Origin of the sequence: Micromonospora sp. C31 (assembly GCF_018070575.1) — a bacterium.
In the GTDB taxonomy this organism is placed as follows: Bacteria; Actinomycetota; Actinomycetes; order Mycobacteriales; family Micromonosporaceae; genus Micromonospora.
This window is the reverse complement of the sequence record NZ_JAGPXN010000012.1, coordinates 57,672-173,014: the sequence shown is the minus strand read 5'-3', so window position 1 is coordinate 173,014 and position 115,343 is coordinate 57,672. Positions and strand designations below refer to the sequence as shown.

71 protein-coding genes (2 of these 71 cut by a window edge) are annotated in these 115,343 nt (G+C 74.7%); 35 read left to right on the top strand and 36 right to left on the bottom strand.

Annotated features, from left to right (window positions below; translation table 11 throughout):
* From KBX06_RS17765 to KBX06_RS17680, 18 genes are all read right to left on the bottom strand, one after another.
* Window positions 1-526, bottom strand: the 5' end (the start) of a protein-coding gene (locus KBX06_RS17765) for a non-ribosomal peptide synthetase (protein WP_210836237.1). The gene continues 4,445 nt to the left of window position 1, outside the view; the window shows 526 of its 4,971 coding nt (coding positions 1-526); it begins with the start codon at window positions 524-526; its stop codon lies off the left edge, out of view.
* A 12-nt stretch (window positions 527-538) separates the two neighbouring features.
* Window positions 539-2,314: a condensation domain-containing protein gene (locus KBX06_RS17760; RefSeq protein WP_210836235.1), complete on the bottom strand. Its 1,776-nt coding sequence runs from the start codon at window positions 2,312-2,314 to the stop codon at window positions 539-541.
* Window positions 2,314-5,163, bottom strand: coding sequence for an amino acid adenylation domain-containing protein (locus KBX06_RS17755; protein ID WP_247686127.1), 2,850 nt, complete (start codon window positions 5,161-5,163; stop codon window positions 2,314-2,316). Before KBX06_RS17755 ends, KBX06_RS17760 begins: the two co-directional genes overlap by 1 nt.
* Window positions 5,160-6,002, bottom strand: a complete 843-nt coding sequence (locus tag KBX06_RS17750; protein WP_210836233.1) for an SDR family oxidoreductase — start codon at window positions 6,000-6,002, stop codon at window positions 5,160-5,162. Before KBX06_RS17750 ends, KBX06_RS17755 begins: the two co-directional genes overlap by 4 nt.
* Complete coding sequence (locus KBX06_RS17745) at window positions 5,995-6,699, bottom strand: thioesterase II family protein (protein ID WP_210836232.1); 705 nt, start codon at window positions 6,697-6,699, stop codon at window positions 5,995-5,997. The genes KBX06_RS17750 and KBX06_RS17745 overlap by 8 nt, the downstream gene beginning before the upstream one ends.
* Window positions 6,696-7,448 (bottom strand): thioesterase II family protein, encoded by a 753-nt coding sequence (locus KBX06_RS17740; protein WP_210836230.1) that lies wholly within the window; start codon window positions 7,446-7,448, stop codon window positions 6,696-6,698. The genes KBX06_RS17745 and KBX06_RS17740 overlap by 4 nt, the downstream gene beginning before the upstream one ends.
* A complete protein-coding gene (locus KBX06_RS17735; protein ID WP_210836228.1) occupies window positions 7,441-12,768 on the bottom strand; it encodes a non-ribosomal peptide synthetase in 5,328 nt (1,775 codons plus the stop codon). Before KBX06_RS17735 ends, KBX06_RS17740 begins: the two co-directional genes overlap by 8 nt.
* Window positions 12,765-13,787 (bottom strand): TauD/TfdA family dioxygenase, encoded by a 1,023-nt coding sequence (locus KBX06_RS17730; RefSeq protein WP_307854667.1) that lies wholly within the window; start codon window positions 13,785-13,787, stop codon window positions 12,765-12,767. The genes KBX06_RS17735 and KBX06_RS17730 overlap by 4 nt, the downstream gene beginning before the upstream one ends.
* Complete coding sequence (locus tag KBX06_RS17725; RefSeq protein WP_210836227.1) at window positions 13,784-14,842, bottom strand: TauD/TfdA family dioxygenase; 1,059 nt, start codon at window positions 14,840-14,842, stop codon at window positions 13,784-13,786. The genes KBX06_RS17730 and KBX06_RS17725 overlap by 4 nt, the downstream gene beginning before the upstream one ends.
* Window positions 14,835-18,134 carry a non-ribosomal peptide synthetase gene (locus tag KBX06_RS17720; protein WP_210836224.1) on the bottom strand — a complete coding sequence of 1,100 codons (3,300 nt, stop codon included), beginning with the start codon at window positions 18,132-18,134 and terminating at the stop codon, window positions 14,835-14,837. Before KBX06_RS17720 ends, KBX06_RS17725 begins: the two co-directional genes overlap by 8 nt.
* 400 nt (window positions 18,135-18,534) lie before the next feature.
* Window positions 18,535-18,864, bottom strand: coding sequence for a hypothetical protein (locus KBX06_RS17715; protein WP_210836219.1), 330 nt, complete (start codon window positions 18,862-18,864; stop codon window positions 18,535-18,537).
* A 181-nt stretch (window positions 18,865-19,045) separates the two neighbouring features.
* Window positions 19,046-19,849: an SGNH/GDSL hydrolase family protein gene (locus KBX06_RS17710; RefSeq protein ID WP_210836218.1), complete on the bottom strand. Its 804-nt coding sequence runs from the start codon at window positions 19,847-19,849 to the stop codon at window positions 19,046-19,048.
* A gap of 191 nt (window positions 19,850-20,040) precedes the next feature.
* Window positions 20,041-21,306, bottom strand: coding sequence for a VWA-like domain-containing protein (locus KBX06_RS17705; RefSeq protein ID WP_374225652.1), 1,266 nt, complete (start codon window positions 21,304-21,306; stop codon window positions 20,041-20,043).
* On the bottom strand, window positions 21,303-22,544 hold the full coding sequence (locus KBX06_RS17700) for a MoxR family ATPase (protein ID WP_210836216.1): 1,242 nt from the start codon (window positions 22,542-22,544) through the stop codon (window positions 21,303-21,305). Before KBX06_RS17700 ends, KBX06_RS17705 begins: the two co-directional genes overlap by 4 nt.
* A gap of 65 nt (window positions 22,545-22,609) precedes the next feature.
* A complete protein-coding gene (locus KBX06_RS17695; RefSeq protein WP_210836214.1) occupies window positions 22,610-24,013 on the bottom strand; it encodes a hypothetical protein in 1,404 nt (467 codons plus the stop codon).
* 192 nt (window positions 24,014-24,205) lie between these two features.
* Window positions 24,206-24,628, bottom strand: coding sequence for a DUF6234 family protein (locus KBX06_RS17690; RefSeq protein ID WP_210836212.1), 423 nt, complete (start codon window positions 24,626-24,628; stop codon window positions 24,206-24,208).
* A 152-nt stretch (window positions 24,629-24,780) separates the two neighbouring features.
* Window positions 24,781-29,124 (bottom strand): S8 family serine peptidase, encoded by a 4,344-nt coding sequence (locus KBX06_RS17685; protein WP_210836210.1) that lies wholly within the window; start codon window positions 29,122-29,124, stop codon window positions 24,781-24,783.
* Window positions 29,125-29,328: 204 nt separating this feature from the next.
* Window positions 29,329-29,859, bottom strand: coding sequence for an adenylate kinase (locus KBX06_RS17680; RefSeq protein ID WP_210836209.1), 531 nt, complete (start codon window positions 29,857-29,859; stop codon window positions 29,329-29,331).
* Window positions 29,860-30,266: 407 nt separating this feature from the next.
* On the opposite strand from KBX06_RS17680, the gene KBX06_RS17675 reads away from it, so the two are divergent.
* From KBX06_RS17675 to KBX06_RS17660, 4 genes are all read left to right on the top strand, one after another.
* Window positions 30,267-32,972, top strand: coding sequence for a fibronectin type III domain-containing protein (locus tag KBX06_RS17675; protein WP_210836208.1), 2,706 nt, complete (start codon window positions 30,267-30,269; stop codon window positions 32,970-32,972).
* A gap of 104 nt (window positions 32,973-33,076) precedes the next feature.
* Window positions 33,077-33,916, top strand: coding sequence for a hypothetical protein (locus tag KBX06_RS17670; protein WP_210836207.1), 840 nt, complete (start codon window positions 33,077-33,079; stop codon window positions 33,914-33,916).
* On the top strand, window positions 33,913-34,848 hold the full coding sequence (locus KBX06_RS17665) for a nucleotidyltransferase family protein (RefSeq protein WP_210836206.1): 936 nt from the start codon (window positions 33,913-33,915) through the stop codon (window positions 34,846-34,848). Before KBX06_RS17670 ends, KBX06_RS17665 begins: the two co-directional genes overlap by 4 nt.
* Entirely contained in the window at window positions 34,841-35,275 is a 435-nt protein-coding gene (locus tag KBX06_RS17660) for a lasso peptide biosynthesis B2 protein (protein ID WP_210836200.1), read from the top strand. The genes KBX06_RS17665 and KBX06_RS17660 overlap by 8 nt, the downstream gene beginning before the upstream one ends.
* On the opposite strand, the gene KBX06_RS28500 is transcribed toward KBX06_RS17660, so the two are convergent.
* The 5 genes from KBX06_RS28500 to KBX06_RS17635 form a co-directional block, all read right to left on the bottom strand.
* Entirely contained in the window at window positions 35,251-35,532 is a 282-nt protein-coding gene (locus tag KBX06_RS28500) for a PqqD family protein (RefSeq protein ID WP_210836196.1), read from the bottom strand. The two genes, KBX06_RS17660 and KBX06_RS28500, sit on opposite strands and share 25 nt — an antisense overlap.
* Window positions 35,529-36,683, bottom strand: coding sequence for an asparagine synthase-related protein (locus KBX06_RS17650; RefSeq protein ID WP_210836195.1), 1,155 nt, complete (start codon window positions 36,681-36,683; stop codon window positions 35,529-35,531). Before KBX06_RS17650 ends, KBX06_RS28500 begins: the two co-directional genes overlap by 4 nt.
* Before the next feature lies 1 nt (window position 36,684).
* The gene (locus tag KBX06_RS17645; RefSeq protein ID WP_210836193.1) at window positions 36,685-37,482 is read right to left on the bottom strand and encodes an ABC transporter permease; all 798 of its coding nucleotides are present in this window, start codon (window positions 37,480-37,482) and stop codon (window positions 36,685-36,687) included.
* Between the two features lie 74 nt (window positions 37,483-37,556).
* Window positions 37,557-38,171 (bottom strand): ATP-binding cassette domain-containing protein, encoded by a 615-nt coding sequence (locus tag KBX06_RS17640; RefSeq protein ID WP_210836191.1) that lies wholly within the window; start codon window positions 38,169-38,171, stop codon window positions 37,557-37,559.
* A 10-nt stretch (window positions 38,172-38,181) separates the two neighbouring features.
* Complete coding sequence (locus tag KBX06_RS17635) at window positions 38,182-38,355, bottom strand: hypothetical protein (protein ID WP_210836189.1); 174 nt, start codon at window positions 38,353-38,355, stop codon at window positions 38,182-38,184.
* Between the two features lie 237 nt (window positions 38,356-38,592).
* Here KBX06_RS17635 and KBX06_RS17630 point away from each other — a divergent pair, with 237 nt between their 5' ends.
* Window positions 38,593-39,666, top strand: coding sequence for a hypothetical protein (locus tag KBX06_RS17630; RefSeq protein ID WP_307854666.1), 1,074 nt, complete (start codon window positions 38,593-38,595; stop codon window positions 39,664-39,666).
* Window positions 39,667-39,823: 157 nt separating this feature from the next.
* On the opposite strand, the gene KBX06_RS17625 is transcribed toward KBX06_RS17630, so the two are convergent.
* A complete protein-coding gene (locus KBX06_RS17625) occupies window positions 39,824-40,972 on the bottom strand; it encodes a M20/M25/M40 family metallo-hydrolase (protein ID WP_210836187.1) in 1,149 nt (382 codons plus the stop codon).
* Between the two features lie 96 nt (window positions 40,973-41,068).
* Here KBX06_RS17625 and KBX06_RS17620 point away from each other — a divergent pair, with 96 nt between their 5' ends.
* From KBX06_RS17620 to KBX06_RS17555, 14 genes are all read left to right on the top strand, one after another.
* A complete protein-coding gene (locus KBX06_RS17620; RefSeq protein ID WP_210836185.1) occupies window positions 41,069-41,773 on the top strand; it encodes a GNAT family N-acetyltransferase in 705 nt (234 codons plus the stop codon).
* Entirely contained in the window at window positions 41,770-42,405 is a 636-nt protein-coding gene (locus KBX06_RS17615; RefSeq protein WP_210836183.1) for a MurR/RpiR family transcriptional regulator, read from the top strand. The genes KBX06_RS17620 and KBX06_RS17615 overlap by 4 nt, the downstream gene beginning before the upstream one ends.
* 73 nt (window positions 42,406-42,478) lie before the next feature.
* Window positions 42,479-43,609, top strand: coding sequence for an o-succinylbenzoate synthase (gene menC / locus KBX06_RS17610; RefSeq protein WP_210836175.1), 1,131 nt, complete (start codon window positions 42,479-42,481; stop codon window positions 43,607-43,609).
* 55 nt (window positions 43,610-43,664) lie between these two features.
* Window positions 43,665-44,963 carry an MFS transporter gene (locus KBX06_RS17605; RefSeq protein ID WP_210836173.1) on the top strand — a complete coding sequence of 433 codons (1,299 nt, stop codon included), beginning with the start codon at window positions 43,665-43,667 and terminating at the stop codon, window positions 44,961-44,963.
* Between the two features lie 71 nt (window positions 44,964-45,034).
* On the top strand, window positions 45,035-45,253 hold the full coding sequence (locus KBX06_RS17600) for an MbtH family NRPS accessory protein (protein ID WP_210836172.1): 219 nt from the start codon (window positions 45,035-45,037) through the stop codon (window positions 45,251-45,253).
* Between the two features lie 21 nt (window positions 45,254-45,274).
* Window positions 45,275-50,752: a non-ribosomal peptide synthetase gene (locus KBX06_RS17595; RefSeq protein ID WP_210836164.1), complete on the top strand. Its 5,478-nt coding sequence runs from the start codon at window positions 45,275-45,277 to the stop codon at window positions 50,750-50,752.
* Between the two features lies 1 nt (window position 50,753).
* On the top strand, window positions 50,754-54,035 hold the full coding sequence (locus tag KBX06_RS17590) for a non-ribosomal peptide synthetase (RefSeq protein WP_210836161.1): 3,282 nt from the start codon (window positions 50,754-50,756) through the stop codon (window positions 54,033-54,035).
* Window positions 54,032-54,703 (top strand): hypothetical protein, encoded by a 672-nt coding sequence (locus KBX06_RS17585; RefSeq protein WP_210836160.1) that lies wholly within the window; start codon window positions 54,032-54,034, stop codon window positions 54,701-54,703. The genes KBX06_RS17590 and KBX06_RS17585 overlap by 4 nt, the downstream gene beginning before the upstream one ends.
* Window positions 54,704-54,819: 116 nt before the next feature.
* Window positions 54,820-68,412, top strand: a complete 13,593-nt coding sequence (locus tag KBX06_RS17580; protein WP_210836158.1) for a non-ribosomal peptide synthetase — start codon at window positions 54,820-54,822, stop codon at window positions 68,410-68,412.
* Window positions 68,409-72,467, top strand: coding sequence for a non-ribosomal peptide synthetase (locus KBX06_RS17575; protein WP_210836156.1), 4,059 nt, complete (start codon window positions 68,409-68,411; stop codon window positions 72,465-72,467). The genes KBX06_RS17580 and KBX06_RS17575 overlap by 4 nt, the downstream gene beginning before the upstream one ends.
* Window positions 72,467-82,030, top strand: coding sequence for a non-ribosomal peptide synthetase (locus KBX06_RS17570; RefSeq protein WP_210836153.1), 9,564 nt, complete (start codon window positions 72,467-72,469; stop codon window positions 82,028-82,030). The genes KBX06_RS17575 and KBX06_RS17570 overlap by 1 nt, the downstream gene beginning before the upstream one ends.
* Window positions 82,027-83,100 (top strand): GSCFA domain-containing protein, encoded by a 1,074-nt coding sequence (locus KBX06_RS17565; protein WP_210836151.1) that lies wholly within the window; start codon window positions 82,027-82,029, stop codon window positions 83,098-83,100. Before KBX06_RS17570 ends, KBX06_RS17565 begins: the two co-directional genes overlap by 4 nt.
* Window positions 83,045-83,740 (top strand): hypothetical protein, encoded by a 696-nt coding sequence (locus KBX06_RS17560; protein WP_210836149.1) that lies wholly within the window; start codon window positions 83,045-83,047, stop codon window positions 83,738-83,740. Before KBX06_RS17565 ends, KBX06_RS17560 begins: the two co-directional genes overlap by 56 nt.
* Before the next feature lie 22 nt (window positions 83,741-83,762).
* The gene (locus KBX06_RS17555; protein WP_210836147.1) at window positions 83,763-84,638 is read left to right on the top strand and encodes a TauD/TfdA family dioxygenase; all 876 of its coding nucleotides are present in this window, start codon (window positions 83,763-83,765) and stop codon (window positions 84,636-84,638) included.
* Between the two features lie 66 nt (window positions 84,639-84,704).
* Here the strand turns inward: KBX06_RS17555 and KBX06_RS17550 are convergent, their stop codons facing one another.
* Window positions 84,705-85,760, bottom strand: a complete 1,056-nt coding sequence (locus KBX06_RS17550) for an NAD(P)/FAD-dependent oxidoreductase (protein WP_210836144.1) — start codon at window positions 85,758-85,760, stop codon at window positions 84,705-84,707.
* A 272-nt stretch (window positions 85,761-86,032) separates the two neighbouring features.
* Here KBX06_RS17550 and KBX06_RS17545 point away from each other — a divergent pair, with 272 nt between their 5' ends.
* The 8 genes from KBX06_RS17545 (at window position 86,033) to KBX06_RS17510 (ending at window position 94,453) form a co-directional block, all read left to right on the top strand.
* Window positions 86,033-86,674, top strand: a complete 642-nt coding sequence (locus KBX06_RS17545) for a hypothetical protein (protein ID WP_210836141.1) — start codon at window positions 86,033-86,035, stop codon at window positions 86,672-86,674.
* A complete protein-coding gene (locus KBX06_RS17540; protein WP_210836139.1) occupies window positions 86,671-87,681 on the top strand; it encodes a transglutaminase domain-containing protein in 1,011 nt (336 codons plus the stop codon). Before KBX06_RS17545 ends, KBX06_RS17540 begins: the two co-directional genes overlap by 4 nt.
* Window positions 87,678-87,950, top strand: coding sequence for an acyl carrier protein (locus KBX06_RS17535; RefSeq protein ID WP_210836137.1), 273 nt, complete (start codon window positions 87,678-87,680; stop codon window positions 87,948-87,950). The genes KBX06_RS17540 and KBX06_RS17535 overlap by 4 nt, the downstream gene beginning before the upstream one ends.
* 2 nt (window positions 87,951-87,952) lie before the next feature.
* Entirely contained in the window at window positions 87,953-88,204 is a 252-nt protein-coding gene (locus KBX06_RS17530; RefSeq protein ID WP_210836135.1) for an acyl carrier protein, read from the top strand.
* Window positions 88,201-89,754, top strand: coding sequence for a long-chain-fatty-acid--CoA ligase (locus KBX06_RS17525; RefSeq protein WP_210836133.1), 1,554 nt, complete (start codon window positions 88,201-88,203; stop codon window positions 89,752-89,754). Before KBX06_RS17530 ends, KBX06_RS17525 begins: the two co-directional genes overlap by 4 nt.
* A 57-nt stretch (window positions 89,755-89,811) precedes the next feature.
* Window positions 89,812-91,110, top strand: coding sequence for an SDR family oxidoreductase (locus tag KBX06_RS17520; RefSeq protein ID WP_210836131.1), 1,299 nt, complete (start codon window positions 89,812-89,814; stop codon window positions 91,108-91,110).
* Window positions 91,111-91,977: 867 nt separating this feature from the next.
* Complete coding sequence (locus KBX06_RS17515) at window positions 91,978-93,129, top strand: SagB/ThcOx family dehydrogenase (protein WP_210836129.1); 1,152 nt, start codon at window positions 91,978-91,980, stop codon at window positions 93,127-93,129.
* Between the two features lie 49 nt (window positions 93,130-93,178).
* Entirely contained in the window at window positions 93,179-94,453 is a 1,275-nt protein-coding gene (locus KBX06_RS17510) for an MFS transporter (RefSeq protein WP_210836127.1), read from the top strand.
* A gap of 77 nt (window positions 94,454-94,530) precedes the next feature.
* Here KBX06_RS17510 and KBX06_RS17505 read toward each other — a convergent pair whose 3' ends face one another.
* The 4 genes from KBX06_RS17505 to KBX06_RS17490 all read right to left on the bottom strand — a co-directional run bounded on the left by KBX06_RS17505 (window position 94,531) and on the right by KBX06_RS17490 (window position 98,983).
* A complete protein-coding gene (locus KBX06_RS17505) occupies window positions 94,531-96,645 on the bottom strand; it encodes a cellulase family glycosylhydrolase (protein WP_210836125.1) in 2,115 nt (704 codons plus the stop codon).
* Window positions 96,646-96,752: 107 nt separating this feature from the next.
* The gene (locus KBX06_RS27895; protein ID WP_247686126.1) at window positions 96,753-96,983 is read right to left on the bottom strand and encodes a hypothetical protein; all 231 of its coding nucleotides are present in this window, start codon (window positions 96,981-96,983) and stop codon (window positions 96,753-96,755) included.
* Window positions 96,964-98,433 (bottom strand): FAD-dependent oxidoreductase, encoded by a 1,470-nt coding sequence (locus KBX06_RS17495; RefSeq protein ID WP_210836123.1) that lies wholly within the window; start codon window positions 98,431-98,433, stop codon window positions 96,964-96,966. The genes KBX06_RS27895 and KBX06_RS17495 overlap by 20 nt, the downstream gene beginning before the upstream one ends.
* Window positions 98,434-98,509: 76 nt before the next feature.
* Complete coding sequence (locus KBX06_RS17490; RefSeq protein WP_210836320.1) at window positions 98,510-98,983, bottom strand: GNAT family N-acetyltransferase; 474 nt, start codon at window positions 98,981-98,983, stop codon at window positions 98,510-98,512.
* A 140-nt stretch (window positions 98,984-99,123) separates the two neighbouring features.
* Here KBX06_RS17490 and KBX06_RS17485 point away from each other — a divergent pair, with 140 nt between their 5' ends.
* Entirely contained in the window at window positions 99,124-99,501 is a 378-nt protein-coding gene (locus tag KBX06_RS17485) for a metalloregulator ArsR/SmtB family transcription factor (RefSeq protein ID WP_210836121.1), read from the top strand.
* Window positions 99,502-99,786: 285 nt separating this feature from the next.
* Here KBX06_RS17485 and KBX06_RS17480 read toward each other — a convergent pair whose 3' ends face one another.
* Window positions 99,787-100,449 carry a response regulator transcription factor gene (locus KBX06_RS17480; protein WP_210836119.1) on the bottom strand — a complete coding sequence of 221 codons (663 nt, stop codon included), beginning with the start codon at window positions 100,447-100,449 and terminating at the stop codon, window positions 99,787-99,789.
* Window positions 100,446-101,570, bottom strand: coding sequence for a sensor histidine kinase (locus KBX06_RS17475; protein WP_210836117.1), 1,125 nt, complete (start codon window positions 101,568-101,570; stop codon window positions 100,446-100,448). The genes KBX06_RS17480 and KBX06_RS17475 overlap by 4 nt, the downstream gene beginning before the upstream one ends.
* Before the next feature lie 231 nt (window positions 101,571-101,801).
* Between KBX06_RS17475 and KBX06_RS17470 the strand changes: the two genes are divergently transcribed.
* Both KBX06_RS17470 and KBX06_RS17465 read left to right on the top strand, forming a co-directional pair.
* Window positions 101,802-102,257, top strand: a complete 456-nt coding sequence (locus KBX06_RS17470) for a DUF6223 family protein (protein ID WP_210836115.1) — start codon at window positions 101,802-101,804, stop codon at window positions 102,255-102,257.
* A 575-nt stretch (window positions 102,258-102,832) separates the two neighbouring features.
* Window positions 102,833-103,105, top strand: a complete 273-nt coding sequence (locus KBX06_RS17465) for a GlsB/YeaQ/YmgE family stress response membrane protein (protein WP_210836113.1) — start codon at window positions 102,833-102,835, stop codon at window positions 103,103-103,105.
* A gap of 75 nt (window positions 103,106-103,180) precedes the next feature.
* On the opposite strand, the gene KBX06_RS17460 is transcribed toward KBX06_RS17465, so the two are convergent.
* From KBX06_RS17460 to KBX06_RS27890, 3 genes are all read right to left on the bottom strand, one after another.
* Complete coding sequence (locus KBX06_RS17460; protein WP_210836112.1) at window positions 103,181-104,326, bottom strand: RNA polymerase sigma factor; 1,146 nt, start codon at window positions 104,324-104,326, stop codon at window positions 103,181-103,183.
* Window positions 104,327-104,330: 4 nt separating this feature from the next.
* A complete protein-coding gene (locus tag KBX06_RS17455) occupies window positions 104,331-104,738 on the bottom strand; it encodes a YciI family protein (RefSeq protein ID WP_210836111.1) in 408 nt (135 codons plus the stop codon).
* Window positions 104,739-104,932: 194 nt separating this feature from the next.
* Window positions 104,933-105,208 carry a BON domain-containing protein gene (locus KBX06_RS27890; protein ID WP_210836110.1) on the bottom strand — a complete coding sequence of 92 codons (276 nt, stop codon included), beginning with the start codon at window positions 105,206-105,208 and terminating at the stop codon, window positions 104,933-104,935.
* A gap of 306 nt (window positions 105,209-105,514) precedes the next feature.
* Here KBX06_RS27890 and KBX06_RS17445 point away from each other — a divergent pair, with 306 nt between their 5' ends.
* Both KBX06_RS17445 and KBX06_RS17440 read left to right on the top strand, forming a co-directional pair.
* The gene (locus KBX06_RS17445; protein ID WP_210836109.1) at window positions 105,515-107,506 is read left to right on the top strand and encodes an acyl-CoA dehydrogenase; all 1,992 of its coding nucleotides are present in this window, start codon (window positions 105,515-105,517) and stop codon (window positions 107,504-107,506) included.
* A 187-nt stretch (window positions 107,507-107,693) separates the two neighbouring features.
* Window positions 107,694-108,521: an SDR family oxidoreductase gene (locus KBX06_RS17440; protein ID WP_210836108.1), complete on the top strand. Its 828-nt coding sequence runs from the start codon at window positions 107,694-107,696 to the stop codon at window positions 108,519-108,521.
* 221 nt (window positions 108,522-108,742) lie between these two features.
* Here KBX06_RS17440 and KBX06_RS17435 read toward each other — a convergent pair whose 3' ends face one another.
* Window positions 108,743-109,636 carry an SGNH/GDSL hydrolase family protein gene (locus KBX06_RS17435; RefSeq protein ID WP_210836106.1) on the bottom strand — a complete coding sequence of 298 codons (894 nt, stop codon included), beginning with the start codon at window positions 109,634-109,636 and terminating at the stop codon, window positions 108,743-108,745.
* Window positions 109,637-109,812: 176 nt separating this feature from the next.
* On the opposite strand from KBX06_RS17435, the gene KBX06_RS17430 reads away from it, so the two are divergent.
* From KBX06_RS17430 to KBX06_RS17420, 3 genes are all read left to right on the top strand, one after another.
* Window positions 109,813-110,526, top strand: a complete 714-nt coding sequence (locus KBX06_RS17430; RefSeq protein ID WP_210836104.1) for a hypothetical protein — start codon at window positions 109,813-109,815, stop codon at window positions 110,524-110,526.
* 172 nt (window positions 110,527-110,698) lie between these two features.
* Window positions 110,699-111,670: a helix-turn-helix domain-containing protein gene (locus KBX06_RS17425; protein WP_210836102.1), complete on the top strand. Its 972-nt coding sequence runs from the start codon at window positions 110,699-110,701 to the stop codon at window positions 111,668-111,670.
* Between the two features lie 424 nt (window positions 111,671-112,094).
* Window positions 112,095-114,836: a beta-L-arabinofuranosidase domain-containing protein gene (locus KBX06_RS17420; protein WP_210836100.1), complete on the top strand. Its 2,742-nt coding sequence runs from the start codon at window positions 112,095-112,097 to the stop codon at window positions 114,834-114,836.
* 94 nt (window positions 114,837-114,930) lie between these two features.
* Here the strand turns inward: KBX06_RS17420 and KBX06_RS17415 are convergent, their stop codons facing one another.
* Window positions 114,931-115,343 carry the final stretch of a LacI family DNA-binding transcriptional regulator gene (locus KBX06_RS17415; RefSeq protein WP_210836098.1) on the bottom strand. It continues 577 nt past the right edge of the window, so only the last 413 of its 990 coding nucleotides appear in the window; the start codon falls outside the window, past its right edge; it ends in the stop codon at window positions 114,931-114,933.

The following is a 115,343-nucleotide window of genomic DNA, read 5'->3' as shown; positions in this document are numbered from 1 at the left end:
CCGGGGCGCCGCCTCCCACCGCCACGTCGACGAGCGGGTGCGGACCGGAACCGTCGGCCGCCGCCAGTTCCTCGGCGAGCAGCTCGACCGGGTAGTCGGCGTGCCGGGACGCCTCGGGCACCGCCGCGCGCAACTGCCCGACCAGGTCGCGGTAGCTGGTCTCCGCCGCGCAGCGCACCCGCAGCGGCAGCATCCCGGCCAGCTGCCCCGGCTCGCCCGGACGGCCCACGAGCATGTCCTCGGCGCCGGTGTAGCGGCGCAGCAGGGCGGCGACCGCGGCCGTCACCAGGACCTGGCGGGCGTCCTCGCCGCCCCGGCCGGCCCGCGCGAGCCGGTCGACCAGCGCCTCGTCGAGCGGCACGGTGACGGCCGCCGGCTCGGGCGGGGCGCCGGGCGTCGGCGTGCGGTCGGCGGGGAAGCCGACCGGGTCGGCGCCGGAGTCGAGCACGGCCCGCCAGTGGCGGGCGTGCTCCGGGCGGCGCGCCGCGGCGATCTTGAGCTGGCCCCGCGTCATCAGCGACTGCATGATCTCTCCGGCTCACAACTCGATGTCGATGGTGGAGGATGCCCCGGCGGCGACCGGGCGGGCCCCGGTCAGCTCGCCGACCGGCACCCCGGGATCGGCCAGGACGGTGTCGACGATCTCCAGCCAGAGGTCGGCGAAGGCCCGCACCGTCGCGGGCAGGAACAGCCCGGCGTCGTACGCCCAGTGCACGCGCAGTGAGTCGGCGCGCTCATAGACCTGCATGTCCAGGTCGAACATGGCCTGGCCGGTGGGCGCGACGGCCAACTCGACCCGCCGCCCCAGGAAGTCGGCGGCGGCCACCTCGGCGTGCTGCATCGCGAACAGCGTGTCGAAGAGCGGATGCCGGTCCTTCTCGCGCACCGGCAGCACCTCGCCGACCAGCGTGTCGAACGGGTAGTCCTGGTGCGCGAAGGCGTCGACCACGTCGTGCGCCACCTCGGTGAGCAGCTCCCGGAAGGCGGCCTCCGGGCGCACCCGGTGCCGCAGGCAGACCGTGTTGACCAGCATCCCCATGGTCGCGTCCAGGCCCGGGGCGCCGCGACCGGCGACCGGGGTGCCCACCGTGACGTCGGTCCCGCCGGTCGCCGAGGCGAGGAAGGTCGCGTAGGCGGCGAGCAGCACCTGGAACAGGGTCACCCCCTCGCGCCGGGCCAGCGCCCGCAGCGCGGCGGTCCGCTCCGCCCCGACGTCGAACTCGACCGTGCCGGCCCGCGCGGTCGCCGGCCGGCCGGACAGCCGCGCCGTGTCCGTGGGCAGCCGCAGGGGCGCCGGCGGCTCGGCGAAGCGCCGTCGCCAGTAGTCGCCCCCGGGCGGCTCCCCGGTCGTGGCCCACACGGCGTAGTCGGCGTACTGGGCGGGGACCGGCGGTGGTTCGCCGCCGGCGTAGACGGTGTCGACCTCGCGCAGCAGCAACGCCAGGGAGAGCCCGTCGGTCACGATGTGGTGCAGGTCCAGCGCCAGTACCGGGCCGTCGCCGGTATGCCGCAGGCCCGCCCGCAGCAGCGGCGGGGCGGCCAGGTCGAACGGCTCGACCGGCAGGGTCCCGGTGCCTCCGGTCTCCGGCAGGTCGAACGGGACGGCCGGCAGCACCCGCTGCACCGCCCGGCCCGCCTCGGTGCCGAAGGCGGTCCGGAGGATGTCGTGCCGGGCGATGACGGCGCGGAACGCGTCCGCCAGCCGGGCGCGGTCGACGTCCGCCGGCAGCGGCACCAGCAGCGGCAGGTTGTAGGTGACGGAGGCGGGGTCGCGGGACTGGGCGAGGAAGACGCGGCGCTGCTGCGGGGAGAGCGGGTAGGCGTCCGCCGGCTCGGCGCGGGGCAGCGGCACGGCCGCCCGGGCCCGGCCGACCTCCTCGGCGAGACCGGCCACCGTCGGGTGGCGCAGCACCGCGGCGAGGGAGACGCCCACCCCGAGGGCCCGCTGCGCCTCGACGGCCAGTCCGGTCGCGGCCAGCGAGTCGCCGCCGGCGGCGTAGAAGTCGTCGAGCACGCCCAGCCTCGGCACGCCGAGCAGGCGTTCCGCGATCCGCACCAGCACGCGTTCGGTGTCGTCGCGCGGCGGCAGGTACGCCCCGAACCGGTCGTCCGGCTCGACCAGGTCGGCGGGGTCGAGGGAGTCGACCTGCACGATGTGCCGGGGCAGGTCGGCGTCGGGCAGTTCCCGGGCGAGCAGGCCGCGCAGGTGCAGGGGGTCGAGGTAGTCGTCGGCCACCACGTACGCGCAGCCGCCCTTGACGGCCACCTCGCGCGCCTGGGGCCAGAGTCGGGTCAGCGTGTCGACGTCTGCCATCACCGCTCCGTCCCGGTCGCGCCGACCAGGGCGCGCACCGTCGGGTGCACGTACAGGTGGCGGGGGGTGAACTCGCCGAGGCCCTGCGCGCGCAGTTCACGCAGCAGCCGCAACGCGAGCAGGGAGTTGCCGCCGAGGTCGAAGAAGTTGTCCTCCGGTCCCACCTCGGCGCCGAGCACCCGCTCCCAGACGACCCGGATCCGCTCGGCGCGGCCGGTCCCCGCCCCGGTGTCGGCGGGCTCCCCGGCAGCGGGCAGGGGCCGGGCGTCCGGCGCGGGCAGCCGGGCCGCGTCGAGCTTGCCGTTGGCGGTGAGCGGCAGCGCGGGCAGCGGCGTCACCGTGGCCGGCACCATGTACCCGGGCAGGATCCGGGCCACCCGTCGGCGCAGGTCGGCGGGCGGGTCGGCCCCGTCGGCGAGCACCACGTACGCGTGCAGCCGGGCGTCGGCGGCCTCCGCGCCGGTGTCCACGGTGACCGCCACGGCCAGCACGTCCGGGTCGTCGAGCAGCACCTGGCGGATCTCGTCCAGCTCGATCCGGTAACCACGGATCTTGACCTGGTCGTCGAGCCGGCCCAGGTGCTCCAGCCGCCCGTCCGGGAGCAGCCGGCCCCGGTCGCCGCTGCGGTACATCCGCCCGCCCCGCCAGGGGTCGGGCAGGAAGCGCTGGGCGGTCAGCTCGTCGCGGTGCAGGTAGCCGTCGGCCACCCCGGCGCCGCCCACGTGGATCTCCCCGGCGGCGCCGGGCGGCAGCAGCCGCCCCGCCGGGTCGAGCACGTGGACGTACCAGCCGGGCAGCGGACGACCCACGGAGCGGGTGCCGGCCAGGGCCAGGCCCCGGTCCATGGTCTGCGCGGTGACGTGCACGGTGGTCTCGGTGATGCCGAACATGTTGACCAGCCGGCAGTCGCGCTCCGGGTACCGGTCGAACCAGCCGGTCAGCATGCCGGCGTCCAACGGCTCGCCGCCGAACACCACCAGGCGCAGCCCCAGCCGGTGCGCGGACCGCCGGTCGGCGTCGACGAGCTGCGCGAACGCCGACGGGGTCTGGTTGAGCACGGTCACCCGCTCCGCGCGCAGCAGGGTGTGGAACTCGGCCGGGTCGCGGACCACCAGGTGCGGAACGACGACCAGGTGCCCGCCGGTGAGCAGGCAGCCCCAGATCTCCCAGACCGAGAAGTCGAACGCGCTGGAGTGGAACATCGTCCAGGTGTCCGCCGGGCCGAGCCCGAGGTCGTCTTGGGTCGCGGCGACCAGGGCCAGCACGTTGCGGTGCGGGACCTGGACCCCCTTCGGCCGGCCGGTGGAGCCGGAGGTGTAGATGACGTACGCGGGGTCGTCCGGGCCGACCGCCGCCGCCCCGGTGCCCGCCGCGTCGTCGGTGCCGTCGGCGAGCAGCTCGTCGACCTCCACGCCGTCGGCGCCGACGAGCAGGGTGACGCGGGAGTCCTCGACGGTGTAGCGGATGCGCTCGGCCGGGTAGGTGGGGTCGATCGGTACGTAGGCGGCGCCGGCCCTGAGCACGCCGAGCAGCGCCGCCACCAGGTCCACCGAGCGTTCCAGGCAGACGCCGACGCGGGTGCCCGGACCGCAGCCGCGCGCCCGCAGGGCCGCCGCGATCCGTCCGGCGCGGGCGTCGAGCTGGGCGTACGTGAGCCGGTCGTCCCCGTAGGACACCGCCGGGGCGTCCGGGGTGGTCCGCGCCCACCCGGCCACCCGGTCGTGGATGCCGCCGGTCGGCTCGGGCAGGTCGACGGTCGCCCCGCCGAGCGCCGCCACCCGGTCCCGCTCGGCGTCGTCGAACAGGTCGCAGTCGCCCAGCGCCCGGTCGCCGTCGGCGAGGAGCTGTTCGAGCACGCGGGTGACGTACCGGGCCACGGCCGCCACCACCTCGGCGGCCCACGCGCCGGTGCGGAAGTCGCAGGTGACGGCCGTCCCGCGCAGGGTCAGGGTGAGCGGCCACGGCGGGGTCAGGCTGGGTAGGTAGGTGTCGGCGGGGCTGTCGCCGGTCAGCACGCCGACCACGGCCTCCGGTGGCCCGGCGTCGGGCGCCCGCCCGGCGGCGGGCCACGGGGCCGGGTCGGCGGGCCGGGCCGCGAGGGCACGCAGCGTGCCGTCCACCGCCACCGGCACGACCGCCGGCCCCTCGTCGAGCAGCGTGCCCACCCGCACCCGGCGCACGCCGCCGAAGCGGGCCAGCACCGCGCCGACCGCGCCGGTCAGCGCCAGCCGGTCGGTCCCGGCGGGCACGACGAAGGCGTACGACCCGGTCCGGTCGGCGCGGGGGTTCCCGCCCCGCCAGGCGGTGTCCCCCTCGTGTTCCCCGTCGTCCGCGGCCCCGGCCCCGGCCGTCTCCCCGGCGGCGGTCCCCGGCGACTCCGCCTGCCCGGCCGGCTGAGACTGCCCGGCCGGCTGAGACTGCCCGGCCGGGTCGGGCGCGGCACCCTCGGGGCGGTCCCCGGGCCCCGGGCCGGCGGTCGGCTCCGCCCCGGCCGGCGACGCGATCCCGGCCGCCTCGGCGGCCAGCTCGCCCAGGGCGCGGCCGGTGAGCGGGCCGCGCCGGACGACGAGCACCAGGTCGGCGCCGTCGTCGTGGCGCAGCAGCACCGCCCGCACCGGCGGACCGCCGGCGGGCAGCGGTCGCGCCAGTTCGGCGGCACGGCGCGCGGCGGCCATCGACGCGGGCACCCGGTCCACCCAGAGCCGGACGGCGTCGAGGCCCCGACGCGCCAGCGCGGCGGCGAGCCGGGCGGCGACCTCGCCGGGGTCGCCGGCGACGGCCACCGCCGCCGAGTGGCAGGACCGGCCCGGGTCGGAGTGCTGTCTGGTGGTCTGTGGACGGCTGCTCATCGGGTGGTGAATCCTCCGTCGACGGTGATGACCGAGCCGGTGACCTGCGACGACTCGTCGGAGGCCAGCCAGAGGGCGGCCTGGGCCACCGAGTCGGGCTCGATCAGCGCGTTCATCGGCTGGGCCTGGACGAACGTCTCCTCGTGCTCGGCGACCGGCACCTCCAGCGACCGGGCGATCTCGGCCAGCATCCGACCCTCGACGTACGGGTCGTCGCGCACCGAGCCGGGGCACAGGGCGTTGACCCGCACCTTCAGCGGCGCGTAGTCCAGCGCCGCGGCCCGGGTCAGGCCGACCAGGCCGTGCTTGGCGGCGACGTACCCGGCGAAGTGCCGGTAGCCGACCAGGCCGGCGGTCGACGCCACGTTGACGATGCTCCCGGCGCGCTGCCGGCACATCACCGCGCCGACCGCGCCGACCATCCGCCACGGGCCGGAGAGGTCCACGTCGAGCATGAGCTGCCACTCGGCCTCGCTGATCTCGTGCACCGGCTTGCCGGAGGGCGCCGCGATCCCGGCGTTGTTCACCAGGACGTCGATCCGGCCGAAGCGGTCGAGGCAGAGCGCGACGGCGGCCCGGACCGCCTCGGGGTCCCGGACGTCGGCCTCGACCGGGTACGCGGCCACACCGTGCTCCGCGCAGAGCTTGGCGGTGTGCGCGAGCTGGCTGGCCGAGCCGAGCGGGTACGGCACGTCGGGCAGGTCGTGGGCCACGTCCACCAGGACCAGGTCGGCGCCCTGCGCCGCGAAGGCGGTCGCGCAGGCCCGGCCGAGCCCCCGCGCGGCACCCGTGATGATGGCGGTCCGGCCGGCCAGCCGGCCCGGCGTCGGCTCAGGCACCGGCCAGCCTCCGCCGCACCAGCGCCAGCAGCTCGGCCGGGTCGTCGGTGAGGTACATGTGTCCACCGCCGACGGTCAGCGAGGCGAACCCGGCGGAGGTCACCCGGTCCCAGCCGGCCAGCGCGGAGGCGGCCACCAGGGTGTCGTCGGCGCCGCGCAGCGCGGTCACCGGCACGTCGAGCCGCTTGTCGCCGCCCGGCCGGTAGCCCTCGTGCAGCTCCACGTCGGCGCGCAGGGTCGGCAGCAGCAGCTCCCGCATGTCGGGGTCGGCCAGCGCCGGGTGCGTGTAGCCGGCGAACTCCTCGACCCGCGCCACGAACTCGTCGTCGGGCAGGTCGGCGGCCGTGTGGTCGCGGCCCGACCACGGGTCGGGCGAGCCGCTGACGAACAGGTGCGCCAGCCGCACCCCCGCGGCCTGGGCCAGCCGGCCGGCCATCTCGTACGCGAGCACCGCGCCCATGCTGTGGCCGAACAGCGCCACCCGGTCGCGACCGGCCACCAGTTCGAGCACCTCGTCGAGCAGCCCGTCGACGGCCTGGTCCATCCGGCGGTACGGCTCCTCGACGAAGCGCTTCTCCCGGCCCGGCAACTGCACCGGGAGGATCTCCAGGTCGGGCGGTGCGACCCGCTGCCACGGTTGGTACACCGAGGCGCCCGCGCCGGCGTACGGGAAGCAGAGCAGTGACGTGACGGTCAAGACGGCTCCTTGCCGAGGAGGGCGGACCGGACGGCGCCGAGCAGTCCGGGGTCGGCCCGGGCGAGCAGGTCGTGCCCGCCCGGGACGGTGACGGTGGTGCAGCCGGCGGTGGTGAGTTCCGCCCACGCCGCCACGCCGACGTCGCCGACGTGCGGGTCGGCGTCGCCGCGGACGGCGGTGACGCCGACGCCGATCGGGCCGGCGTCGCGGTAGCGGTAGCTGCGGCCGAGTTCGAAGTCGGCGCGGGCCGCCGGCAGCGCGGCGGCGGCCAGCTCCGGATGCGCGGCGACGGCCGCCGGCATCGTGCCCAGCGCGACCAGTTCGGCGAGGAACGTGGCGTCGTCGGTGCCGGAGTGGTCCGGTTCGACCTCGGCCCGGTGCGGGGCGACGGCCGAGGAGACCACCAGCAGGTCGGCCGGCCGGTGCCCGCGCCGCTCCAGCCGGCGGACCAGCTCGAAGGCGACGTACGCGCCGAGGCAGTCCCCGTAGACCGCGTAGGGCCGGTCGAGGTGCGGCGCCAGGGCCGCCTCGAGGGCCTGCACCAGCGGCGTCATCCGCCGGGGCGCGGGATCGGCGGCCCGCTCGCGCCGGCCCGGGTACTGCACCGCGTTGACCTCGACCGCGCGCGGCAGCCCCGCCCGCCAGGTCTCGAACGCCCCCGCGTTGCCGCCCGCGTAGGGCAGGCAGAACAGGCGCAGGGCGGGCCGGGCGACGGGCGCCCGGACGACCAGCCACGGGTTCTCAGCCATCACGGGTCACCCGCTGCACCACGGCGCCGTAGCTGCCCAGCGCGACGAACTCCGGCAGGGTGATGGTGCTGCCGTGGCGCTGACGCAGCGCGGTGACCAGGCGCAACGCGCGCAGCGAGTCGCCGCCTGCGGCCAGGAACTCCGTCTGCTCGCCGCGCGGCGCCACGCCGACGACCTCCTGCCAGACCGACGCCACGCAGGCCGCCCAGCGGTCCCGGGCGTCCCCGTCGCGCGGGACGGGAACGACGGGACCCGACGCTCCGACGGCGGGCAGCGGCGCGGTCGGGTCGGTCGCCAGCAGCCGGCGGTACGCCTCGGCCAGCGCTTCGGCCCGCGCCTCGTCGACGTGCCGGGCGTCGTACTGGAGGGTCAGGGCGAGCTGGCCGGTCGCCGGGTCCACCTCCACGTCGACGGCGAGGCTGAACGCCACGTCGACCGTGATGCCCCGGCTGTCGACGATCCGGCTGCCCTCCCTCTCGTCGGCGCCGCCGTGGAAGTGGGTCCAGTTGAAGAAGTGGTCGAACCGGGGCCCCGCCCCGCCCGCCCGGACGATCTCGGCGAGCGGGAACCGGTGGTGGCCCATCAGCGACCGCTCCGCCTGCCAGGCGTCGACGGCCAGCTCGGCCAGCGACCGGGTGCCCAGCGCCGCGCTCACCGGCAGGGTGTTGAGGAACAGCCCGAGCGTGGCGTCGCTCCCCTCGGCCTCGGGGCGGGCGCCGACGACCAGCCCGGTGACCACCTCGTCCCGGCCGGTGGCCTCCCCGACCACCCGCAGGTGGACGGCGAGCAGCCAGGACTTGGCCGGTACGCCGGCGGCCCGGGCGGCCTCGGTGACGGCGTCGGTGGTGGACGCCTGAAGCGGCACCCGCCGCGTGGTGGTGATCCGTGGCGCGGCCCCGCCGAGCAGCAGCGGCGGCACGCCTCCCGCGCCCTGAAGCCAGAACCGGCGAGACCCCGGGTCCGCCACGGCGTCGCGTTCCGCCGCCACGTAGGCGCGGAAGGGCAACGTCGGCCGGTGCGGCACGGGCAGCCCGGCGCGGCGCCGGTCGTACGCCGCCAGCAGTTCGCCGAGGAGGAGGTGCAGGCTCCAGCCGTCGAGGATCGCGTGGCACTCCGCCACGATCAGGGTGAAGGTGTCGTCGTCGCGGACGGCGTGCAGCCGCAGCAGCGGCGGCCGGTCCCAGTCGAAGGGCCGCACCCGCTCGGCGGCGACCAGGTCGTCGACGCGGGCCCGGCGGGTGGCCTCCTCGGCGTCGGTCAGCTCCGTCACCGGCACCTCGACCGGCACCTCGGCGTGCACCAGTTGCAGCGGCTCGCTGAAGGCGCCGAGGGAGAAGCCCGTCCTCAGCACCGGATGGCGTGCGACCAGGTCGGCCAGCGCGGCGCGCAGCGCCTCCGCCTCCAGCGGCGCGTCGACGCGGTGCGCGGTGACGTTGTGGTACATCGCGGGGTCACCGGTCAGCTCACAGTGGTAGACCATGCCCTGTTGCAGCGCGGTCATCGGGTAGGCGTCGGCCAGTCCGGCGGGCAGGCGGTCCCGGTCGGCGGCGGCGATCAGGGCGAACGGCTCCGCGACCCCGGCCGGGCCGGCCGTGTCCGTGGCGTCGGCGTCGGGCCCGGTGAGGGTGATCTCGCCGTGCGCGACCAGCTCCCGGATCGACTGGTGCACGAAGATGTCGCCGAGCCGGAACGACAGGCCGCGCTTGTTCGCCGCCACCTGCATCTGGATGCTGCGGATCGAGTCGCCGCCGAGGGCGAAGAAGCTGTCGGTGACCCCGACCGACTGCGTGCCCAGGACCTCCCGCCACGCCTCGACGAGGATCTCCTCGGCCCGGTTGGCCGGCGCCACGGCCGGCTCCCGCCGGGGCCGGTCGAGCTCCGGCGCGGGCAGCGCGGCCCGGTCGAGCTTGCCGTTGCGGGTCAGCGGCAGGTCGTCGACGAGCACCACGGCCGCTGGAACCAGGTGGGCGGGCAGCCGCTGGGCGAGCCAGTCGGTCAACCGGACCTCCAGCGGGCCGGCGGCCGGGCCTTCCGGGACCGCCACCGCGGGTCGCGGGTCGGCGGCGTACCCGGGGCGCACGGCGTGCAGGGTGTGCCGGTCGGTGCCGGTGAGCAGGTCGTCCTGGCGGGTCACGACGTCGAAGCCGCGGTCCTCGAAGAGGGCGATCAGCTCGTCCAGGCGCCCCTCGGTGTCGGTGCCGACGGCGTCGTGCACCTCCATGGCGACCTGCGCGACCAGCGGCCAGTGCCGCTCCTCGAGGCCGGCGAGCACGTCGGCCTCGGCCCGCTGGACGTCGATCTTGAGCAGGTCGATGCGCTCCGGTGCGACCTCGTCGATGACCTCCGACAGCGGGCGCACGTCGACGGTGACCTCGGCACCGTCGAAGCGCTCCGCCAGCAGCTCGTCGACCCGCTCCAGCAGGGTGTCCCGGTCGGACTCGCCCGCGTCCCGCTCGTTGGCGAGGAACCGCTTGATGACGGCGACCTCCGCCGCCGGGTCGGCGTACGCGGCCTGGCCGGACATCATCGAGTAGCCCGGGTAGTAGGTGAAGGAGACCTGCCCCGGCGCGGTGGACAGACCCACCGGGTGCACGGTGGCCGGTACGCCGAACTCCTCGACGTTGCGCCGCAGGGCGGCCACCACCGACGGCACCGGTTCGAAGGCGTGGATGGTCGCGTCCGGGCAGACCGCGTGGACGAACAGCGAGAACATGCCGATGTTGGCGCCGACGTCGAAGACCGTCGCACCCCGGCGCAGCACGATGCCGTCGCGCAGGTAGACCCGCTGCGTGAAGATCTCGTCGTACAGGTAGCGGGTCTCGTGCGGGTTGATCCCGGCGACCCGTTCCAGGTCGACGTCGACGGTCGGCGCGGCCGGGCGGACGTAGCCGACGAGGCGGTCGCCGTGCCCGTCGTCGTCGCGGGCCACGACCGCCGCGTCGGCGACCTCCGGGTGCGCCCGCAGCGTCGCGGCCACCTCGCCCGGCTCCACCCGGAAGCCGTGGATCTTCACCTGGTCGTCCAGCCGGCCCAGGTAGTGCAGGCGCCCGTCAGCGTCGAAGCGCACCCGGTCGCCGGTGCGGTAGACCCGCTCCGTCCGACCGGCGGGCAGGGCGGCCCGGACGAACCGGCGGCCGGTCGTCTCCGGGTCGCCCAGGTAGCCGTCGGCCAGCTGGGGCCCGCTGACGCAGAGCTCGCCGGCCACGCCGGGCGGCACCGGCCGCAGCAGCTCGTCGAGGACCCACACCCCGACGCCCGGCAGCGGACGGCCGATGGTCGGGGCCGTCGCGGGGCGGATCTCGGCGGCGGTGCTGTCCACGGTGCACTCGGTGGGCCCGTACAGGTTGACCGCCCGGACGCCGGGCAGCGCGCCGAGGGTGTCCCAGAGGTCCGGCGGGATCGCCTCGCCACCCACCAGCAGCAACTCCGGCAGCCGGGCGTCGCCGGCCCCGGCGAGCAGGATGCGCAGCTGGGAGGGGGTCAGGTCGAGCACGTCGACCCGGTTGTCGGCGAGGACGGCGGCCAGCTCGGCGCCGTCGCGCCGGACGTCCTCCGGCACCAGGTACAGGCTGCGGCCGTGGGCGAGCTGCACGAGCTGCTTGACCGAGGCGTCGAAGGTGAGCGGGGCGTTGACCGCCACCCGCAGTCCGGCCCGGCTGTCCGCGTACACGGTCTCCCCGAGCCCGTACGCCAGGTGGGCGGCGGCACCGTGCGAGACCTGGACCGGCCGCGGGGTGCCCGTGGAGCCGGAGGTGAAGATGACGTACGCGGGATCGGTCGGCGCCACCGGGGGCACGGCCGCCGTCGCGGGGCCGGCGGCCAGCTCGGCGACGGTGGCGCCGGCGAGCCCCGCCGGGCCGTCCGCGCCGACGACGAGCCCGGCGTCGACCGCGCGCACCTGCGCGGCGAGCCGCTCCGCGGGCGCCGCCGGATCCAGCGGTACGTACACCGCGCCGGCCCGCAGCACGCCGAGGAACGCGGCGACGGTGTCCCGGGACCGGGTGGCGAGCACGCCCACCCGCGCGCGGTGCAGCCCCCGCTCGACGAGGCCGGCGGCGACCCGGGCCGCGACGTCCCGCAGCTCGCCGACGGTGTACGCGCCGTCGGCGGCGACCACCGCCGGGCTGTGCTGGTCGACGCCGGCCAGCCCGTCGTCGATCAGCTCGACGAGGGTGCGCGTCGCGGCACGGGACGGCTCGCCGGCCGCGTCGGTCAACCAGCGGGCCTCCCCCTCGCCGGTCAGCACCAGCGGCGTGCCGTCGGCCAGCGCCCGGGGCAGCGTCCCCAGGATCGCCAGCAGGCCCTCCAGCAGCCAGCGGCCCCCGACGACGCGCAGGGTCACCTCGTCGTCGCCGGTCACGGCGGTCAGCTGCGGGCCGGCCGTCGCGGGCGGCGCGGAGACCTCGACGGCGGTGGCGCCCAGGCCACCCAGGGCCGCCGGATCCCCGGCCGGCACGACGGCGAAACCGGCGACCGCGTCGGAGTGTTCGCCGACCGGGTCGAGAAGGTGGAACGCCTCCTCGACGGTGGACTCGGCCGCGCGTACCTCGTCGAGCAGCGCCTTCGGCGCGGCCGGCAGGGGCAGGCCCAGCCGGAGCGGCGCGTAGCCGCCCAGCGGGCCGACGACGCCGGCCGTCCCGCTCGCCCGGCGCCCGTCGCTCCAGCGGGCCAGCACCAGGTCCGCGTCGTCGACGCCGGCGGGCGGCTCGGTCCGGCGGGACAGCGCGAGCGCCCAGGCGGCGAGGAGCAGGGTCGCGACGCCGACGCCGGCCTCCCGGGCGGCGGCGGTCAGCGCCGCGGCGGGCACGGTCGCGGTGCCGACCTCGGCCGGGTCGTCGCCGTGCGGGGTGACCAGTCGCGCGGCCGGCGCGGCGGGCACGCCGGACGGCTCGGCCTCCTGCCGCTCCGACAGCTGCCACTCGGTGACGTCGAGGAACTGCAGGGCGTCGGGGTCGTCGGCCAGCCGGCCGTCGGCGTAGGCGCGGGCCAGGTCGGCGAGGACGAGCCGCAGGCTCGCCGGGTCGGCGATCAGCGGTGTGGCGGCCAGCTCCAGCGCGTCGTCGGTGACGGTCACCGACAGCTCCCCCTGGGCGCCGACGACGACGCTGCGGCCGTCGTCGACGTCCTGCAACGGCACCCGCAACCCGGGGTGGTGCACCAGGGTCAGGCGCAGCGCCTCGTGCCGGGCGACCACCGCGTCCAGGGCGGTCTGCAACCGGGCCCGGTCCAGCGGGCGGTCGAGCAGCACCCGGGCGCGGACCAGGTCCTGCGCCCCGGACCAGGCCAGCCGCTGGATCGGGGACAGACGGTAGCCGTTCACACCACGCTCCGGTTGAGGTAGAGGTCGGACATGGCGACCAGGATCTGCCGGTCGCCGCTGAAGGGTTCACGACCGTGGGTCGCCAGGAAGTTGTCCACCACCAGCACGTCACCGCGCTGCCAGGGAACCGACACCGCGTGTTCCCGATACAGGTCCCGGATGCCGGCCACCACCTCGTCGGGAATCGGCTCGCCGTCACCGTAGTAGGCGTTGCGGGGCAGCCCCTCGGGCCCGTACTCGCGCAGCAGGGCGGCCGAGACCTCGGCGGGCATGTTGGAGACGTGGAACAGGTGCGCGTGGTTGAACCAGACCGTCTCGCCGGTGCGCGGGTGCGTCGCCACCGCCTGCCGGCGGGCCCGGGTCCGCAGCCCGTCGCCGTCGAGCCAGGTGTACTCGGTGGCCGAGTCGGCGCAGTACTTCTCCACCTCGGCGCGGTCGGTCGTCTGGAACGCCTCCTGCCAGGGCAGGTCCAGGTGCGGGCCGTAGTTGCGCACGTAGCTGACCCCGTGCCGCAGGAACCGCTGGCGCACTTCGGCGGGAATGCGCGGGCTCACCACCCGCTCGCTGGCCAGCGGGGTCGCGCCACCGCTGCCGGTGGCCGGCTGGGCGCACCAGAAGTAGAGGTGGGTGGGCCAGTTGTGCGAGTACGACATCTCGTGGTGCAGCGGGATCCACTGCTCGGCGTTGAACTCGGTGGAGGTGAAGACCTTCTCCGCGACCTCGTGCCGGGGCGCGGCGCGTTCCAGGTAGCCGAGCAGGTCCGGGCTGACCGCGCGGGCGGCCCGGCTGAAGTCGTCGGCCGTGGCCACCTCGAAGCCCCGGAAGAAGACCGCCCCGTGGGCGTCGAGGTCGCGCAGCAGCTCGTCGCGGCGCCCCGCCAGCCAGCCGGCCAGGTCGAGGTCCGGCACGACGGCCTGCACCATCAGCACGAACGAACCGTCGACCAGGACCCGGCGGGACACCGGCGAGGTGACCGCGCCGACGCCGCTGCCGCGCCGACGCGGTGCCGGCCCCGTCACGACCGCACCCCCGTCGCGCCGGCGGTGGCGGCGGCCAGCTCGGGTGCGGCGACCGGGTCGGACATCGCGGTCAGGATGCGTCGGGGCGGGGTGAACGGCTCCCGGGCGTGCGCGGCCAGCATGTTCTCCACCAGCAGCACGTCGCCGCGCCGCCAGGCGAAGGACCGGGTCTCGGCCGCGTACGCGGCGCGCAACTCGGCCAGCACGTCGTCGCCGATGGGCGTGCCGTCGCCGTACGCGGTCTGGTAGGGCAGGTCCTCCTCGGCCAGCGACGCGCGCAGGCCGGCGCTGACCTCCTCCGGCAGGGAGGTGACGTGGAAGAACAGGGCGTGGTTGAACCAGCTCCGCTCTCCGGTCACCGGGTGCTCGCGCACGGCGGGGCGGACCTGCCGGGTGCGCAGCTGCTGCTCGCCGACCCACTCGACGTCGATCAGCGCACGGGCGCAGTACGCCTCGACGTCGGCCCGGCTGTCGGTCTGGAAGGCCGTCTGCCACGGCAGGCTGATCCCCGGCAGGTAGTTGCGCCGGTAGAGCACGCCCCGACGCTCGAACCCGGCGACCGTCCCCGGCCGCAGCCGGTCGAGCACCCGGCGGCTGTCGGCCAGCGGGGTGCGCCCACCTGCGGCGGGCTCGGTCTCGCAGTGGAAGACGATCCGCAGCGGCCAGTTCACCGTGTACGACTGCTCGTTGTGCAGCACGATCGGCTGGTCGGCCGGGTGCTCGGTGGAGGTGTACACCCCCTCGGTCACCTCGCTACGCGGCGACGAGCGCTCGCCGTAGCTGAGCACGTCGTCGGAGAGGGCGGCCATGACGGTGCGGAAGTCGGCCGCGCCGTCCACCGCGAAGCCACGGAACAGCACGGCGCCGGCGCGGCGGGCCAGCCCGTCCACCGTGGACCGGTTGCCCGCCAGCCAGGCGGCCAGGTCCACGTCGGGCACGTTGGCCTTCACGAGGGCCGGCAGGGGCCCGCCGGGCCAGTCGGGGCGTACGTCGACCAGGGACCGTTCGCGGCTGCGGCGCGGGATCACCGGCGCGACCGGGGTCTGCTCACTCATCTCTCGTTCCCCCCAGGGTTTGGGCACATGCGGCGAGGCTGCGCCGGGGATCGGCGGCCGCGCCGCGCAGGAATGCGGTGAAGCGGCGGTGCCACGTGGCGGCCAGGCCGCCGTCGAAGCGGTCGGTGCGGTACGTCCAGAGCGCCTCAAGCCCGTCCCGGCGCTCGTCGAGCCAGAGGGTCAGGTCGAGCCGGGCGGTGTCGGGCGTCAGCTCCACCCCGACGAACTCGCCGCCGGAGGCGTCGACGTGCCGGGCCGCCGGGGCGTTCTGCACGCCGAACGCGACCTGGACCAGTGGGTTGCGGCCCGGCTGCCGGGCCGGCCGGAGCCGCTCGACGACGACGTCGAACGGCACGTCCTGGTGGGCGGCGGCGAAGAGGGTCGCCTCGCGCGCCTCGTCCAGCAGGTCGGCGAAGGGCCGGTCCGGGTCGGGCCGCAGGCGCAGGGGCATGGTGTTGACGAAGCAGCCGACGCTCTGCTCGGCGGCGACGCTGGTCCGGCCGGCGAAGGCGACACCGATCAGCACGTCGGTGCGGCCGGTCTCCGCGGCGACCAGCGCGGCGAAGGCGGCCAGCCCGACCATGTGCAGGCTGGCCCGGCCGGCGCGGGCGAGGTCCCGGACCACGGCGGCGGTGCCGTCGTCGATGCGGGTCCGCAGGGCGGCCCCGGCCGGGGGCCGGTCGGCGCGGGGCAGCGCGGCGGGGGGCAGCGCGGCGGGGGGCAGCGCGGCGGGGGGCAGCTCCAGAGCCGTCGGCGCGCCGCGCAGCGCGTCGACCACGGCGGCCACGGCCTCCCGGCCGGCCGGCGCGGCCAGCCAGTCCCGCTGTGCCACGGCCAGTTCCGCCGGGCCGGCCGCCGGGCCGGCCGGCCACGGCGGGACCGCCCCGGCGCCCGCCGACTCGGTCTCGCAGGCGCGGCCCAGGTCCCGCACGATGACGCTGAACGACCAGTCGTCGCAGACGATGTGGTGGGCGACCAGGAGCAGCGCCGCCCGGCCGTCGTCGGCGGCGACCAGTCGGGCGCGCAGCAGCGGGCCGGCGGCGAGATCCATGGGGGTACGCGCGTCGGTGGCGGCGAGCTGGTCGAGCCGCTCGTCCAGCGGCACCCCGGGACGGGGCGGGGCGACGACCAGCGGGACGTCGAGGTCGTCCCGGACCCGCTGCACCGGGCCGTGCGGGGTGGACGGGAAGACGGTACGCAGCGCCGGATGCCGGGCCACCACGCGGCGCAGCGCCCGGCCGAGCGCCTCCGGGTCGGTCCCGGCCGGCAGCCGGATCGCGAACGACACCAGGTAGGAGGTGTCGGCCGGGTCGAGCTGGTGCAGGAACCACAGCCGGGTCTGCGCGGCCGAGAGCGGGGCCGTGTCCACGGGCGTGGCGGGCCGCGTACCACCCGCCGGTGGGCGTCCCGGCCCGCCGCCGGGTGCGGCCCCTGCGGTCGCGGTCCCGGCGGTCGCGCCGGCGGTGTCCGTGGCGGCGGTGCCGGCGGTGTCCGTGGCGGCGGTGCCGGCGGTCCGGCGCAGGTCGTCGAGGTGGTCGGCGAGCGCCTGCACCGTCGCGTGCGTGAACAGCGCCGCCGGGGCGACCGGCAGGCCCGTCGCGGCGGCGAGCCGGGTCGCGCAGCGCACGGCCAGGAGGGAGTCGCCGCCGAGGGCGAGGAAGTCGGCGTCCGTCCGGTCCACCGGCAGGCCGAGCACGTCCCGCCAGACGGCGGCGACCGTGGCGGCGGAGCCGGCCATCGGCGCACCGTCGGCGTCGATCGTGGCGACGGCGATTTCCGGGGCGGGCAGCGCCGCCCGGTCGACCTTGCCGTTGGGGGTGCTCGGCAGGCGGTCCAGCCAGACGACGGCGGACGGCACGAGCGGGGCCGGGACCGTCTGCCGCAGCAGTTCCCGCACGTCGTCGCGGCGCTCGCCGACGAGGTAGCCGACGAGCAGCGGGTCGCCGCTCGGCCCGGTCCGCACCGCGGCGGTCGCCTCGCGTACGCCGGGCAGGGCGGCCAGCCGCGCGGCCACCTCCCCCAGCTCGATGCGGTAGCCGCGCAGCTTCACCTGGTCGTCCATCCGGCCGAGGAAGTGCAGTTGCCCGTCCGGGCGCAGCCGGACCCGGTCGCCGGTGCGGTACATCCGCTCCCCGGGGCGGAACGGATCGGGCAGGAAGCGCGCGCGGGTCTCCTCCGGCCGGTTGAGGTAGCCGCGGGCCAGCCCGGCGCCGGCCAGGTACAGCTCTCCCGGCTCACCGGGCGGCACCGGCCGGCCGTCCGCGTCGAGCAGGTAGACGCGGGTGCCGGGCAACGGGCGGCCGATCGGCGGGTCTCCCCCGTCGGCCGGCACCTCCGCCCACGTCGAGTAGGTGGTGTCCTCGGACGGCCCGTAGAGGTTGCAGAGCCGGCGTACGTGCGGCCGGGCGAGCACCCGGGCGGCGAGCGTCGCGGTCAACGGCTCGCCGGCGAGGCAGACGGTGCGGACGTCTCCCGGCAGCGCGCCGGCCGCGAGCAGCTCGCTCATCGCCGACGGCACGGTGTTGACCAGGGCGACGGGCAGCCGGTCGGCGTCCGGCGCGGCCAGTGCCAGCGCGTCGCGGACCAGCACCACCCGCCCGCCCCAGCAGAGCGGGCCGAAGAGCTCGAAGACGGACAGGTCGAAGCAGACGGACGTGGCGGCCAGTACGCCGCCCAGCTCGACGTCCGTGAACGTCTCCCGGATCCAGTGCATGAGCACCGAGGCGGAGCGGTGCTCGATGGCCACGCCCTTGGGCCGGCCGGTCGACCCGGAGGTGTAGATGACGTACGCCAGGTCGGACGGGTCGCGGGGCACGTCGGGCCGGACCGCCGGCCGGGCGTCGACGTCGAGGTCGTCGAGACGGAGCGCGGCGTCGGCGAACCGGTCGGCGAACTCGGCCACCGTGAGCACGAGCCGGGCCCCGGAGTCCTCGGTCATGAAGGCGACCCGGGCGGCCGGGTAGGCCGGGTCCAGCGGCACGTAGCAGGCACCGGCCTTGAGCACGGCCAGCAGCGCGACCACGAGCCGGGGATCGCGGGGCAGGCAGACGCCGACGCGGTCCCCCCGAAGTACCCCCCGGTCGACGAGGAGCGCGGCCAGCCGGTTGGCCGCCGCGTCCAGCTCGCCGTAGGTGAGCACCTGCCCGTCGCACCACACGGCGTCGGCGTCGGGAGTCCGGTCGACCTGGGCCTCGACCATCCGGTGCAGGGAGTCGACGGCGGCCGGTCGGACGTGGGAGCGGGACGGGGTGGACCGACGGACCGGCCCGGCGGAGCGCGCGGGTGCGCTCACCTCGAACCGCGAACTGGCATGACGCGTTCCACCGAGCGCTCCCCCGTTACTAACGGTGATCGGTCGCGCGCCCCGTGCCAGGTCGACGACCGGAGAGATGACGCATCGTGACCATGAGCCACTGATTCATCGCTCTCCGCAGAGAGAGTCCACGACGGTCGATTCCGCTGCCAAGACGTCTCCCAGAGTTCGGGACGCGGGTGGCGCCTTCGTGGAATCCCAGGTTCGGCCGTTCCTGCGGCCCGCCAGGCCGCCCCGACGGGCGCCACCACGGCAGACTTCCCGCCGCGCGATCCACGGGTCCGATTCGCCGGCCGGGCGACTGTCAGGTATCAGGCAGCTTCCCCGGCCGCCGACGCCGGCCGCGCCGACGACCTTCGCGCCGCCGCATGGAAAGCGCTTACCATGGCCTTGACATCGATGAATATGGATCGCTAGCGGCCACGGCCACCACCGTCGACGCCGAGAACGGCGGCACCGCCATCGACCGGGTGGACATCGCCGACACCGGCAACAACGCGATCCTGATCGAGAACTGCCAGGGGGTGGACATCGCGGCCGGCGGCGGCACGATCAGCGGCGGCGGCGAGGTGCGGCTGGCCGAGCGCACCGAGTTCCCCGGCAACCGGGACATCACGCTGCGCAACTTCACCCTGGTGAACAGCCGGATCGTGGAGAACCCCCGCGCGGACAGCCTGACCATCAGCAACGTGCGGCTGAGCAACTCCACCGTCAACCGCTGCCGACCGGGCCGGTTCCGGCCCGGTCGTCCGGGTCACCGGGCGTTCCGGTACGGAGGGTCGGACGGGGGCGCGGCCGCCACGCGGGCGACGCGCCCCCGTCCGCCCGCCCGGGCGGTCCCGGCCCCGAGGGGGGCGGGGCCAGGTCCGTCCGGAGGGAGAGCGAGCCGGTCAGCCCGCGACGGAGCGGAAGACCGGGTAGTAGCCGCCGGACTGGCCGGCCGCGGTGGGGTGGTAGGACACGCCGAGGTTGGCGATGTTGAGGGCGTGCAGCCACTTGGTGCCGTAGCTGCACAGCTGGTGCCCGACGAACTGCGACCGCACGTCGGCGAACTTGAAGCCGGCGGCGACGGCGGCGGTGCGGGTGATGTCGTCCACCAGGTTGATGCCCTCGTTGATCTTCGCCCGCGAGGTGGCGCTCAGTCCGATGCAGGCCGTGCCGAGCTGGTAGAAGACCGGGTACCCGACGACGACCACGCGGGCCGAGGGCGCCCGGGTCTTGATGCCGTTGTAGACGTTGCGCAGCAGGCCCGGCAGCTGGGCGCGGGCCTTGTCCTCGGCGGCCTGGACGGCGGCGACGCACTGGGTGGTGCCCTGGAGCACGCAGGTGGACATGATGCTGGCGAAGCCGACGTCGTTGCCGCCGACGGTGACGCTGACCAGGGTGGTGGTGGAGCTCAGCGCCGACAGCTGCGTGTTGATCAGGCTGGTGGTGGTGGCACCGGAGCAGGCGACCGAGCGGTACGACGCGGGCTTGATGTTGGTGGCGTAGAGCGCCGGGTAGGCGTTGGTGCTGCGCTTGCAGGAGCCGCTCTCGCTGGTGTAGCTGCCGGCGCCCACGCCCGAGGCGTACGAGTCGCCGAGCGCCACGTAGCGGTCGGCGGGCGCGGCCTGGGCGGGCACGGCCAGGGTGAGGCTGACGCCGAGAGCCGTGGCCAGGCTCAGGGCGAGGGAAACGAGACGGGTTCTCCGCACGTCGCACTCCGGGGGGGGTAGGGGATCGAGTGCGAGATTGATATCACCGAATATCCACGAACGAAAGATCTTGCCGGGACATTTAGGGGTGCCGGCAAGGACCTACCGGGTCTGCGTGCCGAAACGTCCGCCGGGCAGGGGTCGAGGGCACCCGGACCGGGGCCCCGACCGCAGGGTAAAGAGCCGGTGGGTCAGGCCGCACGGTCGCCGCCGGACGACCCGATGGCCACCACCCGCGCCCATGCGGGCGGTGGATCCGGCACGTACCCGGGTGCGTCCTCGTCCCACGATGCCGAGGACGTGTGCGGGCGGGGGAACAGCCCGACCACCGTGCGGCAGGGCGGCTGCGCGGCCGGCCAGGGCGTCTGCCCGTCGGTCAGGACCACGACGACGTCCGGGCGGGGCCGGGTCCGCAGCGCCCGGGCGAGGCCCGTCCGCAGGTCCGTCCCTCCCCCGCCGACCAGCGGGATCTCCTCGGCGCGGCACAGCGGGTGCAGGACCCGCGCCGCCGCGTCGCACGACAGGACGCTGACCAGGTCGCGCCGGCCGCCCACGGCGCGGGAGATCGCCGCGACCTCCAGCAGGGCGCTGCCCAGTTCGGCGTCGCTGACCGACCCGGAGGTGTCGACGACCACGCAGACCCGAGGGGGCTTGCGCCGCAGGCTCGGCAGGACGACGCCGGGCACCCCGACGGAGCGCCGCGACGGCCGGCCGTACGTGTAGTCCTCGCCCCCGCCCGCACCGGAGGCCGCCGAGCGGACCGCCGCCCCCAGCAGCTCACGCCACGGCTGGGGCGGGTGGAAGGCCTCCTCCGCCCACCTGCGCCAGCCCTGCGGGACGTCCCCGGGGCGCCCGGCGATGCCCTGCGCCACCCGGAACCGCACCGCGTCACGTTCCTGTGCGCTGAGGCCGTGCGCGCCGTCCGGTCCCAGGTCCCACTCCCGCTGCGCCCCGTCGGCGCCGCTGCCGCAGTCCAGCCAGACCAGCCCCTGCGTACGCGGCCCGAGCCCGAACTGTCGCAGGTAGTCCTCCATCAACTCCCCCTCGGGCAGCCCCAGTGCCGACGGGTCGACGACACCGTCGGGCCGGGCCAGCCCGTCGCCGAACACGTCGTCGTTGATCTCGCAGTCCGCGGCGATGTTCATCCGTAGCCGCTCCCCCGGCCCGGTCAGCCCCCGTTCCCGCGCGACCCGGTCGCTGCGCCCGTGGTGGTCCCGGAGCAGGTGCGAGACCTCGTGGACCCACACCCCGGCGAGTTCGTCGACCGGGGTCCGGTCCACGAACAGCGGGGAGGCGTAGCACCGCCAGTGCCGGTCCACCGCCATCGTCGGCACCAGGCGCGACTGCACCACGTGCAGAGCGAACAGCGCCGACGCCAGGTAGGGCCGGACCCGAACGGCGTGCAGCCGGGCGGCGAAGAGCTTCTCGCGGTCCAGCGCCCCCGTGCCCGCGATCACCGGTCCCTCCCCGTCGCGGCGGCGAGCCCGGCCTGGTCGGCCCGCCGGGACACCGCCACCGCCCCGGCGAGCCGCTCGATCGCCGCCGGCACGTCCCAGTCCTCGCGCCGCAGGGCGGCGAGCGTGCTCGCGGGGACGACCACCAGGTCGGGGGGCCCGGTCTCCAGCGCCCGGACCAGCAGCGCCCACGCGGCGTCCCAGCGGGAGCGCTCCGGGCGGCCACGGACGGCCTCCACCACGCCGTCCAGCACGGCCTGCCGCAGGTCGCCCCGCTCGGGCAGGACGGCGGCCGCCGGGTCGGCCAACAACGCCTCGGGGTCGGGGAGGTCCATCCGGTCCAGGCTGGCGAGCAGCTCCAGCCCCGGACCGTCGCCCACCGTGCCCCGCACCAGCATCGAGAGCACCTCCCGGGAGGTTCCCGCCGCGGTCGCGAAGGCAGTCAGGCGCAGGGCCATGTCCCAGCTGCGGGGCGAGGGCCACGGGCCGCCCCGGCGGGCCTCGTTGCCGGGCAGCCGGTGCACGAGCGCGGGGCGGGCGGACAGCAGCCCGCACACCGCGCGGCGGGCGAAGGTGACGGCCTGCGGCAACCGCTCCGGGTGCAGCCGGGGCAGTACGGTCCGGGGCCAGGTCCCACCCAGGCCGCGTACCACGACGTCGTGGTCGTGGGTCCACTGGAGATGGACGAAGCGGTTGGCCAGGGGCGGGCTCAGCTCCCAGCCGTCGGCCGCCGAGGATCGCGGATTCGCGGCGGCCACGATCCGGATGCCGGGCGGCAGCCGCAGCGCGCCCACCCGCCGCTCGAGCACGAGGCGCAGCAGGGCGGCCTGGACGGCGGGCGGGGCGGTGGACAGTTCGTCCAGGAACAGCAGCCCACGGCCGGCCCGGGCCAGGCGTACGGCCCAGTCCGGCGGCGCCATCGGGACGCCCTGCGCGGCGGGGTCGGCGCCGACGACCGGCAGCCCCGCGAAGTCGGACGGCTCGTGGACGCTGGCGACGACGGTCGTCAGCGGCAGGTCCAGTTCCTCGGCGAGCTGCGTCAGGGCGGCGGTCTTGCCGATGCCCGGCTCACCGCACAACAGCACGGGCAGGTCGGCGGCCACGGCCAGCGTCAGTGCCTCCAACTGTGCGTCGGATCGGGGTTCGGTGGTGGTGTCGCGCAGCAGGGCGAGCAGCTCGGCGGCGACGGCGAGTCGCTCGCCGGGGGCTTCGTCGGCGGGGCTGACGGTGGCAGGGGGCATGGTGATCACCTGTCGTTTCTCGTGGCGGGTGAGAGGAGGGTGGTGCGGGGGCCGGGGGCCCTCGGTCAGCGGGCGATGCCGTGGCGCGGGCGGGAGCGGCGGTCGCGGGTACGGCGGCGTTCGGCGGTGGCGGGGCCCGGGCCGGACCCGGCCAGTCCCGTTCGGAACAGCCCGTACGTGACCCGCCGCAGCGCCGCCGTCTCGAGTTCGTCCCGCAGCGCGCCGTCGCGCACCCGCGCGTCGGGTCCGAGCAGGGCCTCGACGACAGCCAGCGCGCCGGCGGTGTCGCCGTGGTCCAGGCGGGCCCGGACCTCGGGAAGGCACTCCGGGTGGCGGTGCGCCTCGTCGATCGCCCGCAGACAGGGCAGCGGGGTGCCGGTGAGCGCGGCCAGGAGCTCCTCCCGGCGGACCTCGGCCGGATCGTGGTCCAGCGCGACGAGCGTCCCGTCGACCAGGCCGATCCGGTGCCAGGCGCCCCGGCAGCGCACGCGGTGCGGCTGCGCCGCCCGGGCCACCCGGGGCGCCGTCACCGCCGGATGGCCGGGTGCCAGGGCCGACGCGACCAGCGGATGCAGCCGACCGGCCTCGATCAGGCCGTCGCGGAGCAGTTCCAGGTCGGGTGACACCCAGGTCGCGGCGTCGGGCAGCACCGGCGTGGGCCGGTGCGGGCCGCCGCCGCTTCGCGGGGACGACGAGGTGACCCGCACCTCGGGCGGTCCGGGACCGTTCCCGGCCGACGCCACCTCCAGGATCAGGTGACGCCCCGCACCGACCCGTACGGCGACCGGGCCGCTGGTCCGCCCCTCGGCGCGGAGCAGGATGGCTGCCTCGGCGGGCCACCTCCGCACCGCCCAGCCCTGCCGCCGCTCCGCCGTCGCCGGTGGATCCGATGCCGCGCCGGGGCCTTCCTCGGGTGTCCGCTGCGCCCCGGAGCGGACCCGCAGTTCACCGGCCCGCCGCGCATCCCACAGGTGGCGGTGCAGGTCGAGGCGGAACCGGCGGTCGGGGTGCGGGTGCGGGTGGCGACGGGGCCCGGAACCGCGCCGGGGTCCGTCCCACAGCGCCAGACTGAACCGTTGCCCGGCGTCCGCCCAGGCCGGCGGTGTCCGGACCACGAGGTGCACCGCGTCGCCGTGGCGTCCGCCCCGGTCGTAGCGGGCCAGCGGGACGGTCAGCCCGGGCCGCAGCAGCCCGTCGGGGGCGATCCTCGGCAGGTGCCAGCGCAGCAGGTCGGGAGCGAGGTGGCGGAGGTCGGCGCGGAGCCGGCCGGCGAGTTCCCGGCCGTGGGTACGGGCCACGGAGCGCAGGTCGACGTCGACGTCGACGCGGGCGGCGGCGCACGCCCCGGCCCAGTCCCCGCCGGCCCGACGGGCGGTGGCAACCTCGATCATGGACGGCGGCACGGCGAACTCGCGCACGCGCAGCCAGAAGGACGAGCGAAAGTCCGGGTTCGCAGGTTGGGAGCGCATCAGCACTCACCTTGCGAGAACCGGGCCCCCAATCTGGTGAGAGAAGAAGTCGTCATCGCCGGGGAGCATACCGCCGGCGGGCCCCGGCCCGCCAGGTCGCCCGGCCCCGCCCCGGCGCCGGTGTCCGCCGCCGTCGTCGCGTCCCGGTTTCCCCCGCCGACCGGGGGTACGGGCCCGCCCACCGCGGAGCACTCAGCCGCCCGGGCAGCGGCTGTCGCCGCCGCTGTGCTCCTGGCAGGTCGTCGGCGCCGGGACGGGCGCGGGCGGCTGCCTCAGCGTGCGCGCCGCGTCCGCCACCGCCGGCGTCAGCGCCGCCGTGATGACAACGGCCAGGAACGCGTAGACCAGGGCGGTACGGCGGTACCGGAAGCCGACCGCCACCAGCGCGATGCCGGCCGCTCCGCCCGCCGCCACCACCGCCAGGAGCAGCAGCGCCCGGGCGGAGCGACGCCCGATCTCCGCCGCCCGCGCGTCACCGTTCGAGTGGTGGTCGGCCCACCCCTCCATGCCGATGGTGAACAGCCACCACAGCAACGCCAGGCAGGCCACCACCCAGAGCGCCGTCAGGAGCACCAGGGCGTACCGGGGGCGGGCGGCGGATGTCGACGGGGTCATGGCGTACAGCCTGGCGCAGTCGGGGCTCCGGGACGTGAGCCCGCGTACTCACCGCGCCCACCGACCCGGCCGTGCCCGGCCCGGCGGCCCGCCGGTGCGGTCGCGGGGGCGAGCGCACCGGCGGGGGCAGCCACGTCAGACGGGGGGCCCGCTCACCACCCCCGGCACTGGCCGGAGGCGGGGCCGCCGACCGTGTTGGGCACACCGCCGTCCACCGGCGGCGGCTGGTTGCCGACGCACCGCAGCGGCCCGTCGATCCGGTTGCCGGAGAGCACGACCGGTGTGTCGCCGGTGCGGCTGTCGAGCACGCCGACGGGGCCGGTCACCCGCGTCCCGGTGATCAGGACCCGGCCGGTGACGCCGGTGAGCGAGAGCGGGCCGTCGATCCGGCTGCGCGTCAGCTCCACCACCGCGGCTCCGGTGGCGCTCACCGGCCCGACGACGCCGGCGTCGAGCGCGACCAGCCCCGCGCCCTTCGCGACGGTCACCGGCCCGGACACCTCGGCACCCGGCGCGAGGCAGGTCACTCCGCCGCCGACCTGTAGCGGGCCGCGACGATCACCGCTGACCACCTGGGTGCAGGTCTGGTCGGTGACCTCGAGCGTCACCGGCAGGGTCACCAGGGGCGTGGTGGGGTCGTCGCCGGTCACGCAGAGCTGGGCCCGGTACGTGCCGGCGGCCAGCCCGGTGCTGTCCATCGAGATGGTCACCTCCGTGGACCGGCCGGCACCGGTGCCGGCCGCCGTACGCGACGCCGTCAGCCACGGCACCTCGTCGGGCGTCACGCACGGCTGCACGTCGGGCAGCTTGACGTGGGTGACGAACCGGGCCGCCCCCTTGTCGTTCTCCACCTCGACGAGGCGGCCGGAGCGGTCGATCTCGTGGACCCCCTTGGAACTGGTGACCAGGATGTTGCCGTTACCCAGCGGGTGGACACCCTGGTATCCGGAGCCGCCGGGCGGCGTGTAGATGCCGATCAGCTTGCCGTCGCGGTCCATCTCCCAGACTCCCGGGGCGGATCCGCTGCCCCAGCTCGCCGCGAGCACGTTGCCGTTGGGCAGCTCCGCGAGCTGGCCGGGCCAGCTCAGCCCCTCGACGAAGCGGGCGTTGGCGCGGGAGCCGTCCTTGGTGAAGCTGTGGATGGCGTCACTGTCGCTGGCGGAGACGAGCATGTCGTCGCCGCGGAACAGGATGCCCCACGGTCCCTTGAGCCCGTCGGCCCCCGGCGCGACGAACGTGCCCAGGAAGTTTCCGTCGGCGTCGAACTCGACCACCGAGTGAGCGTTCGCCTGGGAGGCGACCGTCACCAGCACGGTGCCGCGCGGCGAGAGGGCGATGCCCCGGGTGTTGCCCATGACCGTCGGATCCTCCAGACCGCCGGCGGGGGCGAGGACCCGCCGGAAGCTGCCGTCCAGGCCGTGCTCGGTGACCACCGAGTTGACCTGGTCGGACATGAGGAAGCCGCTGCCGTCGGGCTTGGCGATGACCTGGAACGGCGTGTAGAGGTTGCTGCTCGGGTCGAACTTGACGTGCGGGATGAACTGCGGGTCGATCAGCTTCCCGCTCTGCGGGTCGAACGCCATCACCCCACGGGTGGCGCTGCCAGAGTTGGGGATCAGCAGGACACCGTCACGCAGGAGCCGGACCCGCTCGTCGCTCGGGCCGGCGTCCGGGTCGTCCAGCCGCCAGTCCAGCACGCCGTGCCCGGCGTTGCGTACCGCGAACTTCTGGTTGGTGACCAGCCCGGCCGGCTGCCGCGCGGAGAGCGACCTGGGTGCCACGTCGATCTTCGGCACCGGCACCACCGTCAGTTCCAGCGCGATCGTCGTCACCGGCTGGTCCTGGTCGTTGCTGGCCAGGCAGAGGTCCGCCCGGAACACGCCACCGTCGTCGAGGCCGGTCGAGTCGAGGGTGATCTGGATGTCCTGGCTCTTGAACGGGGCGAGGGTGCCCTGCGCCGGAGTGACCTCGGCCCAGTTCGGCCAGGCGCAGTCGTCGCCGTCGCCGGTGGCCCGCCAGGTGAGCTCGGCGCCACCGGCGTTGCCCACCTTGACGGTGTGGCTCTCGCTCCGCGTGACGTCCATGCTGGAGCTGAGCGCGGTCTTGTCGACGGTCAGGTCCGGGGCCGCGGGAAGCACCGCGACCGGGAAGTGCGCCTGGGCGATCGGCTGCCCGTCCGGCGCGTGCCGGGCGTCGGTGGTCAGGTCGATCGCACCGAAGAGCCAGTTCCTGCGGGCGGTCCCGGTGACGTCCAGGGTGATGGTCAGCTCCTGGCTGGCGCCGGGCGCGAGGGTGAACCGCGTCGGGGCGACCATGATCCGTGCTCCGGTCGGGGACTGTGCCGTCACCTGCCAGGTCGCGGACGCCTTGGCCACGCTGGACACCGTCCGGGTGAAGGTGCAGACCTTGAGGCAGTGGTGCTCGACCACGGCCGGCAGGTTCAGCGTCTGCGGGTCCCCACCGGCGTCGGGGTTGGCCGCGGCGAAGTTCGCGGCGGTCTCGTCGAGCACGATGCCGGTCCGGGCGGCCTGGGCCAGGTTGATCCGGCCGGATCCCATGTCGAACGCGTCGGCCGGCGTGCGGCCGTCCTCCTTGACGACCCCGTCGCGGTCCGCGGTGACCGCCAGCGCGGACCGGATCCGCGTCGGCGACCAGTCGGGGTGCAGCGCCGCCAGCAGCGCGCCGGCGCCCGCGACGTGCGGCGACGACATGGACGTGCCCTGCATGAAGGCGTACGTGGCCGGGTTGTCCTTCGCCGCCATGGTGGCGGCGAGGATGTTGCGGCCCGGGGCGGCCACGGTGGGCGCCAGCATGTCGAACTTGCTGGGGCCGCGCGAGCTGAAGTCGGTCACGACATCGGTCCAGTTGCCGTCGCGCAGCACCTCGCTGCCGGGGTCGACGCGCACGGTCACGGGGCCGTCGGTGGCGGCCACGTGGTCACGCAGCCGCTGCCCGTCGGCGAGGGAGACCATCACGGCCGGGATGGTGGTCCCGGCGAGCGCGCCCATCGTGATCGGCGGGCCGCTGTGCTGGTTGTGCACGACCACGCCGGTCGCGCCGGCGGCGGTGGCGTTCCTCACCTTCACGGAGAAGTCGCAGCCACCCCGGGGCAGCAGGGCGACCTTGCCGCTGAACGCCGCCGCCGGGAACGCGACGCAGGCCTGCACGTTGTTCGCGTCGACGGCCCCCGAGTACCGGAGCTCCCCCTCGACGGGCGGGTTCGGCGAGTTCTCCCCGATCACCGCGGCGATGCCGGTGAGCGCCGCCGGGACGGGCGTCGGGCCCGTCACGTCGAGCCGGTGGGCGATGACCCGCTCGTGGCTGACCGCGGCGACGGACATGTTCCACGGCGCGGTCTTCGCGACGGTGCTGGCGCCCGGGCCGCTGTTGCCGGCGGAGGCGGCCACGAAGATGCCCGCCGAGTACGCCTCCAGGAACGCCTGGTCTACGAGGTCCTTCCAGGGGTCGTCGCGACCGGAGATCGAGTAGTTGAGGACGTCGACGCCGTCGGCGATCGCCTGGTCCACCGCGGCGATCGTCGCCGAGGAGAGGCAGCCGAGGACCATGCAGACCTTGTACGAGATGACGTTGGCCCGTGGCGCGACCCCGGAGACCGTGACCTTGTGCGTGCTCGTGCCGACGGTGACGGTCGCCTCGTGCCGGTTGCCGGCCGCGGTCGAGGCCGTGTGGCTGCCGTGACCGTTGTCGTCCCGGGCGTCGGTGCCGACCATCGCCCAGGCGCCGATCAGCTTGTCGTTGCAGATCGGCCTGTGCTGGGGGTGCGACGGGGCGCAGACGCCGACGTACGTGCCCGCGCCGTACGGGTTGGTGTGCCGGTAGCCGTCGCCGTCCACCGCCGCGAACGACGGGTGGTCGGGGTTGATGCCGGAGTCCAGGATGCCGACGATGGTGCCCTCGCCACGGGTGCCGACGTTCTCCGCCGTCCTGCCCTCCCACACGGCGGGCGACCGGATCAGCGCGTTGCTGGTGTCGGTGGTCAGCTCCAGAACCTCGTCGGGTACGACGGCGCTGACCCCCGGCAGGCCGGACAGGTGTGCCGCCTCGTCCGCGCTGACCTCGACCGCCAGGCCGTTGACCACGTTGCGGTAGGTGTGGGCGACCCGCACGGAGCGGCCCAGCATAGCCTCCATCTCGTCCACCAGCGTGTCCTGCTGCCGCGCCAACTCCTGCGAGTAGGAGGTGCTCGCCGCCGACCTGGTGTCGATCCTGCCGGCGGGTGCCGGCCTCGCCCGCGGGGCGGCCGCCACCGACGGCTTGTCCATCTGCACCAGCCAGAGCCCGCTCTTGGGCTGCGCCTTGCCCGATGCCGGGCGGGCTGCCGCCCCGGCTGTCGTGTCGCCCGCCGGCAGCGGTGCCGCCCCGGCCGGGGTGGGGGCCACGGCGAGCAGCATGGCGCTCGCCGCCACCGCCGCGACCAGACGGGGCGGCGTCCGGCGACGGGAGAGGAACGTTCTTCGACAGGAGGGATGTGCCACGGTGAGCTCCTAGTCACTGAGCGGCGCGATGGATGCTGTCTCGCTGCCTGGCCAGAGCCCGGGGAGGTGCTCGCTGCGGCTGGGTGCGATCGGGTGAGAACCTAGGTGATCACGAGGGCCACGGCAATGGCGTACTTCCATGCGTAGATCCCGCCGGCGTCGCCGGCCCGGTCCGTTGGGGGGGGGCGGGGCGGTCGAGGGTCCTCACCGGCGGGTCAGGCCGGCCAACCAACGGTCCAGCTCCGCCGGGGAGCGGAACAGCAGCACCGGCGGCCCGGCGGGATCGGCCTGCCAGGCGTGCATGCGCCGCCGGGCCCGGCGGAAGGCGGTCGCGTGCCACAGCAGGATCGAGTCCCGGGAGAGCACGCTGCCCAGCGACTCGCGGTTGCCGTTGCAGATCTCCTCGCCGCTGACCAGTCTGCGGGCGGTGCGCCGCAGTAGCCGCCAGAAGGAGAGCCAGCGCGGATAGTCCAGGCCGACGACGAGGTCGGCGCGCGCCAGCACCACGTCCCGCCACCCGTGGTACGCGCCGTCGAGGATCCAGCGGTCGCGTCGGCAGACCGCCCCGATCCGGCTGCGCTGCTCGGCGACCGGCACCTCGACCCAGCCGGGCTGCCACAGCAGGTCGTCGACCGGGTGCCACGGCAGCCCGAGCCGCTCGGCCAACCGCGCCGCCAGCGTGGACTTGCCGGCGCCGTACACCCCGTAGACGAGGATGCGGGCCGGGGCGGTCATCGCGGCAGCGTACGCCGCCGCCGGCCGACCGGTGCCGGCGGTGGGCACGCCCGTCGCGGCCCGCGCGGTCGCGGTGGCGGCCCGGGCCGCCGGCCAGGCCTCGGATGCCGCGCCGAGCCGCCCCAGCGACGGGCCAATAGTCGCTCTACCTGCGAAAACAGGCCGTCATCCGAACAACAACCTGCGGCAAGGAGCGCCGAGAAGTGCTATAGAGATATGGGCGGTTTTGGATTCCTTGTGAGCGAATGTCGCGTTCGGCGGATGTCCGGCCGCCGCCCAGAGGTGCATGACGTGACCGGCAGGACAACGGGGTGACCACCGGTCGGCTGACGCTCCTCGCCACCGTCCACATCCGCGTCGACGGAGCACCGGCTGCCTCCCCGGCCGGCGCCCAGCTAGGAGTTCCCATGTCCATCCCGCACCGTGGCCGCGTGTTGGCGGCCCTGGCGGTCGCCTCCACCCTGGCCCTGTCCGCCGCGGCCGTGGCACCGGCCGCAGCCCGGGACCCGGTCGCCACCAGACCACTCGCCGCCCGGGCGGCTCCCCCGTCGCTGGCCAACATGCACCTGGTGACACAGTCCACCAAGGCCTCCAGGCCGGCACCGCAGCCCCGGAAACCGGCCGCGCCGGCCGCGCCCAGGGCCGCCCGTAAGGGCGAGCAGGCGGTCGTCACCTGGAAGGCACCCGACGACCGGGGCAGCAGCATCACCGGGTACGTGGTGACGCCGTACCGTAACGGCAAGGCCCAGAAGCGATTGGCCTTCGACGCGTCGAAGACCAGCCGGAAGGTCGGCGGCCTGCGTGCCGGCGGGACGTACACCTTCACGGTGGCCGCGAAGAACGCGGCCGGCGTGGGGCCCGCCAGCAAGCGGTCCGCGCGGGCCGGCATCCTTGCCCTGCCGTCGGCGCCGACCGTCATTTCGGTCTACGCCAACAGCGTGGCCGCCACACTGAGCTGGACCCCCGGTTTCGACGGCGGCTCGCCGGTCACCAACTGGGTGGTCACCCCCTACATCGGCGCCGCCCGCCAGGCGAGCCAGACGCTGGGCCCGGCGACCAGTGGGGTTGTCACCGGACTGACCTCCGGGGTCACCTACCGGTTCACCGTGGCCGCGCGGACCAGCCAGGGCACCGGCCCCGAGTCGGCGCTGTCGCCGGCGGTGAGAACCAACGTCTCCCCCACCCTGGCGTTCCCCACGCCGCCGCCGGGCGCGGTGGGCGTCGCCTACGTCGCACCGCTGGACGTGACCCGCGGCGTGCCGCCGTTCGTCTGGTCGGTGGAGTCCGGCAGCCTGCCAGCGGGGATGACGATCCGGCCCAACGACGGCACCCTCTCCGGCGTGCCGACCACCGCCGGCACCTACCCGCTGGTGGTCCGGGTCATCGACGCGAACGGGAACTACGGCTCCCGGCGCATCGTGCTCCAGATCAACCAGGCGCCCGACCTGCGCAACCTGGCGCCGCCGCTGGCCGAGGTCAACGCGTACTACTCCAACCAGTTTCTCGTGGTCGGCGGGACCGCGCCGTTCAGCTGGTCACTGGCCGCCGGACCACTGCCGCCGGGACTGACCCTCGACCCGGTCACCGGGAATCTCACCGGTCTGCCGAGCGTCGCCGGGTCCTACGCGTTCACCGTCCGGGTCACCGACGCCTTCGGGCTCAGCGACACCCAGGATTTCCGGATGGTGGTCCAGCCGGCCAGCGTCGTCACCCTGACCGCCGACGCCAACCAGACCACCTTCGGGGCGGCGGTCACCTTCAACGTCACCATCGGACCGGGCGTGGCCGACGGCACCGTCACGCTGATCGACGTGCTGCCCAACGGCACCGACGAACCGCTGGGCACCTTCCCGGTGGCGTTCAACGCGGCGGAGTTCCAGGCGCAGATGCCGGCCTTCGGTCTGAACACCTTCCGGGTCCAGTACGACTCTGACAACACCAACGCGGTGGCCAACTCCAACACCGTCACCATCGACGTGCGCGCCGTCCAGGGGCAGGTGCTCATCGGCCAGTTCGCCCAGTCCGGGATCGCCGGCCCCGCCGACCAGTTCGTCGGCATACGCAACACCACCGCGCTCAACCTGCCGATCGCCGGCTTCACGATCCAGACCGCGGGCGGTCCGACGGTCACCATCCCGCAGGGCGCGCGCCCCCTCCCGCCGGGTCGTGGTTATCTGGTCGCCGCGGCCGACTACTCGCTGGACAACATCCTGCCCGACCTGGTGGTGCCGAGCCTCGGGCCGATCGGTGGTCTTCGGCTGGTCGCTCCCGACGTGCCCGGCACCGTCACCGACGCGGCTGGGTCGGCGCCCGGCTTCTTCGAGGGCAGCCCGCCTCCGGCCTTCGCCGGCCCGCCGTTCGTCACCTACGCCTGGGTGCGGCTGCGCGGCAACGGCCAGCTGCAGGACACCGACGACACCGTGCGCGACTTCCGGCTGGTCTCGACCGTCCTCGGCCCGCTCAACGGGGTGCCCGCGGCACTCGGCAGCCCGTCGCCGCAGAACTCCCTCGGCGTCTACCAGCAGAACGGAAATCTGCAGACCACCCTGCTGGACACCGGCGTCGCCTCGTCGGCGGTGCCCAACCGGGAGGTGATTGGCAACCGGCTGATCCTGCGTCGGAAGCTCACCAACCGCTCCACCCAACCCATCATCCAGGCCCGGCTGCGGATCACCGCGCTGAGCCAGGCCAACGGCGCACCGAAGCCGGGTGACCCGGAGCCGCCGCCGCCGCACGGCAACCTGCGGCTGATCAACCCGGCCACGCCGACCAGCGCCGTCACGCTGAGCGACGGAGACACCGTCACCGTGCAGAACCTGCGGATGGACGCCCCGGCGACCAGCCCACCGGGCGGCGGAATGTCCACCACGCTGACCATTCCACTCCGCCTGGGCGGCCTCGGCACCGGGGAGTCGATCAACGTCGCCCTGACCTTCGCGGTGGACACCCCGGGTCGCTACTGGGTCGGCTGGGACATCGACGCCCTCGGCGGCACTCCGCCTGCGGCGGCCAGCACCACGTCCGCCAGCACCTCGCGCACCAAGCTCAAGACGGCCGGCCCGAACTCGGCCGGCTTCCGCAAGGGGCACCTGGTCAGCGGCACCGTGCGCTGACCGGCAACGACCGGTACGGGTGGCGCTCTCTCCAGCGCGCCACCCGCACCCCCGCCCGTCGTTGATCCACCGAGACACCACCGCACGCTCCGGGAGAACCCAGAATGCGGCCATCCGCACGCTTCGCCTACGGGCTGCGGGTCCACGGCCTGGCCGGCGTCACCGAACTGATGCCGGCCGGGGACGACCCGTGGCCCGAGGTGGAGGTCCAGCAGGACCCCGACTCGCCGCGACCGGTCCCGCACCCGCTCGACCACCGGCGGGGCGTGCGGCTGCTCGCCGACGGGCGGCACCTGGTCGTCGACCGGGAACGCCGCGCCGCCGTCTTCCACGGCCCGCCGCTCACCCCCGACCTGCTCGCCCACCCCTACCTGGCCCCGGTGGCGAGCACCTTCAACCGCTGGGCCGGGCGGGAGACCTTCCACGCCGGCGGATTCGTCCGGTACGGTCGCGCGTGGGCGGTCACCGGGCCCCGTACCGCCGGCAAGAGCAGCCTGCTCGCGGCGCTCGCGGCCCGGGGCGTACCGGTGGTCGCCGACGACGTGCTGGTCCTGGCCGGCACCGACGTGTTTGCCGGGCCCCGCTGCGTCGACCTGCGAGAGCCGGTGCCCGGCGTGGCACTGCCCAGCGGCCCGGCGCGGGCCCGCACCCGCACCCGGGTGCACCTGCCGCCCATCGCCCACCGGACACCGCTGGGCGGCTGGTACTTCCTGCACTGGGGTGACGCGGTCGGGTTGACACCGGTGCCGGCCACCACCCTGCTGACCCGGCTGGCCGGCTGGCGGTCCTGGCCCGACCTACCCACCGACCCGAGCGTCCTGCTCGCGCTGGCCGCCCTGCCCGCCTGGGACCTCACCCGCCCGCGCGACTGGGGCACCCTCGACCAGGTCTGCGCGCTGCTCGACGCGACACCCGCCACGGCCGGCGAGATGGCGCTGCGATGAGCGCCGACGGCCGACCCGACGCGCTGTACTGCCTGGCCCTGGACGAGGCCGCGGCGGTCACCCACTCCGCCCTGAACAGCCGGGGCATCGACAGCATCCTGCTCAAGGGCGCCGGGCTGGCCCGCCGGCTGGGCACCGAGCGGTCCCGCACGTACGGCGACGTCGACCTGCTCGTCGCCCCGGACACCTTCGACGCCACCCAGGAGGTCTTCCTCGACCTGGGCTACCGGCCCGCGATGCCGGGCGCCCGCGAGGAAGACTGGTCGCACTGGTACGAACGCCTGTGGCGGACACCCGGCCCGGCGAGCCTCGCGGTCGACCTGCACCGTGGGTTCCACGGGGTAGGTGACCCGGAAGGGTTCTGGGCCGCGCTGCGGGCCGACGCGGAACCGATGGACCTCGCCGGTCGCACCGTGCTGGTCCCGGACCCCATCGCCGCCACCATGCTGGTCGCGTTGCACGCCGCCGGCCCCGGCCGTTCCCTGCGCCCCCGGGCCGACCTGGAACGGGCGCTCGCGGTGACCGACGAGGACACCTGGCGGGCCGCGGCCGGCCTCGCCGAGCGGACCCGGGCGGCCACCGCCTTCGCCTTCGGACTCCGGCGGGTGGCGGCAGGGGCGGCGCTCGCCGACCGGCTCCGGCTGGCGTCGCGGTCCTCGCCGTTGCACCACGTCGTGCACTGCGGCGGCAACACCGCGGCGTACCTGCTGGCCCGCGCCGGTGAGCTGCCGACCACCCGGGAGCGGGTCGACTACCTCGCCCACCGGTTGGTCCCCTCGCCGGCCGCGATGCGCTACGCCCGGCCGTTGGCCCGGCGCGGCGGCGCCGGGCTGGCCCTGGCGTACCTGCTCCGCTTCGGTCGGGCCTGCTGGCAGGTGCCCCGGGCCATCCCCCAGCTCCGCCGCGCGGTCCGGCGGTCCATCGATGGGTGACCGGCTACGCCCACTGGCGGTGCTGTGGCGCCGGCACGGCCTGCGCGGGGTCCGGATCGCGGTGTGGACGGTCCGCGCCCGCCGCCGGGTGCGGCGCCAGCTCGTCCGGGGTGGCATGGACGCCGTCCGGCCACCCGTGCCACCGGCCGGCGGTACGACCGACCGCACCGTGGTGCTCCGGGCGCTGCACCGGGTGGGCGCGAACTGCCTGGAGCGGTCACTGGTGCTGCAACGGTGGGACGCCCGGCAACGGACCTCCCGCACCCTGGTCATCGGGGTGACCGCGCCCAGTGGCGGGTTCCACGCGCACGCCTGGCTGGACGGCGACGCCGACCCGCACCGCGCGGAGATGACCGAGCTGCTGCGCCGGGACCCGCCCGCCGGCTGGCTGCCGGCCGGTGTTCAGGAACGCTCGACCAGGCCGTAGCGGTCCAGGTCGGCCAGGAAGCGCGCCACGTCGTCGGTGACCCTGTCCCGCGCGACGTCGGTCGTAGACGCCAGCGCCTCGGCCAGTTCCGCGGCGGTCGCGCCGTCGACCAACCGACGCCACAGCAACGCGCCGGCCGAATCCAGTCCGAAGTAGACGGATTTCCGGGTGTCCAGCACGACGATGTCCTCGCCGGCCTGCCGCCAGGCGGCGCGCTGCTCGGCGATGCGGTAGACGGTGGAATCTGCGGCGTTCACGGTGACACCTCCATGCGGGGCGCCGGCCTCGGGGACGACGCGGGTGGGTGCTGCCTCAACCAGAGATGCTGGACCAGGCCGGCCGTACACTCCGGGATCGGCCAGCGCGACCAGACCTCCCGCAGCGCGGCTGGGTCGACCACGTCCTCGTTGACGCCGTCGCCGTCCCAGCGGCGGACGAACTCGCGGGTGGGCGAACGGAGGAAGACGGCGAGGAAGTGCGCCTTGCGGCGGACGGCGGTCACCGGCGCGGGCAGCTCCCCGGCGGCGATCCCGGCGAGCAGCTGCGCCCGGGTCGGCCGGCGCAGGTGACCCGCCCAGCGGACCAGCGCGCCGGTGAACACCGGGTCGAGCAGGGGCTGCACCAGCCGTACGTCGTGGGCGTCGGCGACCAGCGTGGCGCAGGCGACCGACGTCCGCAGGTCGCGTCGGCGCAGGTGCCAGGCGACCCGGTCGGCCAGCCGTACCGGCTCGGCGCGTTCCTCCGCCCGGAACGCCCGGCGGACCTCCCGCGCCGCCGCCGGCCGCAACCACGGGAACACCTGCGTGGCCGGCGGACGGCGGCGCAGCCCGGCGCGCAGCCGACCGGCGGCCTCCCGCAACGAGGCCGGGGCGGGCCGGCGCCAACCGGCCAGGATCTGGTCCCCACCGCCGCCGGTGAGCAGCGAGCCACCCGCCGCCAGCTCCACGATCGGCAGGTGCAGATGCAGGTTCAGCGGGTGCAGCACGCCGAAGCGGTGCAGGAACCGCCGGGCGACCGGACCGATCAGGTCGAGATCGTCGTCCGCCCGCAGGATCTGCCAGTCCCGTCCGACGTCCAGCACCCGGACGATCTCGTCCTGCCAGGGCGACTCGTAGGCCCGGGGCGCTCCGGTGAACCGCCAGGTGACCGGGACCGGGTCGGGCAGCCCTTCCCGACGGGCGACCCGGACGGCGACGGCGAGGACCAGGGAGGAGTCGAGCCCGCCGGAGAAGCTGAGCAGGCAGGGCGGGCGCCGCAGCGCCGGCAGTACCGCGGCCTCCAGCGCGGCCAGCGGGGGCAGTGTGGTCGGCACGACGCGGAGCGGTCCAGGGTCGGCCTCGTCGTGCGGTGCCACGCCGGTGACGAGGCCGGTCGCCAGATCGTACGGGGTGGGCCAGCGCACGGTCACCTCAATCGCGGTTCAGGGTGCCCCGACGGCAGGCATGACGCAACGCGCCGCCGAACAGCCGGACGGAGATCGGCAGCAGGAGGGCGGCGCAGCCGAGCAGGACGACCAGGTCGGTGCCCCACGGCTGCCCGGCGAGCGCGTGCCGGAACCCGTCGAGCGCGATCCTGGTGGGCAGAGCGGCGGTGAGCCACGACGGCACCGCCGGAATGGCGGCCACCGGGAAGTAGGTACCGGAGGCGAACGCGATCGTCACCATGGTCAGGCGGGCGACGAGATCGCCCCGGCCGAACGCGACGGTGAACGCCATCAGGGCGACACCCACCGCCAGCATCACCCCGACCGCCGCCGCCAGGACGAGCACGCTGCCGACCCAGCTCGCCCTGCCGAGATCCAGCCCGAACAGCAGGCCGAGGACGGTGAGGTAGACCGCGGCGCGCAGCAGCGCGAAGGCGAACGGGTGGGCGGCCACTCCCACGGCGAGGACCCACCGGGGCACCGGCTGGGCGACCAGCATCTCCAAGGTGCCGTCCCGCTGTTCCTGGGCCACTCGGGAGGTGACCTGAGCGGTCGCCGCCTGGACGACGAGCATGAAGGTGAGGCCCACCGCGACGAAGTCGAAGTAGCTCGCCGAGTGCCCCAGGGCGCCCGCTTCCGGGGCACTGAGCACCCGGGAGATGAGGAGGAAGACCGCCAGATTCACCACGCCGAAGGCCAGGTCGAGCAGCAGCGGCGGCATCAGCCGCCCCCGTTCGGCGAGGTCGCGGCCGATCAGCGCGAGAAGCACCGATCCGGAGCTCACCCGATTCGACGGGCTCGCCCCGGCCGGCGGCACTTCGACGACCGGCGGGGTGGTCCGCCCCGTCGTCGGGCGACTCACCGGCGCACCGGGAGGGTCAGCGTGCGCCCGCACCGGTTCCGGTCCTCCGACTGGTGGGACACCACGACGCAGGCCAGGTGCGGACGACGGTCCAACGCGGCCCAGAGCAGGCTTCGCGCCCTCTCGTCGAGGGATCGACCGGGCTCGTCGAGCACCAGTGCGGTCGGTTCGGCGAGCAGGCTGCGGGCGACCGTCACCCGGGCCCTCATGCCCGCCGAACACCGCTGGACCGGCACCCGGGCGAAGGGACCGATCTCAAACTCGTCCTCGATCGAGACGACCGCCCGACGGGCGGTGGCTCGGGGGAGCCGGAGGCGCGCCGCCAGCAGCAGGTTGTCGCGACCCGAGAGCCTGCCGTAGAGGCCCTGTTCCGGGTTGAGGCAGAGCCCCAGGGCGCGACGCGCGGCAGGCGAGCCGGCCGGGTGACCGTCGACCAGGGCGGTGCCGGAGGTGAGCGCCAGGGTGCCGGCGAGACAGCGCAGCAGCGTCGTCTTGCCCGAGCCGTTGCCGCCCGTGACGAGCAGTCGCGTTCCCGCCGGCACGTCGAGGTCGAGACCGGAAAAGACCTCGCGCCGCCCGAAGCTACGGGATGCGCGACGCAGGTGGAGCATCGCGCGGCTCTCAGAGGGAGTCGCCGGTGCCGCCTTGGCCGTCACCGATTGGCCCGGTGCCACCTCGGGTCAGCTCGGCGAGCGTGCCGAGTCGTTCGACGCCGGGGGGCCGGTAGTCGTGAGCCTGGTCCACGGCCTGGTCCACGTTCCTGCCAGGATCCACCTCAATACGGATTTCACTCATGAAATGCTCCAATGTCGATTTATCTCTGGCGGATGCTAGCGCAAAGGGGCGCCGATGGCGACAACCACCCAGGACGGCATCGTGGCGCGGTCGACGGCCTCGGTCAGGTGGGCGCTGCGACCGACGCGCGCAGACCCGGGGCGCGTAGGCTGCGGGTCGTCCGCCTGCGGGCATGGAGGAAGCACCGTTCAACCGGCGACGCCGGGCGGGTCGGGCCCGCACCGAAGGGGACTACTGGTGAGGCGACGAGACAACGGGACCCGGAGGCTGCGGGCCGCGGGGGCGGTCGTCGTCCTGGCCGCCACGACGGCCCCCGGTCCGGCCGTGGCCGATCCGACGCCGACGCCGGTGCCCGCGACGCCGGTGTGCGAGGTGCGCGGCGGCCGGCTGAGCGAGATCTCCGGGATGGTCGCCACGGACGGCGGGTTCGTCATGGTCAACGACGGCGCGGACGACGAGGCCCGCCGCCGGATCTTCTTCCTGGACCAGCGGTGCTCCGTCGTACGGACCGTGGCCTATCCGTCGCGTCCGCGCGACACGGAGGACCTGACCGTCGGCGCGGACGGCACGGTCTGGGTGGCGGACACCGGCGACAACGACCGCTCCCGGCAGACCATCGCGGTGTGGAAGCTACCGCCGGGTGCCGACCGACCGGTGCTGTACCGCATGGCGTACCCGGACGGCCCGCACGACGCCGAGGCCCTGCTGGTGACCGGCGACGACCGGCCGCTGGTCGTGACCAAGTACTCGGCCACCCTGTACGCCCCGAGCGCCCTCCTGCGCCCGGGCACGACGGCGAGGCTGGAGAAGGTGGGGCAGGCCCGGCTGCCGGCCTCCAGGACGAGCAACCCGTTCGGGGCGCTCGGCCGTACGGCGGTCACCGGTGCCGCCACCGCGCCGGACGGACGCCGGGTGGTCCTGCGCACGTACGCCGACGCGTACGAGTTCGACGTCAGCGACGGCGACGTGGTCTCGGCGTTGACCGGCGGAGCGTCACGGGTCGTCGCGCTGCCGGACGAGCCGCAGGGCGAGTCGGTCACCTACAGCCGCGACGGGCAGTCCCTGCTGACCGTGTCCGAGACGGCCGACCAGCCACCCGGGACGCTGCCCACGGTCCTGCGCTACCCGCTGCCGGCGGTCGTCGCGTCCCCCACGTCGCCCGCCGCGCCCGGACCGACGAGCCGCGCCGCCGGCGACGGCACCGGCCGCTCCGTGGGGACCTACCTCGTGGCGGCCGGCGCGCTCGGGCTGACGCTGATCGCCGTGGGGCTGGTCGCGCTGGTCCGCGCGCGGCGTCCCCGGTCGCGCTGACCGAGGACGCGGCGCCGTCCGCGCGAGTCCCCGGGTCGTGCGCCCGCCGGTTTTCCGGCCCGCGGTCGTGCCTGCCGTCCCGGTGCCCGGGAGCGCGCCGGGTCAGGCGTTCCCGGTCCGGGGTCGGGCCGCTCCCGGCTGCCGAGAGCCCGCCGGGTCAGCCACCCTCCGCCTGCGACGCGTCCACGGAGGGCAGGCCGGCGAACAGGGCGGCCAGCAGGTCGGCGCGCGCACCGAGGCCGGCGGCCGAGACCCACTCGTGCCGGGCGTGCGCGCCCCCACCGGGCGGGGCGAGCCCGTCGACGGTGGGACGGCCGAGCGCACCCGTCGTGTTGGTGTCGGCGGCGCCGTCGGCCGGGCGACCGGCGAGGCGCTGACCGAGGTCGGCGGCGACGGCCACGATCCGGTCCAGCAGGTGCGTCCCCGCCTCGTCCGGCTGCCAGGTGGGCCGGTGCGACAGCAGCCGGGTGGCGATCCGGGCGCGCTCGCGCACCGGGCGCAGCGATCCCAGGCCGGCGAGGACGACCTCCTCGTTGCCGGGATCGGTGAAGCGCAGGCCGAGGTCGGCGTGGGCCGCGCCGGCGACCACGTTGGTGCGCCCACCCCCGGTGATGGTGCCGGTGTTGAGCAGGACCGGCCGGCCGGCGACGAGTGCGCGGACCCGCACGAGCTGGTCGACCAGTTCGTCGATGGCGTTGACCCCGGCGTCGGGGTCGAGCGCGGCGTGCGCCTCGACGCCGGTGACCTCGACGCGGACCCGGGTGCTGCCGCGCCGGCCGGTCTTGAGGTCGCCGCCGGGGTGCGGCGGCTCCAGGCCGAGCACCGCGCGGGCCCGGGCCGCCTCGGCCCGGACCAGCCCGGTGGCGGTGGGTGAGCCGATCTCCTCGTCGGCGACGACGAGGACCCTGATCTCGGGGTGCGGGGCGCCCTCCCGTACGACGCGCGCCACCGCCGTGAGCAGCGCGACGATCCCGGCCTTGGTGTCGTAGACGCCCGGGCCCCGGACGGTGTCGCCCTCGACGGACCACGGCATGGCCGACAGCGTGCCGACCGGCCAGACGGTGTCGTAGTGGGTCAGCAGCAGCACCGGGCCGCCCGGGACCCCCCGCGCCGGAAGGGTCCAGACCAGATGGTCGCCGCCGGGGTGCGGCTCCCGGGCGGTGTGCAGGCCGGCTCGGGCGGCGTCCGCGTCCAGCACGTCGGCCAGCGCGGCCAGCGCCCGCCGGTCACCGGTCGGCGACTCGTGCAGCGTGTAGCGGCGCAGCGCGCCGAGCGCGGCATTGAGACCCGACGATGAAGATGACACATACGGACACTATGATCGACATGAGCCCTTGTCAACGGGCGGACAGTGCGGCAGCCTGAGAGAGATACGATCGCTATCTTTGCGGGGGTGAGTTCGATGGCCGGTGCCACCCGCGGAATCGTGGCGCGTGACCTCGCCGGGCTCGGCGAGCGCACGGCGGCGTCGGCGCTCTACCGGAGCGTCTTCGGCTACGAGGGCCCCGAGCACGCCGTCAGCCCGCGTCTCCTCGCCGCGCTGGGCGAGAACGCCGGGACCGCGATCGGCGCGTTCGACTCCGACGGCACACTCGTCGGCTTCTGCTACGGCTTCACCGGCGTCGAACACGGCGAGCTCTACCACTACTCGCAGGCCGCCGTCGTCGACGCGCGGGCGCAGGGGCGCGGCGTCGGCCGCCTGCTCAAGCACGCCCAGGCCGACGCCGCGCGGCGCGCGGGCGTACACACGATGCGGTGGACCTTCGACCCGTACGCGCTGCGCAACGCGCACTTCAACCTGACGGTGCTGGGCGCCGTCGGGATCCGGTTCCTGCCCGACTTCTACGACGACGGCGGCAGCGACCGCGTCCTGGTCCGGTGGGACCTCGACCGTCCCGGGGGCGGCGGTCCGGCACCCGCCCCCGGGCCCGCGGCCGTCGGCTCGCCCGCCGACGACCGTACCGCCGCGCCGGAGCCCGACGACCGGGCACGACTGCGCCAGGCGCTGGCCGACCGGTTCGGCGCGGGCTCGCGGCTCGTCGGCGTCGCCCGGCGGCCGGACACCCCCGGCCGCGTCAGCTACCTGTTCGAACGGGGCGAGGGATGACCACGACGGGATCGACGCCCGCCGAGCGCTTCGACCGCCACGTGCAGCGCAGGTCGGCACAGGTGCTCAAGCAGCGGGTCCTGGAGCAGCAACGCACCGGCTTCGCCAGGGCCCTGGCGTGGGCCGCCGAGCAGGACGCGATCGAGCGGGCCGCGGCGCTCATCGTGTCGGCCCGGCGCCGGTACCTGCTCGGGCACGGCAAGTCGTTCGGCTTCGCGTCCCTGCTCGCCGCCGACCTCAGCGCCGGGCTCTCCGGCGTCCACCTCGTCGACGGCGCGGCGCTGCGGTCCCTCGACGTGCTCGGCGACATCCGCCAGGGCGACCTGCTCGTGGCCGTCTCCCTGGCGCGCTACCGGCGCGAGACCGTCGACACCGCCTCCGCGTACGTCCGCCACGGCGGTCGGCTGGTGCTCGTCACCGACGCCGAGGACGCGCCGTTGGCCGAGAGCGCCGCCGCCCGCATCGTCATCGGCACCGACAGCGCCTCGTACGCCAACTCCCCCACCTCGGTGGGGCTCGCGCTGCACCTGCTCGCGACCCTGACCATCGCCAGCTCGAAGGGGGCCGGCCGCCGCCTGCGCGAGCGCGACGCCCTCGCCGCCGAGCTCGGTCTCTACGCGGATCGGTCGTGACCGGCCGGTGGCAGGGCGCGGGGGCCGCGCGCAGGCCGGCCCGGGGCCACGCCGAGCACGGGAAGGGGGCGTCGTGAGCCGGGTCGAGGTGGTGCGACTGCGCCGGGTCCGGCTGCCGCTCGTGCACCGGTTCCAGACCAGTTCCCACGCCAAGCGCGAGCTGGAGCACATCCTGGTCACCCTCACCGACACCGACGGCGCCGTGGGGTGGGGCGAGATCGCGTCGCCGAGCGGCCCGTTCTACTCCGCCGAGACCGTCGAGAGCTGCTGGGCGGTCGCCCGGGACCACCTCGCGCCGATGACGCTGGGCACCGACTGGGCGCACCCGGCGGACCTGGCCACGGCGCTCGGCAAGGTACGCGGCAACCACTTCGCCCGCGCCGGTTTCGACATGGCCGCCTGGGCACTGTGGTCGACCGCGAACGGCGTCTCCCTCGCGCACGCGCTGGGCGGCTCGCGCGGCACCGTCGAGGCGGGCGTCTCCCTGGGGATCGAACCCACCGTCGACGACCTCCTCGCACAGGTGGGGCTGCGGGTCCACGAGGGCTACCGCAGGATCAAGCTCAAGATCGCGCCCGGCTGGGACGTCGAGCCGGTACGGGCCGTCCGCACGGCGTATCCGGGCGTGCCACTGCACGTCGACGCCAACGGCGCCTACCGGGACGGGCCCGAGCACCGGGCCGTCCTGTCGGCGCTCGACGGCCTGGGCCTGATGATGATCGAGCAGCCGTACGCGCCGCGGGACCTCGTCGCGCACGCCGCCCTCCAGGAACGGATCGACACCCCCGTCTGCCTCGACGAGTCCGTCGAGGAGGTGGACGACCTCGTCACCGCGCTCCGCCTGAACGCCGTACGCGTGCTCAACATCAAGGTCTCGCGGATGGGCGGGCTGACCCACGCCGTCCGGGCGCACGACCTGGCGCGCGAGCACGGTGTCCCGGTCTGGTGCGGCGGCATGCACGAGTTCGGCATCGGGCGGGCCGCCAACGTCGCGCTGAGCGCACTCGCCGGCTTCACGCTGCCCTCCGACGTCTCCGGCTCCGACAAGTACTACGCCCGCGACGTCACCACCCACCCGATCGTGAGCACCGACGGGCTCGTCGAGGTGCCCGCCGGGCCCGGGCTCGGGTGGGACGCCGACCTGACGTACGTCGAGGAGAGGACCACCGACCGGCTCGTGCTGCGCGCGGACGGCGCGGCGTGACCACCCGGTCGTGCGACGCCGGGGAGGCGGCCTCCCGGGTAGCCTGACGGCCACCATGGACGGTCACCGATTCGCCGCGTCCCGGCTCCTGCCGCCGCCCGGGCTGCCCCGGGCGATCGCCTACCAGTCCGCCATGGTCGCCGTCGGCAGCGGCACCTTCCTCACCGGCAGCATCGTGTTCTTCACCGAGGTCCTCGGGCTCAGCGCGATGCAGATCGGCATCGGCTTCTCGATCGCGGGGCTCACCGGGGTGGCCACCTCCCTGCCCCTGGGCGCGCTGGCCGACCGGATCGGCGGGCAGCGGTCCTGGGCCCTCGGCGCGCTCGGTTCGGCGCTGACGTTCGCCGCCTATCCGCTCGTGACGTCCTTCGTGGGCTTCGTGGTGCTGATGGTGGTGGCCGCCGCCACCGACTCCCTCGCCAACGCCGGGCGCACCATCTACACCGCCGACGCCATGCCGGCCGAGGACCGGGTGCGCACGATGGCGTACGCGCGCTCGTACCTGAATGCCGGGTTCACCCTCGGCACCGGGCTCGGCGCCGTGGCGCTGGCGTTCGACTCCGCCGCCGCGCTCGTCGCCATGGTGCTGCTCAACTCGGCGTTGTCGCTGCTCAACGCCGCCCTCGTGACCCGGCTCCCGGCCGCGCCGGTGCTGCGGCACGACCGGGCGGCCAGCACGTCGCGGTGGGCGGTGCTGAAGGACCTGCCCTACGTCACGACCGCCGTGCTCCTCGCCGTCATGATGTTCCACTCGGTGGTCCTCGTCGAGATCCTGCCGCTCTGGGCGATCACCCACACCGACGCCCCCAAGCCGCTGCTCGGCGCGATGCTGGCCCTCAACACGGTGCTGGTGATCACGTTGCAGGTGCCGGCGGCGCGCGGCGCGGACTCGCTTCCCGGAGCGGCCCGCCTGATCCGCCGGGGCGCCCTGGTCACCGCGCTCGCCTGCCCGGTGGCCGCGCTCGCGGGCCGGACCGGCGGCGCGTGGACGGTCGTCGTGCTCCTCGCCGTGGTGGTGCTGGTGACCACCACCGAGTTGTGGTTCTCGGCGGCGCTCTGGTTCTTCCAGACCAACGTGCCGCCCGCCGCGTCGCGCGGGGTGTACCTCGGCACGGCGCAGACCGTCAGCTCGACGGCGGACGTCTTCGCGCCGGTGGGCCTGACCCTCCTCGCGATCCAGACCGGCGGCTGGGGCTGGTGGATCGTCGCGGCGATCTTCGTGGGCTGCGCGCTCGCCGCCGGCCCGGCCGTCGGCTGGGTCGCCCGTACGCCCCGGATCGGCGCGGACGACGTCGAACCGCCGGCACCGTCCACAGCGGAACCCGTGGCGGCCGAACGGCCCACCTCCGCCTGACGTCGGAAGATCGACCGATTCCTTGACACGCGATCGACGCGGCTGGAATCCTTCCCGCCGAAGGGGGTCCGATGAGCACTGACGACGACACCCGGACGTACGCCGTGGTCGTGAACGACGAGGAACAGTTCTCGATCTGGTGGGACGACCGGGAGCTGCCCGCCGGCTGGCGGCGCGAGGGCACCACCGGCACACGCGGCGAGTGCCTCGCCCGGATCGACGAGGTGTGGACGGACATGCGGCCGCTGTCGTTGCGGCGCTGGATGGACGAGCACGCCGCCACCGGCTGACGCCGCACCGGACGAGGGCGCATGAACGACAGTCTCCAGCGGTACCCGGCCCTCGCCGTGCAACGCGGGATGGTGCTGCAGACCCTCCGGCAGCCCGCCGGCGGGGTCGACGTCCAGCAGGTCACGATCAGGTGGGACGGCCCGCCGGAGCGCGACGCGTTCAGCGCCGCCTGGCAGGCCGCGACCCGGCGGCACGCGGTGCTGCGTACGGCCTTCGAGGTCGACGGCGACCACGGCGTGGCGCAGGTCGTCCGGCCCACCGTGCCGCCGGACCTGCGGTGGCGGGAGACGACGCTCGCCGAGTTCCTCCACACCGACCGCTACGAACCCGTCGACGTCGGCCGGGCCCCCCTGCTCCGGGTCACCACGCTGGCCGACGACCACGTCGTCGTCACCTTCCACCACGCGATCCTCGACGGCCGCTCCACCCGGATGCTGCTCGACGAGGTCCTCACCGACTACGCCGCGCGCCGGGCGGGCCGGGAGCCGGAGCCGCCGAGCCGGCCGCCGTTCGCCGACTTCGTGCGCTGGTGGGGCACCCGCGACCCGAGCGCCGGTGACGCCTTCTGGAAGGGTCACCTCGCCGACGCGCCGATGCCCCGGGCGCTCCCGGGTCGCCTCGACGCGGACCCCGGCGCGCGCGCCGTGCCGGCCTGCCACGAGATCGCCCTGACCCGGCCGGACTCCGACCGGTTGCGCGCCGCCGCCGCCGAGGTCGGCGCAGGCGTCGGCGCGGTGGTCCACGCGGCCTGGGCGCTGCTGCGCGGCGGCTACGGCGGCGTCGACGACGTCACCTTCGCGGTGACCAGGTCCTGCCGGTACGACAGCGTCGCGGGCGCCGAGGAGATCCTCGGACTGCTGCTCAGCACGGTGCCGCTGCGGATCCGCCTCGATCCGACGTGGACGGTGCGGCGGTTCCTCGCCGACGTGGTGGACCGGATCCGGCGGCTGCGCGAGCACCAGCACACGCCGCTGCACACCATCCTCGACCAGGCGGGACTGGCACCCGACACGCCGCTGCTGGACAGCCTCGTGGTGTTCGAGCGGCGGCAGTTGGCCACCGCCCTGGCCGAGTGCGGGCCGGAGGCGGCCCGGCGCTCGGCGCGGGTGCACCGCATGCCCGGCTATCCGCTGACGGTGCACGTCTTCGACGAGCCGGAGCTGTGCCTCGGCCTCACCTGGGACGACACCAGGCTGCTGGCCGCCTCGGCACGGCGGATCCTCGCGCAGCTGCACCGCACCGTGCTCGAGTTGGCCGAGCGGCCGGACGCCCGCCTGGCCGACCTGGATCTCGGCGCCGCCGGGGAGGCGCCGCTGCGCGCCGCCTGGAACGCCACCCGGCGGCCGTGGCCCCGCGACGCGTCCGTCCCCGAGGTCTTCGCGGCCCGCGTGGCCGACGACCCGGCCGCCGCCGCGCTGGCGGTCGGCGACCGCACGGTCTCGTACGCGGAGCTGGACGGCGCGGCCGACCGGCTGGCCCGGACGCTGCGCGGGTACGGGGTCACCGGGGACAGCCCCGTCGCCGTGCTGCTCCCCCGGGGCGAACCGCTGATCCGGGCCCTGCTGGGCGTACTCAAGGCCGGCGGGGCCTACCTCCCCGTGGACCCGGCCGCCCCACCCGCCCGGATCGCGGGCCTCGTCGCCGCCAGCGGCACCCGCCTGCTGCTGACCACCCCCGGGGCCGCCGCCGGCCTGCCCGACCTGGGCCCGGTCCGGGTGCTGGACGTCGACGCGCCGGCCGGGGAACCCGCGCCCGCCGGCCCGCTGCCGGGGCGGATCCACCCGTTGCAGCTCGCCTGTGTCCTGCACACCTCCGGCTCGACCGGCGCGCCCAAGCGGGTCGGGATCACCCACCGGGGCGTGGTGCGGCTGGTGACCGGCCCGGACTTCGCCACCCTCGGCCCCGGCGAGCGGGTGCTCCAGTTCGCCCCGACCGCGTTCGACGCATCCACCTGGGAGATCTGGGGCGCGCTGCTGACCGGCGCCACCGCGGTGCTCGCGCCCCCGGACCCGGTGGACCTCACCCGGCTGACCGCGCTGATCCGCGACGGCGGCGTCACCGTCGCCTTCCTCACCGCCGGGCTGTTCCGGCAGCTCGCCGAGGAGGACGTCACGGCGCTGGCGGGCGTGCGGCAGCTGCTCACCGGCGGCGACGTGGCCGACCCGGGCGCGGTCCGCGCCGTGCTCGCCGCACGCGGCGGGCTCCCGCTGGTCAACGCGTACGGGCCGACCGAGAACACCACGCTGACCAGCTGCCATCTGATGAGCGGCGTCGGGCCGGTGGGTGACCGGGTGCCGATCGGCCGTCCCGTGCCGCAGACCACCGTCCACGTGCTCGACGCGAGCGGCCGGCCGGTGCCGGTCGGGGTGGCGGGCGAGCTGTGCACCGGCGGCGACGGGCTGGCCCGCGGCTACCTCGGCGACCCGGCGGCGACCGCCCGGGCGTTCGTGCCGGACCCGCAGGTGCCCGGCGAGCGCCTCTACCGCACCGGTGACGTCGTGCGCTGGCGCGCGGACGGGGTGCTGGAGTTCCTCGGCCGCCGCGACGACCAGGTGAAGATCCGGGGCTTCCGGGTCGAGCCGGGCGAGGTGGAGGCGGCGCTCAGGGCGCACCCGCGGGTCGCGGCGGCGGCGGTGGGCGTCCGGGGCGACGGGCCGGAGCGCCACCTGGTCGGCTACGTCACGCCGGCCGGCCCGGTGGTCCCGACCCCGGCCGACCTGCGTGAGCACGTCGCCGCACGGCTGCCGGCCCACCTGGTGCCGGCCGCGTTCGCCGTCCTGGACCGGCTGCCGCTGACCGCGTACGGGAAGGTCGACCGGGCGGCGCTGCCGGCGCCGGAGCCCGCCGAGCAGACTCCGGACGTCGCCGGGCCCGCCTCGCCGACCGAGCACCGGCTGGCCGAGCTGTGGTCCCGGCTGCTGCCCGGCGGGCGCCCGGCCGCGAGCATCGGCCGGGAGAGCAGCTTCTTCGCCCTCGGCGGCAACTCGCTGTCGGTCACCCGGCTGATGTTCCGCATCCGCGAGGCGTTCGGCGTGGAGCTGGGCGTGGGCCCGTTCTACCGGGCGCCGACCCTGGCCGCGACGGCGGCGGCGGTCGACGCGGCGACCGGATCGACGCCGGGCACCCGGGCGGCGGCCGGGCCGGCGCTGCGCCGCCGCGACCGGGCAGCGCACCGCGGCGGGCGGGACCGGCCCGAACACCTGGCCCGGCTGACCGACGGATGGGCGCTCTGGCGGACCGTCTGCCTGCGGGGCGCCGGCCTCCCGATCGACCTGCTCGCCCCGCTCGGCGACGCGGAACTCGCCGCCGCCGCCGACCGCGTGGTGGCGGCCCGGGCCGACGGGGACCCGGCCGGCGTCGACCGCGCCGAAGCGGCGTACGCGGCCGCGTACCCGGCGGCGGTCGGCCGGCTCGCGGTCGCGCTGCACACGGTGGCGGCCCACCCCCGCTTCCGTGAGGCGGTGGCCTGGCAGAACCCGCACGCGCTGCGTACCGGCGTCGACGCGCTGCTGCGCCGGGGCCCGGGCAGCCCGACCCGCAACACCAAGCACCGTCAGCACGAGGCGCTGGTCACCAGCTACCTCCAGCGCTACTGCGCCAAGAACGACACCATCGGCTTCTTCGGGCCGGTCGGCTGGGCGCGGATCGGGCCGGGCGCCGGCCTGCGGGTCGACCCCGCGGACCCACCGGCGCTGCTCGCCGGGCGGACGGTCTACCTGGAGGGCTGGGCCGTCGCGGCGGTGCTGGCCCCGTACGCGACCCGGCTGCGCCCGTGGCTCGTACCCCGGCTCATGCCCTTCCTGGAGCTGGCCGGCACGACCCTGCGCGTGCCGCTCGCCGCGCCGGTGACGCTCGGCGACGCCGAGGCGGCGGTGCTGCGCGCCTGCGACGGGGTCCGCGACGCGACCGAGGTCGCGGCGGCCGTGCTGGCCGCTCCGGGGCCGGCACCGCGCTCGGCGCGGGAGGTGCACGAGGTGCTGGAGTCGTTGGCCGCGTCCCACCGGATCGCCTGGCAGCCGGAGGTCGCGCCGCACGACACCCGCCCGGAGCGGAGCATGCGGGACCGGCTGGCCCGGGTCACCGACGAGGCCGTACGCGCACCCGCGCTCGCCGCCCTGGACGAGCTCTGCGCCGCCCGGGACGCGCTCGCCGCGTGCGCCGGTGACCCGGAGGCACTGACCGCCGCGATGGCCGGCCTGGAGGCCACCTTCACCCGGCTGGCCGGCGTCCCCGCCACCCGACGCGCCGGCACGATGTACGCCGGGCGCACCCCCGTCTACGAGGAGTGCCTGCGGGCCGGCACGGTCGGCGTCGGCGAGTCGAGCCTCGACGGGATCCGCGACGCGCTCGGCCTGGTGCTGGAGAGCGCGCGCTGGTTCACCGCCGCCGGCGCGACGCTCTACCGGCGCCTCTGCACGGAGATCTACCGGCGTCGGGCCGCCGAGCTGGGCACCGACGTGGTCCCGCTGGCCGACTTCTGGCTGCTGGCCGGCGAGGCGCTGTTCCACCCGCCGCGACGGCTGACCGACCTGCTCACCGCCGCGCTGCACCGGCGCTGGGCCGACGTGCTGCCGCTGCCGGCGGGCGGGCGGCGGGTCCGGCTCACGGCGGCGCAGCTCGCTCCGGCGGTGGCCGCCGCCTTCCCGCCAGGGCGGCCCGGCTGGCCGACCGCGCGGCAGCACAGCCCGGACCTGATGCGGGCCGGCGACGAGTGGGTCCTGGGCGAGCTGCACCCGGGCGTCAACACCCTGCGGTACGCCACCTGGGTGGCCTACCACCCCGAGGTGGCGGCGCTGCGCGCCGCGCTGGCCCGGGACGTGGGCGCCGGGGCGGTCTATCCCGCCGAGACCGGCCAGGAGGGCGGCGTGCCGACCAGGCAGAGCAACGCGCTGACCGGGCCCGACGACATCCGGCTGGTGTTCGCACACGACTCGTTCGGGCACGACCCGCGCCGCAGCCTGCGCGTCGGCGAGTGCGACCTGGTCGAGGTGGCCGGCGGGCTGCGGGTACGGTCGCGCGACGGGCGGTTCGACGTGGACCTGATGCACGTCCTCGGCGACGTGGTCGGCGCGGGGCTGTCCCAGCTCTTCCGCATCCTGCCCCCGGCGGCCCACCAGCCCCGGATCACCGTCGACTCCCTCGTCGTCAGCCGCGAGGCGTGGACGTTCGCCGCCGCCGACCTCGCCTTCGCCGACACCCGCGACGAGGCGCTGCGGTTCCGGCAGGCGCGGGCCTGGGCCGGCGCCCACGGCCTGCCGCGGCACGTGTTCCTGCGCTGCGCGGGCGAGCGGAAGCCCGTGCACGCCGACCTGACCAGCCTCGCCTCGGTCGACCTGGTGTCCCGCTCGGTCCGCCGGGCCCGTCGGCACGCCGGCGACGACGCCACCGTCTCCGTGGTGGAGATGCTGCCGGCGCCGGACCAGCTCTGGCTCACCGGGCCCGACGGCCGGTACACCGCCGAGCTGCGGGTCGTCGCGGTCGACGGGAAGGTGCGCTGAGATGGACGTCTTCGAGTTTCCGGCGTCGGCCGCGCAGCGGCGGATGTGGCTGCTCGACCAGCTGGACCCGGGCCAGCCGACCTACCACGTCGGCTGGGCGGTGTGGCTGGACGGCCCGCTGGAGGCCGCCGTGCTGGACGGGGCCTGGGCGGCGGCGGTCGCCCGGCACGAGATCCTGCGTACCACCTTCCGGGCCAACGGCGGGCGGCCGATCCAGGTGATCGACGACGACGCCCGGGCGGGCGCCATCGAGGTCGTGGCCCTGGACCGGCTGCCCGAGGCCGACCGGGAGGCGGCGGCCCGGGCCGCGCTGCGCGAGCACGCCCGCACCCCGCTGCCGCTGGAGCGGGGCCCGCTGGTCCGGGTCCGGCTGCTGCGCCTCGCTCCGCAGCGGCACGTCCTGGCGCTGGTGGCGCACCACGCGATCGTCGACGGCTGGTCGATGCGGCTGCTCACCGACGAACTCTGCGCCGACTACGAGGCGCTGCGCGCCGGCCGGCCGCCCGTCTCGGTCGAGCCACCCCTGCAGTACGCGGACTTCGCCCTATGGGAGCGGGAGCACGCCGACGCTGACGGCCACGCCGACGCGGAGCGCTTCTGGCCTGCCGAACTGGCCGGCGCCCCGCCCGAGGTGCCGCTCCCGGTCGACCGCCCGTACCCCGACCGGCTGTCGCCGGCCGCCGCGGAGGTCGCGGTGCCGGTCGACGGGGAGCTGGCCGGGGCGCTGCGCCGCCTGGCCGGGGCGCGGGGCAGCACCCTCTTCACCGTGCTGCTGACCGCGTACGCGGCCCTGCTGTCGCGGCTCAGCGGCGCGGACGAGGTGCTCGTCGGGGTGCCCGTGGCGGGGCGTACCCGGATCGAGACCGAGCCGATGCTGGGCCTGTTCGCCAACACCGTCGCGATCCGGGCGGTGCTGCACGGCGACCCGACGCTGGCCGAGCTGCTCGACCGGCTGCACGCCGCCACGGCGCGCGCCCAGGCCCACCAGGACCTGCCGTTCGCGCGGGTGGTCGAGCTGTGCCGGCCGCGGCGGCAGCCGTCGCGGGCGCCCCTGGTGCAGGTGATGTGCACGGTCGAGGAGGCCCTGGCGCCGCTGGAGCGGGGGGCGCTGTGCTGGCGGCCGGAGCTGGTGCCCACCGGCACCGGCAAGTTCGAGCTGGAGCTGGCCGCCGTCGCGGGGCCCGACGAGCTGACGGTGCGCCTGCGGTACCTCACCGACCTCTTCGACCCGGACAGCGCGGCCCGCTTCGCCGACGCCCTGGCCGCGATCCTGACCGCGCTGGGGACCGCCCCGCAGACCCGCGTCTGCGACGTCGACCTGCTCTCCCCCGCCACGGCGGACCTCGTCACCCGGGTCTGGCCGGCCGCCCGGTCCGGGTCGGTCCCGCCGCCGGACAGCACCGCGGCGGCGCTGGTGGCCGGGATCGACGCCGGCGACCGGGTGGTGATCGCCGGCGACGACGCGACCCTGACCGGCACCGCGCTGCGCGAGCTCGCCGCCCGGATCGCCGGCGGGCTGCGCGGGCTCGGCGTACGGGCCGAGGAGACCGTGGGCATCGTCCTGCCCCGGGGCGCGCGACCGCTGCCGGCGCTGCTCGGCGTGTGGTGGCTCGGGGCGGCGTACCTGCCGCTCGACCCGACCCATCCGCCGGGGCGGCTGCGCGGGATGCTCGCCGACGCCGGGGTGCGGGTGGTCGTCACCGACAGCGGCGGCGTACCCGCGCCCCTGCTCGCCGAGCTGGCCGCGTCGGTGACCCTGCTCGACCTGGCCGCACCGGAGCCGGCCGACGAGCGGGCGGAGCCGGCGGTGCCCGGTGCGGTGCCGGCGACGGCGGCGGCGTACGTGCTGTTCACCTCGGGGTCCACCGGCCGGCCGAAGGCGGTCACCGTCACCCAGGGCGCGGTGGCGCACCTGCTGCACGCGTTCCGCGGGATGATCCCGCTGGGGCCGGCCGACCGGGTCCTCTCGGTGAGCCCGTTCGCGTTCGACATCGCGCTGCTGGACCTGCTTCTGCCGCTGCTGTGCGGTGCGCCGGTGGTGGTCGCCGGCGAGGACGACGTGATCGACGGCAACCGGCTGCGCCGGCTGCTCACCGCGACCGGGGCGACGATGCTCCAGGCGACGCCGACGACCTGGCGGATGCTGGTCGCGGCGGGCGGGGTGCCGGCGGGGGTGCGGCTGCGCCTCAGCGGTGGGGAGGCGCTGCCCCGGGCCCTCGCCGACGCCCTGGCGGAGCCGGGCACGCGCCTGTGGAACCTGTACGGCCCGACCGAGACGACCGTCTACTCGACCGGGGCCGAGGTCGAGCCGGGGTCGGCGCCGCCGGACCTCGGTCCGGCCGTCGCCGGCAGCCGGGTCTACGTGCTGGACCGGTGGCTGCGGCCGGTGCCGCCGGGCGTGGTGGGCGAGATCTGCATCGGCGGCGCGGGGGTCGGCCGGGGCTACGCCGGCGCTCCGGGCTGGACCGCCGAGCGGTTCGTGCCCGACCCGTTCACCCCCGGCGGCCGGCTCTACCGCAGCGGGGACCTGGGCCGCTGGCTGCCGAGCGGGCGGATCGAGCCGCTGGGGCGGGCCGACCGGCAGGTGAAGGTGCGGGGGTTCCGGGTCGAGACGGCGGAGGTCGAGGCGGTGCTGCGCGGCCACCCGCAGGTCCGCGACGCGGTCGTGACGACCGTGTCCGACGTGGACCACGACGGCGTGCGGCTGGTCGGTTACGTGGTCGCCGACCCGCCCGCGACCGATCCGCCGGCCGGGCTGGCCGGGTACGTTCGCCGGTTCCTGCCCGCGCACATGGTGCCGGCGGTCTTCGTGGCGCTGCCCGAGGTGCCCCGGACCTCGCGCGGCAAGCTGGACCTGCGCGCCCTGCCGCCGCCCGGGAGGGGGTCCGGCTCCGATCAGGCGCCGGTGGCCCCGCGTACCCCGTTGGAGCGGGAACTGGCGGCGCTGGTGGCCGACCTGCTGGGCCTGCCCGGTCCGGTCGGGGTCGTCGACAACTTCTTCGTCCTGGGCGGGCACTCCGTGAAGGCCACCCAGCTGATGGCCCGGGTGTGGACGGCGTACGGGGTGGACCTTCCGGTCCGGACGCTCTTCGACGACCCGACCGTGGCCGGCCTGGCCTCGGCGGTCACCGCCGCCGGGGTGGGTGCGGCCCCCGCCGGGGCCGCGGCGGGAACCGGCGCCACCGCCCGCTCCGGCGGTGCGGGCTGTCTCGACACGTTGACCGACGACGACGTCGACGACCTCCTCGCTGGCATGGACCGGCCGTCGAGGTGGGACCGGTGAGCGGTCCGCCGGGGCCGCCGGACTGGCTGGCGGCGGTGCTCGCCGCGCTCACCGAGGGCCACGAGCCGGCCACCCCGCCGGGCTGGCGGCGGCGGGTGGACGTCGAACTCGACCGGCTCGCCAGCCGGGTGCCGTTCCGCGTGGTGTACGACTGGCACGCGCGCGTGCTCGCCTCGACGCCGGGCGGTGACGCCGGCCGGCTGGTCGGTGAGCTGCACCGACGGGCGCTGGCCGGGGACCGGCCCGGGGCGCACGAGTGGCACGCCGCGCTCCGGCCCGCCCTGCGCGAGCTGTACCGGGCCGCCTACCCGTACGCCGAGGCCCGGGCGGTCGCGTACGCCAACGCCGACGCGTACGCGCGGGCCAACGGCTACGGCCCCGACGAGGCGACCGGGTTCGCCGCGCACTACGCCGACCTGAGCACCGGGGCCAACGCGGAGGCGTTCGCCGACGCCAACGCCATCGCGAACGCCGACGCGCTGGCACCCGCCCTGGCGCGGGCCGACGGGCCGGCGTACGCCGAGGCGTACCCGGCCGCCCTGGTGCGCGCGTACGCCCTGGCGGCGGCGAACCGGGCCGGCACGGCGGGCGCGGCGCGCGTGCTGCGGGCGGCGTACGAACGGCTGGCCGAGGCGCTGGCCGAAAGTCTGCGCGACGTGTCGGATTGAGGTCCGCGGACCCGTCCGTCGGCCCCTGTCACCGGCGGGCCGAGTCATCTAATGTGGATCCACTTCGGCCGATGCCAGGCGGCGCGACGGGCCAGCGGGGACTCAGGGGGGCACACTTGCCGGACGACAACGCGATCCGTGTTCCGGCCCCCCGTCGCGTCCCACCGGCACGGACATCCGCCGAGGTCGAGCGCCTGCCGGACCGGTCCGGTCTCCTGCCGCTCTCCTTCGCGCAGCGGCGGCTGTGGTTCCTGGAGCGGCTCGGCCGGGTCGGTCACGCCTACCACATGCCCCTGGCTCTCCAACTCGACGGCCGGCTCGACCGGGACGCGCTGCGGGCGGCCCTGGACGCCCTGGTGGACCGGCACGAGATCCTGCGCACCCGCATCGTCGCCGACGGCGCCGAGGCGGGCCAACGCATCGAGGCGCCCGGGGCCGGGTTCGCGCTGCGGCTCGAGGACCTGACCGGGCACGCCGATCCCGCCGCCGCCCTGGACGAGCTCCAGCAGGAGGAGAGCACCGCCCCGTTCGACCTGGCGGCCGGCCCGCTGTTCCGGGGTCGTCTGGTGGCCCTCGCCCCGGACCGGCACGTGCTGCTGCTGACGATGCACCACATCGTCTCCGACGGCTGGTCACTGGGCGTCCTCACCCGCGAACTCGGAACGCTGTACGCCGCACACCACCACGGCCGGCCCGACCCCCTGCCACCCCTGCCCGTCCAGTACGCCGACTACGCCGCCTGGCAACGCCACTGGCTCACCGACGGCACCCTGCAACGCCAGGAAACCCACTGGCGCCACACCCTCACCGACGCCCCCACCCTGCTCGACCTACCCACCGACCGCCCCCGACCCACCGAACAGGACCACCACGGCGCCCACCTACCCATCACCCTCGACACCAACCTCACCACCGCCCTCAAAACCCTCACCACCGCCCACGGCGGCACCCTCTACATGACCCTGCTCACCGCCTGGGCCATCGTCCTGTCCCGCCTCTCCGGCCACCACGACCTCATCATCGGCACCCCCACCGCCAACCGCCGCCGCGCCGAACTCGAAAACCTCATCGGCTTCTTCGTCAACACCCTCGCCCTACGCATCAACCTCACCGACCAACCCACCACCACCCAACTCCTACACCGCGTCCGCGACCTCACCCTCACCACCCTCGACCACCAGGACCTCCCCTTCGAACACGTCGTCGAAGCCGTCAACCCCACCCGCAACCTCGCCCACACCCCCCTGTTCCAGGTCATGTTCGCCTGGCAGAACAACGAGGACGTGGACCTGGAGCTGCCCGGCGTCGAGGTGACCGCCCTGCGCAGCCCGTGGACCAGCGCCAAGTTCGACCTCACCCTGAACCTGGCCGAGCACGACGGGCGGATCACCGGCAGCCTCGAGTACGCCACCGCGCTGTTCGACACCGCCACCGCGCAGCGACACATCCGCTACCTGCGCAACGTCCTCACCCAACTCGTCGCCCACCCCGACCAGCCGATCGACCGGATCACCCTGCTCGACCCGGCGGAGCGCCGCGACCTCCTCGCGGCCTGGGGCGACGCGACCGCGTACCCGGTGGAGCGGACGATCCCGGCGCTGTTCACGCAGCGCGCCGCGGCGACCCCGGACGCGGTGGCGGTGACCTTCGAGGGAACGTCGCTCACCTACGGCGACCTCGACGCGCGCGCCAACCGACTGGCCCACCACCTGCGCGAACACGGCGTCGGCCCCGACACCCTCGTCGCGGTCTGCCTGGAACGCTCGCCCGAGCTGGTCGTCGCCCTGCTGGCCGTCCTCAAGGCCGGCGGCGCGTACGTGCCGCTCGACCCGGCCCATCCCGCCGAGCGCCTCGGCGGGCTGCTGCGCGACAGCGCCCCGGTCGCCGCCCTCGCCCACGCCGCCACCCGCGCCACCCTCGCCGGCCTGACCACCGCGCCCCTGGTCGACCTCGACGCCGACGCCGCCCACTGGGCGGAGCGCCCCACCACCAGCCCCGACCCCGGCACCCGACCCGACCACCTCGCCTACGTCATCTACACCTCCGGCTCCACCGGCCGGCCCAAGGGCGTCATGGTCGAGCACGCCAACGTGGTCCGGCTCTTCTCCGCGACGGCGGAGTGGTTCGGCTTCGGTCCCGACGACGTGTGGAGCCTCTTCCACTCCTATGCGTTCGACTTCTCCGTCTGGGAGATCTGGGGGGCGCTGCTGCACGGCGGCCGGCTGGTGATCGTCCCCCAGCTGGTCAGCCGCTCCCCCGCCGACTTCCACCGGCTCCTCTGCGACGAGGGTGTCACCGTCCTCAACCAGACCCCCAGCGCGTTCCGCAGCCTGATCGCCGCGCAGGCCGACAGCGCGCGGGCGCACCGGCTGCGCACGGTGGTCTTCGGGGGCGAGGCGCTGGACCCGACGATGCTGCGGCCGTGGTACTCGGACGCGCGCAACGGGCACACCGAGCTGGTCAACATGTACGGCATCACCGAGACCACGGTGCACGTGACCCACCGGCCGTTGACCCCGGCCGACGTCGAGCGGCCGGGCGTGAGCCCGATCGGGCGGCCCATCCCCGACCTGCGCCTCTACGTGCTCGACGGGCGGGGGGAACCGGTTCCGCCCGGGGTCGTCGGTGAGCTGCACGTCGGTGGCGCCGGGGTCGCCCGCGGCTACCTCAACCGTCCCGCGCTGACCGCGGAACGCTTCCGGCCCAGCCAGTTCGTGCCGGGCGACCGGCTCTACGCCACCGGTGACCTCGTGCGCCACCGCACCGACGGCGGCCTCGAGTACCTGGGCCGCAACGACTCCCAGGTGCAGATCCGTGGCTACCGCGTGGAGCTGGGCGAGGTCGAGGCCCGGCTGGCCGACTGTCCCGGCGTACGCGACGCGGTCGTGACGGTCACGACCGACGCCACCGGCGAGCCGCGCCTGGTCGGCTACTACACCGCCTCGGTGCGCCGGCTGACGGCCGAGGCGCTGCGGACCCGGCTGGCCGGTGTCCTGCCGGAGCACATGGTCCCGGCGGCGTACGTGCGGGTCGCCGAGTGGCCGCTCACGCCCAACGGCAAGCTCGACCACCGGGCACTGCCCGCACCCGACGGGTCGGCCTTCGCCACCCGGCACTACACCGAGCCGGCCGGTCCGACGGAGACCACCCTCGCCGCCATCTGGGCCGAGGTGCTCGGCGTCGAGCGGGTCGGCCGGCACGACAACTTCTTCGCCCTGGGCGGGCACTCGCTGCTGGCCCTGCGGGTGCTGGAGCGGATGCGCCGCCACGGCCTGTCCGCCGACGTACGCGCGCTCTTCGGCTCGCCGGTCCTGGCCGACCTGGCCGCCGCGGTGGCCGCCGGCGCGGACCGGGCCGACGTGACCCCGGAGCCGATCCCGGCCGACTGCGAGCGGATCACCCCGGACCTGCTGCCACTGGTGGAGCTGAGCCAGTCGGAGATCGACGCCGTCGTCGCCACGGTCCCCGGCGGCACGCCGAACGTGCAGGACATCTATCCCCTGGCCCCCGTGCAGGAGGGGATGCTCTTCCACCACCTGATGGCCCGCGACCGCGACCCCTACCTGGTCACCACCGTCCTGCGGTTCGCCGACCGGGACCGGTTGGAGCGCTACCGCACCGCGCTGGAGGCGGTGATCGCCCGGCACGACGTGCTGCGTACCTCGGTGGTGTGGCACGGCATCAACGAGCCGGTGCAGGTGGTGTGGCGCCGGGCGCCCCTGCCGGTGGAGGAGGTCCCACTCGATCCGCCGGGCGACGACCCGGTCCGGCAGCTCCGCGAGCACGTCGACCGGCGGTACGGCCGCCTGCCCCTCGACCGGGCGCCCCTGCTGCGGCTGCTGGTCGCGCGGGACCCGCGCGACGGCGGGTGGCTGGCCGTGGAGCTGATCCACCACATCGTCGACGACAACACCTCGCTCAAGCAGCTGCGGGCCGAGGTCCGCGCGTACCTGGCCGGCGAGGGCGACCGGCTGCCGCCGCCGCTGCCCTTCCGCGACTTCGTGGCGCGGATCCGGCGCGGCGCCGACCGGGCCGAGCAGGAGAGCTTCTTCCGCCGGATGCTCTCCGACGTCGACAGCCCGACCGTGCCCTTCGGCCTGCGGGACATCCACGGCGACGGGCACACCATGCGCGACGCCCGGCTGTGGCTCGGCCCGGAGCTGACGCTGCGGCTGCGGCGGCGGGCCCAGGCCCTCCAGGTCGGGGTGACCAGCCTCTTCCACGTCGCCTGGGGGCAGGTGCTGGCCCGGGCCGGCGGCCGGCGGGACGTCGTCTTCGGCACCGTGCTCTCCGGCCGGATGGACGGCGGCGTGGGCAACGACCGGGTCCTCGGGCCCTTCCTGAACACGCTCCCGCTGCGGGTCACCGTCGACGCCACCGGCGCCACGGAGTGCGTGCTGCGCACCCACGAGTCGCTGACCGGGCTGATCCGGCACGAGCACGCGTCGCTGGCGCTGGCACAGTCGTGCAGCGCGGTGGCACCGCCGGCCCCCCTCTTCACCGCCCTGCTCAACTACCGGCACGCCGAGGTGCTGGCCGAGTCGGAGACGCCCGCGCCGGACCCCGACGCGGACGACCTGACCTACGTGGCCGCGCAGGAACGCGGCAACTACCCGCTCGCGCTGGACGTCGACGACCTGGGCGACGACGTCGTGCTGACCGTCGCCGCCGCGGCCGGGGTGGCGCCCGAGCGGGTCTGCGCGATGGTCGGACGGGCGCTGGAGACGCTGGCCGACGCGCTGGAGCGCACGCCCGACGCGGCGGTGGGCGGGCTCGACGTGCTGCCCCCCGCCGAGCGGCGCCGGCTGATCGAGGAGGGCAACGACGCCACCGTGGCGTACCCGCCGGGGCGCCTGGTGCACCACCTCGTCGAGGCGCAGGCGGCCCGCGACCCGCAGGCGGTGGCCCTCGTCGGCGACGACGGGCGGCTCACCTACGGCGAGTTGAACGCGCGGGCCAACCGGTTGGCCCACCACCTGCGCGCCCGGGGCGTCGGGCCGGACCGGATCGTGGCGATCTGCGTCGAGCGGTCGCCGGACGCCGTGGTGGCGCTGCTGGCGGTCCTCAAGGCCGGTGGCGCCTACCTCCCGCTCGACCCGGCGTACCCGGTCGACCGGCTCGCCGCCATGCTGCGCGACAGCACACCGGTGGTGGCGCTGACCCACGGCCCGGCCCGCGAGCGGCTGCGCGCCGCGCTGACCGGGCTCGACACCCCGGTGGTCGACCTGGACCTCGACGCGGCGGCCCGGGCGGAGCTGCCGGTCACCGACCCGGTCGTCGACGGGTTGGGCGCGCACCACCTGGCGTACGTCATCTACACGTCCGGCACCTCCGGCGCCGCCAACGGGGTGCTGGTCGAGCACCGGCAGCTCGTGGCCGTCGCCGCCGCCTGGGAACGCCTGCTCGACCTGCGTCCCAACCTGGTTCACCTGCAGATGGCGAGCTTCTCGTTCGACGTCTTCACCGCCGACGTGGTGCGGTCGCTCGGCTTCGGCGGGCGGCTGGTGCTCTGCCCGCGTCCGCTGCTGCTGGACAGCGCCGGCCTGTACGCCCTGCTGCGCCGCCACGACGTGGACTTCGCCGACTTCGTACCGGCCGTGCTCAACCCGTTGCTGGACCACCTGGAGTCCGTCGGCGGGAGCCTCGCCGGGCTGGCGACGGTGGTCTGCGGCTCGGACGCCTGGACCGCCGCCGACGCCGCCCGGCTCCGCGCCCTGTGCGGCCCGCAGGTGCGGATCGTCAACGCGTACGGCGTGACCGAGGCGGCCGTCGACAGCACCTGCCACCTGCTGCCGACCGACGACCTCGCCGAGGCGACCTGCCTGCCGATCGGCCGGCCGCTGCCCAACGTGCGGGTCTACCTGCTCGACGGCGAGGGCGAGCCGGTGCCGGACGGGGTGGTCGGCGAGATCCACATCGGCGGCGCGGGCGTGGCGCGCGGCTACCTGAACCGGCCCGACCTGACCGCACGGCGCTTCCGGGCCAGCCCCTTCGTGTCGGGCGACCGGCTCTACCGCACCGGCGACCTGGGGCGTCGCCTGCCGGACGGGGAACTGGAGTTCCTGGGCCGCGACGACTTCCAGGTGAAGATCCGGGGCTTCCGCGTCGAGCTGGGTGAGATCGAGACCCGGCTGGCGGCCGTCGAGGGCGTCCGGGAGGCGGCGGTCGTGGCGCGTCCGGACGCCGGCGGCCACCAACGGCTCGTCGCGTACGTGCTGGCCGGGGCGGGACCGGCGCCGGACGCCGCCCGGTTGCGGGACCGGCTCGCCGCCGAACTGCCCGAGCACATGGTGCCCGCGGCGTACGTGCGGCTGGCCGCGTGGCCGCTGACGCCCAACGGCAAGCTCGACCGGGCGGCGTTGCCGGCGCCGGACGGGGAGGCCTTCGGCCGGCGCGGGCACGTCGAGCCGGTCGGCCTGCTGGAGACCATGGTCGCCGGCGTCTGGGCCGAGGTGCTGGGGATCGAACGGGTCGGCCGGCACGACGACTTCTTCGCGCTGGGCGGCCACTCGCTGCTCGCCATGCGGTTGGTCTCCAGGATCCGGCAGGTGCTGGGGCGGGAGGTCTCACCGGCGGCGCTCTTCGCCGCGCCGGTCCTCACCGACTTCGTCGCCCGGCTGACGCCGGACGGTCGCGACGTGCTGCCCCCGATCCGCCCGGTCGACCGGGCCGGTGCGCTGGAACTCTCCTTCGCGCAGCGGCGGCTGTGGTTCCTGGAGCGGCTCGGTGGCCTCGGCCACGCGTACCACATGCCGCTGGCCCTGGAGTTGGCCGGCTGGCTCGACCACGAGGCGCTGCGGGCGGCCCTGGATTCCCTGGTCGCTCGGCACGAGGCCCTGCGCACCCGTCTCGTCCCCGCCGGCTCCGAGGTCCACCAGCACGTCGACCCGCCCGCGACCGGCTTCACCCTGCACCCGCACGACCTGACCGGCGCGCCCGACGCCGCCGCCCGGCTGGCCCGGCTCCAGGACGAGGAGTTCACCGCCCCGTTCGACCTGACCGCCGGCCCGTTGATCCGGGGTCGTCTGGTGGCCCTCGCCCCGGACCGGCACGTGCTGCTGCTGACGATGCACCACATCGTCTCCGACGGCTGGTCACTGGGCGTCCTCACCCGCGAACTCGGAACGCTGTACGCCGCACACCACCACGGCCGGCCCGACCCCCTGCCACCCCTGCCCGTCCAGTACGCCGACTACGCCGCCTGGCAACGCCACTGGCTCACCGACGGCACCCTGCAACGCCAGGAAACCCACTGGCGCCACACCCTCACCGACGCCCCCACCCTGCTCGACCTACCCACCGACCGCCCCCGACCCACCGAACAGGACCACCACGGCGCCCACCTACCCATCACCCTCGACACCAACCTCACCACCGCCCTCAAAACCCTCACCACCGCCCACGGCGGCACCCTCTACATGACCCTGCTCACCGCCTGGGCCATCGTCCTGTCCCGCCTCTCCGGCCACCACGACCTCATCATCGGCACCCCCACCGCCAACCGCCGCCGCGCCGAACTCGAAAACCTCATCGGCTTCTTCGTCAACACCCTCGCCCTACGCATCAACCTCACCGACCAACCCACCACCACCCAACTCCTACACCGCGTCCGCGACCTCACCCTCACCACCCTCGACCACCAGGACCTCCCCTTCGAACACGTCGTCGAAGCCGTCAACCCCACCCGCAACCTCGCCCACACCCCCCTGTTCCAGGTCATGTTCGCCTGGCAGAACACCGACGACGGCGAGCTGACCCTCCCGGGCCTGCGGGTCACCGCACTGCCGTCGCCCCACACCACCGCCAAGTTCGACCTCACGCTCGCGCTGGCCGAGCACGACGGCCGGATCACCGGCAGCCTCGAGTACGCCACCGCGCTGTTCGACACCGCCACCGCGCGGCGACACATCCGCTACCTGCGCAACGTCCTCACCCAACTCGTCGCCCACCCCGACCAGCCGATCGACCGGATCACCCTGCTCGACCCGGTGGAGCGCGAGCAGGCCCTGCGCCAGGCCGCGCCGTCCCCGGTGGAACGGGGCGTCGTCGCCCGCTTCGCGCAGCGGGTCGCGGCGGCCCCCGACGCGGTGGCGGTGACCTTCGAGGGAACGTCGCTCACCTACGGCGACCTCGACGCGCGCGCCAACCGACTGGCCCACCACCTGCGCGAACACGGCGTCGGCCCCGACACCCTCGTCGCGGTCTGCCTGCGCAGGTCACCGGAGCTGATCGTCGCGCTGCTGGCCGTCGCCAGGGCCGGCGGCGCGTACCTGCCCCTGGACCCGGCCCACCCCGCCGAACGCCTCGGCGAGCTGCTGGCCGACGGTGCCCCGGTCGCCGTCCTCGCCCACGGTGCCACCCGCGCCACCCTCGCCGGCCTGACCACCGCGCCCCTGGTCGACCTCGACGCCGACGCCGCCCACTGGGCGGAGCGCCCCACCACCAGCCCCGACCCCGGCACCCGACCCGACCACCTCGCCTACGTCATCCACACCTCCGGCTCCACCGGCCGGCCCAAGGGCGTGGCGCAGACCTGGCGGTGCCTGGACAACCTCATCGACTGGCAGCTCCGCTACGCCGCGCCGGGCAGCCCCGCGCCGCGCCGGGTGCTCCAGTTCGCCTCGATCGGTTTCGACGTCTCCGCCCAGGAGATCTGGAGCACCCTGTGCCAGGGCGGCACGCTGGTGCTGATCGGCGAGGAGCGCGGCCGCGACCTCGGCCAGCTGCGCCACGTCCTCGCCGAGCAGGGGGTGGGGCGGGCGTTCCTGCCGGCGGCCGTGCTGCACCAGGTGGCGGGCCTCACCGGGGCCGTCGCCCCGCTCGCGCCCGGCTGCGAGATCGTCACCGCCGGCGAGGCGCTGCGGGTCGACGACGACCTGCGCGCCCTCGTGGTCGGCCTCGGCGGCCGGTACCTCTACAACCAGTACGGCCCGACCGAGACGCACGTGGTCAGCCAGTTCGCGTTGGCCACCGCGACGGCAGCCGACTGGCCGGCGCTGCCGCCGATCGGCCGGCCGATCGCCAACGCCCGCCTCTACGTGCTCGACGAACGCTGCGAACCGGTGCCGGCCGGCGTGCTCGGCGAGCTCTACATCGGCGGAGCCGGTCTGGCGCGCGGCTACCTCAACCGGCCGGCGGCGACCGCCGAACGGTTCCTGCCCGACCCGTTCGCCGGGCCGGGCGAGCGGATGTACCGCAGCGGCGACCTGGCCCGCCGCCGGGCCGACGGCACCGTGGAGTTCTTCGGGCGGGCCGACGACCAGGTCAAGGTGCGCGGCTTCCGGGTCGAGCCGGGCGAGGTGGAGAGCGCCCTGCGGCACGTCGCGGGCGTCCGCGAGGCCGCCGTGCTGCTGCGCGAGGACACCCCCGGCGATGCGCACCTGGTCGGCTACCTGGTCGGCGACGTCACCGCCGAGGTGGCCCGCGAGCAACTGCGGCGCCGGCTGCCCGAGCACCTCGTGCCGACCCGCTGGGTGGTGCTGGACCGGCTGCCGCTGACCGCCAACGGCAAGCTGGACCGGCGGGCCCTGCGCGCGCCGGAGCAGGCCGACGTCGCCACCTCCTACGTCCCGCCGCGCGACGAGCGGGAGGCCCGGATGGCCGCCATCTGGGCCGAGGTGCTGCGCCGCGACCGGGTCGGCGCGCACGACGACTTCTTCGCGCTGGGCGGCCACTCGCTCCTGGCGACCCGGCTCGTGCACGCCATCAACGAGCGGATGTCGGCGCGGCTGTCGCTGCGTACCCTCTTCCAGAAGCCGGTCCTGGCCGACCTCGCGGCCGAGCTGGCGGGGCCCGGCACCGCCACCGTCGACGCCCTCCCGCCGCTCGTCGCGGACCCCGACGGCCGGCACGAGCCGTTCCCGCTCACCGACATCCAGGAGGCCTACTGGGTGGGGCGCGGGTCCACCATCGAGCTCGGCGGGGTCGGCGCGCACGGCTACAGCGAGCTGCGGCTGCGCGACTTCGACGAGGAGCGCTTCATCCGCGCGCTGCACCGGCTGATCGACCGCCACGACATGCTCCGCGCGGTCTTCCACGACGGCGTGCAGCGGGTCCTGCCGAGCGTGCCGCGCTACGCGATGGCCCGGCAGGACCTGCGCGGGCTCGACCCGGAGACCACGGCCCGCCGGCTGGGCGAGACCCGCGAGCGGATGTCCCACCAGGTGCTCGACGCCGGCCGCTGGCCGCTGTTCGAGTTCGCGGTGACGCTGCTCGACGGCGAGGCACGCCTGCACGTCAGCACCGACGCGCTGATCCTCGACGCGGCCAGCGGACAGATCCTGGAGCACGAGCTGGCGGTGCTCTACGCCGACCCGGACGCCGACCTGCCGCCGCTCGCGGTGACCTTCCGCGACTACGTGCTGGCCGAACGGGCCCTGCGGCGCACGCCGCGCTACGAGCGGGCGCTCGACTACTGGCGGGAGCGGGTCGCCACGCTGGCCCCGGCGCCGCGGCTGCCGCTGGAACGGCAGCCGGAGAGCGTCGCACGCCCCCGCTTCACCCGCTACGACGAGGTGCTGCCGGCGGAGCGCTGGAGCCGGCTCAAGGCGGTCGCCGGCCGGCACCAGGTGACCCCGTCGGTGCTGCTGGTGACCGCGTTCGCGCAGGTGCTGGCCCGGTGGAGCCGCCAGTCGCGGTTCACGCTGAGCCTGCCGCTGTTCAACCGGCTGCCGCTGCATCCCGGCATCAACACGGTGATCGGCGACTTCACCTCGCTGGTGCTGCTGGAGGTCGACGTGGCGGCCGACGTCGACTTCGCGGCCCGGGCCCGCGCCGTGCAGGAGCAGCTCTGGCAGGACATCGACCACTCGGCGGTCAGCGGCGTACGCGTCAACCGCGAACTCGCCCGCGCCCGGGGCACCCGCCACGCGGCCCTGCCGGTCGTCTTCAACAGCACGCTGACCGAGGCGGCGCCCGAGGTCGGCGACAGCGGCCTCGCGGCGGCGCTCGGCGGCGAGGTCGTGCACGGCATCACCCAGACCCCGCAGGTGTGGATCGACCACACGGTCCTGGAGGCCGGCGGCCGGCTGCACCTCAACTGGGACAGCATCGACGAACTCTTCCCGCCCGGCCTGGTCGCCGAGATGTTCGCGGCGTACCGGGAGCTGCTCGGGCGGCTGGAGGAGCCGGACGCCTGGCGCACCACGGTGGACGGGCCGCTCGCCCCGCCGGTGCCGGCGACCCCGCCGGCCGGTCGTGGGCTCCTGCACGAGCTGGTCGACCGGCAGGCGCTGGCGACCCCCGCCGCGCCCGCGGTGCTCGCCCCGGACCGGCGGCTGGACCACGCGACGGTACGCGTCGAGGCGCGGCGGCTGGCCGGGCGGCTCCAGGAGCGGGGCGTCCGGCCCGGCCAGCTCGTCGGGGTGCGGCTCGACCGGGGCTGGCAGCAGGTCGTCGCCACCCTCGCGGTGCTGCACGCCGGGGGCGCGTACCTGCCGCTCGACCCGGAGTGGCCGGCCGAGCGGGTGCAACGGGTCCTTGAGCGGGCCGGGGCGGAACTGGTCCTCACCGGATCGGAGCTCACGCCCCTGCCCGGGGGCGTCGAGCGTCTGGTGGTGGACGCGACCGCCGTCGGCGCGGGGGGTCCGGCGCTGCGGCCGGTCGACCTGGCGGAGACCGACCTGGCGTACGTGATCTACACCTCCGGGTCCACCGGCACACCGAAGGGGGTGGCGATCGACCATCGCGGCGCGGTGAACACGCTCCTCGACGTCGTCGGGCGCTTCGACGTCGGGCCGGCCGACCGGGTCCTGGCCGTCAGCGCGCTCAGCTTCGACCTCTCCGTCTTCGACATCTTCGGCACGCTCGCGGCCGGCGCGGCGGTCGTGACGCTGGACCCGGACCTGGCCCGCGATCCGGCCCACTGGTCGCACGTGGCCCACACCCACCGGGTCAGCGTCTGGAACTCGGTGCCGGCGCTGGCCGGCATGCTGCTCGACCACGCCGACGGCGGTCACCCGCTGCCGGCGTCGCTGCGGCTGGCCATGCTCTCCGGGGACTGGATTCCGCTGACCCTGCCCGACCGGCTACGCAAGGCGCTGCCCGGGATCCGGGTCGAGAGCCTCGGCGGCGCCACCGAGGCGTCGATCTGGTCCATCCACCACCCGGTCGACGAGGTCGACCCGGCCTGGCGCAGCATCCCGTACGGCCGGGCGCTGGCCCACCAGGGGGTCCACGTGCTCGACGCGGCCCTGCGCCCCCGGCCGACCTGGGCCACCGGCGACCTCTACATCAGCGGCGTCGGGCTGGCGCGGGGCTACTGGCGCGACGAGGCGGCGACGGCGGCGAGCTTCGTCGTCCACCCGGTCACCGGCGAGCGCCTCTACCGCACCGGCGACCTGGGCCGGCTGCGCCCGGACGGCACGATCGAGTTCCTCGGCCGCGAGGACGGCCAGGTCAAGGTGCACGGCTACCGCATCGAGCTGGGTGAGATCGAGGCGGCGCTGGAGGGGCACCCGGAGGTGCGCGCCGCCGCGCTGCGGCTGCTCGGGCAGGCGCAGGGCGAGAAGCGGCTGGCCGCGTACGTGGTGCCGGACGGTCCCGCGCCCGACCCGGCCGCACTGGTCGCGTACCTGGAGCGGCGGCTGCCGGCGTACATGGTGCCGGCGTCGTTCACCGTCCTCGACGCGCTGCCGCTGTCGGCCAACGGCAAGGTCGACCGCGGCCTGCTGCCCGACCCGGAGCCGTCGGCGGAGGCCGCCGTCGAGACGCTGGTGCTCACCGACGCGGCCGAGAACCGGCTGGTGGAGATCGTCGCCGAGATCCTCGACCTGCCCGTCGTCGCGCCCGACGCCAACCTGCTGCTGCTCGGCGCCACCTCGATCGACATCGTACGGATCGCGAACGCCCTCTCCGGCGCGTTGGGCTTCCGGCCGAAGCTGGCCCGGCTGATGCGCCAGCCGACCCTCGCCGACCTGCTGCGGATGTTCCGGGAACACACCGCCGAACGGGCCGTCGTCGCGACCGCGCAGCGGGCCGCCACGGTGGTCGAGGACCCGGCCGCCCGCGCCGCGTTCAGGGCAGACGGGCGGGGCCGTCGCGACTTCGCACCCGGCACCCCGGCGGTCGCACTGGCCGCGCCGGCCGACCCGGCGTACGACCGGCGCTTCGCCGACTACCGCTCGGTGCGCCGCTTCGACGCGGATCCGCTGCCCGCCGGGGCCCTCGGTCGGCTGCTGGCCGTCCTCTGCGAACGGGAGGTCGACGGCCGGGCCAAGTTCCAGTACGCCTCGGCCGGCGGCACCTACGCCGTGCAGACGTACGTCCTGGTCAAGGCGGGGCGGATCGACGGCGTGCCGGGCGGGGCGTACTACCACGACCCGGCGGCGCACCGGCTGCTGGCACTCGGTCGCGACCGCGAACTGAGCCCCGACGCCTTCGACTACTTCGTCAACCGGCCGGTCTTCGAGGCCGCCGCGTTCGCGCTGTTCCTGGTGGCCCAGCGCGCGGCCATCGAGCCCCTGTACCAGGAGCAGAGCTCGACCTTCACCGCCATCGAGGCGGGCGCGATGGCCCAACTGCTGACGATGGCCGCCCCCGAGAACGGTCTCGGCCTGTGCGGGATCGGCGCGCTGGACACAGCGGAGCTGGCCGCCCTGTTCGACCTCGAACCCTCCCACCGGCTGGCCTACGCGCTGGTCGGTGGTGCCCGCCCGGATGCGCCCGCGTCCGGGGCGCCGGTCCCCGACACCATCACGGTGGAGCTGTGAACGCCTACGAGTTGCTCGACACGCTCAACCGGCACGCGGTGGGGCTGCGGGTCGACGGCGACCGCCTGCGCCTCACCGGTTCCCGCGAGGTCCTCACGCCCGAGCTGCTGGCCGATCTCAAGCTGCACAAGGAGGAGCTGGTCGCGATCCTGACCGGCGCCGACGCGGACACGATCCCCCGCCGGCCGCGGCCCGACGCGCCGGTGCCGGTCGCGTTCGCCCAACGGCAGCTCTGGTTCCTCGACCAGCTCTCGCCCGGCAACCCCTTCTACAACAACCCGGTCGCGTTCGACGTCGTGGGCGCCCTGGACGTGCCGGCCCTGGCCCGCGCCCTGACCGAGGTGGTACGCCGGCACGAGGCGCTGCGTACCGTCTTCCCCCTGGTCGACGGGGAGCCCTGCCAGGTGGTGCGGCCGGCGGTGCCGGTCGCCCTGCCGGTGACGGACCTCAGCGCGCTGCCGGACCCGGAGCGGTCCCGCCGCGCCGACGACGCCGCCGAGGCCGAGGCGCGGGCGCCGTTCGACCTGGCCACCGGTCCGCTGCTGCGCAGCGCCCTGCTCCGGTTGGCCCCCGACGAGCACCGCTGGCTGCTCACCGTGCACCACATGGTGGCCGACGGCTGGTCCGTCGGCATCCTGATCGGCGAGGTCACCGCGCTCTACGGCGCGTACGCGCGGGGCGGGGCCGCCGCGCTGGCCGAGCTGCCGGTGCAGTACGCGGACTACGCGCTGTGGCAGCGCCGGCAGCTCGGCGGCGGCGAGTTGGAGCGCCAGCTCGGCTACTGGACGCGGACGCTGGCCGGTGCGCCCGCCCTGCTGTCCCTGCCGACCGACCGGCCCCGGCCGGTGGTGCAGCGCTACCGGGGCGAGACCCACGGCACGACGGTGGACGCGGCGGTGCTGCGCGGGCTTCGGGAGGTGGGGCGGGCCGGCGACGCGACGCTGTTCATGACGCTCATGGCCACCCTGTCGGTGCTGCTGTGGCGCCACAGCGGGCAGGACGACGTCTGCGTGGGCACCCCGTTCGCCAACCGCAACCACCGCGACGTGGAGGGCCTCATCGGCCACTTCGTGAACACGGTGGTGATCCGCAACCGGCTGACCGCGGAGCAGCCCTTCGCGGCGCTGCTGGCCGACGTCCGCCGGCACCTGCTCGACGCGTACGCCCACCCCGACCTGCCGTTCGAGCAGCTCGTGGACGCGCTCAACCCGGAACGGCACACCAGCTACTCGCCGCTGTTCCAGGTGATGCTGGTGCTCCAGAACATCCCGCGCGGCCGGCTGGAGCTGCCGGGCCTGGTGCTGCGGCCCCTGTCGAGCAGCACCGGCGCGGCGAAGTTCGACCTGTCGGTCGAGGTGCTGGAGCACGCCGACGAGCTGCACGTCCTCTTCGAGTACAACACCGACCTCTTCGATGCCGCGACCGTCGCCCGGCTGGCCGGGCACTTCGTCCGCCTGCTCGCCCAGGTGGCGGCCGATGCGTCGACGCCGGTCGGTGCGCTGCGGCTGCTCGGTGCCGACGAGCGGCACCGCGTGCTGGTCGAGCTCAACCGCACCGCGCGGCCGCTCACCGGGCCCGCGGACGTGGTGGCGCGGATCGCGGCACAGGCGCGGCGGCGCCCCGACTCGCTCGCCGTGGCCGACGACGCCGAGCGGCTGGACTACGCCACGCTGGAGCGGCGGGCCAACCGCCTGGCGCACGCGCTGATCGCCCGGGGCGTACGCCCCGACCAGGTGGTCGGCCTGCACGCGCCGCGCTCGGCGGGGCTGGTCGTCGCCATCCTGGGCGTGCTCAAGGCCGGGGCCGCGTACCTGCCGCTGGACCCGGCCCTGCCGCCGCAGCGGCTCGCCGGCATGGTCGCCGACGCCGCGCCGGCGCTGGTGCTCGGCGAGGGCGACCTGGCCGCCGTCGAGGCCGAGGGGCGTCACGACGGCCCGCCCGGCGTCGTCGTGCACCCGGCCAACCTGGCCTACGTGATCTACACGTCGGGCTCGACCGGCCGCCCCAAGGGCGTCGCGGTCGCACACGGCGGCGTGGTGAACCTGCTCGAGAACTGGGTGTCGCAGCTCGGCGCCGCCGAGGGGGAGGCGGCGGCGCTCTGGTCGAGCGTCGGCTTCGACGTCTCGGTGCAGGAGATCTTCCTGCCGCTGACCACCGGCGGGGCCCTGCACCTCGTGCCCGAGGAACTGCGCGGCGACCCGGCGGCCCTGACGGGCTGGCTGCGCGAGCACCGCGTCGTGCAGGCCTACCTGCCGCCGGCCTTCGTCCGGTGGCTCGACGAGGACCCGAAGGCCCGGCTGGCCGGGTCGGCGCTGCGCCAACTGCTGGTCGGCGTCGAACCGCTGCCGGAGCAGGCCCTGCACCGGATCCAGCAGGCCCTGCCCGGGCTGCGGATCCTCAACGGGTACGGGCCGACCGAGACCACCGTCTACAGCACCGCGTACCTCGACCCGCAGCCGACGGCCCGGCGGTGCCCGATCGGCCGGCCCGTGGCCAACACCCGCGTCCACCTGCTCGACGAGCGGCTGGAGCCGGTGCCGGTCGGGGTGACCGGCGAGATCCACATCGGTGGCGCCGGTGTCGCCCGCGGCTACCTGGGCCGGCCGACGGCGACCGCCGAACGGTTCGTGCCCGACCCGTTCGTGCCCGGGGAACGGCTCTACCGCACCGGCGACCTGGCCCGCCTCCTGCCCGACGGCAACGTCGAGTACCTCGGCCGCCGCGACGGCCAGGTCAAGATCCGGGGCTTCCGCGTCGAACTGGGCGAGATCGAGGCCGCGCTGCTGGACCGGCCGGACGTACGCGAGGCGGCGGTGCTGGTCGACTCCGACGCCGCCGGCGAGCCGAGGCTGGTCGCCGGCGTCGCCCGGGGCGGGGCCGCGCCGCTGCTGGTCAGCGAGTGGCGCGAGGCGCTGTCGCGACGGTTGCCCGGCTACATGGTCCCGTCGCTCTTCGTGGAGCTGCCGCGGCTGCCGCTGACCGCCAACGGCAAGCTCGACCGCGCGGAGGTGCTGCGGCTGGCCCGCTCCGGCGCACCGTGGCAGGTCAACCTGGCCAGCCCGCGCGACCAGATCGAGCTGACCCTCTACCAGATCTGGAAGCGCCTGCTGCTGCACCCGGAGATCGGCATCGGCGACCGGTTCTTCGACGTGGGCGGCACGTCGATCTCGGCGATCAAGCTGGCCCACGCCATCGGCGAGGCGTTCGGCGAGACGCTGCCGGTCCACGAGATCATGCTGCACCCGACGATCGAGGCGCTCGGCGGCCGGCTGCGGCGGGGCGCGTCGGGCCGGCCACCGAGCAACCTGATCGAGTTCCGGGCGGGCGACGGCGCCGGCCGGGTCATCTGCGTGCACCCGGCCGGCGGCACCGCGTTCTGCTACCTGTCGCTGGCCAAGGCGTTGCCGGAGTCCCTCGGCGTGTACGGCCTCCAGTCGCCGGGGGTGAACCCGGGCGAGGAGTTCCTGCCCACGGTCGAGGCGATGGCCGAGGCGTACCTGGGGCAGGTCGCGCACCTGCTGGACGGGCCGGTGGTGCTCACCGGGCTCTCCTACGGCGGTCTGGTCGCGTACGAGATGGGTCGCCGGCTGGCCCTCGCCGGGCAGCCCGGGCTGAGCGTCGTCCTGCTCGACACCCTGGGCACGGACGACCCGGCCCACCGCGGCGCGATCGATCCGGTGGACATGGCCGAGTTCCGCGACAAGCTCATCAAGTTCAACGGGATGTACCCGGGCATCGACGACGAGCAGGTCGACCAGTACCACCGCGTCTACAACCACAACCGGTCGACCATGCGCGACTATTCGGCCCTCGCGTCGCCGGCCCGGCTGGTGCTGTTGCAGGCCACCGCCGGGCGGGAGGAGGGCTTCCTGCGCGAGGTGCGCGCCTTCTGGCGTCGGCGCGGCGACGCCGACTTCCGGCTGGAGCAGGTGCACTGCGACCACTGGGACATCCTGGAGAGCGCCGTGGTGCTGCGGGTCGCCGCGCTGCTGCGCAGCGAGGTGGACCGGATCTCCGACGCCCGCCCGACGACGCCGGCCGTACGGGAGGCGTGATGGCGCAGGGTCCCGGTCTGGCCGCCGCCGTGCTCGCCCAGGCCCGCCGTACCCCGGACGCGCTCGCCGTGTCCGAGGGCGACCGGCGCCTGAGCTACGCCGAGCTGGATGCCGCCAGCGCCACGGTCGCCCGGTCCCTGCGCCGGGCCGGGGCCCGCCCGGGTCAGGCGGTCGCGGTGCAGTTGCCGCGCGGCTGGCGGCTGGTCTGCGTCATGCTGGGCATCCTGCGGCTCGGCGCGACCGTGGTGCCGCTGGACCGGCAGAGCCCGCCCGGGCGCCGGGACCACATGCTGCGCGACTCGGCCGCCGTGGCGGTGGTCCACGGCCCGGACGTGCCCGGCGAGCTGCCCGACGGGGTCCGGCCGCTGCCGGCGGACGCGCTGCTGCCGCCGGGTGCGCTGCTGCCGCCGGGCGCGCTGCTGCCGCCGGACGCGCTGCTGCCGCCGGGCGCGCTGCTGTCGGCGGACGCGCCGCGCGGCGCGGGCGCGGAGCCGGCACCGGAGGCCGCCCCCGCGCCGGTCGCCTTCGTCTTCTACACGTCGGGCACCACGGGCAACCCCAAGGGCGTGGAGGTGCGCGACGCGGGCATCCTGCGGCTGGCCCGGCCCGGCTACATCGCGCTGACCCCGCCCGCCCGCTACGCGAGCCTCGCCAACCCGGCGTTCGACGCGCTCAGCTTCGAGGTCTGGGTGCCGCTGCTGACCGGTGGCTGCTGCCTCGTGCTCGACGACGAGACGGTGGCGACGCCGCACCTGCTCGACGCCGCACTGCGCCGGGAGCGGATCGACACGCTCTTCATCACGGTGGCGCTGTTCAACGCGGTGGTCGACGAGCTGCCGCACTGCTTCGCCGACGTGGGCCAGGTGCTGGTCGGCGGCGAGCAGCTCAACGCCCGGCTGATCCGCCGCTGGTACCGCGACAACCCCGCCAGCCGCACCCGGCTGCACAACGTCTACGGGCCCACCGAGGCGACCACGTTCGCCCTGTGCCATCCGATCCCCCGCGACTTCGACGCGGAGGTGGTGCCTATCGGCCGGGTGCTGCCGGGCACCGACGCGCACCTGGTGGTCGACGGCGAACGCGTCGCCGCGCCGGGCGAGGTCGCCGAGCTGTACCTCGGCGGCGCGGCGCTGGCGGCCGGCTACCGCAACCTGCCCGGGGAGACCGCCGCCCGCTTCGTCCGGCTGCCCTGGCTCGACGACACCGCCGGGCGCCACTACCGCACCGGCGACCTCGTGCGCGCCGACGCCGCCGGCACCATCGCGTACGTCGGTCGCGTCGACCGGCAGGTCAAGGTGCGGGGCTTCCGGGTCGAGCCCGGCGAGGTGGAGCGGCAGATCCTCGCCCACCCCGGGGTCCGGCAGGCGTACGTGTGCACCCGGCGGGACCCGGCGCACGGGACGAACGAGCTGCTGGCGTACCTGGTGACGGCCGCGGACCTGTCGTTCGCGGAGTTCGACCGGCACCTGGGCGCGACCCTGCCACCGTACCTGCGCCCGCACCGGGTCCACCGGGTCGGGGCGCTGCCGCTGACCGCGAACGGCAAGGTGGATTCCGCCGCGCTGCTGCGCCGCGACGACCCGCCCTGGCGCGAAGGGCACGACCACCCGCACCCACGCGACGACCGCGAGGGGCGCGACCACCCGCACCCACGCGACGACCGCGAAGGGCACGACGGCGACGCGGCCGGGGTGTTCGGCACGGCGTGGCAGCGGGCGGTGCTCGGACTGGCCGGCGAGGTGCTGGGCGTGCCCGACCTACGACCGGGCGACCGGTGGATCGCCAGCGGCGGGGACTCGCTGAAGGCGCTGCGGCTGCGCTTCGCGATCCAGCGGCGCTGGGGCGTCGAGGTGCCGCAGGCGGTGGTGCTGGGCGGCGACCTCGCCGAGCTGGCCTCGGCGATCGAGGAGGCCCGCACCACGACCGGTCCGGCGTACCCGGCGCCGGCTCCCCCGACCGGTCTTCGGTCCGCGCCGGCCACCTCCGAGCAGCAGCGGCTCTGGCTGTTGCAGCAACGGTCGCCGGCGTCCACCGCCTACCACGTGGGTCTCGCCTTCGAGCTGCGCGGCCGGGTCGACGTGGCCGCGCTGCGGCAGGCGCTGCGCCGGGTGGTGGCGCGTCATCCGGCGCTGCGTACCGCCTTCCGGGCCGCCCCCGAAGGGCTGCGCCAGGAGGTGGCCGAGCCCTACGACCCGTGGCGCGAGCCCACCGGGGACGACGACGGCGACCCGGCCGCACGGCGCGAGCCGGGCGACGGCGGCGACGCGGCCGGGTGGCGCGAGCGCGCCCGCGCCCTCTTCGCCGCGCCCTTCGACCTCGGGCAGCCGTGCATGCTGCGGGCGTACTGGCTGGCCCGCGAGGGCGGCGGGGTGCTGCTGCTGCACCTGCACCACATCGCCGTCGACGGCTGGTCGCTCGACGTGTTGTTCCGCGACCTGTCGGCCGGGTACGTGGCGGCGCTCGGCGGCGCGAGCGCGACCGCGGACGGGGACGCGCCCGCCCCGACCCCGCTGGACTACGCCCGGTGGCAGGCCGACTGGTTCGCCCACCCGGCGTACCGGGCGCAGCGCGAGGCCCTGCGCGGCCACTACGCCGCCGTGGACGAGATCGCCGCGCCGCTACGGCCGCACCGACAGCGCGGCGGCACCGGCGACCGCCTGCTCCGGACCGCGATCGACCCGGCGCGCCGCGCCGCCCTCGACCGGCTCGGCGCCGAGCTGGGACTGACCCGCTTCCCGCTGCTGCTGACGCTCTTCGGCTGGGCGGTGCACGGGCTGACCGGCCGCACCCATCCGCGCGTCGCCAGCCCGGTGGCGAACCGGCCCGTACGCGACTTCGAGGCCAGCGTCGGCATGTTCGCCAACACGGTGCTGCTGCCCCTGGCGCTCGCGCCCCAGGAGGAGCTGCGCGCGCAGCTACGACGACAGGCCGACGCGGTACGCGCGGTGCTCGACGCCCAGGACGTGGCGCTCGCCCACGCCGTCGCCGACCACGACTTCGGCGCCGACGCGCCGCTGTTCGACTTCCTCTTCGTGCTCGACAACACCGACTTCTCCGCGCTGGCGCTGCCCGGCTGCGCGTCCCGCCCGGTCTGGCTGGCGCCGACCGACGCCAAGTGCCCGCTCACCCTCTCGGTCGTCGAGCACGAGGCCGGCTTCGACTGCCTCTGGGAGTACGCCGACGACCACTTCGACGCCGCCGACGTGGCCGCGGCGGCCGAGTTGTTCCGGCGCGGCCTGGACGCGTTGACCGGCACCGGCCCGAGCACGCTGGCCGAGCTGGTGCGGCCCTACCGCAGTGGGCTGCCCGAGCCCGGCCGGGGCCCGCGTACCCCGTCGGCGGGCTCGGGCACCGGGCCGCCGGCCACCGTGGCCGAGGACTTCGCCCGGCGGGTGCGAACGGAGCCGACCGCGACCGCGCTGGTCGCCGGGAACCGTCGCCTCAGCTACGCCGACCTCGACGCGTACGCCTCGGCGCTCGCCGGCGAGTTGGCGCGGCACCATCCGGTGTCGACCGGCGGGCGGCACCACGTCGCCCTGTTCTTCGAGCCGTCGGTGGAGCACGTGGTGGCGCTGCTGGCGGCGGCCCGGCTCAACCTCACCGTCGTGCCGCTCGACCGGGCCTACCCGCCGGCGCTGCTGCGCCAGGTCCTCGGCCAGGTCGACCCGCTCTGCGTGCTGCTGGCGCCCGGCGACGGGCCGGCCCTCGACGCGATCGACGACGGCGGCCGTCCCCGCCACCCGGTGGTCCTGTCCCGATCGGCCACGCCCGTCGCGGCGTCGTACGCCGGCCGCCCGCTGTACACGCTGTTCACCTCGGGCTCGACCGGCACGCCCAAGGGGGTGCAGGTCGGCGACGCCCTGCTGGTCAACCTGCTGCGCTGGCAGAGCGGGGCCGGCGGCCTGGCGGGCGGGGCGGCGACCCTGCAGTTCTCCATGCTCTCCTTCGACGTCTCCTTCCAGGAGATCTTCGGCACGCTCTGCGGCGGCGGCACCCTGCACCTGCCCCGGCCCGGGTTGCGGCAGGACATGCCGGCGCTGCTGGAGCACCTCGACGCCGCCGGCATCGAGCGGATCTTCCTGCCGTACGTCGCCCTGCAACTGCTCGCCGAGCACGGGGTGCGCCTCGGCCGGTACCCGTCGCGGCTGCGCGAGGTCGTGACCGCCGGCGAGCAGCTGATCTGCACCGACGGCATCCGCCGCTGGTTCGCCGGGCTGCCCGGCGCGCGCCTGTTCAACCACTACGGCCCGACCGAGACCCACGTGGTCAGCAGCCTCTGCCTCGACGGGGATCCGGCCTCCTGGCCGACCCGCCCGGCCATCGGCCGACCCGTGGCCAACACGTGGCTGCGGGTGGTGGACCCGGCCGACGAGGTGGTGCCGCCGGACTGCCCCGGGCAGTTGCTGATCGGCGGGGAACTGGTGGCGCCCTGCTACCTGGACGATCCGGCGCTCGACCGGGCCCGCTTCGTCGAGCTGCCCGGCCTGGGCTGGTTCTTCCGCAGCGGCGACCAGGCCCGCTTCGACCGGGACGGCCTGCTGCACTACCTGGGCCGCGACGACCAGCAGGTGAAGGTGAGCGGGCACCGGCTGGAGCTGGGCCAGGTCGAGGCGGCACTGCTGACGCATCCGGCGGTCGTCAACGCCGTGGTGGTCCGCGACCATCCGCACCTGGTCGCCTGCCTGCAGTTCCGGGCCGCCCCGCCGACCCCGGAGGAGCTGCACGCCCACCTCGCGGGGCTCCTGCCCGCGTACGTGCGGGTGGACCGGTTCCGGCGACTGGCGGAGCTGCCGCGTACGGCCAGCGGAAAGCTGGACCGCCGCCGCGCGGCGACCGCGCCGGGCGAGGAGCTGCGCCCGGGAGGCGCCGCGCCGGCACCGGTCATGTCGGCCCTGGAGGCGCGGCTGGCCGGGCTCTTCGCGGAGGTCGTCGGGACACCGATCGGGCCCGATCGGCGCTTCTTCGACCACGGGGCGGGCAGCCTCGACCTGATGCGCTTCCACCTGCGCTGCGCCGCCGAGGGGTTGCCGCTGAGCATCCCCGACCTGTTCGAGCACGTCACCATCCGCCGCCTCGCCCGGTTCCTCGCCGAACGACGGGCCGCCACCGGCCCGGCGACACCGGACGAACCGGCGGAGGTGGCGTCACCAGCCGCCGGCACGGCACCTTGGACGACCGAGACCGCTTCACCGGCCACCGAGCCACCGCCACCGGCCGCCGCGACGACGCGGCGGGCGACCGGGGCAGCGACGACCGGGCGGGACGAGGCTGCTCCGGGCCCGGCGGACGAGGCGGTCGCCGTGGTGGGGATGGCCGTCCGGCTGCCCGGCGCCGACGACCTGGCCGCCTTCTGGGCGATGGTGGAGGCCGGCGACCGGGGCATCGAGCACTTCGCCGCCGCCGACGGCCTGGTCGGCGCCCGCAGCCAACTGACCGGGCCGCTCGGCTTCGACCCGGGGCACTTCGGCATCAGCCGGCAGGAGGCGCGGCTGATGGATCCGCAGCAGCGGCACCTGCTGATGAGCTGTGTCGAGGCGTTGGCGCACGCCGGCATCGGCGATCCCGCCGGGCGGCGGGTCGGCCTGCTCGCCAGCTGCGGCGAGAACACCTACTTCCAGACGATGCTGCGCGAGGCCGACCCGGCGCGGCTGCCGGACTCCTTCCAGTTGGCGCTGCACCACGAGAAGGACTTCCTCGCCACGAAGGTCGCCTACCACCTGCGCCTGACCGGGCCGGCCTTCAGCGTGCAGGCGGCCTGCGCCAGCTCGCTGGTGGCGGTCCACGTCGCGGCCGGGCTGCTGCGTCAGGGCGACAGCGACGTGATGCTGGTCGGCGGCGTACTGGTGGACCCGCTGCTGAGCGCCGGCTACCGCTACCAGCCGCAGCACATCTTCTCCCCGGACGGGCACTGCCGGCCGTTCAGCGACGACGCCGGCGGCACCGTCGGCGCCAGCGGGGTGGGTGTGGTCGTGCTCAAGCCCCTGCGGCTGGCCCGGCGCGACGGCGACACCGTCTACGCGGTGATCACCGGATCGGCCGTCAACAACGACGGCGCGGAGAAGCTCGGCTTCGCCGCGCCCTCGGTCACCGGCCAGCGCGAGGTGATCCGTGCCGCGCTGCGCCGCAGTGGACGCGTCGGCAGCGACCTGGGCTACGTGGAGGCACACGGCACCGGCACGGAGCTGGGCGACCCGGTGGAGGTGGCGGCGCTGCGCCAGGCGTTCGACCCCGGTGAGTCCGGCCGGACCGCGCTGGCCTCCGTGAAGAGCCAGGTCGGTCACCTCGGTGCGGCGGCGGGGGTGGTCGGCCTGGTCCGCGCCGTGCTGGCCGTGCACCACGGGCGGATCCCGCCGAACGTCGACTTCCGTCGCCTCAATCCACGGCTGGGCCCCGACCCGACCCCGTTCCACATCCCCACGAAGGCCGGGCCCTGGCCGGTCGACCGGCCGCGGGTGGCGGCGGTGAGCAGCTTCGGCATCGGCGGCACCAACGCCCACCTGGTCTGCGAGGCGGCCGAACCGGTCGGCCCCGACCCGGCGACGCCGGGCCCCGGCGTACCGGTGCTGGTGCTCGCCGGCGGCAGCGCCGCCGCCCTGCGCGCCGACGCCGACCGCGTCGCCGCCTACCTGACGGCCCGGCCCGAGGCCTACGCCCGGGTGCTGCGCCACCTCCAGGCCGGTCGCACGCCGGGTCGCTGGCGGGCGGCGGCCGTCTGCCCCGACGTGACCGCCGCCGTGGCCTGGCTGGGCACCGCGACCGCCGTCGAGGTCACCCCCGTCGAGGCGGCTCCCGTCGAGGTCACCGGCCCGGCCGGTACACCGCCGGCGGTCGACCTCGTCGCCGCGTGGCTGGCCGGACGGCCGATCCGGTGGCCGGCCGGGCCGGCGCAGCCGCCCTGGGACTTTCCCCCGCCGGCGTTCGCGCTCGAGGACCACGAGTTCGTCCGCGCCGCCCCGGCGACCGGGGCGACCCGGCCGGCAGGAGCGACATCATCCGCCGGGGCGACACGGCCGGGTGCGGCGACATCGCCCGCCGGGGCCGCGCCGGTCGATCAGCGGTGGCCGGCGCGGCTGCCCGAGGCCGAGTGGTTGCACCAGCCGCACTGGGTGCGCTGGCGGCACGCGGGGGCCGACCCCGCCGCCCGCCGTCCGGAGACCCTCGTCGTCATGGCGGCGGAGCCGCTCGCGCCGGCCGCGCTGCGCGCCCTCGCGGCGTCCCACGCCCGGGTGGTGGCCGTCACCGCCGCCGACGGCTTCGCCCGGCTCGGACCGGACAGCTACCGGGTGGACCCGACCGACCCCGCCTCGCTGGGCCGGCTGCTGACCGCGCTGACCGACACCGGCGCCGCCGCACCGGCCGCAGCCCCGTCGGGCGCCGTCGCGCAGGGCGGCGTCGAGTGGCTGCACGCGCTCCCGCTGGCCGTCGACGGACCGGTGGGCCCGGACCCGCTGGCCCACTCGTACCGGGCCTGTGTCGACGCCCCGGCGGCGCTGCTGGCGGCCGTCGCCGGGCTGCCCCGTCGGCCCCCGCTGCGCGTCTGGTGGCTGTCGCACCAGGCGCAACCCGTGGACGGCGACGTACGCCGGCCGGAACTGGGCCTCCTCGCCGGGGCGTGCGAGGTCGCGCCCCAGGAAGGCGACGTCGAGAGCCACTGGCTGGACCTGCCGGGCCGCGACCCGGCCGACTGGGCGCCGGCGCTCGCGACGCTGCTCGCGGAACGGACACCGCCACCCCGCCGGCTCGCGCTGCGCGCAGGCTACTGGTGGGAACAGGCGCTGCTGCCGGTCCGTCCACCGGCCGCGCCGGCTACGCGTCCGCTGCCGTCCGGACCGGCCGGGTACGTGGTCCTGGGCGGCACCGGCGGCATCGGCCGCAGCATCGCCGGCTGGCTGCTGGAACAGGGCGACTGCCGGGTCGTCCTGCTGGCCCGGCGCGGGCCGCTGCCGGCCGAACTGGCGCCCTGGGCCGACCGCGTCGACCTCGTCGAGGTGGACCTGACCGAGACCGATCCCGACGAGGTGGTGGCCCGGCTCGGCACCCGACGGGTCGACGGGGTGGTCCACGCGGCGGGGATCGCGGCCGGCGGACTGATCGGCCGGCGGGACGCGGCCGCGATGCGCCGAGCCACGGCCGCCAGGACCCACGGCGCGCTGCTCGTGGAGCGGCTGGTCGCACACCACCGACCGGCCTTCGCCGTCTACTGCTCGTCGATGTCGGCGCAGTTCGGCGGCGTCGGCCAGCTCGACTACGCCGCCACCAACGGGCTGCTGGACGGCTTCGCCCGACACCGGGCGAACGACGCCGACACCACGCTGCGGATCTCCGTCGGCTGGGACGTCTGGAACGAGGTTGGCCTGGCCCGGGACGTCCTGCCCACCGACGCCCGGCACCGGGCGCACCTGGCGGTCGGTCTCTCCGTCGACGAGGGACGCCGGCTCTTCGCGCAGGCCCTGCGGCTGCGACTGCCGCAGCTGCTCGTCTGCACCACCGCGCTTGCGCGGGCGCGGGAGTTCTACGCTCCCCCGGCCGGCCCGCGGGCCGCGACGCCCGCCGCGCTGCCCCGCTCGGCCGCCGACGAGATCGGCGGCTGGCTGCGCGACTGGCTGGGCACCGAGCGGCTCGACCCGGCCGCCTCCCTCTACGACCTGGGGGCCGACTCGCTGCTGCTGCTGGACCTGATCGACCACGTCAAGGAGCACTTCGGCGTCAGTCTCAGCCTGTCCCAGCTGAGCCACCGGGTGAGCCTGACCGAGGTGCTGGGGCTCCTCGGCGAGCCGGTCCACGCCACCGAACCCGCCGACCCCGCCGTGACGGTGCAGGTGTGGCAGACGGGCCGGGGGCGTTCGGTGCTCTGCCTGGTCCACCCGGTCGGCGGCGACGTCCAGGCGTACCGCTCGCTGGTGTCGGCGCTCGACCCGGAGCTGACGGTCTGCGTCATCGCCGATCCCGCGCTGGCCCGCCCCGGGCAGCCGGCCTGGTCGCTCGCGGAACGGGCCGCGCACTACCACGCCGCGCTGCGGGAGCGCTTCCCCTACGACGAGTGGCGCTGGCGGCTCGGCGGGTGGTCGTTCGGCGCCTGGGTGGCGCTCGGGATGGCGGCGGAGGCCGAGGCGGCGGGCCAGCCGGCGGAGGCGCTCTACCTGCTCGACCCGCCGCCGCCGGACGCCGCGCCGACCTTCCGGGCGTACGACGAGCAACGGCTCGCCGCGCTCTTCGCCCACGAGCTGGGGGCGGTGACCGGCGCGGGGACCGCGGCGACGGCGTACGCGGACGCGCTGGCGCGGTGCTGCCGGGCCAACCTGGCGAGCATGGCGCAGCACACCCTGCCCCGGCTGGCCGCGACACCCGGCCGGCTCTGGCTCGCGGGCCGCCCGACGGCCGGCCTGCCGGCGCTCGCCGCCCCGCAGGAGCAGGCCCGGCAGTGGCGGGACCACCTCGCCGGGCTCGCGTGGCACCTCGTGGACACCACCCACTACGGCATCGTCGGCACGCCGCACGTCCGAACGGTGGCCGAGGCCATCAGGGCGGCGCAGGCGACCACCGGCCCGAGGGCGGCGCGATGAACCCGTACCAGTCGCTGCCGTCGCGGTCGTTCTGGCGCACGGCGGTCGCCGAGCCGGAGATGCCGTCCATCGACGAGGTGTGGACGCCGAAGTTCGGCATCGCCCCCGACGATCCGGTCCTCACCGCCGGTTCCTGCTTCGCCCGCCACCTCGGCCCCGCCCTGCTCGACGAGGGGATGGACTGGCGTGAGGTGGAGCTGCCCCCGCCGGGGCTGACCGACGCCGAGCGCCGGGCCCGCCACTACGGCGCGTTCTCCTTCCGCACCGGCACCATCTACACCGCCGCCACGCTGCGGCAGTGGCTGAGCTGGGCGCTGACGGACGACACCGGGCCCGCCGAGGTCTGGCGCGACGGCGGGCGCTTCTTCGACCCGTACCGTCCGTCGGTCGAACCCGACGGCTTCGACTCGGCGGAGGCGACGCTGGCCGCCCGCCGGTCCACGCTGGCCGCGATCCGGGGGGCGGTCGCCGAGGCGGGTTGTCTCATCTTCACCCTCGGCCTGACCGAGGCATGGCGCGACGTGGTCACCGGCACCGTCCTCCCGGTCTGCCCGGGTACCGTCCGGGGCACCTTCGACGCCGGGCGGCACGCCTTCCACAACTTCACCGTGGCCGAGGTGCACGCCGACCTGACCGCCGCCGTCGCGCTGCTGCGCGACGCCAATCCCCGGCTGAACCTCCTGCTGACCGTGTCGCCGGTGCCGCTCACCGCGACGGCGACCGGGGCGCACGCGCTGACCGCCACGACGTACTCCAAGTCCGTGCTGCGGGCCGCGGCGGGTCAGCTCGCGCAGGAACACGACCACGTCGACTACTTCCCCTCGTACGAACTGATCACCGGCTTCCCGTTCCGGGGGGCCTTCTTCGCGCCGAACCTGCGCGACGTGACGCCGGCCGGGGTCGCCTTCGTCATGCGCCACTTCTTCGGCGCCCTCGACCGCGACCGGCCGACCGATCCGGGCGCGACGGCCACCGCCGGTCGCGCCGACGCCGCCGACGGAGGTGACCTCTACTGTGACGACGCCATCCTCGACCGCTACCGCGCCGGCCAGGTTCCTCCTGCTGGGTGACTCGCACGCCGGGCCGGTAGCCCGCGCGGCGGCCGCCGCCGGGGTGCCCTTCGTCGGTGGGCCGGTCGGCTCCGGGCGCGACTTCAACGTCGGCTTCTTCGACGTACGCGACGAGGGCCTGGTGTTCCGCGACGCCGCCGTGCAGGAACGCCACCGGGGCTTCCTGGCCGAGCTGGGCGTGGCCGACATCGGCCAGCTCACCGTTCCGCTGGTCTCGACGTTCGGTCTCAGCGCCCACTTCTTCGCCACCACGGAGAACTGGCGGATCTACCGGGCGGGCGACGGCGCGTTCCCGGCGGGCTTCCTCTCGGGCGTGCTCTTCGACGACATCGTGCGCGCCATGGCCCGCGACGCGCTGGCCTTCTACCGTCACGCTCTCGGCCTCGGGCTGCGCGTGCTGGCGGTGCTGCCGCCGCAGCGGGTGCCTGGGATGTCCGACCCGCAGGTCTTCATGGCGGCCCAGGAGACGATCCGCGGCGCGCTCGACGCGCTCGGCGTGGAGCTGGTGGACCTGCGGGCCCGGGTGACCGACGGCACGGGCCGGCAGCGGGCCGCGTTCTGCGAGCCGGACGACCCGATCCACGGCAACCTCGCCTTCGGCCGGCTGATCGTGGCCGACCTGCTGGCCCGGGGACTGTGACACCGAATCCAGGAGGCAACGCATGGAAGAGCACGTCCTTGCCGCCGTCGAGCGGGCGACGACCCGCCCGCCGGAGCGCTACGACACCATCACCGTCCGGCCGATCTCGCCGGTCATCGGCGCGGAGGTCTCCGGCCTCGACCTCGCCACCGAACTGTCGGACGCGCAACTGGCCGAGGTCAGGCGTGCCTTCCTCGCCCACCACGTGCTGGTCTTCCGCGACCAGGTGCTCACCGCAGAGGACCACAAGCGCTTCGCCGGCCACTTCGGCGAGTTGCGCCGGCAGCCCCTCGCCGACCTCGACGGCGGCGACGCCGCCATCCTCGAGATCAGCGCCGGCCGGGACTCGCGGTTCGTGGCCGGCGAGGACTGGCACACCGACGGCACCGCCGAGGCCGAGCCGTCGCTGGGCTCGATGCTCTATGTCACCAGGACGCCGGAGATCGGCGTCGGCGGCGACACCCTCTGGGCGAACATGCACCTGGCGTACGAGATGCTCTCCCCGCCGGTGCGGGCCCTCCTCGACGGGCTGACCGCGATCCACGACGGCCTGATCCCGTGGCAGGGCCACACCCCGCCGCCCGAGTACGTGGTGCCGAAGAGCGAGCACCCGGTCGTCGTACGCCATCCGGAGACCGGCCGTCGGCTGCTCTTCGTCAACGCCGGCTTCACCTCGCACATCGTGCAGCTCTCCCGGCACGAGAGCCGGGCGCTGCTGGACATGCTCTTCGGCCTGGTCGCCCAGCAGCCGATCCTGAGCTGCCGGGTCCGTTGGACACCGAACACGCTGGTGTTCTGGGACAACCGTTGCACCCAGCACCACGCCGTGTGGGACTACTACCCGCACTCCCGCTACGGCCAGCGGGTGACCATCAACGGCAGCCGGCCGGTCGGATAGACCGGCCGGGGCGGGCGGTTCCCGGGCCTGTCGGGCGTCACCCTTCGCCGGGCGGCGGGCGGCGGCTCAGCCGCGCACGATCTGCTCGGTGTAGGCCCAGTCGGCGTCCAGGGCGGCGTCGCGCTCGTCGGTCAGGCCGACCAGATCCGCGCCCGCGACGCGGCCGGCGGCGGCGATCCGGTCCCGCAGGATCCGGGCCGTGACCACGGCGGCCCGGGTGCCCTGGGCGGTGACCGGGTCCAGGTGGTAGCCGGCGTCGCCGACCAGGCACCAGCCCGGCCCGCTCATCGGCCGGCGCAGCATGCGCATCCGCCCGGCGCCGCCGATCGAGGTGCTCCGACGGCCGGCCGCGACGGCCGGGCCGAGGCGCGGATCGTCGCGCACCATCCGTTCGTACGAGCGCGCCGGGTGTCGACCGGTCTCGTCGATCAGGCTCTGGTGCAGGTCCAGCGCGACGCACCACTGCTTGTCACCGCAGGGCGTCGAGATGAGGACGCTGCGGTCCTGCAACGAGAAGTACGAGCGGTCGGTGGGCAACGGCAGGTTCTCGTAGTAGGCCAGCAGCGCGAACCACGGTGACTCGACGACCCGGTAGGCGCCCGCCCCCACGCGTTCGGCGTTGCGCGACAGCCGGCCGTCCGCAAGCACCAGCAGGTCACAGGTGACCTCGCTGTCGACGGCGCCCTGCCGCACGGTCGCCCCGCGTACCCGGCCCGCCTCGATCGTGAGATCCCGCACCCGGGCCGGGCGCAGCACGGTGACGTTGCCCCGGCTGCGCGCCGCGGCCAGCAGCGCCGGGTCCAACACCTCGCGGGGCACGCTCATCCGGAACGAGTACGCGTCCTCGCGCGGGTAGACCCGTTCGACCACGTCCTCGCCGATGCGCTGGGTGTCGCCGTAGGTGGGCGGGGCACCGCAGGCGAGGACCGTCTCCAGCAGGCCGAGTTCGGCCCAGGCGAGGTTGCCGGACCGGTCCCAGGTGGACTGCTGCGGCCAGAACGCGGTGGGCCGCGAGGCGTCCAGGACGAGGACCCGCTCCGCGTACGGCGCGAGAGCCCAGGCGGTGGACGCCCCGGCGATCCGGCCGCCGACCACGACGACCTCCCAGTGGCCGGCGATCACTCCGGCACCGACTCGACGCGGTGGTGCTCGGGCCCGCTCCCGACGTCGTCACGCGACACGGCTCAGTCTCCCATCCGAGCCCGACCCGGGGAAGGGAGCGGCCCGGGCGGGCCGCCCGGGCGCGGGGGCGCAGGCCGGGTCGGCAGGCCGTCCCGTGCGGACGGCCGCCTGCGCAGACGGCATCGCAGAGACCTCGTTTGTTACTGGCGGATTACCCAAGACCATTAAATTCACCCAGGTCAGCGGGCTCCCGGGGGGACGTGGGGTGCAATGTGAACAGTAGGACGATCGCCCAGCCGGAGCCCCGGCTCGAGGTCCGGGACCTCCGGTGGCGACAACTGTGGGCGGGCGCACGGCTCCTCGCCCAGGCGTACGAGGACGGCGCCATCTGGGCCGCCGCCGGCTCGCTCCCCCGGTGGCAGCGCAGGTCGGCGCTGACCGCCCTCTACCTGGCGGAACTGGTGATCGCCCAGCTGATGAGTTCGGGCATCACGCTCGCCGCGTACCGTGCCGAGCGGCTCGACGGCATCCTCGTCCTCTACGGTGACGAGCGCACGACGCCGTGGTGGGGGTGGGCGCTGCGCTCGGTGGCGTGCCTGCTGGCCGGGCCGCGGGCCGTGGTGCACGCCGTCCGGATCTCCAACGCGCTGGACCGGATGCGTCCCGACCGCCCGCACGTGTGGTTCGCGGTGCTCGGCCGGCGGGTCGACTCGGTCGGCGTCGGCTACGTCCTCATCCGCGCCGGCCAGGCGCGGGCGGACGCCCTCGGCCTGCCGGGCTATCTGGAGACCTCGGCCGGCCCGGAGCAGGTGCAGATCAACGAGATGCTCGGCTGGACCTCGGTGGACGAGTACGTGCTGAGCACCGGGAGCGTCATCAGGACGATGTGGCGCGACCGGACGGCAGCGTCGTGACCGCGGCCGGACTGTGCCGCGGGCTCGACACGCTCTTCGCGGTCCCGCCGGAGCACCGGCTCGCCGACATGGACCGGGTCACGGCGAGACAGGTCCTCGGCTGCGACGACCACACACTGTCCACGTTGCTGGACCGGGGGCTCCCGGCCAGCGGCGACACGGGCGATGAACGCTTCGACTCGCGCGACCTGTTCAACCTTGGGCTGTACTCCGGCACCGGCACGACGGTGCCGGAGCAGGCCTTCGCCTACTCGCTGCGGTGGATGCGCGCGTCGACCGAGGAGTTGCTCGCGCCCCGCGCCTCCCGCTTCGCGCTCCGGGTCGCGTGCGCCGCCGAAGCGTGTGGCCCGGAGCCGACCAGCACGCTGGCCCTGCCGCGCCCCGAACGCTGCGGCGGTGCGGTGCACGACCTGGCGGTCGAACCCGCCGGGGGCACGGTCCGACCGGGCGGCGACACCGTCACCCGTACGGCGTCGGAGCTCGCCGTCACCGCCACCGTCCACACCCGTGGCGAGCTGGCCGAGCTGCGTTCCCCGCAGCTGCGCGCGATCGCCGCCGAGTTCGCCGCCATGGACCTGCGCTGGGTCAAGCTGCCCGACGCCCTGCGCGACGACGTCGACCTGGTGACCACGCACGGCGTGGCGAGCTGCGACTCGGCGAGCCGGTACCTGGCCCAGCTCTGCCGCCGGGCCGGCATCCCGGCGGTCACCCGGATCGGCTGGGTGGTCGGCATGCTCGACCTGGTCCACGCCTGGGTCGAGGTCGAGGACGACGACGGGGCGACCAAGGTCGTCGATCCGGTCTTCGCGCTGTTCTCCGGCACCGTGCGCGACACCAACCCCCTGCTGCGCGATCCGGCCGTCGCACTGCGCACCAACCGGCTCGTCCCGACCGGCCTGTCCACCGGAGGGGCCGTCGCCGAACACCGGTGCGCCGGTGAAACGACGGCGGCCCGGGTCACCACGAAGATCCTCCCCGCACCGACGCGCCCCCAGGAGTGGTCATGAGTACGACCGAGACGGTTCCCGCGTTCCTCACCACGTTCCTGCGCGCCAGATGCCCCGACATCGACTCGGTCGGTGTCGACGACGACCTCGTGGACACCGGCGTCCTGAACTCGATGCACTTCGTCGAGCTGCTCTACCTGATCGAGGCGGAGCTGGGCACGGAGATCTCCCTCGACGAGGTGAGCACGGACGACTTCCGCACGATCTCGCGGATCACGCGACGTTTCTTCACCCCGGGGCAGGGCCCCGGCGCGACGCCCAAGGAGTAGCAATGTTGGAGACCCGTGTCCGCGAGGTGGTCGCCTCGGTGTTCGGTGTCGCGCCTGACGAGCTGCCCGAACGGCTGGACCCGGACACCGTGCCGGGCTGGACCTCGCTGCGCCAGATCCAGCTCATGATGGCGCTCGAGAAGACGTTCGGCATCGAGATCGACCCGAACCTGCTGCCGGCCCTGGCATCCGGCCCGGCGATCGTGCGTTACCTCGATGAGACGCTGACGGTCCCGGACGGGACGAGCCGATGAGGGCGTACCACCCGCAGCTGCGCACGGTGCACGACGTCGTCGCCTTCCACGCCGCGCGGCGCCCGGAGCACCCGGCGGTGCACTGCGAGGACCGTACGGTCAGCTACGCCGAGCTGCACCGGTCGAGCAACCGGACGGCGCACGCCCTGCGGCGCGCGGGGGCGACGGCCGGGGACCGCGTCGCCTACCTCGGCAAGGAGTCCGAGCACTACTACGACGTGCTGTTCGCCTGCGCCAAGACCGGCACCGTGCTGGTGCCCATCAACTGGCGGCTGCGCGCCGGCGAGATCCGCCACATCATGCGCGACTCCGGCAGCACGGTCCTCTTCTGCGACGAGGACCTGCTGGCCACCGCCGACACGCTGCGACCGGACCTGCCCGAGCTGCGCGCGGTGGTGTCGCTGGCCGACTTCACGGGCTGGCAGGGCGACGAGGACGGCGACCTGGACCCGGCCTGGACCGAGGAGCAGCCCCTGGCCCAGGTCTACACCAGCGGCACGACGGGCAACCCCAAGGGTGTCGTGCTGGCCCACCGCAGCTTCTTCGCGGTGCGTGACGCGCTCGCCGGCGAGGGGCTGGACTGGATCGACTGGCGCCCGGACGACGTGAGCCTGATCGGCATCCCCGGGTTCCACATCGGTGGGCTCTGGTGGTCGATCCAGGGCTTCAGCGCCGGCATCACCAACGTGTCGGTCCGGGTGTTCGCCGGGCACGAGGCGGTCCGCCTCATCCGGCGGCACGGCATAACCACGGCGTGTGTCGTGCCGGCCCAGTTGCAGATGATGCTCGCGCCGCCCCGGCCCAGACGGGAGGACTTCGCCTCGCTGCGCAAGATCGTCTATGGCGGGTCGCCGATCTCCGAGGCGCTGCTCGGCCGCAGCATCGAGATGTTCGACTGCGACTTCGCGCAGATCTACGGCCTGTCCGAGAGCGGCAACACCGCCGTCTGCCTGCCACCGTCGGCGCACGTCGTCGGCGGGCCGCACATGCAGGCGGCCGGCCTGCCGTATCCGGGCTTCGGCGTCAAGATCATTGACGGTACGGGCCGGGTCCTGCCTCCGTACGAGGTCGGCGAGATCTGCCTGTCGACCCCGGCGCGGATGATCGGGTACCGGGGGCTGCCCGAAGCCACCGCCGCGACCCTGGTCAACGGCTGGCTGCACACCGGCGACGCCGGCTACCTGGACGACGAGGGCTTCCTGTTCGTCCGCGACCGGATCAAGGACACGATCATCGTGGCCGGCGAGAACGTCTATCCGGCGGAGATCGAGAACGCGGTCTGCGCGTACCCGGGCGTGGTCGAGGCCGCCGCCGTCGCCGTGCCGCACGAGCACTGGGGCGAGGTCGTGCACTGCTTCGTGGTGCCCCACCCCGACCAGACCGTGACCGCCCGCGACCTCACCCCGTTCCTGCGGGAACGGATCGCCGACTTCAAGATCCCGGCGAGCTACGAGTTCGTCGACCAGCTGCCCCGCAACCCCAGCGGAAAACTCCTCCGGCGGGAGCTGCGGGAAAGGTTCTGGCAGCACCTGGAGCGGCGCGTGGCCTGACGGCCCGCCGCCCCCGTTCCGGCTCCACGACCCTCACCTTCAGGCAAAGGCGGACCCATGCACATCTTCCTGCGACACAACAGCGACCGCATCGCGCTCTCGATGGGCAACCCCAACCGGATCTCGCTCGGCTACTCGGAGGATCCGCGGACGGTCGCGAAGAGACTTCCGCGACGCGGCGAGAACGAGCCGAAGAACGTGCTCCTGCTGGGCGCGAACGGCTTCGTCGGCATGCACATGCTGCGTGAACTCCTCGGCGACGCGCGGGTCGCGACGGTCTACGCCCTGGTACGCCGCAAGGGCGACAAGTCCGGCGAGGACCGCATCGCCCGGCAGCTGCGCAAGTACAAGATGGAGCTGCCCGACACCGGGAAGCTGTCCGTCCTGGAGGGCAGTTACCTGGACCCGGCGATGGGCCTCGCCCCCGCCGCGTACGACGAGTTGCTCACCGAGGTCGACGTGGTCATCGACGCCGCGGGGGCGACGACCCACGACTACCCCTACTCCCGGTACCGCGACGAGAAGGTCCTGCCGACGCTGCGGCTCGCCGAGTTCTGTCTGCAGAAGCGCTTCAAGACGCTGCACGTCATCGGCTCGGTCGGCAGCGAGGTCTACCAGCAGTGGCGCGACTTCTACCGCAACAGCTTCTTCTACACCGGCTACAGCCGGATGAAGTGGGTCGTCAAGCACATCGGCCTGCGGGCCAACCGCGACGGCGTGCCGATCCACATCTACCAGGCGCCGTTCGCGCTGGGCGGCCCGAGCACCGGGTTCAAGGACCCCGGGATGGAGTACTCGTTCTGGAACATGATCTCCCACATCCTCCAGCTCGGGATGGTCTGGGACTCGGAGGTCACCAGTCCGGTGGTGGCGGGCGACGTGCTGGCCCGCTCCGTGGTGGCCAACGCCCTGTCGAACGCGCCAAGGGTGATCAGCTATCCGGTGACCCCCGTGACGACCGAGGAGATCGCCGAGCGGTTCAAGCTGAAGCTGGTGCCGTGGGCGACGTTCCGCCGGGAGCTGATCCGGCAGCACCGGTTCCGGCCGGCCCAGATCGACTGGTCGAAGCCGGTGGCCAGCATCCGGCGCGGCCGGCAGCAGTCGAAGTTCGTCAGCTCCCTGTTCCCCCGGTCGTTCCACACCCTGCTGAACAACATCCACACCGCCGCGGCGAGCCCGACGACGGTGCGGATCGACGCCGACCTGCCGTCGATCGACGTCATGGCGAACAACGCCAGGCGGATCCGCAAGCTCGGCAGGTACCTGCCCGAGGAGTCGCCGGCTCCCGTCGCCGTTCCCGCGGGCGCTCCCGCACCGGCGCCCGCCCCCGAGCCGGTGGCCGTCGGGGCCGTCTGACCCTCCCGCCTCGAAGGGCGAGCGTCCGGCTCTCCCCCGCCGTCCGCGTGGAGCCGCCGGTTGACCTGGACCTGACCAGGTCAACCGGCGGCTCACGGGCGTTCGACGTCAGAGGCGGCGGCGCGCGGCCCGCTCGGCCGCTCGCAGAGTCAGCCCGGGTACGCCAGGATCGCCGGCCCGTGGCGGGCGCGCCGGCGTACTGCGGCGGCACAGGCGAAAGGGTGACGGCGAGGTCACGTCACGGCTCGCCGTCGCCCTGAACCATTGCGCACACGAATGGCCCGCTGTCGGCCCACTGAGCGGGAATTCCCTTACCGGAAGCGGGTTCCCCCGCCTCGGACCCGCGCTCCGCTCCCTTCCCTCAAGGGTCCCTCTCGATTTCCTCGCATTCCCATTGATTCTCGCTGTATGTCGATGGATGAATGACTGCCGATCCCTTGGCAGGAGGCCGACACATTCGTTACCGTCTCTCTATTGCCGCGAGCGAGAACGGATGGGAGGAGTTGTCGTGACGGTGCGCCGTTCGGAGAACTGTCCCGCATTTTCGACAGGCCTCCCGAAAGCAGCCGAAGGCGACCACCCCGCCGCACGGGTCAGCCGATCCGCTGCCGTCCCGAATGCGTCTGCGCGGCACCGAGTTCCCCCGAACGCCCGTCTCGAGAGCCGGCGGAGACGGTCCCGTCCAGGGGTGCACCGAGCCCACCGCGCCGGAGAGGAGGTACGAGCCATGGCCTTCGACATCGTGATCGTCGAGACGAACGAGGAAGTCCTGAACCACGGGGCCGTCTGACGAGCCCGGTGCCGGACCCGCACGCGGGTCCGGCACCATTTCCGTCCATCGTGCGTCGTCCCCGGAAAGGCATCGGAATGCGTGTACGTCGCCGCGACCAGCTCATCTGCCGCTGGGACAGCGATGCGCTGATGATCGCCCTGCCCGGCCAACGCCGATGGCTGCGCGTCACCCCCGACCTCTTCGCCCTGTTGCAACGCCTTTCCGACTACACCGACGTCGACGAGGTCGCCGCCCACTTCGGGGACGAGACCGCCGAAGCCGCGACGGAAGCGCTCCACAAGCTCCGCGACGCCGGCATCCTCGTCGCCGACACCGACGACGATTCCACCCCGCCCGTCTGGCGACACTGGGGGCCGATCGCGTCCCGCATGCACACCGAGGCCCGCGACGCCAACTACCTGGTGGATTCGCCGCGACGTGACGCCACCGCCGCGCAGATCGCCGCCGACGGCGAGCCTCCGGCGCCGTTCAAGCGATACCCGCACGCCCCGGCCGTGCACCTTCCCCGCCGCGCGCTGCCGCTGCGTACGCCCGTCGAGGAGGTGTTCGCCGCCCGGCGCACCCATCGCGCGTTCGCCGGGACCCCGGTCGGCATCGACGCGCTCGCCACCGTGCTGGCCTGCACCTTCGCGCCCCAGCGCTTCCTCGACGGCGGCGCCTTCGGCCCACAGCAGGGACGCGTCAGCGCCTCTGCCGGCGGCCGGCACGAAGTGGAGTGCTACGTGGTCGTCCACGACGTCACGGGGGTGCCGGCCGGCCTCTACCACTACGCTCCCGAGGTGCACCGCCTCGAACTCCTCGACGCCACCGTCGACCGGCAGCGCGTCGCCGCCCTGGCCTACCAGCAGGAACCCTCCTACCAGGGGGCCTTCACCTGCCTCACCACCACCGTCGCCGCCCGCCTGTCCTGGAAGTACCGGCACCCCCGGGCGTACCGGCTGTGGATGTTCGACGCCGGCCACTACGGCCAGACCTTCGCGCTGACCTGCACCGCGCTCGGCCTGGCGCCGTTCCAGACCGTGGCGTTCCACGACAGCCGCGTCGAGGAGATGCTCGGGGTGGACGGCGACCACGAGTTCGCCACCTACCTGCTCTCCGCCGGCAATCCCGCACCCGGTGACGGCGCCAGTCCCGCCGGGCCGGAGTACCCGCCCCCGGCCCGCCTGGCCGCCAGCACCCACCGGTCACCCGCCGACCTGGCGAGCGGTCCGGACCGGCTCGGATGAGCCCGACCGGCCGCATCGACCCGGGCCGCCGGCCGAGGCGTCGCGGGCCGTGAGCGCGACCACCAGCCCCACCACCGCGCCGGCGCAGAAGCTGAGCCATCATCCCCGGTTCCTGCGGGTGTGGGCCAGCCAGTCCGCCGGGGCGGTCGGCGACCAGATCCTGCCGGTCGCGTTCGCGCTGCACGCCGTACAACTCGGGGCCGGGGCCGGCACCATCGCCGTCATCCTCGCCGGCCGGGCGATCGCCCTGGTGGTCTGCCTGCTCGCCGGCGGCATCCTCGCCGACCGGGTCTCGCGGCCCCGGATCCTGTTCACCGCCGATGTGCTGCGCACCGCCGTCGTCGTCGGGACGCTGTTCGCCCTGAACGACCTGCCCCTGGCCGCGCTCGGCATCGTCACCGCGCTGTCCGGCGTGGCCGAGTCCCTGTCCCGGCCGGCCATGCGCTCGCTGATCCCGGCCCTGCTCCCCGCCGACCTGCTGGTACGCGGCAACGCCCTGGTCTCCGCCGTACAGCGCTCCGCGATGCTCCTCGGGGCGCTCGCCGGCGCCGCGATCGTCACCGCCATCGGCATTCACGCCGCGCTGGGTCTGGCCGCCCTCCTCTTCGCCACCGGCGCCCTGGCGGTGCTGGGCGTACGCGACACCGCCGCCGGCACGCGGCCCGGCAGCAGCGTCCTGGCCGACGCCCGGGCCGGCATCGCCACCGTTCGGCGCCGCCCCTGGGTCGCCGCCGTCATGGCCGCCGTGGCGGTGCAGCTCTTCGCCGGCACCGCCCCCAGCCTGACGCTGCTGCCGCTGATCGCCGCGGAACGCCTCGGCGGCGAACTCGCCTACGGGGTCGTCCTCGCCGCTGCCGCCGCCGGCGCCCTGCCCGCCATCGCGCTGGCCGGCCGGTGGCGGCCCCGACGGCCCGGCACGGTCAGCATGCTCGCCCTCACCACGTACGCCGCCCTGCCCGCCAGTCTCGCCTTCGCCCTGCCGCTGCCGGTCACGGCGGCCTGCTTCGCCCTCGGCGGATTCGTCGTGGAGATCTACTTCCTCTACTGGCTGTCCGCCCTGCAACGCGAGATCCCCGCCCAGGTGCTGGGCAAGACCCTCGCCCTGGACCAGCTCAGCGCCTTCGCCCTGCTGCCGGTCGGCTACGCCCTCACCGGGCCCGCGGTCGCGGCGTTCGGGATCCGGCCCACGCTCGTCGCGGCGGCCCTCCTGACCGCCGCGGCCAGCGCCGTCACGCTGCTGGTTCCCGGCGTCAGCACCTTCAGCGACCCCGTCCGCGCCCGCCCCACCGGATCGCCGTCGGGCGGCGGGGCTCGCAGTCGATGACCACCCGCCGGGTACGCGACGGGCCGTGACCGGCTGGCGGCCACGGCCCGTCGCGGCCGGGAGACACCGGTGCCGGGTCAGCCCACCCGGGCGACGCTGGCCGCGACGCCGGTGACGCTGCCACCCGACTTCGTGACGTGGTAGGTGACGGTCGTGCCGCTCCAGAAGTGGAAGGTGAGCGTCACCCGGGCACCGTCGTCGACCGCGGCGAAGAAGGTGTCGGTCAGCGTGATCCGGTTGCCCGGGTAGTCGGGCGCGAAGGCCACGTCGTACTCCTTGAACGGCGTCCAGTCGTGCGGGCCGGCGTTGCGGCCGTCGGCGTACCTCGCCGCCATGGTGGCGAGCTGGTCACCACGGAACCGGGTCGCGACGGCGAACGAGGTGGTGGTCCCCGTCGCGTTCGACAGCACCGGAGGGTCGTACGTGACCACGTCGATCCGCCACGGCACCCCGGCGGAGAACCGCGCGTGCAGGGTGGCGTTCACGCCGTACGCCCGGTTGCCGACCAGCCGGGTCAGCGCGCCCGCGGTCAGCGTGAGCTGGTTGCCCGACACGGTGTAGTCGGCGCCCCGTACGAGGGCGGTGCCGCCCTGGTACAGCCCCTGGAAGGTGGTGCCGTTCAGGTTCACCGAGAGCGTCCTGGCGGTGATCGAGCCGGTACGCGGCACGTACACCTGGTCGGACGAGGCCGTCCCGGAACGGGTGGTCCAGCTCGACCTGAGCTGCGCGAACAGCTCCGGGTCCTGCCACCGGAAGGTGACCCGGTCGAAGTGCTGCCCGTTGTCCCAGAGTTGGGTGGTGATCTGCCTGGTCCTGGCGTACCAGCCGAGGAACTCGAAGAACTTCAGCTTCTCGCCCTGCTGGATGGTGCCGGTGTGCCGGTCGAAGCCCAGCAGGCCGTACTCGCCGATGACCACCGGGATCCCCTTGGCGACGAAGGCGGCGCGCACCCGGTCGAAGGCGTCGGTCAGGTCCTTTTGGGCGGTGGCGTCGAAGCGGGTGCCCCCGGCGACGTTCACGCTGAACGGCCAGTAGCCGTAGAAGTGCACGGTGGCGATGAGGTTGCGGTCGCCGAGCTGGGCGAAGGTGCTGGCCAGCTCGTCGACGCGCGCCTGCTCCGACGAGGTGTGCAGGGTCGGCAGCACGAGCATCCGGGTGGCGTTGTTGCCGCCGGAGGCGCGCACGACGCGGTGGAAGGACGTGTTCAGTTCGTGCAGCAGCTGCGCGTTCTGCGCGTCGCCGGAGCTGTTGGCGAACTGCGGCTCGTTGACGCTCTCGAAGTGCAGCCTCGGCGAGGCGTCCCGGAACGCGGCCGCGATCTGGGTCCAGAGCGCGTTGTAGCGGTTGAGGACGGTGGTGCGGTTGGCCGGCATCTCGTGGATCCACTGCCACGAGTCGTGGTGCAGGTTGATCATCACGTAGAAGCCGTCGTCCAGGGCCCAGCCGACGACCTCCTTGATCCGGTTCAGCCATGCCGGGTCGATGGTGTACGCCGGCGCGGGGCCGTGGTGGTTGCTCCAGGTGACCGGGATCCGGATGCTGTTGAAGCCCTGCGCCCGGACGGCGTCCAACTGCGCCTGGGTGACCCGTGGGTTGCCCCAGGCCGTCTCGTCGCTGCCGACCGCGTCGAAGGTGTTGCCGAGGTTCCAGCCCGGCTGCATCGCGGCCACGTACGCCAGCGGGTCACCGGTAGGTGGCGGGCTGGTCGGCGGCGGAGTGGTCGGCGGGGCGGTGGTCGGCGGGGCGGTGGTGGGGCCGACGCCGCCGGTGCAGGTGAGGCCGTTGAGCGCGAACGACGTGGGGGCGGTGTTGGCGCCGGACCACGAGCCGTTGAAGCCGAACGACACCGTGCCGTTGGTGCCGATGGCGGCGTTGTAGCCGACGTCGGCCGCGGTGACGTCGGCGCCGGCGGAGGTCACGGTGGCGTTCCACGCCGAGGTCACCCGCTGCCCGGCGGGAAACGTCCAGGTCAGTCGCCAGCCGTCGATCGGGTCACCGAGGTTGCTCACGGCCACGTTCGCGGTGAAGCCACCGGGCCACTCGTTGGCCGAGTACGCCACCCGGCAGCCGGCTGCCGCGTGCGCGCTCGCGGCGAACGTCAGGCCGAGGCTCACCACCAGCAGCGTGACGACGCCGGTGACCAGGCTCAGTCGTCGTCGGGTTCTTCTCGTCGTGCCTCGTGTCTCGGCCATGACGCTCCTCGCCTGGTTACCGCTGGGACGGGACGGTGGCGGTGCCGCCCCGAACGCGGCCGGCACCCGATCGCGAACCGCAGATTAAGTTTGGAGTGTAAACTTTGTCAATCGGCACACCTCCATCTGAGCAGGCCGCTCCCCCGGGCCGCCGATCCGGTACCGTCCGCGGCAGCCCGCCGGCTGTGGGGGTAGGCGTAGTGGAGGGTGCCGTAGCCGACGGTCTGGGTGATGGCGAGCGCGGCGACGATCCGTCGGCCGCGGGTGGCGTGGTGCCCGCCGACCGTCCGGTCGGCGGGCACCACGTCGCTGCGGGCATCAGCTGGCGCAGCAGCCACCGGCCGATCCGTCGCCGGGGGCGGCGTCGAGGGTCACCTCGGTCTGCGCGCTCGCCGGCTCGTCACGGACGGCCATGTCGAGGGTCACCGGGCGCAGCGGCGTGGACAGCAGGCCACCGGAGATGCCGGTGGCGAGGCCGCGTCCGACCCGCTCGGCGGCGGGGGCCGGGCCGCAGCAGTCGGTGCCGTCGACGGAGTCGGCGGGGTTGCTGTTGCACACCCCGGTCGCTGGCAGGTCCAGCTGGACCTCGCGGGCGGCCGCCCAGTCCCCCGCGAGGGCGGCGACGACGGAGCGGACCTGCTCGTAGCCGGTGGCCATGAGGAAGGTCGGGGCCCGGCCGTAGCTCTTCATGCCGACGGCGTAGTAGCCGGCCTCCGGGTGTGACAGCTCGTCGACCCCGTGCGGGGGCACGGTGCCGCAGGAGTGCTCGTTCGGGTCGATCAGCGGGGCCAGGGCCCGGGTGGCGCCCATCACCGGGTCCAGGTCCAGCCGCAGCTCGGCGGCGATCGAGTGGTCGGGCCGGAAGCCGGTCGCGGCGACGATCCGGTCCACCGTGATCGACTCCTCGCCGCCGTCGGCGTGCCGGACGACGACCGCGACGCGGCTGTCGGTCGGGGTGAGCGCGTGCACGGAGAAGCCGGTGAGCAGTCGGATCCGGCCGGCGTCGACGTGCTCACGCAGCCGGGAGCCGAGGACGCCACGCGCCGGGAGGGCATCGGCGTCCCCACCGCCGTACGTGCGGGCGGGGTCGGCCGAGCGGATCGCCCAGGTGACCGTGGTGCCGGCTTCGGCGCCGGCCAACTCCGCCAGGGACAGCAGGGTGTTCGCGGCGGAGTGCCCCGCGCCCACGACGAGGGTGTGCCGGCCGGCGAACCGGGACCGGTCCGCACCGAGGACGTCCGGCAGCGCGTGCTCCAGGAAGTCGGCGGCGTCGGCCTCCCCACGGGCGGGCAGGCCGGAGGCACCGAGGACGTTCGGGGCGGACCAGGTGCCGGAGGCGTCGACGACCGCGCGGGCGAGGAGTTCGTCGCCGCCGGCGAGGCGGATCAGGAAGGGCGTGTGCTCGCGGCCCGCGGTGCGCAACCGGTCCAGGCCGAGGCGGCTGATCGCCTCGACCCGGGCGCCGAGTCGCAGGTGCGGCTTGAGGGCCGGCAACTCCGCGAGGGGCTGGAGGTAGTCGGCGGCCAGTTCCGCGCCGGTGGGCAGGGCCTCCGGGTCGGGGGCGACCCAGCCGGCGTCGTCGAGGAGCCGGCGGGCGGCGGGATCGACGTCGTACCGCCACGGGGAAAACAGCCGCACGTGCCCCCACTGCCGCACCGCCGCGCCCGGGGCGTCGCCGGCCTCCAGGACGGTGAAGGCGATGCCGCGCTCGTGCAGGTGCGCGGCGGCGGCCAGGCCCACCGGTCCGGCGCCGATCACCACGACGGGCAGGTCGTTCAGAGTGCTCATCAGACAACTCCACTGGGTAGATGAATATCGAATCAACGCATTGGACGGGGTGCGGGCCCGGACAGGCCGGGACCGGTCAGGTGATGACGGGACTGCGTCGCTCGATGAGGACGACGTCGCGCCATCGGCCGCGGTGGCGCCCCACCCGCTCCCGGACGCCGATGACGCGGAAGCCGGCCCGCTGGTGCAGGCCGAGGCTGGCGGCGTTCTCCGGGAAGACACCGGACTGGATGGTCCAGATGCCGGCCGCCTCGGTGGAGACGACGAGCGTGTCCAGCAGGATCCGGGCCACGCCGCGGCCCCGCGCGCCGGGGTCGACGTAGACGGAGTGCTCCACCACCCCGGCGTAGACGGCGCGGGCCGAGGTCGGCGAGACGGCCACCCAGCCGACGACGGTGTCGCCGCCGTCGACGGCCACGAAGCGGTGCTCGGGCAGTCTGGCCGCGTCGAAGGCGGCCCAGGTCGGCGCCGTCGTCTCGAAGCTGGCCTCGCCCTCGTCCAGACCTGCCTGGTAGATCGCCAGCACCCGTCCGGCGTCGCGCGGACGCATGGGTCGGACGGTGGTCTCGGCCGTCAGCAACTCGTCCACCAGCACTCCTTCTGTCGTCTGCCGTCGGTTCGAGGAACCTGTCTCGACGTTTGTCTAAGCAGACGGTTGCACGTTGATTAGAACGATGTCAACCTAGAGGCATGTCGAAGCAAGCGGCGTCGTCCCCCCGCCTGGATCTGACCGCCGACGCGCCCTGCTGCCCACCCCTGGCCCAGCGCCGCGTGCCGGCCGGGACCGCCGCGGCGCTCGCTCCCGCCTTCAAGGCTCTCGGGGATCCCGTCCGATTGCAGCTGATGTCGATGATCGCCTCGGCGGAGGGCGGCGAGGCGTGCGTCTGCGACCTCACCCCGGCCTTCGACCTCACCGGGCCGACGATCTCGCACCACCTGAAGACACTGCGCGAGGCGGGGCTGGTGGACGCCGAGCGGCGGGGCACCTGGGTCTACTACCGCGCCCGTCCCGCCCTCCTGCGCCAGCTCGCCGCACTGCTCACCGTCGAGCCGACCGCCGCCTCGTAGGTGGCGGCGGTCGCCCCACCGTGCCGGTCTGACGCCCGGCGAGGTGGCGTGGGACCGGCCGTCCACCGTTGGACCAGTCAGCTCAGGTTCTGGCCCGCGGCGGGCTGGAATCGGGCCGCGTCGTAGCCGGGCGTGGGCCGGCCACCCGGGACGAGAGCGAACCGCATCCCGCCGCGCCGGCGGGCCGCGCCGTCGGACCTACCGTTCCACCGTGCGAAGGTGATCTCGGCGTACGTCACCGGGCAAGGACAGATCCTGAGGTGCCTCGGTCCCCGGCCGGCGACGTCAGCGGGTACGGGGGGCGACCAGGCCGGATTCGTAGGCGAGGACCACGAGTTGGGCGCGGTCCCGGGCATGGAGCTTGGCCATGGCACGGTTGACGTGGGTCTTCGCGGTCAGTGGGCTGATCACCAGGCGGTCGGCGATCTGGTCGTTGGACAGGCCCCTCGCCACCAGGGTGACGGCCTCGCGTTCGCGGTTGGTCAGCCCTATCAGGCTCGCCCCGGCACTGCCGTGGAGCGGTTCGGTGACGTACCGGTCGATCAGCCTGCGGGTGATCGACGGCGCCAGCAGCGCGTCCCCGCGCGCGGCGACCCGTACGGCGTGCAGGAGGTCCTCCGGTTCGATGTCCTTGACGAGGAAGCCGGCGGCCCCGGCGCGCAGCGCGTGGAAGACGTGTTCGTCGAGTCCGTAGTTGGTCAGGATGACGACGTGCACCCGGGCCAGGGTCGGGTCCGCAGCGATACGCCGGGTCGCCTCGATGCCGTCCATGACCGGCATCTGGATGTCGACGAGCGCGATGTCGGGCAGGTGTTCCCTGGCGAGCGCCAGACCCTCCTTCCCGTCGGCGGCCTCGGCCACCACCTCGATGTCGTCTTCGACGTCGAGCAGCGCGCGGAATCCGCTGCGAAGGAGCGGCTGGTCGTCGACCAGCAGGACGCGGATCATGCCGTTTCGCCCACGGGGAGTTCGGCGTGGACGGTGAAGCCGCCCTCGCTGCGTGGCTCCGCGCGCAGGTGGCCCCCGAGGGCGGTGACGCGTTCGCGCATCCCGAGCAGCCCGACGCCCGGCACCGGGGCGGCGCCCGGCGTGGCCGTGCCGTCGTCGTCGACCCGGATCGCGAGGGCGCCCGGACGGTAGTCGACCCGGACCGACGCCGTGGCGGCGGCGGCATGACGGGCGACGTTGGTCAGGGACTCCTGGACGATCCGGTAGGCGGTCCGGTCGACCGCCGCCGGCACGTCCTGTCGTCGCCCCGCGATCGTCAACGTCGCGTCCAGGCCGGACAGTCGGGCACGCTGCACCAGTTCCGGAAGGTGGGCGAGCCCGTGCGGCGGGGTCCTGCCGACCTCGCGCAGCGCCTCCAGGGTCGCTCGCAGCTCCCGGGCCGCCTCACGGCCGGCCTCCTGGATCACCAGCAGGGCCTCCGGCACCTGCTCACCACGCCTGCGGGCCAGGTGGACGGCCACTTCGGCCTGCACCTTGATGACCGAGATCTGGTGGGTGAGCGTGTCGTGCAGTTCCCGCGCCATGTGCAGCCGCTCCTCGTCGGCGCGGCGCAGCGCCGTCTCCTCCCGGGTGCGTTCGGCTTCGTCCGCCCGCCGCTCGGCCTGCCGCAGCGCCTCGCCCGCCGCGCCGGCGGCGACCAACCAGGCCAGCTCCAGGGCCCCCCGGGCCCGTGCGAGCGCCTCGCCCACGGACAGCGCCGGTGGCAGGGCGAGTGCCGCGAGCGGCAGAGCGGCCAGCACCGCCACCGCCGCCACGACCGTGACGGTGCGGTGGCCGGCCCGCACGGCGGCGTACACCGCGAACAGGAACGCGACGGCGGGCACGTCGAGACCGGCCGCCTGGTGACCCACCGCGCACAGCCCGGTGACGGCCAGGACCGCGACGGGAGCCCGCCGGGCGGCGGCCAGCGCCAGACCGCCGGACACCAGCAGCGCGTAGCCGGGCGGGCCGGCGTCGGGTCGGCTCCCGGACAGCCCGGCGACCAGCAGCGTCGCTGCCACGCCGACGGCGACCGCCCAGTCTCTGACACCGGCCGGGACGCCGAACCGTCCTGTGTGCATGGGCGCACCTTAGCCAGATCCCGCCGCCGGCGACTCCTCCTGGCAGACGAGCGGCCGCCTACCACGCCCGCAGTACCCTCGCCGTCGCCTGCCGCGTCCGCAGCAGCCGACTGCGCCAGCCATGGCAGCGCGAACTGCATCCGCCCGCACGACGACCGGCGGTGCGCGCGGCGAGATGATCGGGCCGACAGCCGCACCTCGGCGACGAGGCACACGGAAGAGGAGACGGACATGAGCTCGTCAGGAAACCTGAAGTCGGTCCGACTGGTGCTTGCCGCCGCCGTAGCCGCCCCGCTCGGCGGACTCGGACTCGGACTCGGGCTCGCCGCGCCGGCAGCCGCGCACGTCCCGGACCAGCCGGTCGCCGCCGACGTGTTCGCCATGAGCGCCGGGCGACTCGGCGCGACCGTGGCCGCCGTACTGGGACTGGCCGGCGCGCTCGTCGGTGGGCTGGCCCTGGCCCGCCCCGGCAGTAGGATCGGCACCGGCAACGGGCGGCTCGGCGCCACCGTCGCCCTGGTGGCGGCGCTGACCGGCATGGCCCTCGGTGCTGTGGTGGTCGCCACCTCCGACGGCGGCATCGGCACCGGCAACGGGCGAGGCGGAGCCTACCTGGCCCTGGTGACGGGGCTGGTCGCCCTGGTCCTCGGTGGGCTGGCCATGGCCCGCTCCCGCCGCGCCGGCTGACCGCCGCGACGACCGGCCGGGGGGCGGGAAGTCGCCGCGCGAGCCGCCCTCGGGTCGCGGGGTCGACCGGACCGGCGGGAGCGGGCCGGGGCCGGGCGCTCACGCCACTCCCGGCCGGAGACCTACAGCGACGACCACGGCGTGACGTGGCGACGCGGCGGATCCGATCGATGAGGCGTGCCCGCGCGGGGAGCGCCCGCAACCCCGAGGGACACCGACATCAGTGGCCATGTTCGGCGTAACCCGACCCGCCGGCCCCGGGCCGGGTTACGGTGGGACAGCACCGACCGACGCTCCGCGATCATGCCCTGACCGGCCGCCGGTCCGGGCATCCTCCACACCAGAGGGCCGCGCCTGCCGATCGTCGATCCTGCGCCCGACCGATGGTCGGTGGGCCGGCGCGAGGTAGCACCGCAGCGAATGCCGGCACCCGGGGAACCCCAGGTCCCCCGGGCACCCGCTCGGTCACTCCGTCCCTGCTGAGGGGCCGGACGGACGGCACAGCGAGGGTTTCGACGCCGGCGGCGCTAGGCAAGATCGAAACCGACGACAAACCCTCTGGAGGGACGGCTCTCGTGGAAGTTACCGGCTTCTTCACCGCGATCATCATCGGCCTGATCATCGGCGCGCTGGGTCGGCTGGTCGTACCGGGCAAGCAGAACATCCCGATCTGGCTGACCCTGCTCATCGGCGTGGTCGCCGCGATCCTCGGCACCCTCGTCGCCGGCGCCCTCGGCGTCGACGACACCAGGGGCATCGACTGGATCGAACTGGCCCTCCAGATCGTCTTCGCCGCGATCGGTGTGGCCGCCGTCGCCGGCACCTACGGTCGCCGCCGGATCCGCTGACCTGGACAGACGCGTACGCCGGCCCGTTCCCCAGGGGACGGGCCGGCGTCGCTGTCGGCGCGACACGGGTGTCCATCAGGGACAGCGGCGGGCGTTGAGCCGGGCGGCCTGGCGCGTGAGGTGGTCGCGTTCGGCGAGGTTGGGAGCCTTGTGGGCCGCCTCGGCGTACAACCGGGCCGCCGTCGCCAGGTCGCCGTCGCGCTCATGGAGGTACGCCGCCACCGCCGCGTGGCGGGGCAGTGAGTCGTCCAGCGCCACGAGCGCCGCCAGTCCGGCGCGCGGTCCGTCGGCCTCACAGACGGCCACCGCACGGTTGAGTCGGACGACCGGACTGTCGGTCAGCCGCGCGAGCTCGTCGTACCACTCGACGATCTGCACCCAGTCGGTCTCCTCGGCGGCGGGCGCGTCGGCGTGGAGTGCCGCTATGGCGGCCTGGGCCTGGAACTCGCCCAGCCGGTCGCGGGCGAGGGCCGCCTGGAGGATCTCGACGCCCTCGGCGATCGCCGCGGTGTCCCACCGGCCGCGGTCCTGCTCGGCGAGCGGCACCAGACTGCCGTCGGGCGCCGTCCGGGCCGAGCACCGGGCGTGGTGGAGCAGCATGAGGGCGAGCAGCCCCGCCACCTCGGGGTGGTCGATCGCGGCCGCGAGCTGCCGGGTGAGCCGGATGGCCTCGGCGGCGAGGTCGACGTCGCCGGAGTAGCCCTCGTTGAAGACCAGGTAGAGGACGCGCAGCACGGTGGCGGCGTCGCCCGGCTGGTCGAACCGCACGCCGGAGACGGTGCGCTTGGCCCGGCTGATGCGTTGCGCCATGGTTGCCTCGGGCACCAGGTATGCCTGCGCGATCTGGCGGGTGGTCAGCCCGCCGACGGCGCGCAGCGTCAGCGCGACCGCGGACGACGGCGTCAGCGACGGGTGGGCGCACAGGAAGTAGAGCTGGAGCGTGTCGTCGACCGCGGGCACGGGTCCGGGCACCGGCTCCTCGTCGACGCGGTCCTCACGCCGGCGCCGGGCGGCGTCGGCCCGCGTCGCGTCGAGGAACCGGCGCCAGGCCACGGTCACCAGCCAGCCCTTCGGGTCCCGTGGCGGGTCGGCCGGCCAGGCGCGGACCGCCTCGACCAGCGCATCCTGCACGGCGTCCTCGGCCGCCGCGAAGTCGGCTCCGCAGCGGACGAGGACCCCGAGCACGCCGGGTGTGAGGCTCCGGAGCAGGGCCTCGTCCATCAGGTCACTCCGTGATGGTGGGCGGCGCGGTCAGGAACGGGCGCAGCTCCAGCCACTCGTGGATCGGCCTCCCGCCCGCCCCGGGGGCGGCCGACAGCTCCCCGGCCAACTCGACGGCCCGCTCGTAGCCGTCGACGTCGATCACCATCCAGCCGGCGATGAGGTCCTTGGTCTCGGCGAACGGGCCGTCGGTGACCGGCGGGCGCCCCGCACCGTCGTACCGGACGAACGTCCCCTCGGGGGCGAGCGCCTGGCCGTCGACGAACTCGCCGGTCCCCTCGAGCCGGGTCGCGAAGTCCTGCATGTACTGCATGTGCGCCGAGATCTCCTCCGGCGTCCACTGGTCCATGGGCACGTCGTTGACCGCAGCCGGGGCGCCGCGGTAGTGCTTCAGTAGCAGGTACTTGGCCATGGTGTCTCTCCTCGGTGCTGGTGCGACCCATTCTGATCGCGTTCACCGCGGGGACGGAGCCGGTCCCGGGTTCTCGACATGGCGGGAGTTCCTCGTCGCGGGAGTCGGCCTTCCGGACCGGTCGGCCCGGATCTCGGGGCACCTGCCTGGCGGTTGTTCCCGGCCAGGACCGGTCGGCGGTGCCACGGCGGCGCTCACGCGTCGGGTGGGCACAGCCGGTTGTTGACGTCGTGCACCTCGGGGGTGGCCCACGCGAGGGTGTGGGCACGAACCTTCAGGGCGGGCTCGCTGACCGCTCCTTCCAGGATCACCACGCGGTTCTGCACCTCGATGCAGATGCGCTCGGCACGCAGCAGCGGATCCCGCTGCATCCGCTCGAACAGGTGGCAGGCCAACCGAGCATCCGGTGAGGTGGGCACGGCATGGAACAGCGACGGCAGGCCGCCAGGGAACAACCAGGGGTACGTCACGACTCGCTCCTCACGTCTCGGCGCCTCTCGCAAAGCCCTACCCCCGACGCTTCGCCGGCAATACGACAGCCTCGTGACGATTCGCGTCGGGGAAGGTGACGGGCCCCGGCGGCGGACGTGCCGGGCGTTTGCGCCTCCACCGCGTACGGGTAGGTGCCTCACCACGACGGGGGCGGTCGCGCTCAGTGGGCGCGCGGCGATGGTGTCCCGTCTCACCGCGGTCTCGCTCGCCGGGTCACCGTAGCCAGCCGGTACTCTTGATTTGGTAAAGAAGTACCCATTTGTCCGCCGTCCCGAGAGGTGACCATGCCCGATCACGCGTCCGGCCGCATCGACCTCGCCCGCCTGCAGGAAGTGCTCGACGGACCGTGGGCCGAGGTCCGCAACGCGCACCGGGACGACCTCGACGCGCGCTTCCTCCCCGTCTACGGCGAGACCGGTGACCAGGCACGCGAGCGGATCAGCCGGCTGCTCACCCGGCTCCCCGTCGGGTTGGGTATCGCGTCGGCCTTCCCCACCGAGTACGGCGGCAGATCCGACGTCGGCGCCTCGATCGTCGCCAGCGAGATGCTGGCGCAGGTCGACCTGTCGCTCATGGTCAAGGCGGGCGTGCAGTGGGGCCTGTTCGGCGGCGCGGTCGCGGCCCTCGGCACCCGGCGGCACCACGACGCCTACCTGCGGGACATCGTCTCGGGCGAGATCTTCGGCTGCTTCGCCATGACCGAGACCGGCCACGGCTCCGACGTCCAGCAGCTACGCACCACCTGCACGTACGATCCGCGGACGCAGACGTTCGACCTGCACACTCCGCACGAGGCGGCCCGCAAGGACTACATCGGCAACGCGGCCCGGGACGGGCGGATGGCGGTGGTCTTCGCGCAGCTGATCACCGACGGGCGGCGGCACGGCGTACACGCGTGGCTGGTCCCGATCCGCGACCCGCAGGGCAACCCGATGCCCGGCGTGAGCATCGGCGACGCCGGACCCAAGGCCGGCCTGCTCGGCGTCGACAACGGACGGCTCAGCTTCGACCACGTCCGGGTGCCCCGGGACATGCTGCTGGACCGCTACGGTCAGGTCGCGGAGGACGGGACGTACTCCAGCCCGATCGAGAACGACTCCCGGCGCTTCTTCACCATGCTCGGCACCCTGGTCCGCGGCCGGGTCAGCGTGGGCGGCGCCGCGTCGGCGGCCACCAAGTCGGCGCTGACCATCGCGGTGCGCTACGGCGACATCCGCCGCCAGTTCGGCACGCCCGACGCCGACCGGGAGGTGCTGCTCAACGACTACCTGGCCCACCAGCGCAAGCTGCTGCCAGCCCTGGCCACCACGTACGCGCTGCACTTCGCCCAGGCCGAACTGGTCGCCGCGGTCAGCGAGGTGCAGGGCGGCGACGGGCCGGTCGACGAGCACCGGCAACGGGAACTGGAGTCCCGGGCCGCCGGTCTCAAGGCCGCGCAGACCTGGCACGCGACCCGCACCATCCAGATGTGCCGCGAGGCGTGCGGCGGCGCCGGCTACCTGTCCGAGAACCGGCTGCCCAGCCTCAAGGCCGACACCGACGTCTTCACCACGTTCGAAGGCGACAACACGGTGCTGCTGCAACTCGTGGCCAAGGGACTGCTCACCGGCTACCGGGACGAGTTCGGCTCGTTGGACGGCTGGGGGCGCGCCTCCTTCGTCGCCGAACAGGTCCGCGAGATGGTGCTCGAGCGCACCGCCGCACGGTCGCTCATCGAACGGCTGATCAGTGCCGTGCCCGGCCGCGACGACGAGGTCGCCGTCACCGACCGCGGCTGGCAGCTCAAGGTCTTCGAGGACCGCGAGAGCCACCTCCTCGACGGCGCGGTCCGCCGCCTGCGCAACGGCGCGGCCACGAAGAAGGACCGTCCCTTCGACATCTTCAACGACGTTCAGGACCATGTCCTCGCCGTCGCCGCCGCGCACATCGACCGGGTCACCCTCGAGGCGTTCGTCGCGGGCATCGAGGACACCGCCGACCCGGCGGTGCAGGCGCTGCTCGCCCGGGTCTGTGACCTGTACGCGCTCAGCGTCATCGAGGCCAACAAGGGGTGGCTGCTGGAGCACGGCCGTCTCACGCCGGCCCGCGCCAAGGCGATCACCGGCGTGGTCAACGGTCTGCTCAAAGAGCTGCGCCCGCACATGCGGACGCTCGTGGACGGTTTCGGCATCCCCGACACGTGGCTGCACTGCGCCGTCCTGCGCGAGGAACCCCGCCGGCAGGAGACCATGGCCGCCCAGGACGCCGCCGGTGATCCGCAGACGGTCCCTGCGTAGGCGGGAGGCTTCGGGCACGATCGGGCTGTCGACGACCGGCACTTCCCGGACCTGGTGGTGGCGGAGGGCGGGTGCGCCGGATACCCGACGAACCGGTTGGCGACAGTCGCTGTCCCTTCACCCGCGCCAACGACCCTGACATTCTGCACTCGACAGGTGACCCGTCGGATTGGGTAGGTCGAGGGCGATGGCGAAGCGATGGTTGATCACGGGGTGTTCGAGCGGGCTCGGTCGGGCCCTCGCGGCCCGGCTCGCCGCCGAGGGGGAACAGGTGCTGGCGACGGCCCGGCGACCGGGAACCCTCGACGAACTGGTGGCCCGGCATCCGGGCAACGTGGTGGCCGCCGCCCTGGACGTACGGGATCCGGCGCAGTGCGCGGCGGCGGTCGAGCGGGCGGTGGACGTCTTCGGCGGCGTCGACGTCCTGGTCAACAACGCCGCCTACGGGCAGTTCGGCACCTTCGAGGAGGTCTCCGACGCGGAACTCGCCGCGCAGTTCGACACCAACGTCTTCGGGCCGTGGCGGCTCACCCGGGCCGTACTGCCGGTGTGGCGCGAGCAGCGCCGCGGGCACGCGGTCTTCGTCAGCTCGGTCGCCGGTGTGGTCCCCTTTCCCGGGCTGGCCGCCTACACGGCGAGCAAGTTCGCGCTGGAGGGAGCGGCCGAGTCGCTGGCCGCCGAGGCCGGGCACCTCGGGGTGAGGGTCACCATCCTGCAGCCGGGCGGCTTCGCCACCGGATACAGCGCCAACCTGGTCATGCCGGAGCACCGCATCGCGGACTACACGCCCGTCAGCGACGGCCTGCTCGGCGCGCTGCGCGGCATGAACACCAAGGTCGAGGTGAACTCCCCCGCGCTCTTCGCGGACGTGGTCTGGCGGCTCGGTCAGCTGGAGTCGCCGCCGCTACGGCTGCCGGTGGGACCGGACTCGGAGACCTTCCTGCAGGCCGCCTACGACGCCCGGCGCAGCGAGTACGACCAGGTCGTCAAAGCGGGCCATCACATCCTCGCGTGACCCCGGCCCGGAATCGGCAGGGTCCGCGGACCCTGCGCGGGAGGCGGCGGCCGGCTCTGGCCGGTCCGGAGACCGGGCAGAGCGCGGCTTCGCCCGACGGGCCGACGACATCTACCCCGGCGGTACGACCCTCGTCCGGCGCGGAGGGCGGGCGCGGCCCACGTGCCCCCCGCCCGGACGTGGCACGGGACGGACCCGTCCCCCGCCGGCGGATGTGCCGGTCAGCTGTTCAACCTGGCCAGCAGCGCGTTGGCCATGCCCTGCTCGCCCCTGGCGTTGGGGTGGAACGGGGCGGCGGCGTTCTGCGGGATCAGCCCCTCGACCCACCGGGTGCCGCTGCTCTTGCACGTGTCGTGGCCGACCGACGGGGCGTAGACGTCGGCATAGCTCGCGTCGTTCGCGGCCGCGGTGGCGGCGAGCATCGTGTTCAGCGACTTCTGGACGCTGCGCAGGTACGGCACGTCCTGGTAGGCGATCGGCACCACCGGCCAGCAGCCGTAGCCGCTGTCGGGCAGGATCGCCGGGTACCCGAGCACCACGACCCGCGCGTCCGGGGCGGCCCGGCGGACCGCCTGCAGCACGGCGGTCACCTTCGGCGCGGTGGCGGCGATCCTGGCCTGCAACTGGTCCACGCCTCCGGCGGTGTACCGGTTCTTGCACGGGGATCCGAGCGGGCTCCTGAGGCTCGCCTCCGCGCAGTCGCTGATGATGCCGGAGAAGCCGATGTCGTTGCCGCCGATCTGCACGGTGACCAGGCTCGTGTTCGAGGTGACGGCGCTGAGCTGCGGCGGCAGCGAGATGCCCAGTGCGCCGCTGCCGCCGACGAGGATGTCCTCGGTGGTGGCGCCGGAGCAGCTCACGTCGGCGAACGACGAAGAGCCGGCGGAGGCGGCGACCAGCGACGGGTAGTTGCGGTTGGAGCGCAGACAGTTCAGGTCCACCTGGGTGGGGACCAGCGGAGCGGAGGTGTACGAGTCACCGAGCGCGACGTAGCGCCCGGTGGGTGCGGCGGCGTTGGCCGGCACGGCGAAGGCGAGCAGCACACCGGCGGTGGCCGCGGCGAACGCGGCGAGCCGGCTGGCCGCCCGGAGCAACGGCAGGCGGGGACGGGTCATGGCATCTCCCAGAGGGGATCATGATGGGTGCCGTGATTCTGTCCGTGCCGTCGTCGAACGTCAATATCGATGGCGATTGTTCGCGGTAGACGCGGTCAGCCACCCCGTCGGCACGAGGGAAGCCTGACGCACTAGCATTGCCGCGGTCCGGGACGGCTCTGCTGAAACGAGGCGAAATGCGTTGGCTCCAGCGGCTACTGGGCGACGGACGGGTCCAGCTCGATGCGGGGCGGCAGGAGGCGCTGCTACGGGAGGTCCAGCACCGGTACGGCGCCCGCGCGCAGCTCCGCTTCTCCGAGCAGGTCGGTGCGGTCACCGAGATGCTGGACGGCGACGACGGCCTGGTGGTGGCCGCCCGGATCGTCAGCCAGGTCGCCGACGAGGCCCACGCGGACCTACAGACCCAGGCCCACGAGGTTCACCGACGCACGGGCCGGCGGCTCCTGGTGAACCGCCGGAACTACCGGCCGCTGTGGGCGGAGGCCGGCGCGTCCCTGCGGTGGCCGCTGTTCACCCTGCCGTGCGGCTTCCACCCGTACGCGCAGGTGGCCGCCGCCGTCGCGGTGGTCGGCAGCCAGGCGTCCCGGCTCGACCGGGTGACCGACCCGAACCCGCTGGTGACCCACGTCTTCGAGGTGCTCGACCTCACCACCGCCAGTTGGGAGTACGGCCGGGTACGGATAGACACCGACGCCGCGGTCCTGGCCGACCGTCTGATCACGAGCGCCGGGCAGATCCTCGCGACCATGGACGATCCGCCCCGGCTGCCACCTCCGGTCCGTGAGCTGATGCGCCGCAACAACGCCTTCGACGTGCACGATCCGAACGGCCCCCGGGCGGTGGGCGCGATCAACCTGGGCGCAAGGATGCGGGAGCGTCTCCTGGTCTGAAGACCCCGGGACGTCACCGGGGGCCCCGGTGGCGTGGGCAGTCCGGATGGGGCGGACCGGCGCGAGGCAGACGGCATCGGGGTGGCGGCCGGTCACCTCGCCGACAAGCCCCACCTGATGCAGCTGGGTACGATCGCCAAGATCGGCGGACGTGAGGGGGTGGGGTGACGAGGTGCTGCCCTGCCAGGTTCTCGACACGTCGCTGCTTCCACCACGCGATCGGTTCGCCTGCTGGTACGAGGTGATCGAGTCGCAGGCGGCTCCTGCGCGCATCAGCAGTCCGCACCTGGACGACTTCGTCGCTCAGGCCAGGAGCATAGATCTCGGAAGCGTGAAGCTGGCCGGGTTGCGGTACCCGACCCTGGACACCAGGCGGACCTCGAAACTGGTGCGCACGACCCAACCGGACAACTACCAGTTCGTCCTGACCACGGCAGGCGACAGCGCGATCAGCCAGGATCGCAACCACTCGGCCGTCGAACCGGCGTCGTTCACGTTCATCGACAACTGCCGGCCGTTCGTCGGTCGCCATCTCTCGACCGGGCCGGATCTCGCGGGCTCCATCTCCATCGTGATCCCCCATCAGGCGTTGTCGCTGCCGGCGGACCGGATTCGACGGTTGCTCGCCACGTCGATTCCGTCCGACACGGGCATGCCCGCGCTGCTGGCCCAGTTCGTACGTCGCCTTATGAGGTATCCGGAGCAGTACCAGGCCTCCGCGGCCGTCATGCTGGGCGCGATGGCGGTGGATCTGGTGGCCGGTACGTTGGCCCAGCTCCTGGATCGCCCGGAGATCCTGCCGAATGAGGTTCACCAGCGCACGTTGCGGATGCAGATCCGGAGTTTCATCGAGAAGCACCTCGGCGATCCGGAGTTGACCCCGCGAACGATCGCTGCCGCCCATCACGTGTCCCTGCGGTCGCTGCACCGACTGTTCGAGGGCGAGGACGTCACGGTCGCGGAACTGATCCGGCGGCAGCGTCTGGAGCGTTGTCGCCGTGATCTGGCCACTCCGCTGATGGCGAGACAGCCGATCTACGCCATAGCTGCGCGATGGGGATTTCCAGATAGAGCGCACTTCAGTCGGCTCTTTCGGGCCACCTATGGCATGTCAGCACAGGAGTATCGCGAGCACGGTCGCTGACCACGGCACCGGTGGCTGGGACTTGTGACGGCCGGCGGGTGCGTCGTCCGGGCGCCCGGGGCCCTCGGAAGCCTTGCGGAGGCGCACACCAGCGCTTATGTTAGCGATAACATCCACCCATCTCCATGGAGAGTATCGGAGCCCGCCCGCCTCGGCGATCGTCGGGGCGAGGGCGCCCGCGCCCGGCACCCGCCGGAGAACGGACGCGCTCTCCGGCTGGCCTCCCGGACCGCTACCTGCGCCACGCCGGCTACGTGCTGCGGATCGGCCCGATGAGCGCGCCCTCCGCAGCCCGCCACGCCACCCCCGCGCCACCGCCGGACGTGAGACCCGGCCCACCACCCGATCCGAAGGCCCGCACGGCGCCGCCGGCTCCCCGGCAGCTCGCACGGCCCGCCTTCGACGCCCCGCCACGGAGGCTGTGATGTCCTCTCCCCCGTTCAACCGTCGACTCCTCCTGCGCACCGCCGGCGCGACAGCCGTCGCCTCCGTCGCCGGTTCCGCCGTCGGTCCCCTCGCCGCTGAGGGCACCGCCCGCGCCGCGCTGCCCCCGGTCCGGCCCGACCTCGGCGTCTCCGCGCACGCGTTCGATCCGGGCCAGGTACGGCTGACCGCCAGCCGCTGGCTGGACAACCAGACCCGGACGCTGACCTACCTGCGGTTCGTCGACGTCGACCGGCTGCTCTACAACTTCCGCCTCAACCATCGCCTCTCCACCGCCGGTGCCGCCGCCACCGGCGGCTGGGACGCCCCGACGTTCCCGTTCCGCACCCACGTGCAGGGCCACTTCCTGACCGCCTGGGCGCACGCCTGGGCGGTGCTCGGCGACACCACCTGCCGGGACAAGGCCACCCACATGGTGGCCGAGCTGGCGAAGTGCCAGGCCAACAACGCCGCGGCCGGCTTCGGCGCCGGGTACCTGTCCGGGTTCCCGGAGTCCGACTTCACCGCCCTCGAGACCCGGACGCTGAGCAACGGCAACGTGCCGTACTACTGCATCCACAAGACGCTCGCCGGACTGCTCGACGTGTGGCGTCTCATCGGCGATCCGCAGGCCCGCGACGTGCTGCTGGCGCTCGCCGACTGGGTCGACCGGCGCACCAGCCGGCTCACCAGGACCCAGCTGCAGGCCATGCTGAGCACCGAGTTCGGCGGCATGAACGCGGTCCTGACCGACCTGTACCAGCAGACCGGCCAGGATCGGTGGCTGACCGCCGCCCAGCGGTTCGACCACGCCGCCGCGCTCGACCCGCTCGCGGCGAACCAGGACCAGCTCGCCGGCCTGCACGCCAACACCCAGGTGCCCAAGTGGATCGGCGCGGCCCGGGAGTTCAAGGCCACCGGCACCACCCGCTACCGGGACATCGCCACCAACGCGTGGAACATCACGGTCGACGCCCACACCTACGCGATCGGCGGCAACAGCCAGGCGGAACACTTCCGGGCCGCGCACGCCATCGCCGGCTACCTGCGCACCGACACCTGCGAGGCGTGCAACACGTACAACATGCTCAAGCTGACCCGGGAGCTGTGGACGCTGGACCCGACCCGCGCCGCGTACTTCGACTTCTACGAAGGGGCACTGCTCAACCACCTGATCGGCCAGCAGAACCCGGCCGACAGGCACGGGCACGTCACCTACTTCACGCCGCTGAACCCCGGCGGGCGGCGCGGCGTGGGACCGGCGTGGGGCGGCGGCACGTGGAGCACGGACTACCACTCCTTCTGGTGCTGCCAGGGCACCGGCCTGGAGACCAACACCACGCTGATGGACTCCATCTACTTCCACCACGGCACCACGTTGACGGTGAACCTCTTCATGCCCTCGGTGCTCGACTGGACGAGCCGCGGGATCACGGTCACCCAGGCCACCTCGTACCCGGTCGGCGACACCACCGCCCTGACCGTCACCGGGTCGGCCGGCGGGTCCTGGACGATGCGGATCCGGATCCCGGCGTGGACGCAGGGAGCCACGGTGCGCGTCAACGGCACCACGCAGGACATCGCCACGACCCCGGGCAGCTATGCCAGCCTGACCCGGTCCTGGACGCCCGGGGACGTCGTGACGGTCCGTCTGCCGATGCGGGTCGCGACGAGAGCGGCCAACGACAACGCGGCCGTCCAGGCGATCACGTACGGCCCGGTGGTGCTCTCGGGCAACTTCGGCAACACCACCCTGGGCGGACCACCGGCGCTGGACACCGCCTCGATCACCCGGACCAGCAGCGACGCGCTCGCGTTCACCGCCGTCGGCAACGGCGCCACCGTCAGCCTCGGGCCCTTCTACGACGCCCACGGACACAACTACACGGTCTACTGGCACACCGGCGGCGGTACCGCCGCGAGCTTCCGCCTGGTCAACGCGGCCAGCGGGCTCGTGCTCGGCATCCAGGACATGTCCATGGCCGATGGTGGGCTCGCCCTTCAGTGGGGCGACACCGGCACCGCCGACCACGACTGGCAGATCCTCGTCGACGGGTCGGCGATCCGGTTGCGCAACGTCAACAGCGGCAAGGTGCTCGGGGTGGAGAACATGTCCACCGCCGACGGCGCGCGCGTCCTCCAGTGGGCGGACAACGGCACCGCCGACCACCTCTGGACGGTCGTCGACGTGGGCGACGGCAGTCACAAGCTACGCAACGTGCACACCGGCAAGGTGCTCGGCATCGCCGGTGGTTCCACCGGGCAGGGGGCCCTGGCGGTGCAGGATCCGGACAACGGCAGCCCCGACAACCAGTGGCGGTTCCTGCCGAACGGGGCACGCCGGATCCAGAACCTGGCCAGCGGACTCGTGCTCGGCGTACAGAACATGTCCACCGCCGACGGCGGGCTCGTCCTCCAGTGGGGCGACAGCGGCACCGCCGACCACCTCTGGACCGCGATCGTCGACACCGGCGGCTACCTGCGGCTGCGGAACGCGCACAGTGGCAAGGTGCTCGGCGTCGAGGGCGGCGCCGGCGTCGCCGGAGCCCGCATCGTCCAGTGGGCCGACAACGGCACGAACGACCACCGGTGGCGGCTGCGCCACGGAGGCAACGGCTACTTCCGCATCCAGTGCGCCAGCGTTGGCCGGGTCCTCGGCGTCGGCGGCTCCGGCGGCCAGGGCGCGCCGGTCGTCCTCGCCGACGACGGCGCCGCAGCCGACCGGCGCTGGCGTTTCATTTAGATATCGACGACGCGGTGCCTGCCGGCGGCCAACGCAAGCGTCGCGCGGGCACCGCCTCATCGACGCCGAGGCGGCGGCAGGACTGCTGCCCGGGTCAGCGCCGGGGCGGGGCGGCGACGCTGCGGCGGGCGACCAGGGTGGGCGCGATGGTCTGCCGCAGCGGACCGGCGGTGTCCGTCTCGATCTGGGCCAGGAGCAGATCGAGGCTCGCCCGGGCGACCGCGACGAAGTCGGGTCGCACGGTGGTCAGCGGCGGAATGAAGTACGCCGCCTCCGGCACGTCGTCGAAGCCGACCACGCTGATGTCGTCCGGTACCCGCCGGCCGTGCTCGTGCAGGGCCCGCAGCACACCGAGCGCCAGGTGGTCGTTGGCGGTGAAGACAGCGGTCACCTCGGGCATCCGGGCCAACATCTGCCCACACCGGTACCCCGCGGCTGCCGACCAGTCCGCCGGCAGCAGGGGCGGCACCTCGGCCCCCGCCGCCCGCAACGTCTCGCGCCATCCGT

Bases quoted from the DNA above. Each gene is read 5' to 3' on its own strand.
- KBX06_RS17760 (WP_210836235.1), bottom strand. From the start codon at position 2,314: ATGGCAGACGTCGACACGCTGACCCGACTCTGGCCCCAGGCGCGCGAG.
- KBX06_RS17755 (WP_247686127.1), bottom strand. From the start codon at position 5,163: ATGAGCAGCCGTCCACAGACCACCAGACAGCACTCCGACCCGGGCCGG.
- KBX06_RS17740 (WP_210836230.1), bottom strand. From the start codon at position 7,448: ATGGCTGAGAACCCGTGGCTGGTCGTCCGGGCGCCCGTCGCCCGGCCC.
- KBX06_RS17725 (WP_210836227.1), bottom strand. From the start codon at position 14,842: ATGAGTGAGCAGACCCCGGTCGCGCCGGTGATCCCGCGCCGCAGCCGC.
- KBX06_RS17700 (WP_210836216.1), bottom strand. From the start codon at position 22,544: ATGCCCCCTGCCACCGTCAGCCCCGCCGACGAAGCCCCCGGCGAGCGA.
- KBX06_RS17695 (WP_210836214.1), bottom strand. From the start codon at position 24,013: ATGCGCTCCCAACCTGCGAACCCGGACTTTCGCTCGTCCTTCTGGCTG.
- KBX06_RS17690 (WP_210836212.1), bottom strand. From the start codon at position 24,628: ATGACCCCGTCGACATCCGCCGCCCGCCCCCGGTACGCCCTGGTGCTC.
- KBX06_RS17680 (WP_210836209.1), bottom strand. From the start codon at position 29,859: ATGACCGCCCCGGCCCGCATCCTCGTCTACGGGGTGTACGGCGCCGGC.
- KBX06_RS17675 (WP_210836208.1), top strand. From the start codon at position 30,267: ATGTCCATCCCGCACCGTGGCCGCGTGTTGGCGGCCCTGGCGGTCGCC.
- KBX06_RS17670 (WP_210836207.1), top strand. From the start codon at position 33,077: ATGCGGCCATCCGCACGCTTCGCCTACGGGCTGCGGGTCCACGGCCTG.
- KBX06_RS17665 (WP_210836206.1), top strand. From the start codon at position 33,913: ATGAGCGCCGACGGCCGACCCGACGCGCTGTACTGCCTGGCCCTGGAC.
- KBX06_RS17660 (WP_210836200.1), top strand. From the start codon at position 34,841: ATGGGTGACCGGCTACGCCCACTGGCGGTGCTGTGGCGCCGGCACGGC.
- KBX06_RS17640 (WP_210836191.1), bottom strand. From the start codon at position 38,171: ATGCTCCACCTGCGTCGCGCATCCCGTAGCTTCGGGCGGCGCGAGGTC.
- KBX06_RS17635 (WP_210836189.1), bottom strand. From the start codon at position 38,355: ATGAGTGAAATCCGTATTGAGGTGGATCCTGGCAGGAACGTGGACCAG.
- KBX06_RS17620 (WP_210836185.1), top strand. From the start codon at position 41,069: ATGGCCGGTGCCACCCGCGGAATCGTGGCGCGTGACCTCGCCGGGCTC.
- KBX06_RS17615 (WP_210836183.1), top strand. From the start codon at position 41,770: ATGACCACGACGGGATCGACGCCCGCCGAGCGCTTCGACCGCCACGTG.
- KBX06_RS17605 (WP_210836173.1), top strand. From the start codon at position 43,665: ATGGACGGTCACCGATTCGCCGCGTCCCGGCTCCTGCCGCCGCCCGGG.
- KBX06_RS17600 (WP_210836172.1), top strand. From the start codon at position 45,035: ATGAGCACTGACGACGACACCCGGACGTACGCCGTGGTCGTGAACGAC.
- KBX06_RS17595 (WP_210836164.1), top strand. From the start codon at position 45,275: ATGAACGACAGTCTCCAGCGGTACCCGGCCCTCGCCGTGCAACGCGGG.
- KBX06_RS17590 (WP_210836161.1), top strand. From the start codon at position 50,754: ATGGACGTCTTCGAGTTTCCGGCGTCGGCCGCGCAGCGGCGGATGTGG.
- KBX06_RS17570 (WP_210836153.1), top strand. From the start codon at position 72,467: ATGGCGCAGGGTCCCGGTCTGGCCGCCGCCGTGCTCGCCCAGGCCCGC.
- KBX06_RS17565 (WP_210836151.1), top strand. From the start codon at position 82,027: ATGAACCCGTACCAGTCGCTGCCGTCGCGGTCGTTCTGGCGCACGGCG.
- KBX06_RS17555 (WP_210836147.1), top strand. From the start codon at position 83,763: ATGGAAGAGCACGTCCTTGCCGCCGTCGAGCGGGCGACGACCCGCCCG.
- KBX06_RS17535 (WP_210836137.1), top strand. From the start codon at position 87,678: ATGAGTACGACCGAGACGGTTCCCGCGTTCCTCACCACGTTCCTGCGC.
- KBX06_RS17530 (WP_210836135.1), top strand. From the start codon at position 87,953: ATGTTGGAGACCCGTGTCCGCGAGGTGGTCGCCTCGGTGTTCGGTGTC.
- KBX06_RS17525 (WP_210836133.1), top strand. From the start codon at position 88,201: ATGAGGGCGTACCACCCGCAGCTGCGCACGGTGCACGACGTCGTCGCC.
- KBX06_RS17520 (WP_210836131.1), top strand. From the start codon at position 89,812: ATGCACATCTTCCTGCGACACAACAGCGACCGCATCGCGCTCTCGATG.
- KBX06_RS17515 (WP_210836129.1), top strand. From the start codon at position 91,978: ATGCGTGTACGTCGCCGCGACCAGCTCATCTGCCGCTGGGACAGCGAT.
- KBX06_RS17505 (WP_210836125.1), bottom strand. From the start codon at position 96,645: ATGGCCGAGACACGAGGCACGACGAGAAGAACCCGACGACGACTGAGC.
- KBX06_RS17495 (WP_210836123.1), bottom strand. From the start codon at position 98,433: ATGAGCACTCTGAACGACCTGCCCGTCGTGGTGATCGGCGCCGGACCG.
- KBX06_RS17490 (WP_210836320.1), bottom strand. From the start codon at position 98,983: ATGCGTCCGCGCGACGCCGGACGGGTGCTGGCGATCTACCAGGCAGGT.
- KBX06_RS17485 (WP_210836121.1), top strand. From the start codon at position 99,124: ATGTCGAAGCAAGCGGCGTCGTCCCCCCGCCTGGATCTGACCGCCGAC.
- KBX06_RS17480 (WP_210836119.1), bottom strand. From the start codon at position 100,449: ATGATCCGCGTCCTGCTGGTCGACGACCAGCCGCTCCTTCGCAGCGGA.
- KBX06_RS17475 (WP_210836117.1), bottom strand. From the start codon at position 101,570: ATGCACACAGGACGGTTCGGCGTCCCGGCCGGTGTCAGAGACTGGGCG.
- KBX06_RS17470 (WP_210836115.1), top strand. From the start codon at position 101,802: ATGAGCTCGTCAGGAAACCTGAAGTCGGTCCGACTGGTGCTTGCCGCC.
- KBX06_RS17460 (WP_210836112.1), bottom strand. From the start codon at position 104,326: ATGGACGAGGCCCTGCTCCGGAGCCTCACACCCGGCGTGCTCGGGGTC.
- KBX06_RS17455 (WP_210836111.1), bottom strand. From the start codon at position 104,738: ATGGCCAAGTACCTGCTACTGAAGCACTACCGCGGCGCCCCGGCTGCG.
- KBX06_RS17445 (WP_210836109.1), top strand. From the start codon at position 105,515: ATGCCCGATCACGCGTCCGGCCGCATCGACCTCGCCCGCCTGCAGGAA.
- KBX06_RS17440 (WP_210836108.1), top strand. From the start codon at position 107,694: ATGGCGAAGCGATGGTTGATCACGGGGTGTTCGAGCGGGCTCGGTCGG.
- KBX06_RS17435 (WP_210836106.1), bottom strand. From the start codon at position 109,636: ATGACCCGTCCCCGCCTGCCGTTGCTCCGGGCGGCCAGCCGGCTCGCC.
- KBX06_RS17430 (WP_210836104.1), top strand. From the start codon at position 109,813: ATGCGTTGGCTCCAGCGGCTACTGGGCGACGGACGGGTCCAGCTCGAT.
- KBX06_RS17420 (WP_210836100.1), top strand. From the start codon at position 112,095: ATGTCCTCTCCCCCGTTCAACCGTCGACTCCTCCTGCGCACCGCCGGC.